General features: G+C 68.7%; 111 protein-coding genes and 1 tRNA gene (2 of these 112 running past the window's edge). 34 read left to right on the top strand and 78 right to left on the bottom strand.

Annotation, left to right across the window (positions count from 1 at the left end):
• Positions 1-246: the beginning of a two-component system response regulator PdtaR gene (locus G6N49_RS07620; RefSeq protein ID WP_041925083.1), read on the bottom strand. 378 nt of this gene lie to the left of the window's left edge; 246 of the gene's 624 nt are visible here — the first part of the coding sequence; it begins with the start codon at positions 244-246; the stop codon falls past the left edge of the window.
• Between the two features lie 70 nt (positions 247-316).
• On the opposite strand from G6N49_RS07620, the gene G6N49_RS07615 reads away from it, so the two are divergent.
• Positions 317-393: transfer RNA gene (locus G6N49_RS07615), tRNA-Leu, on the top strand.
• Positions 394-508: 115 nt separating this feature from the next.
• Here G6N49_RS07615 and G6N49_RS07610 read toward each other — a convergent pair.
• Positions 509-925 carry a cupredoxin domain-containing protein gene (locus tag G6N49_RS07610; protein ID WP_011855936.1) on the bottom strand — a complete coding sequence of 139 codons (417 nt, stop codon included), beginning with the start codon at positions 923-925 and terminating at the stop codon, positions 509-511.
• 125 nt (positions 926-1,050) lie between these two features.
• On the bottom strand, positions 1,051-1,269 hold the full coding sequence (locus G6N49_RS07605) for a hypothetical protein (RefSeq protein WP_011768268.1): 219 nt from the start codon (positions 1,267-1,269) through the stop codon (positions 1,051-1,053).
• Between the two features lie 337 nt (positions 1,270-1,606).
• Between G6N49_RS07605 and G6N49_RS29415 the strand changes: the two genes are divergently transcribed.
• Positions 1,607-1,810 carry a hypothetical protein gene (locus tag G6N49_RS29415; RefSeq protein WP_225891953.1) on the top strand — a complete coding sequence of 68 codons (204 nt, stop codon included), beginning with the start codon at positions 1,607-1,609 and terminating at the stop codon, positions 1,808-1,810.
• Between the two features lie 28 nt (positions 1,811-1,838).
• Here the strand turns inward: G6N49_RS29415 and speB are convergent, their stop codons facing one another.
• The gene (gene speB / locus G6N49_RS07595; RefSeq protein WP_011560417.1) at positions 1,839-2,780 is read right to left on the bottom strand and encodes an agmatinase; all 942 of its coding nucleotides are present in this window, start codon (positions 2,778-2,780) and stop codon (positions 1,839-1,841) included.
• Between the two features lie 58 nt (positions 2,781-2,838).
• Here speB and G6N49_RS07590 point away from each other — a divergent pair, with 58 nt between their 5' ends.
• On the top strand, positions 2,839-4,158 hold the full coding sequence (locus G6N49_RS07590; RefSeq protein WP_011855939.1) for an adenylate/guanylate cyclase domain-containing protein: 1,320 nt from the start codon (positions 2,839-2,841) through the stop codon (positions 4,156-4,158).
• Here G6N49_RS07590 and G6N49_RS07585 read toward each other — a convergent pair.
• From G6N49_RS07585 to G6N49_RS07545, 9 genes are read right to left on the bottom strand one after another with little or no spacing between them, the layout of a single operon-like run.
• Positions 4,124-5,716: a phytoene desaturase family protein gene (locus G6N49_RS07585; protein WP_011855940.1), complete on the bottom strand. Its 1,593-nt coding sequence runs from the start codon at positions 5,714-5,716 to the stop codon at positions 4,124-4,126. The genes G6N49_RS07590 and G6N49_RS07585 overlap by 35 nt on opposite strands.
• Positions 5,703-6,149, bottom strand: a complete 447-nt coding sequence (locus G6N49_RS07580) for an SRPBCC family protein (RefSeq protein ID WP_011855941.1) — start codon at positions 6,147-6,149, stop codon at positions 5,703-5,705. The genes G6N49_RS07585 and G6N49_RS07580 overlap by 14 nt, the downstream gene beginning before the upstream one ends.
• A 28-nt stretch (positions 6,150-6,177) precedes the next feature.
• A complete protein-coding gene (locus G6N49_RS07575) occupies positions 6,178-6,666 on the bottom strand; it encodes a Dps family protein (protein WP_011855942.1) in 489 nt (162 codons plus the stop codon).
• Between the two features lie 55 nt (positions 6,667-6,721).
• The gene (locus tag G6N49_RS07570) at positions 6,722-8,503 is read right to left on the bottom strand and encodes a DUF2339 domain-containing protein (RefSeq protein WP_011855943.1); all 1,782 of its coding nucleotides are present in this window, start codon (positions 8,501-8,503) and stop codon (positions 6,722-6,724) included.
• A gap of 57 nt (positions 8,504-8,560) precedes the next feature.
• The gene (locus G6N49_RS07565) at positions 8,561-9,226 is read right to left on the bottom strand and encodes a response regulator (RefSeq protein ID WP_085976255.1); all 666 of its coding nucleotides are present in this window, start codon (positions 9,224-9,226) and stop codon (positions 8,561-8,563) included.
• Positions 9,210-10,355 (bottom strand): MacS family sensor histidine kinase, encoded by a 1,146-nt coding sequence (gene macS, locus G6N49_RS07560; RefSeq protein WP_011855945.1) that lies wholly within the window; start codon positions 10,353-10,355, stop codon positions 9,210-9,212. Before macS ends, G6N49_RS07565 begins: the two co-directional genes overlap by 17 nt.
• Positions 10,356-11,108 (bottom strand): amino acid ABC transporter ATP-binding protein, encoded by a 753-nt coding sequence (locus G6N49_RS07555; RefSeq protein ID WP_083045297.1) that lies wholly within the window; start codon positions 11,106-11,108, stop codon positions 10,356-10,358.
• A gap of 8 nt (positions 11,109-11,116) precedes the next feature.
• On the bottom strand, positions 11,117-12,040 hold the full coding sequence (locus tag G6N49_RS07550; RefSeq protein ID WP_011855947.1) for an amino acid ABC transporter permease: 924 nt from the start codon (positions 12,038-12,040) through the stop codon (positions 11,117-11,119).
• A gap of 18 nt (positions 12,041-12,058) precedes the next feature.
• Positions 12,059-12,994, bottom strand: a complete 936-nt coding sequence (locus tag G6N49_RS07545) for an ABC transporter substrate-binding protein (protein ID WP_011855948.1) — start codon at positions 12,992-12,994, stop codon at positions 12,059-12,061.
• Between the two features lie 151 nt (positions 12,995-13,145).
• On the opposite strand from G6N49_RS07545, the gene G6N49_RS07540 reads away from it, so the two are divergent.
• The 6 genes from G6N49_RS07540 to G6N49_RS07515 all read left to right on the top strand — a co-directional run bounded on the left by G6N49_RS07540 (position 13,146) and on the right by G6N49_RS07515 (position 20,065).
• Positions 13,146-13,727 carry an HdeD family acid-resistance protein gene (locus G6N49_RS07540; RefSeq protein ID WP_011855949.1) on the top strand — a complete coding sequence of 194 codons (582 nt, stop codon included), beginning with the start codon at positions 13,146-13,148 and terminating at the stop codon, positions 13,725-13,727.
• 96 nt (positions 13,728-13,823) lie between these two features.
• The gene (locus G6N49_RS07535) at positions 13,824-15,287 is read left to right on the top strand and encodes a cytochrome ubiquinol oxidase subunit I (RefSeq protein WP_011855950.1); all 1,464 of its coding nucleotides are present in this window, start codon (positions 13,824-13,826) and stop codon (positions 15,285-15,287) included.
• 15 nt (positions 15,288-15,302) lie between these two features.
• Entirely contained in the window at positions 15,303-16,346 is a 1,044-nt protein-coding gene (gene cydB / locus G6N49_RS07530; RefSeq protein ID WP_011855951.1) for a cytochrome d ubiquinol oxidase subunit II, read from the top strand.
• A gap of 23 nt (positions 16,347-16,369) precedes the next feature.
• Positions 16,370-17,935 (top strand): thiol reductant ABC exporter subunit CydD, encoded by a 1,566-nt coding sequence (gene cydD, locus G6N49_RS07525; protein ID WP_041925319.1) that lies wholly within the window; start codon positions 16,370-16,372, stop codon positions 17,933-17,935.
• Positions 17,922-19,451: an ATP-binding cassette domain-containing protein gene (locus tag G6N49_RS07520; RefSeq protein WP_011855953.1), complete on the top strand. Its 1,530-nt coding sequence runs from the start codon at positions 17,922-17,924 to the stop codon at positions 19,449-19,451. The genes cydD and G6N49_RS07520 overlap by 14 nt, the downstream gene beginning before the upstream one ends.
• Positions 19,452-19,462: 11 nt before the next feature.
• Entirely contained in the window at positions 19,463-20,065 is a 603-nt protein-coding gene (locus tag G6N49_RS07515; protein ID WP_011855954.1) for a DUF4190 domain-containing protein, read from the top strand.
• Here the strand turns inward: G6N49_RS07515 and G6N49_RS07510 are convergent.
• From G6N49_RS07510 to G6N49_RS07450, 13 genes are all read right to left on the bottom strand, one after another.
• Positions 20,062-20,925: an acyl-CoA thioesterase II gene (locus G6N49_RS07510; RefSeq protein ID WP_011560434.1), complete on the bottom strand. Its 864-nt coding sequence runs from the start codon at positions 20,923-20,925 to the stop codon at positions 20,062-20,064. The genes G6N49_RS07515 and G6N49_RS07510 overlap by 4 nt on opposite strands.
• A 16-nt stretch (positions 20,926-20,941) precedes the next feature.
• Positions 20,942-22,360: a pyruvate kinase gene (pyk, locus tag G6N49_RS07505; protein WP_011560435.1), complete on the bottom strand. Its 1,419-nt coding sequence runs from the start codon at positions 22,358-22,360 to the stop codon at positions 20,942-20,944.
• A 27-nt stretch (positions 22,361-22,387) separates the two neighbouring features.
• Complete coding sequence (locus G6N49_RS07500; protein WP_011855955.1) at positions 22,388-23,896, bottom strand: glutamate synthase subunit beta; 1,509 nt, start codon at positions 23,894-23,896, stop codon at positions 22,388-22,390.
• Entirely contained in the window at positions 23,889-28,445 is a 4,557-nt protein-coding gene (gene gltB, locus G6N49_RS07495; protein ID WP_083045296.1) for a glutamate synthase large subunit, read from the bottom strand. The genes G6N49_RS07500 and gltB overlap by 8 nt, the downstream gene beginning before the upstream one ends.
• Positions 28,446-28,527: 82 nt before the next feature.
• Positions 28,528-28,941 (bottom strand): DUF2752 domain-containing protein, encoded by a 414-nt coding sequence (locus G6N49_RS07490; RefSeq protein WP_083045295.1) that lies wholly within the window; start codon positions 28,939-28,941, stop codon positions 28,528-28,530.
• A complete protein-coding gene (locus G6N49_RS07485) occupies positions 28,931-29,314 on the bottom strand; it encodes an NINE protein (RefSeq protein ID WP_011560439.1) in 384 nt (127 codons plus the stop codon). The genes G6N49_RS07490 and G6N49_RS07485 overlap by 11 nt, the downstream gene beginning before the upstream one ends.
• 36 nt (positions 29,315-29,350) lie before the next feature.
• Entirely contained in the window at positions 29,351-30,793 is a 1,443-nt protein-coding gene (locus tag G6N49_RS07480) for an HNH endonuclease signature motif containing protein (RefSeq protein WP_083045294.1), read from the bottom strand.
• Between the two features lie 64 nt (positions 30,794-30,857).
• Positions 30,858-33,611 (bottom strand): prolipoprotein diacylglyceryl transferase, encoded by a 2,754-nt coding sequence (gene lgt / locus G6N49_RS07475; protein WP_083045293.1) that lies wholly within the window; start codon positions 33,609-33,611, stop codon positions 30,858-30,860.
• On the bottom strand, positions 33,608-34,396 hold the full coding sequence (trpA, locus tag G6N49_RS07470; RefSeq protein ID WP_011560442.1) for a tryptophan synthase subunit alpha: 789 nt from the start codon (positions 34,394-34,396) through the stop codon (positions 33,608-33,610). Before trpA ends, lgt begins: the two co-directional genes overlap by 4 nt.
• Complete coding sequence (trpB, locus tag G6N49_RS07465; RefSeq protein WP_083045292.1) at positions 34,393-35,655, bottom strand: tryptophan synthase subunit beta; 1,263 nt, start codon at positions 35,653-35,655, stop codon at positions 34,393-34,395. The genes trpA and trpB overlap by 4 nt, the downstream gene beginning before the upstream one ends.
• 1 nt (position 35,656) lies before the next feature.
• On the bottom strand, positions 35,657-36,475 hold the full coding sequence (gene trpC, locus G6N49_RS07460; protein WP_011560444.1) for an indole-3-glycerol phosphate synthase TrpC: 819 nt from the start codon (positions 36,473-36,475) through the stop codon (positions 35,657-35,659).
• An 84-nt stretch (positions 36,476-36,559) separates the two neighbouring features.
• Positions 36,560-37,156, bottom strand: a complete 597-nt coding sequence (locus tag G6N49_RS07455) for a TIGR02234 family membrane protein (RefSeq protein WP_011855962.1) — start codon at positions 37,154-37,156, stop codon at positions 36,560-36,562.
• On the bottom strand, positions 37,153-38,712 hold the full coding sequence (locus tag G6N49_RS07450; protein WP_011855963.1) for an anthranilate synthase component I: 1,560 nt from the start codon (positions 38,710-38,712) through the stop codon (positions 37,153-37,155). The genes G6N49_RS07455 and G6N49_RS07450 overlap by 4 nt, the downstream gene beginning before the upstream one ends.
• A 62-nt stretch (positions 38,713-38,774) precedes the next feature.
• On the opposite strand from G6N49_RS07450, the gene G6N49_RS07445 reads away from it, so the two are divergent.
• Positions 38,775-39,239, top strand: coding sequence for a peroxiredoxin (locus G6N49_RS07445; protein ID WP_011855964.1), 465 nt, complete (start codon positions 38,775-38,777; stop codon positions 39,237-39,239).
• Here G6N49_RS07445 and G6N49_RS07440 read toward each other — a convergent pair.
• Genes G6N49_RS07440 through hisD form a run of 9 tightly spaced genes read right to left on the bottom strand, consistent with a single transcriptional unit; the run spans position 39,236 to position 46,772 of the window.
• Positions 39,236-40,228: an alpha/beta hydrolase gene (locus G6N49_RS07440; RefSeq protein WP_083045291.1), complete on the bottom strand. Its 993-nt coding sequence runs from the start codon at positions 40,226-40,228 to the stop codon at positions 39,236-39,238. The two genes, G6N49_RS07445 and G6N49_RS07440, sit on opposite strands and share 4 nt — an antisense overlap.
• A 10-nt stretch (positions 40,229-40,238) precedes the next feature.
• Positions 40,239-40,586 (bottom strand): phosphoribosyl-AMP cyclohydrolase, encoded by a 348-nt coding sequence (gene hisI / locus G6N49_RS07435; protein ID WP_011855966.1) that lies wholly within the window; start codon positions 40,584-40,586, stop codon positions 40,239-40,241.
• Positions 40,586-41,371, bottom strand: coding sequence for an imidazole glycerol phosphate synthase subunit HisF (gene hisF, locus G6N49_RS07430; protein ID WP_011560450.1), 786 nt, complete (start codon positions 41,369-41,371; stop codon positions 40,586-40,588). The genes hisI and hisF overlap by 1 nt, the downstream gene beginning before the upstream one ends.
• Positions 41,371-42,186, bottom strand: a complete 816-nt coding sequence (locus tag G6N49_RS07425; protein WP_011855967.1) for an inositol monophosphatase family protein — start codon at positions 42,184-42,186, stop codon at positions 41,371-41,373. Before G6N49_RS07425 ends, hisF begins: the two co-directional genes overlap by 1 nt.
• A 7-nt stretch (positions 42,187-42,193) precedes the next feature.
• Entirely contained in the window at positions 42,194-42,940 is a 747-nt protein-coding gene (priA, locus tag G6N49_RS07420) for a bifunctional 1-(5-phosphoribosyl)-5-((5-phosphoribosylamino)methylideneamino)imidazole-4-carboxamide isomerase/phosphoribosylanthranilate isomerase PriA (RefSeq protein ID WP_011768270.1), read from the bottom strand.
• 31 nt (positions 42,941-42,971) lie between these two features.
• Positions 42,972-43,589, bottom strand: a complete 618-nt coding sequence (gene hisH / locus G6N49_RS07415) for an imidazole glycerol phosphate synthase subunit HisH (RefSeq protein ID WP_011855968.1) — start codon at positions 43,587-43,589, stop codon at positions 42,972-42,974.
• The gene (gene hisB, locus G6N49_RS07410; protein WP_011560454.1) at positions 43,586-44,212 is read right to left on the bottom strand and encodes an imidazoleglycerol-phosphate dehydratase HisB; all 627 of its coding nucleotides are present in this window, start codon (positions 44,210-44,212) and stop codon (positions 43,586-43,588) included. Before hisB ends, hisH begins: the two co-directional genes overlap by 4 nt.
• Complete coding sequence (locus G6N49_RS07405; protein ID WP_011855969.1) at positions 44,209-45,342, bottom strand: histidinol-phosphate transaminase; 1,134 nt, start codon at positions 45,340-45,342, stop codon at positions 44,209-44,211. Before G6N49_RS07405 ends, hisB begins: the two co-directional genes overlap by 4 nt.
• Complete coding sequence (gene hisD / locus G6N49_RS07400) at positions 45,339-46,772, bottom strand: histidinol dehydrogenase (protein ID WP_041925085.1); 1,434 nt, start codon at positions 46,770-46,772, stop codon at positions 45,339-45,341. Before hisD ends, G6N49_RS07405 begins: the two co-directional genes overlap by 4 nt.
• Positions 46,773-46,807: 35 nt before the next feature.
• Here hisD and G6N49_RS07395 point away from each other — a divergent pair, with 35 nt between their 5' ends.
• Positions 46,808-47,191 (top strand): nitroreductase family deazaflavin-dependent oxidoreductase, encoded by a 384-nt coding sequence (locus G6N49_RS07395; protein WP_011560457.1) that lies wholly within the window; start codon positions 46,808-46,810, stop codon positions 47,189-47,191.
• Here G6N49_RS07395 and G6N49_RS07390 read toward each other — a convergent pair.
• Positions 47,149-47,442 (bottom strand): helix-turn-helix domain-containing protein, encoded by a 294-nt coding sequence (locus G6N49_RS07390; RefSeq protein ID WP_011768271.1) that lies wholly within the window; start codon positions 47,440-47,442, stop codon positions 47,149-47,151. The genes G6N49_RS07395 and G6N49_RS07390 overlap by 43 nt on opposite strands.
• A gap of 79 nt (positions 47,443-47,521) precedes the next feature.
• Between G6N49_RS07390 and map the strand changes: the two genes are divergently transcribed.
• The gene (gene map / locus G6N49_RS07385; RefSeq protein ID WP_011855972.1) at positions 47,522-48,292 is read left to right on the top strand and encodes a type I methionyl aminopeptidase; all 771 of its coding nucleotides are present in this window, start codon (positions 47,522-47,524) and stop codon (positions 48,290-48,292) included.
• 12 nt (positions 48,293-48,304) lie between these two features.
• Here the strand turns inward: map and nadC are convergent, their stop codons facing one another.
• From nadC to nadA, 3 genes are read right to left on the bottom strand one after another with little or no spacing between them, the layout of a single operon-like run.
• The gene (gene nadC, locus G6N49_RS07380) at positions 48,305-49,171 is read right to left on the bottom strand and encodes a carboxylating nicotinate-nucleotide diphosphorylase (protein WP_011855973.1); all 867 of its coding nucleotides are present in this window, start codon (positions 49,169-49,171) and stop codon (positions 48,305-48,307) included.
• On the bottom strand, positions 49,162-50,769 hold the full coding sequence (locus G6N49_RS07375) for an L-aspartate oxidase (protein ID WP_011855974.1): 1,608 nt from the start codon (positions 50,767-50,769) through the stop codon (positions 49,162-49,164). Before G6N49_RS07375 ends, nadC begins: the two co-directional genes overlap by 10 nt.
• Entirely contained in the window at positions 50,766-51,779 is a 1,014-nt protein-coding gene (nadA, locus tag G6N49_RS07370; protein ID WP_011560461.1) for a quinolinate synthase NadA, read from the bottom strand. The genes G6N49_RS07375 and nadA overlap by 4 nt, the downstream gene beginning before the upstream one ends.
• Before the next feature lie 73 nt (positions 51,780-51,852).
• Here nadA and G6N49_RS07365 point away from each other — a divergent pair, with 73 nt between their 5' ends.
• Together G6N49_RS07365 and G6N49_RS07360 are read left to right on the top strand one after the other, a co-directional pair.
• Positions 51,853-52,524, top strand: coding sequence for an NUDIX hydrolase (locus tag G6N49_RS07365; protein WP_011560462.1), 672 nt, complete (start codon positions 51,853-51,855; stop codon positions 52,522-52,524).
• Between the two features lie 42 nt (positions 52,525-52,566).
• Complete coding sequence (locus G6N49_RS07360; RefSeq protein WP_011560463.1) at positions 52,567-53,919, top strand: lipase family protein; 1,353 nt, start codon at positions 52,567-52,569, stop codon at positions 53,917-53,919.
• Here the strand turns inward: G6N49_RS07360 and G6N49_RS07355 are convergent.
• The 3 genes from G6N49_RS07355 to bioB are packed head-to-tail and all read right to left on the bottom strand — an operon-like array spanning position 53,855 to position 55,697.
• Positions 53,855-54,505, bottom strand: a complete 651-nt coding sequence (locus tag G6N49_RS07355) for a DUF2567 domain-containing protein (protein WP_011560464.1) — start codon at positions 54,503-54,505, stop codon at positions 53,855-53,857. The genes G6N49_RS07360 and G6N49_RS07355 overlap by 65 nt on opposite strands.
• Entirely contained in the window at positions 54,502-54,702 is a 201-nt protein-coding gene (gene bsaP, locus G6N49_RS07350) for a biotin synthase auxiliary protein BsaP (protein WP_011560465.1), read from the bottom strand. The genes G6N49_RS07355 and bsaP overlap by 4 nt, the downstream gene beginning before the upstream one ends.
• Positions 54,702-55,697 (bottom strand): biotin synthase BioB, encoded by a 996-nt coding sequence (gene bioB, locus G6N49_RS07345; protein WP_011560466.1) that lies wholly within the window; start codon positions 55,695-55,697, stop codon positions 54,702-54,704. The genes bsaP and bioB overlap by 1 nt, the downstream gene beginning before the upstream one ends.
• Positions 55,698-55,820: 123 nt before the next feature.
• On the opposite strand from bioB, the gene G6N49_RS07340 reads away from it, so the two are divergent.
• Entirely contained in the window at positions 55,821-56,399 is a 579-nt protein-coding gene (locus G6N49_RS07340) for a TetR family transcriptional regulator (RefSeq protein WP_011560467.1), read from the top strand.
• Here G6N49_RS07340 and G6N49_RS07335 read toward each other — a convergent pair.
• The 4 genes from G6N49_RS07335 to G6N49_RS07320 are packed head-to-tail and all read right to left on the bottom strand — an operon-like array spanning position 56,392 to position 60,085.
• The gene (locus tag G6N49_RS07335) at positions 56,392-56,913 is read right to left on the bottom strand and encodes a 2'-5' RNA ligase family protein (RefSeq protein WP_011855975.1); all 522 of its coding nucleotides are present in this window, start codon (positions 56,911-56,913) and stop codon (positions 56,392-56,394) included. The genes G6N49_RS07340 and G6N49_RS07335 overlap by 8 nt on opposite strands.
• Positions 56,914-57,603 carry a dethiobiotin synthase gene (gene bioD / locus G6N49_RS07330; RefSeq protein ID WP_011855976.1) on the bottom strand — a complete coding sequence of 230 codons (690 nt, stop codon included), beginning with the start codon at positions 57,601-57,603 and terminating at the stop codon, positions 56,914-56,916.
• Complete coding sequence (locus G6N49_RS07325; RefSeq protein ID WP_011855977.1) at positions 57,600-58,748, bottom strand: 8-amino-7-oxononanoate synthase; 1,149 nt, start codon at positions 58,746-58,748, stop codon at positions 57,600-57,602. Before G6N49_RS07325 ends, bioD begins: the two co-directional genes overlap by 4 nt.
• A 38-nt stretch (positions 58,749-58,786) precedes the next feature.
• Positions 58,787-60,085 carry an adenosylmethionine--8-amino-7-oxononanoate transaminase gene (locus tag G6N49_RS07320; protein WP_085976257.1) on the bottom strand — a complete coding sequence of 433 codons (1,299 nt, stop codon included), beginning with the start codon at positions 60,083-60,085 and terminating at the stop codon, positions 58,787-58,789.
• Positions 60,086-60,176: 91 nt separating this feature from the next.
• Between G6N49_RS07320 and G6N49_RS07315 the strand changes: the two genes are divergently transcribed.
• Genes G6N49_RS07315 through treZ form a run of 4 tightly spaced genes read left to right on the top strand, consistent with a single transcriptional unit; the run spans position 60,177 to position 68,551 of the window.
• A complete protein-coding gene (locus G6N49_RS07315; protein WP_011855979.1) occupies positions 60,177-62,327 on the top strand; it encodes an acetyltransferase SucT in 2,151 nt (716 codons plus the stop codon).
• 2 nt (positions 62,328-62,329) lie between these two features.
• Positions 62,330-64,492, top strand: coding sequence for a glycogen debranching protein GlgX (gene glgX, locus G6N49_RS07310; protein WP_011768273.1), 2,163 nt, complete (start codon positions 62,330-62,332; stop codon positions 64,490-64,492).
• Positions 64,492-66,816 (top strand): malto-oligosyltrehalose synthase, encoded by a 2,325-nt coding sequence (gene treY / locus G6N49_RS07305; protein WP_011560474.1) that lies wholly within the window; start codon positions 64,492-64,494, stop codon positions 66,814-66,816. Before glgX ends, treY begins: the two co-directional genes overlap by 1 nt.
• Entirely contained in the window at positions 66,809-68,551 is a 1,743-nt protein-coding gene (gene treZ, locus G6N49_RS07300) for a malto-oligosyltrehalose trehalohydrolase (protein ID WP_011560475.1), read from the top strand. Before treY ends, treZ begins: the two co-directional genes overlap by 8 nt.
• Here treZ and ilvA read toward each other — a convergent pair.
• Positions 68,539-69,819, bottom strand: coding sequence for a threonine ammonia-lyase IlvA (gene ilvA, locus G6N49_RS07295; protein ID WP_083045290.1), 1,281 nt, complete (start codon positions 69,817-69,819; stop codon positions 68,539-68,541). The genes treZ and ilvA overlap by 13 nt on opposite strands.
• A 42-nt stretch (positions 69,820-69,861) precedes the next feature.
• Positions 69,862-70,299 (bottom strand): nitroreductase family deazaflavin-dependent oxidoreductase, encoded by a 438-nt coding sequence (locus G6N49_RS07290; protein ID WP_011855984.1) that lies wholly within the window; start codon positions 70,297-70,299, stop codon positions 69,862-69,864.
• Positions 70,300-70,388: 89 nt separating this feature from the next.
• On the opposite strand from G6N49_RS07290, the gene G6N49_RS07285 reads away from it, so the two are divergent.
• A complete protein-coding gene (locus G6N49_RS07285; RefSeq protein ID WP_011560478.1) occupies positions 70,389-70,619 on the top strand; it encodes a hypothetical protein in 231 nt (76 codons plus the stop codon).
• Here the strand turns inward: G6N49_RS07285 and G6N49_RS07280 are convergent.
• The 8 genes from G6N49_RS07280 to lspA all read right to left on the bottom strand — a co-directional run bounded on the left by G6N49_RS07280 (position 70,616) and on the right by lspA (position 79,629).
• Positions 70,616-71,026 carry an SRPBCC family protein gene (locus G6N49_RS07280; protein WP_083045298.1) on the bottom strand — a complete coding sequence of 137 codons (411 nt, stop codon included), beginning with the start codon at positions 71,024-71,026 and terminating at the stop codon, positions 70,616-70,618. The two genes, G6N49_RS07285 and G6N49_RS07280, sit on opposite strands and share 4 nt — an antisense overlap.
• Positions 71,027-71,036: 10 nt before the next feature.
• Positions 71,037-74,612, bottom strand: a complete 3,576-nt coding sequence (dnaE, locus tag G6N49_RS07275; RefSeq protein ID WP_083045289.1) for a DNA polymerase III subunit alpha — start codon at positions 74,610-74,612, stop codon at positions 71,037-71,039.
• 12 nt (positions 74,613-74,624) lie between these two features.
• Entirely contained in the window at positions 74,625-75,332 is a 708-nt protein-coding gene (locus tag G6N49_RS07270) for a TetR/AcrR family transcriptional regulator (protein WP_011560481.1), read from the bottom strand.
• A gap of 66 nt (positions 75,333-75,398) precedes the next feature.
• Complete coding sequence (locus G6N49_RS07265) at positions 75,399-76,541, bottom strand: RNA polymerase sigma factor (protein ID WP_083045288.1); 1,143 nt, start codon at positions 76,539-76,541, stop codon at positions 75,399-75,401.
• 49 nt (positions 76,542-76,590) lie between these two features.
• Positions 76,591-76,971, bottom strand: a complete 381-nt coding sequence (locus G6N49_RS07260) for a YciI family protein (RefSeq protein ID WP_083045287.1) — start codon at positions 76,969-76,971, stop codon at positions 76,591-76,593.
• Positions 76,972-77,000: 29 nt separating this feature from the next.
• On the bottom strand, positions 77,001-77,939 hold the full coding sequence (gene rarD / locus G6N49_RS07255; RefSeq protein WP_083045286.1) for an EamA family transporter RarD: 939 nt from the start codon (positions 77,937-77,939) through the stop codon (positions 77,001-77,003).
• Entirely contained in the window at positions 77,936-78,850 is a 915-nt protein-coding gene (locus tag G6N49_RS07250) for an RluA family pseudouridine synthase (RefSeq protein WP_011560485.1), read from the bottom strand. The genes rarD and G6N49_RS07250 overlap by 4 nt, the downstream gene beginning before the upstream one ends.
• A gap of 14 nt (positions 78,851-78,864) precedes the next feature.
• Complete coding sequence (gene lspA, locus G6N49_RS07245; RefSeq protein WP_163647403.1) at positions 78,865-79,629, bottom strand: signal peptidase II; 765 nt, start codon at positions 79,627-79,629, stop codon at positions 78,865-78,867.
• A 39-nt stretch (positions 79,630-79,668) separates the two neighbouring features.
• Between lspA and G6N49_RS07240 the strand changes: the two genes are divergently transcribed.
• Positions 79,669-80,598 (top strand): asparaginase, encoded by a 930-nt coding sequence (locus tag G6N49_RS07240; protein WP_011855989.1) that lies wholly within the window; start codon positions 79,669-79,671, stop codon positions 80,596-80,598.
• A 4-nt stretch (positions 80,599-80,602) separates the two neighbouring features.
• Here the strand turns inward: G6N49_RS07240 and G6N49_RS07235 are convergent, their stop codons facing one another.
• A complete protein-coding gene (locus G6N49_RS07235) occupies positions 80,603-81,964 on the bottom strand; it encodes a DNA polymerase IV (RefSeq protein WP_083045284.1) in 1,362 nt (453 codons plus the stop codon).
• Positions 81,965-82,051: 87 nt separating this feature from the next.
• Between G6N49_RS07235 and G6N49_RS29910 the strand changes: the two genes are divergently transcribed.
• Both G6N49_RS29910 and G6N49_RS07230 read left to right on the top strand, forming a co-directional pair.
• Positions 82,052-82,240: a zinc finger domain-containing protein gene (locus G6N49_RS29910; protein WP_423226879.1), complete on the top strand. Its 189-nt coding sequence runs from the start codon at positions 82,052-82,054 to the stop codon at positions 82,238-82,240.
• On the top strand, positions 82,237-83,076 hold the full coding sequence (locus G6N49_RS07230; protein WP_083045283.1) for a zinc finger domain-containing protein: 840 nt from the start codon (positions 82,237-82,239) through the stop codon (positions 83,074-83,076). The genes G6N49_RS29910 and G6N49_RS07230 overlap by 4 nt, the downstream gene beginning before the upstream one ends.
• Before the next feature lie 108 nt (positions 83,077-83,184).
• On the opposite strand, the gene G6N49_RS07225 is transcribed toward G6N49_RS07230, so the two are convergent.
• From G6N49_RS07225 to G6N49_RS07175, 11 genes are all read right to left on the bottom strand, one after another.
• Positions 83,185-84,030, bottom strand: coding sequence for a phage major capsid protein (locus tag G6N49_RS07225; protein ID WP_083045095.1), 846 nt, complete (start codon positions 84,028-84,030; stop codon positions 83,185-83,187).
• A 155-nt stretch (positions 84,031-84,185) separates the two neighbouring features.
• The gene (locus G6N49_RS07220; protein WP_083045094.1) at positions 84,186-84,680 is read right to left on the bottom strand and encodes a hypothetical protein; all 495 of its coding nucleotides are present in this window, start codon (positions 84,678-84,680) and stop codon (positions 84,186-84,188) included.
• Positions 84,673-84,894, bottom strand: coding sequence for a hypothetical protein (locus tag G6N49_RS07215; RefSeq protein ID WP_083045093.1), 222 nt, complete (start codon positions 84,892-84,894; stop codon positions 84,673-84,675). Before G6N49_RS07215 ends, G6N49_RS07220 begins: the two co-directional genes overlap by 8 nt.
• Positions 84,891-85,199, bottom strand: coding sequence for a hypothetical protein (locus G6N49_RS07210; RefSeq protein WP_083045092.1), 309 nt, complete (start codon positions 85,197-85,199; stop codon positions 84,891-84,893). Before G6N49_RS07210 ends, G6N49_RS07215 begins: the two co-directional genes overlap by 4 nt.
• Positions 85,196-85,468, bottom strand: a complete 273-nt coding sequence (locus G6N49_RS07205; RefSeq protein ID WP_083045091.1) for a hypothetical protein — start codon at positions 85,466-85,468, stop codon at positions 85,196-85,198. The genes G6N49_RS07210 and G6N49_RS07205 overlap by 4 nt, the downstream gene beginning before the upstream one ends.
• Positions 85,465-85,863 (bottom strand): hypothetical protein, encoded by a 399-nt coding sequence (locus G6N49_RS07200; RefSeq protein WP_083045090.1) that lies wholly within the window; start codon positions 85,861-85,863, stop codon positions 85,465-85,467. The genes G6N49_RS07205 and G6N49_RS07200 overlap by 4 nt, the downstream gene beginning before the upstream one ends.
• A gap of 88 nt (positions 85,864-85,951) precedes the next feature.
• Positions 85,952-88,087: a DUF3854 domain-containing protein gene (locus G6N49_RS07195; RefSeq protein WP_083045089.1), complete on the bottom strand. Its 2,136-nt coding sequence runs from the start codon at positions 88,085-88,087 to the stop codon at positions 85,952-85,954.
• Positions 88,084-88,362, bottom strand: a complete 279-nt coding sequence (locus G6N49_RS07190) for a hypothetical protein (protein ID WP_133056653.1) — start codon at positions 88,360-88,362, stop codon at positions 88,084-88,086. Before G6N49_RS07190 ends, G6N49_RS07195 begins: the two co-directional genes overlap by 4 nt.
• The gene (locus G6N49_RS07185; protein ID WP_110807682.1) at positions 88,359-88,643 is read right to left on the bottom strand and encodes a hypothetical protein; all 285 of its coding nucleotides are present in this window, start codon (positions 88,641-88,643) and stop codon (positions 88,359-88,361) included. The genes G6N49_RS07190 and G6N49_RS07185 overlap by 4 nt, the downstream gene beginning before the upstream one ends.
• Positions 88,644-88,714: 71 nt before the next feature.
• Complete coding sequence (locus tag G6N49_RS07180) at positions 88,715-89,194, bottom strand: hypothetical protein (protein WP_083045088.1); 480 nt, start codon at positions 89,192-89,194, stop codon at positions 88,715-88,717.
• A complete protein-coding gene (locus tag G6N49_RS07175; RefSeq protein ID WP_083045087.1) occupies positions 89,191-90,561 on the bottom strand; it encodes a recombinase family protein in 1,371 nt (456 codons plus the stop codon). The genes G6N49_RS07180 and G6N49_RS07175 overlap by 4 nt, the downstream gene beginning before the upstream one ends.
• 94 nt (positions 90,562-90,655) lie before the next feature.
• On the opposite strand from G6N49_RS07175, the gene G6N49_RS07170 reads away from it, so the two are divergent.
• Positions 90,656-90,874 carry an RNA-binding S4 domain-containing protein gene (locus G6N49_RS07170; RefSeq protein WP_083045086.1) on the top strand — a complete coding sequence of 73 codons (219 nt, stop codon included), beginning with the start codon at positions 90,656-90,658 and terminating at the stop codon, positions 90,872-90,874.
• Here G6N49_RS07170 and G6N49_RS07165 read toward each other — a convergent pair.
• A complete protein-coding gene (locus tag G6N49_RS07165) occupies positions 90,861-91,805 on the bottom strand; it encodes a winged helix-turn-helix transcriptional regulator (protein ID WP_083045085.1) in 945 nt (314 codons plus the stop codon). The genes G6N49_RS07170 and G6N49_RS07165 overlap by 14 nt on opposite strands.
• Positions 91,802-93,292 (bottom strand): carotenoid oxygenase family protein, encoded by a 1,491-nt coding sequence (locus G6N49_RS07160; protein WP_011560491.1) that lies wholly within the window; start codon positions 93,290-93,292, stop codon positions 91,802-91,804. Before G6N49_RS07160 ends, G6N49_RS07165 begins: the two co-directional genes overlap by 4 nt.
• A gap of 52 nt (positions 93,293-93,344) precedes the next feature.
• Here G6N49_RS07160 and G6N49_RS07155 point away from each other — a divergent pair, with 52 nt between their 5' ends.
• Entirely contained in the window at positions 93,345-94,577 is a 1,233-nt protein-coding gene (locus tag G6N49_RS07155) for an acetyl-CoA acetyltransferase (RefSeq protein ID WP_064872533.1), read from the top strand.
• Positions 94,578-94,580: 3 nt separating this feature from the next.
• Here G6N49_RS07155 and ileS read toward each other — a convergent pair whose 3' ends face one another.
• The gene (gene ileS / locus G6N49_RS07150) at positions 94,581-97,715 is read right to left on the bottom strand and encodes an isoleucine--tRNA ligase (protein ID WP_083045084.1); all 3,135 of its coding nucleotides are present in this window, start codon (positions 97,713-97,715) and stop codon (positions 94,581-94,583) included.
• A gap of 253 nt (positions 97,716-97,968) precedes the next feature.
• Positions 97,969-98,619 carry a hypothetical protein gene (locus G6N49_RS07145; RefSeq protein ID WP_083045083.1) on the bottom strand — a complete coding sequence of 217 codons (651 nt, stop codon included), beginning with the start codon at positions 98,617-98,619 and terminating at the stop codon, positions 97,969-97,971.
• Positions 98,620-98,755: 136 nt separating this feature from the next.
• On the opposite strand from G6N49_RS07145, the gene G6N49_RS07140 reads away from it, so the two are divergent.
• The 8 genes from G6N49_RS07140 (at position 98,756) to G6N49_RS07105 (ending at position 106,268) form a co-directional block, all read left to right on the top strand.
• Positions 98,756-99,115, top strand: coding sequence for a transcriptional regulator (locus tag G6N49_RS07140; RefSeq protein ID WP_083045082.1), 360 nt, complete (start codon positions 98,756-98,758; stop codon positions 99,113-99,115).
• 45 nt (positions 99,116-99,160) lie between these two features.
• Positions 99,161-99,895 carry a hypothetical protein gene (locus G6N49_RS07135; protein ID WP_011560496.1) on the top strand — a complete coding sequence of 245 codons (735 nt, stop codon included), beginning with the start codon at positions 99,161-99,163 and terminating at the stop codon, positions 99,893-99,895.
• A gap of 176 nt (positions 99,896-100,071) precedes the next feature.
• Positions 100,072-101,805 (top strand): AMP-binding protein, encoded by a 1,734-nt coding sequence (locus tag G6N49_RS07130; RefSeq protein ID WP_064872535.1) that lies wholly within the window; start codon positions 100,072-100,074, stop codon positions 101,803-101,805.
• Positions 101,806-101,941: 136 nt separating this feature from the next.
• Positions 101,942-102,874: an efflux ABC transporter ATPase subunit, DrrA-related gene (locus G6N49_RS07125; RefSeq protein WP_083045081.1), complete on the top strand. Its 933-nt coding sequence runs from the start codon at positions 101,942-101,944 to the stop codon at positions 102,872-102,874.
• Positions 102,871-103,608: an ABC transporter permease gene (locus G6N49_RS07120; protein ID WP_011768275.1), complete on the top strand. Its 738-nt coding sequence runs from the start codon at positions 102,871-102,873 to the stop codon at positions 103,606-103,608. Before G6N49_RS07125 ends, G6N49_RS07120 begins: the two co-directional genes overlap by 4 nt.
• Entirely contained in the window at positions 103,605-104,399 is a 795-nt protein-coding gene (locus tag G6N49_RS07115; RefSeq protein ID WP_011560500.1) for an ABC transporter permease, read from the top strand. Before G6N49_RS07120 ends, G6N49_RS07115 begins: the two co-directional genes overlap by 4 nt.
• Before the next feature lie 190 nt (positions 104,400-104,589).
• Positions 104,590-105,078, top strand: a complete 489-nt coding sequence (locus G6N49_RS07110) for a hypothetical protein (RefSeq protein ID WP_011560501.1) — start codon at positions 104,590-104,592, stop codon at positions 105,076-105,078.
• 2 nt (positions 105,079-105,080) lie between these two features.
• Positions 105,081-106,268 (top strand): HTTM domain-containing protein, encoded by a 1,188-nt coding sequence (locus G6N49_RS07105; RefSeq protein ID WP_225891951.1) that lies wholly within the window; start codon positions 105,081-105,083, stop codon positions 106,266-106,268.
• Between the two features lie 36 nt (positions 106,269-106,304).
• On the opposite strand, the gene G6N49_RS07100 is transcribed toward G6N49_RS07105, so the two are convergent.
• The 5 genes from G6N49_RS07100 to G6N49_RS07080 form a co-directional block, all read right to left on the bottom strand.
• Positions 106,305-107,237, bottom strand: a complete 933-nt coding sequence (locus G6N49_RS07100) for a glycosyltransferase family 2 protein (RefSeq protein WP_011560503.1) — start codon at positions 107,235-107,237, stop codon at positions 106,305-106,307.
• 32 nt (positions 107,238-107,269) lie between these two features.
• Positions 107,270-108,127, bottom strand: coding sequence for a glycosyltransferase family 2 protein (locus tag G6N49_RS07095; RefSeq protein ID WP_235679497.1), 858 nt, complete (start codon positions 108,125-108,127; stop codon positions 107,270-107,272).
• Between the two features lie 47 nt (positions 108,128-108,174).
• Positions 108,175-109,137 carry a polysaccharide pyruvyl transferase family protein gene (locus G6N49_RS07090; RefSeq protein WP_064872539.1) on the bottom strand — a complete coding sequence of 321 codons (963 nt, stop codon included), beginning with the start codon at positions 109,135-109,137 and terminating at the stop codon, positions 108,175-108,177.
• Positions 109,138-109,232: 95 nt separating this feature from the next.
• Positions 109,233-110,555 (bottom strand): UDP-glucose dehydrogenase family protein, encoded by a 1,323-nt coding sequence (locus G6N49_RS07085; RefSeq protein WP_011560506.1) that lies wholly within the window; start codon positions 110,553-110,555, stop codon positions 109,233-109,235.
• 92 nt (positions 110,556-110,647) lie between these two features.
• Positions 110,648-113,836, bottom strand: coding sequence for an MMPL/RND family transporter (locus G6N49_RS07080; protein ID WP_064872551.1), 3,189 nt, complete (start codon positions 113,834-113,836; stop codon positions 110,648-110,650).
• A gap of 170 nt (positions 113,837-114,006) precedes the next feature.
• Between G6N49_RS07080 and G6N49_RS07075 the strand changes: the two genes are divergently transcribed.
• Positions 114,007-115,272 carry a glycosyltransferase gene (locus tag G6N49_RS07075; RefSeq protein ID WP_011560508.1) on the top strand — a complete coding sequence of 422 codons (1,266 nt, stop codon included), beginning with the start codon at positions 114,007-114,009 and terminating at the stop codon, positions 115,270-115,272.
• Here G6N49_RS07075 and G6N49_RS07070 read toward each other — a convergent pair.
• A protein-coding gene (locus tag G6N49_RS07070) for a condensation domain-containing protein (RefSeq protein WP_011856000.1) crosses the window boundary here: on the bottom strand, positions 115,254-115,343 show its end. It continues 1,296 nt past the right edge of the window; only the last 90 of its 1,386 coding nucleotides appear in the window; its start codon lies beyond the right edge, outside the window; its stop codon occupies positions 115,254-115,256. The genes G6N49_RS07075 and G6N49_RS07070 overlap by 19 nt on opposite strands.

Below are 115,343 nucleotides of genomic sequence, written 5' to 3'. Positions count from 1 at the left end.
CCGCTTGCTCGCGATCTCCGAGGCGGCATCGATCCCGTCGCGACGCGGCATCTTGACGTCCATGATGACGAGGTCCGGCCGCAGTTGCTCGGCGAGTTCGACGGCTTCCTGCCCGTCGCCGGCCTCGCCGACGATCTCGTAGCCCTCGTCGCGCAGCATCTCGGCCAGGTCCATCCGGATGAGCGCCTCGTCTTCGGCGATGAGCACGCGGCGGGGCGTCGGCGCGTCGGTCGGTGAGCCGGTCATGGATGTCATTGTGGCGGTAACCCGGGCGATCAGCGACCTCGGGGCCATCCTCTATGGTGGAACACCGCAGGCCCTCGTATCCCAACTGGCAGAGGAAACGGATTCAAAACCCGTACAGTGTGAGTTCGAATCTCACCGAGGGCACCAGCAACCGCAGGTAGAAGACCCGTGAACGGGCTGCGACTCCTCGCGTTAATCCGGTTGCAGCGGCGCAGATTAGCGCGTCGGTGAGCGCTTCTGCTGGCTCGCTTTCCCGCTTGGCCTATTCGACCGTCAGCATTCCATGCATGTTGGCGTGGTACTTACAGTGAAACGGATAGGTGCCGGGCGTCGTCGGCGCGGTGAAGGACTTGATGCCGCCGCCCCCGGATATCCGCGTGTCGAACAGGCTGTTGTCGTCGGCGGTGACGGTGTGGTTGGGATCGTCTCTGTTGACGATGGTCAGCTGCTGACCCGGTCGGACAGACGTGGGCACGGTGTAGGCCATGTTCGAAATGACGATCTGGCTCTCGCTCGGTTGGGCGCCGGGTGACTCCGGCGCCGGCATCCCTGTCATCGAGGACTGCCCGTTCGGGGTACTGAGAGCAGGATCGGGCGGCGAGTCGTTGGTTCCGCCGCAGGCAGTCAGCACTGCAACACAAAAGAGAAACGGTGAGAGCAGCGTCGTGATGCGCGTCATGTAGTTGCTCTCCTCCTCGGTAGGCCGGCGTTGCTGTGGCGACCGTCAACTCCCCTGCCGCCGGAAACAACGAAGGGCCGCGCCCCAGGCGCGGCCCCGATCGGACACACTCGCAAGACTACCTACTACTGCGGCGAAATGGACCCTATGAGTCCCGCCTCGATTTCCGCCGCGGCGGTCGCGCTCTCGTCTGCCAGCCTCGTGCCGACTTCGGTCGAAACGACGAACGAGTACGCCTGGGCCAGGTTCAGCAACTCTTCGCTCTTGGCCTTCCGCGCGTGGCCTCGTATTGCTTTGAGAAGTTCTTCCGCGGTCTGGTCGGCCAGCTCTTTGAGGTCAGCCATGTCTCTCCTTCCGGGCCTGTTGCCGCAGGAGCGCGGCATGGTCGAACCTACTCGCCTCGGCGGGTGGTGACCCTGTCCGATTTCGGCTACCGGCGCGGGTGCGGGCAATTAACATGCGCATACCGGCGGGGGTCGGATCGCCAGGGTCGCGGGGTGCCGGACATATCGCGTCAAAGGGATCAATATGAGGACGTCAGCCCGTGGTGTCGCCGCATCGCTGCCTCTTGCTGTCGCTGCGGCCGCGTGGGGGCTCGCGACTGCAGCTCCGGCCGTCGCGGACCCCGGCGATTCAGCCGACACCAGCCCTGCCATCGCCGATTCCACCGCGCTACCCCTGATGCGCGCGGTCGACCCCGTTATCACCAGGGTGGACGGCATCTGGGCCGAGTTCGTGCCGCCGAATGCCAATGTGCCGAGCCCGGTCGCCGCGTTCGATCAGTTCGTCGAGCCGATCATCCCGACGACCGCCCAGATCGGTGATCTAGGCCGGCTCATCGAGCAATTCCGTCCCACGGCGATGATCACCCTCCCCGCCGGATGACCCAGGCGATGCCCGGCCGTCTGACTGCTCACCGGTTGGCGGCCAACACCGAGATGAGTTCGTAGGCCACGTGTGCGGCGGCGATCCCGGTGATCTCGGCGTGGTCGTAGGCGGGCGCGACCTCGACGATGTCCGCTCCGACCACGTTGGCACCGACCAGACTCCGCAGGGAGAGCAGCAGTTCTCTGCTCGTCATCCCGCCGGCCTCCGGCGTACCGGTACCCGGCGCGTGGGCCGGGTCGAGGACGTCGATGTCCACCGACACGTACACCGGTGCGTCTCCGATCCGCGCCCGCATACGTTCGATCACCGTGGCGAGACCCTCGAGTTGATAGTCGTCGGATCCGACGACCTGGAAGCCGAGCACCCGGTCGTCGGACAGGTCCGTGGGCGCGTACAGGGGTCCGCGGATACCGACGTGCAGGCAGTGCTCGGGATCGAGCAACCCTTCCTCGCCGGCGCGCCTGAATGGTGTGCCGTGGGTGAACGGCGCACCGAAGTAGGTGTCCCAGGTGTCGAGGTGGGCGTCGAAGTGCAGCACCGCGATCGGGCCGTGCTCGCGGTGCAGCGATCGCAGCAGTGGTAGCGCGATCGTGTGGTCGCCGCCGAGCGTCACCAGTTTCGCACCGCCGCTGCGTAATTCGTCGGAGTGCCGTTCGATGGCCGTGATGGCCTCGGCGATGTCGAAGGGGTTCACCGCGATGTCGCCGGCATCGACCACCTGTTGTACCGCAAACGGTTCGACGTCGAGGCGTGGATGGTACGTGCGGAGCAGCTTCGAGGAGGCCCGGATGTGGGCGGGACCGAATCGGGCTCCCGGTCGGTAGGACACCCCGGAGTCGAACGGCACACCCACGACCGCAACGTCGGTGCGGGTCACCTCGTCGATGCGCGGCAGGCGCGCGAAGGTGGCGGGCCCGGCAAAGCGGGGCACTTTGGTTGCGTCGACGGGGCCGATGGGTGTGTCCATGGAACCAGCCTCGTCGAGAACGCCCGATTCCGCGCGTCCCCGGCGATACGCTGCGTCAATGGCCGTCCGCGACGCTTCGCGCGCCATCTGTGTGCCCGAGGTGGCGTTGCAGAGCCGCATGCCCGCACGCACCCGGCACTACGCCGAGGCGGTCATCCGCAGGCTGCGTGTGCTGACCATCGCGACCTGGATCGCTTCGGCCGTATCCGCGCTCTTCGGCCTCTTCCAGCTCGTGCTGGGCGGTTCGGGCTGGTGGATCGGTCTGTTCAACATCGTCTGCGCGACACTGTTCCTCGGCATCCCGCTGCTGTACCGCCTCGGTGAGTTGATCGCCCCGCTGACGTTCTTCGTGCTCGCATATCTTTCGGTGACCTTCATCTGCTACTCCATCGGCACCGACTCGGGCCTGCAGTTCTACTACCTGGTCTCGGCGTCGCTGGTCGTGCTCGTGCTGGGCATCGAACGCATCGTGATGTCCGCACTGATCGTCACGGTGGGGCTGAGCGCGTGTGTCGCCATGGAACTGACGGTGCCTCAGGACCGCGGGCTCGGCCCGCCTTGGGTTCTGACGGTCGGCTTCATCCTGTCCGCCGTGTCAGCGACGCTCATGGTGTTCGCCACCGTCTGGTACGCGCTGCGGGAGACCGACCGCGCCGAACGCGCCATGGAGGACGAGTATCAGCGGTCGGAGACATTGCTGTCCAACATCCTGCCCGCCTCCGTCGCCGAGCGGCTGAAGGATCCGGCGCACGCCATCATCGCCGACCGCTACGACGACGCGTCCATCCTGTTCGCCGACATCGCCGGCTACACCAAGCGGGCCAGCGACACCTCGCCCACTGATCTGGTGCGGTTCCTCGACCGCCTCTTCACCGACCTCGACGCGCTGGTCGACCGCCACGGTCTGGAGAAGGTGAAGACCAGCGGCGACAGCTACATGGTGGTCAGCGGTGTGCCCCGGCCGCGGGCCGACCACGTCGAGGCGCTGGCCTGCCTCGCCCTCGACATGGCCGAGGCGGTCGCCGACCTGAAGGATCCGCTGGGCCGCGCGGTACCTGTTCGGATCGGCCTGGCGTCCGGACCGGTGGTCGCCGGTGTCGTGGGCGCGCGCAAGTTCTTCTACGACGTGTGGGGTGACGCCGTCAACGTGGCCGCCCGCATGGAGACCACCGACGAGGAGGGTCGAATCCAGGTGCCGCACAACGTGTATGAACGGATCAAGCACTCCTTCGTCCTCGAGGAGCGCGGCGACGTCGACGTCAAGGGCAAGGGCCTGATCCACACCTGGTACCTGGTCGGCCGACGCAACGACACCGCGGTCCGCCGGGCGGTCGAGCTTCCGGCTAACGGACGAACAGCGACATCACCAGCTGATTGATCTTTCGCCGCGGCCAGCCGGTCAGCCCGTCGCTCGCGAGCGCCGCCGTGGCGGCGTTGCGTCCGCAGACACCGTGCACCCCGCCGCCGGGGTGGGCTCCCGCGCTGCCGAGGAACAGCCCTTCGATCGGCGTCTCGGCACGGCCGAACCCCGGGGTCGGGCGGAAGATGAGCTGCTGCTGCAACTGGGCGGTACCGCCGTTGACGGCGCCGCCCACGAGGTTCGCGTCGGAAGCCGTCAGCTCCGAGGGACGCTGGATGAACTTCCCGACGACCTGATCGGTGAATCCGGGCGCGTGCTCCTCGAGCACCCGGTCGACCGCCTCGGACAATTGGTCCGCCGAGGCGTCGTCGGTGACGTCGCGCGGCAGATGCGTGTAAGCCCAGGCGCTTTCGGTGCCTTCCGGTGACCGCGTCGGATCGGCGGTGGTCATCTGGCCGAACAGCATGAAGGGATGCTCGGGGACCGTGCGGGTGTTGAGGTCGGCCATCCACCGGACCAGCCCGTCGGCGTCGGCGCCGAGGTGCACCGTGCCGACCTCGTTGAGGTTCTTCGACCGCCACGGGATCGGCGCGTCCAGCGCGTAGTTGACCTTCAGGACCGGCGTGTCCCAGGTGAAGTGCTCGAAATCCTCGAGAACTCGAGGTGGTACGGCCGTCGACGGCAGCAGCTCGCGGTACAGCGCGGGCGCGGACACGTCGGCCACCACCGCGCGCCGCGCGGCGACCGTTCGGCCGTCCGCGGTGCGCACGCCGACGGCCCGGCCGCCGCGCACCTCGATGCCGGTGACCTGCTGTCCGCAGTGGATCTGCGCCCCGGCGGATCGGGCCCGGTCGACCAGGGCGGCGGTGAGTTGTCCGGCGCCGCCGACGGGGACCGGCCATCCCCCGTCCTGCGCCATCATGATCAGCATGAAGCCCATCACGCCGCTGCCGGGCGCGTCGACAGGCACGTCGGCGTGCAGGGCGTTGCCGAGCAACAGCAGCCGGGCGGCGTCGCCGGCGAACATTTGCCGGGCCATCTCACCGACCGGCAGCACTAGCCGGTGCACCAGGCGCAGCGCCTCGGCGGCTCCCAGCGTGCGCAGCAGCCCGGCCGCCCCGCGTACCGGGGGAAACGGTGAGAAGAGGCTGCTCAGCAGCGGATCCCTGACCTGCTGCCAGAGGTCGAACAACCGCATCCAGTTGTCCCCGTCGGCCGGGTGGTGGCGCGCGAGTTCCTCGGCGGTGCGGGCGATGTCGCGGTAGATGACCGGCGCGTCCTCGTCGGCGGCCGAGCGTGGGTGTCCGACGACGGCAGGCGCGTGCGTCCACCGCAGACCGTGGTCTTCCAGGTGCAGGCCCGCCAGCACCGGCGACGCGACCGACAGCGGATAGAACGCGCTGTAGAGATCGCTGGTGTAGCCCGGGATGCGCTCGGCGCTCCGCACGGCCCCTCCGGGTTCTGGCTGCGCCTCGAGCACGACGACATCCCAGCCGGCGTCGGCCATCAGCGCCGCGGCGACCAGACCGTTGTGCCCGGCGCCGATGACGACCGCGTCGGCGCTAGCCGGCGTCACGGTCGTCGCGGCGCTCGGCGAGGAAGGCTAGACGCCGCAGTGTTTCGTTGTTGCGCGGCCAAACCGCGGCGTCGGAGAGCCGCTCGGGCATCAGCTTGCCGATGCCGCTGACCGGGAACTCCTGCATCGAGATCCGGCACCCGTCCGGAATGTCGCTCAGCTCCAGGATGATTCGCGCGCCGCCGAACGGTCGACCCTTGGCGTGCAGCACCAGCCGTTCCGGTTCGGTGGCCTCTTCCACGACGGTCTCGTCGTTGAGCAGCACCGGCCACACACCGATCGAATGGTGGATGGTGGAGCCGGATGCGGGCCAGTCGGGATCCACGGCCCGCATCCGGCTGTTGCCCACCACCCACTGCGAATACGTCCAGCCGTCGGCGATCACATCCCACACCCGTTGGCGCGGCGCAGCGATATCTCGGGTCACAGTCACGCCGGACGGGTACCCGTCACGGACGGGTTTAGACCTTCCGGTTCTCCGACCTGATCAACCAGGCCAGCTTCTCCAGGCCGTCGATGAGTTGATGCAGGACGTCGGCGGTCGTCGGATCCTCGGCGTCGACGGCGTCGTGCACGCCGCGAATGGTGTCGACCGCGGCGCTGATCCGCACGGTGATCAGGTCGACCACGTCGCCGGTGCTGCGCTCATAGGCCGGGAACTCGGGCAGGCTCGTGGTCGCCGCGACGGTGTCGGACCGGCCGTCCGGTACCGCGTCGAGCGCCCGCATCCGCTCGGCGATGGTGTCGCTGCCCTCGCGGGCGAAGTCGACCAACTCGTCGAGCTGCAGGTGCAGGTCGCGGAAGTTGGTGCCGACCACGTTCCAGTGCGCCTGCTTACCCTGCAGGTGCAACTCGACCAGGTCGACCAGGACGCGCTGCAGGTTGGCGGCGAACTCCGGTGATGCGGTGAAACCCTGTACTTCTGCTTCGGTGCGACGATTTGTACTCATGTCTGTATCAACGACCCATAATCTGGAATGACTCCAAATAAATGTGTGAATCTCCTCACACCGGGCGGCGGTCCTGGACGGCCAGCAGGCGGGCGTAGCCGGCGCCGATACCGAGCAGGATGAGTCCGGCCACGAGGAACACCGTCACCCGGAAGATCCCGTCCAGAGTGCCCAGATCGAACAGGAACAACTTCGCCATGGCGGCGCTGACCAGTGCCAGCCCGGCGCCGAGGAACGGAGTCCGCTCCGCTTTCGGCCGCCGGGCGGCGTAGCCGAACAGGGCCGCCGCGGCGCCGATCCAACACACCGTCGCCGCCACGTGCCCGCCGAAGAACCCGCCCCCGGTGCCGCCGATCATCACACCGGCGGTCACGCTGAACACCGTCACCGCGTAGGTGGCGACCGCTGCCGCACCGGCCCACAGCGCGCGGACGGTGTCGTCGCCGAGGCCGGTCCCGCCGCTCCAACTCCGGGCGATCGCCCCCGCCGCCGCGATCGACAGCAGGCTGGAGACGAGGACGGCCACCGCGTCGGGGCCACTGATCGCCACCGCGCGCAGCAGCATGCTCGGCGGTGCGTAGGCGATGTACAGCCCGCCGCCGAACACCGCGAACCCGAGCGCCGACCACCGCGCGACATCGTCGTGGCGACCGGCCACGGCGACCACGGCCGCCATCGCCAGCAACAGCGGGGCGGCGACCTCTCCGTCGAACGCGACGGTGACCGCGATCAGCGCGCTGACCGCCGACAGCGCCGACCAGATCTGGCGGACGACGCCGGACACCGCGGGCAGCCACTGCCCGCTCAACACGATCGCCAGCAGCGCCGCGGCCAGCGCGGCGATCATCAGCGATGCCACCACGCGGTCCGCGGTCGCCGAGACGCACAGCACCGGCGCCACACCCGACGCGGTGAGCAGCGCCATGGCCGCGCGTCGAGTCGTCTGGGGCAGCACCAGCAGGGCGCCGGCCAGCGAGAGCAGCGCCGCGACACCGCAGGCTCCGGCCAGCAGCAGATCGTGGTCGCCGTCGAACGCCGCCCCGGCGAGCGCCGCCAACAGCGGCAGCGTCACCGCCGCCGTGCGCGCGGCGTGCAACCACAGCCAGTCCTTGCCGAGCTGCACCGGAAGCGTCGCGGCCGACAGCGCGAGCATGAACGAGACCAGCAACAGCGTCACGCCCTCGGTGAGCACCGGGGCCAGCGCGATCAGCGGCACCAGCACCAGCAGCCCGAGATGCTCGGAGTCCCACCGGCGGGCCAGCGTGAGACCGCCCCCGCCGACGGCCGCGGCGAGCACCAGGCCGACGGGCGCGGCGATCCACTCGTAGATCGTGGTGACGGCGAGGACGTCGAAATACGCGGCGGCGATCCCGGTGGCCGCCAGGGCGATACCGCCCACCCGACCGCCGTCCCTGCTGTTGATCCGGCAGCCGACGGCCACCAGCGCCGCCGCGAGCAGTGCGCCGGCGCCGACACGGATCTCCGGGCGCAGGATGCCCGCCTGGGCCGCGAGCACCAGGAGCAGCACCACACCGATGAGTGTCACGGCCACGCCGGCAACCGCCAGCACCTTGCCGATCCACCCCTCCGAGCGTTCGCGGGGCACCCTCGGCGCCGGTGGCGGAGGCGGCGGCACGACGGGCCGTGGCGGCGGTGGCGGGGGCGGCAGGTAGAACGGTTGCGGCGCGGGCTGCGGGGCGGGTTGTGGTGCGGGCGACCGGCCGGCGAGTAGCCGGTCCAACTCCGTCAGATCCGACGACACCCGGGCGAGCTGCCGGGAGATCGCCGCGAAGTCGGCCGACAGCCGGGCGATGACGGCATGGGGGGATTCGGTCATGCACTCATCGTGGGCGCGAGGGCACCCGGTGCGGATGAGTAGGACTACCCGACTTCGCTATTCGTCGAGGCCGTGTTCGATCGCGTAACGCGCCAGTTCGACCCGGTTGGCCACCTGCAGCTTGCGGAAGGTGGCCTGTACGTGGTTCTCGACGGTGCGGTGACTCAGCGACAGCCGCGCGGCGATCTGTTTGGCCGTCAGCCCCTTCGCCACATGGCGCAGCACCTCGGTTTCGCGTTCGGTGAGGGTCGGCGCGGAGTCGCCGGTGTCCGGGCGCTGCGCGATCCGGCGGTACTCCCCCAGCACGAGTCCGGCGAGGCCCGGTGTGAAGACGGCGCGGCCGTCGGCGGTGGCCCGCACCGCAGCGCTCAATTCGGCCTTGGAGGCGCTCTTGACCAGATAGCCGGTGGCGCCGGCCTTCACCGCCTCCAGGACGTCGTCGCGCTCATCGGACGCCGACAGCACCAGCACCCGGGACGCCGGTGAGACGGCCAGTACCTCGGCGGTGGCCTGCGCGCCGCCGCCGTCGGTCAACCGCATGTCCATCACCACGACGGCCGGTTTGACCACCGCGGCACGGCGGCGCGCTGCCGCCACCCCGTCGGCGGTCGCGACCACGGCGAAGCCTTCGTCGGCAAGGTCGCGGGCCACCGCGTCGCGCCAGATGGGGTGATCGTCAACCACCATCACGGTGGTCGGCTGGTCGTCAGCCACGGCCACCATCCTGCCGCCTGCGGGGCACCGTCAGTTCCCATTCCGTGCCGCGTCCCGGCTCGGTGTACAACTCGGTCGTGCCACCGAGGGAATCGATCCGTCCCACAATGGATTTCGCCACGCCCATCCTCCCCTCGGCGGCGGCCTCCGCCAGCCGGCCGGGAGGTATGCCCACCCCGTCGTCGCGCACGCTCACCGTCACGGCGTCACCGAGATCCTCCACCAGCACGAAGGCCCGAGCCTTCGGACCGGCGTGGGCGGCCACGTTGTCGAGCGCGTTCACCGCGGCGGCGCAGAGTTCGGCGGCGACATCGGCGTCCAACAGCACGGGTTCGGGCGGCAGGCTGACCGACACCCGGTCGGAGGCGCGACGCCGCAGCATCGCACCGATGTCGGCGTCCGCGCCGAGCGCATCGGCGGTTTCGGCGTCACTGACCAGGCGGCGCAGCGCACGTTCCTGCTCACCGGCCAACTCGGCCAATTGCGCTGTCGGCCCTCCGATCTCCCGACCCCGCCGGGCAACGAGGGCCAGAACCTGGATGGCGCCGTCGTGTACGTGGCGGGAGAGTCGCTCACGTTCTTCGAGTGCGGCCGCCAGTCGGGTGGCGCGTTCGAGTTCGGCGTGCGCGCGGCGGGCGGTCTGGGCGGCCATGCCCACCACCAGCCCCACCGCCAACTCGATGACGATCGTGGCGTTGCGGAACACGTTGATGCTGACGTGACCCTTGAGCACCGCGTAGGCCGCCATCACCACCAGACCGGTCACCATGCCCGCCACCGGTCCCCGCAGGATCGCCGCTGAGATCACGGCGTTGGTGGCCCACAGCGTCGTCGGCCAGGACTGGTTGTCGGCCACCCACTGCGCGTCGGCCACCAGCCCGGTCGACAGCATCAGCGCGGCCACGACACCAACCTCGGCGGCCACCCACACCGGCGTGCGTCCGAACCCCCGCAGATAGGCGACGGCCCAGACGACGTTGAAGACGGTCAGCACCGCGAACAGCGCCCACGCGACCGCGCGGCGGTCGAGGTCGTCGTTGACCGAGAGCTGAAAGCCCAGCGCGTACACCCAGCTCAGCAGCCGGAACACCTGCGCCGCCCGCCACAACGGGGTCGCGGGGTCCGCCCGCTGCGGCACCTACATCACCTTGGACAGGAAGGCTTTCGTGCGTTCATGCTGCGGGTTGGCCATCATCTCGCGCGGATTCCCGGCCTCGACGACGACACCCTCGTCCATGAACACCAGCTTGTCGGCGACCTCGCGGGCGAACCCCATCTCGTGGGTGACCACCAGCATCGTCATCCCCTCGGATGCCAGCTTCTTCATCACGCCCAACACCTCGCCGACGAGTTCGGGGTCGAGTGCCGACGTCGGCTCGTCGAACAGCATCAGTTTCGGGTTCATCGCCAGGGCCCGCGCGATCGCCACCCGCTGCTGCTGACCGCCCGACAGCTGGGCGGGATACGCGGTGGCCTTCTCCGCCAGCCCCACCAGGTCGAGCAGATCCTTCGCCCGGGCCTCGGCGTCCTGTTTCTTCACCCGCTTGACGTGAACGGGGGCCTCGATGATGTTGCCCAGTGCGGTGCGGTGCGGGAACAGGTTGAAGTGCTGGAAGACCATACCGACGTCGCGGCGCTGTTTGGAGGCCTCCCGGGGTTTCAGTTGGTGCAGCTTGCCGCCCTTCTCCCGGTATCCCACCAGATCGCCATCGATGTAGAGCCGTCCGGCGTTGACCGTCTCGAGGTGGTTGATGCAGCGCAGGAACGTCGACTTACCGGAACCGGACGGTCCGACGATGCACAGCACCTCACCCCGTTGGACTTCGAGCGTCACACCCTTCAGTACCTGCAGCGCACCGAAGTTCTTGCAGACGAACTCCGCCTTCACCATCGGGGTCGTCACGGATGTTCACCCACTCTCTGCGCCTTGGCGAGCGCCTCGAGCTGTTTGGTGGTCAGCTTGCGCGAGGCGCCGCGAGAGAAATAGCGCTCGAGGTAGAACTGACCGACCATCAGCACGCTGGTGATCGCGAGGTACCACGTGGCGGCGACCATGAGCAGCGGGATGGGCTGGAAGATGACCCCGGCGATGTCGCGCGCCCGCCCGTAGAGCTCCATGCTGTACGGCACGGCCGTGACCAGCGACGTGGTCTTGAGCATGCTGATGATCTCGTTGCCGGTGGGTGGGATGATGACGCGCATCGCCTGCGGGAGGACGGTGCGCCGCATCGTCATCGTCCACGACATGCCCAGCGCCGTGGACGCCTCGGACTGCCCTTCCGGCACGGAACTGATTCCCGCCCTGATGATCTCGGCCATGTACGCGGCCTCGTTGAGACCCAGGCCGATGATAGCCAGGGTGAAGCTGATCGACAGCCCCTGCAGGTTCATCTCGAAGAACGACGGACCGAACGGTATGCCGATCCTGATGTTCTGGTACAGCGTCGGGAACAGCCCCCAGAAGACCAACTGCACGTACACGGGAGTGCCGCGGAAGATCCACAGGTACACCCAGGCAACCGATTTGAACACCGGGTTGGGCGACAGCCGCATCACGGCCAGGAGCACCCCGAGTACCAGCGCGAGAACCATCGAGAGGATGGTCAGCTGCAGGGTGTTCCAGGCCGCCTCGGAAATGCGTTGGTCGAACAGGTATTTGCGGTAGGTCGACCAACTGTAGGCCTCGTTGGTCGCCGCGCCGTAGAGGAACAGCCCGACCAGGACGACGATGACGACCGCCGCCACCCACCGCCAGGGATGTCGCAGGGGAACGGCATCGATGGGAGCGGCGTCGGTGCGCGGCGACGAATCGGCATCGGTCATCGTGTTGGGTCGACTCCGCTAGCTGATCGCGCCGTTGATCACCGGTTTGTCGATCATCCCGTCCTCGACACCCCAGTTCTTCGCGATCTGTTCATAGGCACCGGTTTCGATGAGGTGCTCGAGCGCCTGCTGCAGCGACTGCCCCAGCGGCGACCCCTTGGCGACGGGCCACCCGTAGGGCGCGGCGTCGAAGATCTCGCCGGCCGTTTCGAGCTTGCCGTTGCTCTGCTTGACGGCGTAGGCGGTGACCGGCGAGTCCGCCGACATCGCATCGGCCTGGCCGAGCACAACGGCGTTGGCCACCGCGTCCTGCTCGTCGAACTTGACGATCTCGATGGCCGGCTTGCCGGCGTCGGTGCAGGCCTTGCTCTTGGCCGGGAGTTCCTCGGTCTCTTCGATGGTCGTCGACTGCACGGCGACCCGCTTGCCACAGGCGTTGGCGGGATCGATACCGGCGCCCGCCTTCTGCGCCCACTGGATGCCCGCCGAGAAGTAGGTCACGAAGTCGACCGACGCCTCACGTTCCTTGGTGTCGGTGAACGACGACATGCCGACGTCGTAGGTGCCGCCCTGGATGGACGGGATGATCTTCTCGAAGTCCGATTCGCGGTATTCGGCCGTCACGCCGAGCGTCGAGGCGATCGCGTTCATCAGGTCGACGTCGAAACCGACGATCTTGCCGCTGGGATCCTTGAACTCGTTCGGGGCGTAGGGCACGTTGACGCCGACGATGAGCGAACCGCGGTCCTTGATCGGCTGCGGCAGGGTGTTGGCGATCTCGTCGACCTTCTCCGCGGTCGCCGCCGTCGTCTCCTCCGCGGGACCACTGCTGTCAGTGTTCTGCGCGCACCCGGACAGCGCCATCGCGCCGCTGACAGCAAAGATCGCTGCGATACGCCACATCTTCCCCGTACGGATCTGGCATCGTGACACTGTTGCCTCTTTCTCTTGCATCGGACCGTCGCCGGTCTCCAAACCGACGACGTTAACCATCGCGGTCGCAGCACGCACTTCCGGTAACGGAACATTAACGACCCAGCACCGAAGCCACAGGCGTACCGCCAAATCGTCAGCCCCGCGCCTGCCGCTGTGCCACACTGCGCGCATGCAAACTACCGCTGCCCCAAGCATGTTGCGGCACCTGTGGATCTACACCGTGGTGTCGGGCCTTCTGGCGGTGCTGCTCGGCGTGCTCATCTTCGTCCGCCCGGGCGCCGCAATCCTCGTCACCGCCATCTTCTTCGGCGCCTACCTGCTCGTGACGGGCGTCGCCCAGCTCGTCCTGGCCTTCAGCGTGCGGTCGTCGCTCGGCGGGCGCGTGCTGCTGTTCATCGGCGGCGCCGCGGCGCTGGTCCTCGCGGTCCTGTGTTTTCTGAACCTGTCCGAGTCGATCGACCTGCTGGCGATCTGGATCGGCGTGGGCTTCATCTTCCGCGGTGTGGCCACCGCGATGTCGGCGTTCAGCGACCACTCGCTGCCGGGCCGCATCTGGGAGATCATCCTCGGTGTCATCAGCGTGCTCGCCGGCATCATCATGTTCGTGGCCCCGCTGGAGGGTCTGGTCGCATTGACCCAGGTGACCGGCATCATCCTCGTCGTCATCGGCATCGTGGAGGTGATCGCCGGCATCCGCATCCGCCGGGAGGCGCCCGCGACCGGCGCGCGGACGGGCGATCCGGTGACTTGAGGCGGTCTCCAGAGTGACCAAAGTCCCTGCCTCCTCCCCCGAAACCGCTACTACACTCTGTCGTAGACCGGTGTAGAGCCTGCGGAAGTTGGTCAGATGGACGCTTTGGACGTGTCACGGTGGCAGTTCGGCATCACCACCGTCTACCACTTCATCTTCGTCCCACTGACCATCGGTCTGGCACCGATCCTGGCGGTCATGCAGACCGCGTGGGTCATCACCGACAACCCGGCCTGGTACCGGCTCACCCGGTTCTTCGGCAAGTTGTTCCTGATCAACTTCGCCATCGGTGTCGCCACCGGCATCGTGCAGGAGTTCCAGTTCGGGATGAACTGGAGCGAGTACTCCCGCTTCGTCGGTGACATCTTCGGCGCGCCGCTGGCGTTCGAGGGTCTGGTCGCCTTCTTCTTCGAGTCGACGTTCATCGGGCTGTGGATCTTCGGCTGGAGCCGGCTGCCCCGGCTGGTCCACCTGGCGTGCATCTGGATCGTCGCGATCGCCGTCAACGCCTCCGCGTACTTCATCATCGCGGCGAACTCGTTCATGCAGCATCCGGTCGGCGCCCGCTACAACCCCGAGTCCGGCCGCGCCGAGCTGACCGACTTCGGCGCACTGCTGACCAACAACACCGCCGTGTGGGCGTTCCAGCACGCGGTCGCCGGGGCGCTGCTGACCGCGGGCGCCTTCGTCGCCGGTGTCTCGGCGTTCCTCATGGTCCGGGCGCAGCGGAACGTCACCGAACCCACCGTCGAGGCGCGCACCATGTACCGGCCTGCCGCGATCGGCGGCAGCCTGCTGGCCCTGGTGGCCGCCGTCGGGCTCTTCGTCACCGGTGACGTGCAGGGCAAGCTCATGTTCGATCAGCAGCCCATGAAGATGGCGTCGGCGGAATCGCTGTGCGACACCGCAACAGATCCCGACTTCTCGATCCTCACGGTGGGCACGCACAACAACTGCGACAGCGTGATTCACGTGCTCGACGTGCCGTACGTGTTGCCCTTCCTCGCCGAGGGACAGTTCAGCGGCGTCACCCTCGAAGGCGTCAACGATCTGCAGGCACAGTACGAGGAGCGGTTCGGCCCCGGCGACTACCGGCCGAATCTGTTCGTCACCTACTGGGCGTTCCGCGCGATGATCGGCCTGCTGCTGGTTCCGGTCGCGTTCGCCCTCGTCACCGTGTGGCTCACCCGTCGCGGCCGGATCCCCAACCAGCGGTGGTACGGCTGGGCAGGCGTACTGACGATCCCGACACCGTTCCTGGCCAACAGCGCGGGATGGGTGTTCACCGAGATGGGTCGACAGCCCTGGGTGGTGGTCCCCAACCCCACCGGCGATCAGCTCGTGCGAATGACCGTCCAGGACGGCGTATCCAACCACTCGGCGGGCATGGTGCTGTTCTCCCTGGTGATGTTCACCCTCGTCTACGGCGCGCTCGCCGTGGTCTGGTTCGGCCTGATGCGCCGCTACGTGCTCAAGGGTCCGCAGGAGCACGACTCCGAACCCGCACCGCCGTCGAAGCCGGACGACGAAGAACTCGCCCCGCTGTCGTTCGCGTACTGAGAGGACGTGGCTGCTGTGGGTCTTCAGGAACTGTGGTTCATCCTCATCGCCGCACTGTTTCTCGGCTTCCTCGTGCTGGAGGGCTTCGACTTCGGCGTCGGCATGCTGATGGCCCCGATGGGCATGGTCGGCGAAGGCACTCCCGAGACGCGCCGCAGGGCGGTGCTCAACACGATCGGCCCGGTCTGGGACGCCAACGAGGTGTGGCTCATCACCGCGGGCGCTTCGATGTTCGCGGCGTTCCCGGTCTGGTACGCCACGGTGTTCTCGGCGCTCTACCTGCCCCTGCTGGCGATCCTGTTCGGCATGATCCTGCGCATCGTCGGCATCGAGTGGCGCGGCAAGATCGACGACCCCACATGGCGCAGACGGGCGGACTGGGGCATCGCGCTGGGGTCGTGGCTGCCGGCGATCCTGTGGGGTGTGGCCTTCGCCGTGCTGGTGCGCGGGCTCCCGGTGGATGCCGAGCAGCAGGTGGTCGGCCTGACGTTCGGTGACGTGGTCAACGCCTACACACTGCTGGGCGGGCTGGCCACGTGTTCGCTGTTCCTCTTCTACGGTTCGACGTTCCTGGCGCTGAAGACCTCCGGTCCGGTGCGCGACGACGCGTTCCGCTTCGCGCGGATCCTGTCGGCGCCGGTAATCGTGCTCGCCGGCGGGTTCGGCCTGTGGACGCAGCTGGCGTACGGCAAACCCTGGACCTGGGCGGCGTTGGCGGCCGCGGTGGTCGCACTGCTGGTCGCGGTCGCACTGATGTGGACCGGTGGCCGCGAGGGGTGGGCGTTCGTCTCCACCGTCGTGGTCGTCGCGGCGGTCGCGACGCTCATCTTCGGCACGCTGTACCCGTACCTGCTGAACTCGACGCTCAATCCGGAGTGGGGAGTCACGATCTTCAACGGATCGTCCACCCCGTACACGCTGAAGATCATGTCCTGGGCGTCGCTGACACTGCTGCCGTTGGTGCTCATCTACCAGGGTTGGACGTATTGGGTGTTCCGGCAACGCATCTCGGCTGACCGCATCCCGGAATCGGTCGGACTGAGCAAGCAGGCACCATGAACCTCTTCGCCGCCTCCGCGGTGATGCGGCGCTTCCTCGTGGCTTCGGTGATCTGCGGTGTGGTGATCAGCGCCGCGACCATCGCCTCCGCTGTGGTGCTGGCCCGCGTGGTGTCCGGGGTGATCACCGACCCCGCCTCCCGCACGCTGGCGGCGTGGGCGCCGATGCTCGTGCTGCTGGCCGGGTTGTGGACGGTGCGGTTCCTGGCCCAGTGGCTACAGGGCCGGTTGTCGCAGCGCGGTGCCACCGCGGTGATCGCCGACCTGTCCGCGCAGGTGCTCCGGACGGTGACGGCGTTGCCGCCACGGCAGCTGGCCGCGGTGCGCGACGACGCGGCGACGGTGGTCAGCCGCGGCCTCGACGGGTTGCGGCCGTTCTTCACCGGATACCTGCCCGCCGTCTTCCTCGCCGGAATCCTCACGCCCGCAGCGGTGGTCGCGATCGCTGTGGTGGACTGGCGGTCGGCGGTCATCGTGCTCATCGCGCTGCCGCTGATCCCGATCTTCATGATCCTGATCGGCCTGGTGACCCGAGACCGGTCGGCCGCCGCGCTGGCGGCCATGACGACGCTGCAGTCGCGGCTGCTCGACCTCGTCGCCGGCATCCCCACCCTGGCCGCGCTCGGCCGGGCCGCGGGATCCGCACAGCGCATCGCCGAACTGTCCGCGGCCCACCGCCGCTCGGCGATGGCGACGCTGCGGGTGGCGTTCCTGTCCGCGCTGGTCCTCGAACTGCTGGCGACGCTCGGCGTGGCGCTGGTCGCGGTCAGTGTCGGGCTGCGGTTGGTCTTCGGCGACATGACGCTGTTCTCCGGTCTGGCCGCCCTGCTGCTCGCTCCCGAGGTGTTCTGGCCGCTGCGCCGCGTCGGTGTCGAGTTCCACGCGGCCCAGGACGGAAAGACCGCCGCCGAGCGGGCTTTTGCACTCATCGAGTCGGGCGCCGCGACCCCGTCGGGAACCAGGACGGTGGGCGCGCGTGGTGCGGTGATCCACGTGGACGACCTGCGATCCGATCTGTCGCCCGGCCGGTTGACGGTGCTGACCGGACCGAACGGCTGCGGCAAGTCCACCACGCTGCAGGCCATCCTCGGTCTGGGCGAACCGCTGTCGGGCCGGGTGACGGTCGCCGGTGTCGAGGTCGCCGAACTGGACCTGCCCGCGTGGTGGAGGCAGATCGCGTGGCTGCCCCACCGGCCGGTGCTCGTCCCCGGCACCGTTCGCGACAACCTCGAACTGTTCGGGCCGCTGACCGACATCGACAACGCCTGCCGGGAAGGCGGATTCGACGAGGTGCTGGCAGGTCTGCCCGAGGGTCTGGACACCGTGCTCGGACGCGACGGGGTCGGCCTGTCACTCGGTCAGCGCCAGCGGCTCGGGCTGGCGAGGGTCTTCGGATCGGACGCCGCGGTGCTGCTGCTCGACGAGCCGACCGCGCACCTCGACGCGCCGCTGGAAGCCCGCGTCCTGCGGGCGATCGCGGCGCGGGCCCGGGCCGGCGCAACGGTTCTCGTGGTCGGCCACCGCGACAGCGTGCTGTCCGTCGGTGACCAGGTCGTCAGGATGGGAGCCGAGGTCCTTGTCGACCACTGATCCCCTGCTACGGCTGACCCTGGACCTGCTGCGGCCCCGGCTGGGGCGGCTGCTGCTCGCGATCGGTCTGGGTGTGCTCTCGCTGGGCAGCGCACTGGCCCTGGCCGCCGTCGCCGCGTGGCTGATCACCCGCGCCTGGCAGATGCCGCCGGTGCTCGATCTGAGCGTGGCCGCCGTCGCGGTCCGGGCGCTGGGCATCTCACGCGGCCTCCTCGGCTACTGCCAGCGACTGGCCGCCCACGACACCGCGTTACGGGCGGCGGGTAACGCCAGGACGGGGCTGTACCGCACGCTCGCCGAGGCGCCCCAGGAAGTCGCGATGCGGCTGCCCGGCGGTCAACTGGTCGCCCGCATCGGGGCGTCGGTCGACGATCTCGCCGACGTCCTCGTGCGGGCAGTGCTGCCGATCGCGGTGGCCGCGGTGCTGTCGGTGGCCGCGGTCGCGGTGCTGGCGGTCATCTCGCCGGCGTCGGCGGTCCTGCTGGCGGCCTGTCTGATCGTCGCCGGCGTCGTCGCCCCCGCGCTGTCCGCGCGGGCGGTCACCGCCGCCGAGAGCGCCGCGGTGACCCACCACGCCGATCGCGACGTCGCGGCGATGCTCGCCCTCGACCATGCCGCAGAACTGCGGGTGAGCGGGCGGTTGGATGGTGTCGTCGCCGAAGCGCAACGCCGCCAACGCGATTGGGGTGACGCATCCGACCGCGCCGCGGCGCCGGCGGCACTGGCCGCGGCCGTTCCCGGTGCCGCGATGGGTGTCAGCGTCCTGGGCGCCGCCGTCGCGGGCATCGCCCTGGCCGGATCGGTGGCACCGACGACCGTGGCGATCCTCATGCTGCTGCCGCTGTCCGCGTTCGAGGCGACCACGGCGCTGCCCGCCGCGGCGGTGCAACTCACCCGCTCGCGCATCGCCGCCCGTCGACTCCTCGACCTCACCGAACCCGCCGCGACCGACCGCCGCCGCCCCGTCGTGGCCCCGGTACCGCTGCGGGCCGGTGACCGGGTGGCCGTCACCGGACCGAGCGGTTCGGGTAAGACGACGCTGCTGATGGCGATGGCCGAGAACGCCGACGCCACCGACGACTTCACGGGTGCGCGCGGCTTTTTCGCCGAGGACGCGCACCTGTTCTCCACCACCGTGCGGGACAACCTGCTCGTCGCCCGCGGTGATGCAACCGACGACGAGCTGCGCTCGGCGCTGACGAAGGTCGGTCTGCGCCGGTGGCTCGACGGCCTACCCGACGGCCTGTCGACCGTGCTGGTCGGCGGGGCGGCCGCGGTGTCGGCCGGTCAGCGCCGACGGTTGCTGCTCGCCCGTGCGCTCATCTCACCGTTCCCGGTCGTCCTGCTCGACGAGCCGACCGAACACCTCGACGCCGACGACGCCGCACGGCTGCTCACCGAACTCCTCACTCCCGGTTCGCTTTTCCCGGCCGACCGCACCGTCGTGGTGGCCATCCACCAGCTGCCCGGCAACGACGTTGCCTGTCTACGCCTCAATCTGGCCGCCAGCAGGTAACGTCAGCACACATGACCGAGCCGGACAAGCCCGAACAGTCCCCGTCGGCACCGCCGTCAACACCCCCACCCGATTCCACGCAGCAGCAGCCGTACCCGCAACAGCAACAGCCGTACCCGCAGCAGCCGCCGTATCCGCCGCCGCCGCAGCAGCCGTACCAGTACGGCGCCTACCCCGGCGGCTACCCCCCACCGCCGCAGGGGGCGTACGGCGGCTACCCCGGTGGCTACCCGATGCAGACCGCGCCCAAGAACGGCCTCGGCATCGCCTCCCTGATCGTGGCGATCGTCGGTCTGCTCTCGGTCTACGGGGGAATCCTGCTCGGCGTCGTCGCGGTGATCCTCGGCGTCCTCGGCCGCGGCCGCGCCAAGCGCGGTGAGGCCACCAACGGCGGTGTGGCGATGGCCGGCATCGTGCTCGGTGTCCTTGGCGTCGTCGTGTCGATCGTCGCGATCGCGCTGACGGTCATGTTCGCCAGGGAGGTCGGCGCGGGCGATCTGTTCGAATGCCTGCAGGAGGCCGGTAACGACGCCGCCGCGCAGCAGGAGTGCCAGGAGCAGTTCGAGCGCAACATCGAAGACCAGTTCAGCGTCACGGTGACGCCCTCGCGTTAGCGGCCCGGGAAGTACTTCACGACCGCGTCCGACGCGACTGTCGCCAGCAGCGCGCCGGACCGGTCGAAGAAGTGCCCGGTGCCGAGGCCGCGTGACTCGGCGGCCACGGGCGAGGAGGTCGAGTACAGCACCCACTCGTCGAACCGCACCGGTCGGTGGAACCACACCGAATGGTTCATCGTCGCAGCGAAGATGCGGTCGAATCCCCACGACAGGCCGTGGGTGGTGATGATCGAGTCCAGCACCGTGGTGTCCGACGAGTAGACCAGCGCCGCGGTGTGCAGCACCGGGTCGTCGGGCATCGCGCCTTCGGTCTTGAGCCACACCCGGTTGTGGTCGAGGCGCTGTCCTTTGTCGCGCATCACCCAGGCCGGATCGTTGGTGTAGCGCCACTCGATCGGCCGCAACGCGTTCACGAAGTGCGGCACTGTCTCCTCGTAACCGCGCAGCAACTCGCCGATCTTCGGCAGCTCCTCGGGCCCCGGGACATCGGGGGCCGCGACTCCGTGTTCGAGGCCGCGCCCGCCGTTCATGTACGACACCATCGCGGTGGCCAACAGGTCCTGGCCCTGGCACACGTCGACCCGGCGGTTGGCGAACCGCCGTTCGTCGCGCAACCGCGTCACCCGGAACTCGAGCTCGCGGGCCGGGTCGCCGCCGGCGACGAAATGCACCGACAGCGCGCTGGGCGAGATCCGGTGGTCGACCGCACGACTGGCCGCCACGAACGCCTGCGCCATCATCTGGCCGCCGAAGGTGCGGACCGGGTTCTTGCTCGGGTGAGATCCGGCGAAGGTGTCGTCGTCGACCCTGCGGAGGTCGAGCAGTGCCAGCAGCTCGTCGAAATCCGCTGCCGACAAGATGCCCCCTCAGGATCTAGACGTCGTCCTCCCCGATCCGGTGCACGTGGATCAGATTCGTGGAGCCTACTGTGCCCGGCGGCGCACCCGCGACGATGACCACCAGATCGCCCCGCTTGTAGCGGCCGAGTTCGAGCAGCGACTTGTCGACCTGGCGGATCATGCCGTCGGTGGTGCCGATCTGCGGCACGATGAACGTTTCGGTGCCCCAGGTCAAGGCCAGTTGGCTGCGCACCTCGGGCAGCGCGGTGAACGCGAGCACGGGCAGCGGCGTGTGCAGCCGCGCGAGACGCCGCACGGTGTCCCCGGACTGGGTGAACGCGACGAGCGCCTTGGCGTCCAACCGCTCCCCGATGTCGCGGGCGGCGTAGGAGATCACGCCGCGCTTGGTGCGCGGGACGTGGGTCAGCGGCGGGACTACGACGGAGTTCTCCTCGACGGCGATGATGATGCGCGCCATCGTCCGCACGGCCTCGAGCGGATACTTGCCCACCGATGTCTCACCCGAGAGCATGACCGCGTCCGCGCCGTCGAGCACCGCGTTGGCGACGTCGGATGCCTCGGCGCGGGTGGGCCGGGAGTTTTCGATCATCGACTCCAGCATCTGCGTGGCGACGATGACGGGTTTGGCGTTCTCGCGGGCCATCTGGATGGCGCGCTTCTGCACCAGCGGGACCTCTTCGAGCGGCAGTTCCACGCCGAGATCGCCACGGGCGACCATGATCGCGTCGAAAGCCAGCACGATCGCCTCGAGGTTGTCGATCGCCTCCGGTTTCTCCAGTTTGGCGATCACCGGGACCCGCCGCCCCACGCGGTCCATCACCTCGTGCACGAGTTCGACGTCGGCCGGGGACCGCACGAACGACAGCGCGACCAGGTCGACACCGAGGCGCACCGCGAACTCGAGGTCCTCGATGTCCTTCTCCGACAGCGCGGGCGCCGAGACGTTCATCCCGGGCAGCGACATGCCCTTGTTGTTGCTGACCCGGCCACCCTCGGTGACCTCGCAGACGACGTCGTTGCCCTCGATGGCGTTGACCACCAGCGCGACGTTGCCGTCGTCGACGAGGACCCGGTCGCCGGGGGTGGCGTCCTCTGCCAACCGTTTGTAGGTGGTCGACACGCGGTCGTGGGTGCCCTCGACGTCGTCGACGGTGATCCGGACGGTCTCGCCCTCGGCCCATACGGTCGGGCCGTCGGCGAAGCGGCCCAGCCGGATCTTCGGACCCTGCAGGTCGGCGAGGATGCCGACGGCGCGTCCGGTGTGGTCGGAGGCCGCGCGGACCCGCTTGTAGTTGGCTTCGTGATCGGGGTAGTCGCCGTGGCTGAAGTTGAGCCGCGCGACATCCATCCCGGCCTCCACCAGCTTCCGGACGGCGTCGTCGGAGCCGGTGGCCGGACCGAGGGTACAGACGATCTTCCCGCGTCTATTCACGTTGACTCATCGTAGTCGTTGATCGATTCAGACGACGGCCAGTGGCAGCGCGCCGGGTCGCACCGGCGCCGGCAGGTCGGACTCCCCCATCAGATACGCGTCGACGGCGTGGGCGGCGCTGCGGCCTTCGGCGATCGCCCACACGATCAGCGATGCGCCGCGGTGGGCGTCGCCACAGACGAACACCCCGGGCGCATCGGTCTGCCAGTCACTGCCGCAGGGCAGCGCGCCGCGATTGTTCAGGCTCAGTCCGAGCCCGTCGAGCAGGGGCATGTGCTCGACGCCCTCGAATCCGATCGCGAGCAAGGCCATATCGCAGGGGATCTCGAGCGTCTCGCCGACGGGCACGATCTGCCTGCGGCCCTCGGCGTCGCGTTCCACCTTGACCTCGGCGATCTCCATGCCCCGTACGCGCCCCTGCTCGTCACCCAGGAAGCGCTGGACCGCAACCTGATAGCGGCGCTGTCCACCCTCGGCGTGCGCCGGCGACAGCCGGGTCCGCAACACCAGCGGCCACATCGGCCACGGCGTGCGGGTGTCGTCACGGGTCTCCGGCGGTTCCGGGTTGTAGTCGAGTTGGGTGACCGACGCCGCCCCCTGGCGGTGCGCGGTGCCCAGGCAGTCCGCGCCGGTGTCCCCGCCGCCGATGATCACGACGTGCTTGTCCCGCGCGGACAGCGCGGACGGGCCGTCACCCTCGCATTCCTTGTTGGCCGGCACCAGGTGCTCCATCGCCAGGTGCACACCGTCGAGGTGGCGGCCCTCGACGTCGTTGTCCCTGGCGCGCAGCGCACCGACAGCCAGGACCACGGCGTCGTGCCGTTCTCGCAGTTGTTCCACGGTCAGGTCGACGCCCACCTCGCACTCGGTGACGAACCGGGTGCCCTCCGCGCGCATCTGCGCCAACCGCTGGTCGAGGGTCCTCTTCTCCAGCTTGTACTCGGGGATGCCGTAACGCATGAGCCCGCCGATGCGGTCGTCGCGTTCGAAGACCGTGACGTCGTGTCCGGCGCGCGTGAGCTGTTGGGCCGCAGCGAGACCCGCAGGACCGGAGCCCACGACGGCGACCCGCCTACCGGTGCGGATCGACGCCGGTTGAGGGTCGACGAGGCCCAGCGCCCACGCCTGATCGGCGATCGTGTTCTCGATGCGTTTGATCGTGACGCTGCCGCCGGTGTGGTCCTCGCTGATCGAGAGCACGCAGGCCGCCTCGCACGGCGCCGGGCACAGCCGTCCGGTGAACTCCGGGAAGTTGTTGGTGGCGTGCAGGCGTTCGCTGGCGGCGTCCCAGCGTCCCCGGCGCACCAGGTCGTTCCACTCGGGGATCAGGTTCCCCAGCGGGCAGCCGGCGGAACCGGAGTGGCAGAACGGGATTCCGCAGTCCATACAGCGCCGTGCCTGCTGCGAGACCTCTTCGGCACGCTCGGGCAGGCTCTGACGTTCGTACACTTCGTGCCAGTCGCCGACGCGCTCGTCGACAGGCCGCTTGGCGGCTTCGACCTTGGGCACCTTCAGGAATCCGGTGGGATCAGCCACGGCTGGCCTCCATGATCGCGGTGTCGACGTCGCGTCCCTCGGCCTTGGCCATCCGGGTGGCCTCCAGGACGCGCTGGTAGTCGCTGGGCATGATTTTGGTGAACTGGGCGCTGCGCCGCGGCCAGTCCGAGAGCACCGAGGTGGCCACCGTGCTTCCGGTGTTTCTCGCGTGCCGGGCCACGACGTCGTGCAGCCACACCAGATCCTCCGGATCGAGTCGCTGCAACTCCACCATGGCGGTGTTGACCCTGGCCGGGTTCAACCCGAGCACGTAGGCGATACCACCCGACATCCCGGCGGCCATGTTGCGACCGGTCCTGCCGAGCACCACGACCCGGCCACCGGTCATGTACTCGCAGGCGTGGTCGCCGACGCCCTCGACGACGGCCAGCGCACCGGAGTTGCGGGCGCAGAACCGCTCGCCGACCTTGCCGCGCAGGAACACCTCCCCCGATGTCGCGCCGTAGAGCAGGGTGTTGCCGGCGATCACGTTGTCCTCCGGCAGGAACAAGACGTCGTCGGCGGGTTTGACGATGATCCGTCCGCCCGAAAGCCCCTTACCGACATAGTCGTTGGCGTCACCGGTCAACTCGATCGTGATACCCGGCGGCAGGAACGCGCCGATCGACTGGCCGGCCGACCCGGTGAGCTTGACGCGGATGGTGTCGTCCGGCAGTCCGGCCGCCCCGTAGCGGCGGGTCACCTCCGCACCGAGCAGGGTGCCCACGGTGCGGTTGACGTTGCGGACCGGCAGTTCGAGCGTCACCGGGTGGGCGTCTTCGAGTGCGCCCTCCGACAACTGGATGAGCGTCTGGTCGAGGGCCTGGTCGAGCGCGTGGTACTGGTCTTTCAGCTTTCGCCGCTGGGTCCTGCCGCTGTGTGCGTCGGTCGGCACGGTGAAGATCGGCGTGAGGTCGAGTCCCTTGCTCTTCCAGTGCTCCACGCCGGTCGCGGTGTCGAGGATCTCGGCGTGCCCGACGGCCTCGTCGACGCTGCGGAAGCCCATTTCGGCGAGGTAGCGGCGGATGTCCTCGGCGATGAAGCGGAAGAAGTTCTCGACGAACTCCGGTTTGCCGTTGAACCGCGCGCGCAGTTCCGGGTTCTGGGTGGCGACCCCGACCGGGCAGGTGTCGAGGTGGCAGACCCGCATCATGATGCAGCCCGCCACCACCAGCGGAGCCGTCGCGAACCCGAACTCCTCGGCGCCCAACAGCATCGCCACCATCACGTCGCGGGCAGTGCGCATCCCGCCGTCGCACTGGACGGTGATGCGGTCGCGAAGCCCGTTGAGCACCAACGTCTGCTGGGCGTCGGCCAGTCCGATCTCCCAGGGCGCGCCGGCGTGTTTGAGGCTGGTCAGCGGCGCGGCGCCGGTGCCGCCGTCGTGACCGGAGATGAGCACCACGTCGGCGTGCGCCTTGGACACCCCGGCCGCGACCGTGCCGACACCGACGCTGCTGACCAGCTTGACGTGGATGCGGGCCCGGTCGTTGGCGTTCTTCAGGTCGTGGATGAGCTGGGCGAGATCCTCGATCGAATAGATGTCGTGGTGCGGCGGCGGCGAGATCAGGCCCACCCCCGGCGTCGAGTGCCGCGTCTTGGCGATGTTGGGGTAGACCTTGTAGCCCGGAAGCTGGCCGCCCTCACCGGGTTTGGCGCCCTGGGCCATCTTGATCTGGATGTCGGTGGCGTTGACGAGGTAGTCGCTGGTCACGCCGAACCGGCCGCTGGCGACCTGTTTGACCGCGCTGCGCCGCCGCGGATCGTAGAGTCGGTCCACATCTTCGCCACCCTCGCCGCTGTTCGAGCGGCCACCGAGGTTGTTCATGGCGATCGCCATGGTCTCGTGGGCCTCGGCGCTGATCGAGCCGTAACTCATCGCACCGGTGTTGAACCGTTTGACGATCTCGGCGGCCGACTCCACCTCGTCGAGCGGCACCGGCGGCCGGGCGCCCTTCTTGAACTCGAACAGCCCGCGGAGGGTGCCGCCGTCGCGAGACAGCCGGTCGACCTCCTCGGAGTACTGCCGGAAGACGTCCTCGCGTCCGGTGCGTGTCGAATGCTGAAGCAGGAAAACCACTTCCGGGGTGAATAGATGGAGTTCGCCCTCGCGGCGGAAGGCGTACTCGCCACCGACCTCGAGCCGGCGGTGCACGCGTTCGGTGGGGTTCTCCGGGTACGCGCGCCGGTGGCGTAGCTTGACCTCCTCGGCGATGACGTCGAGGTCGATGCCGCCGAGTTGGGTCGGCGTTCCGGTGAAGTACTCGTCGACGACGTCGCGGTCGATCCCGACGGCCTCGAACGCCTGCGCGGCCGTGTAGGAGGCGACGGTGGAGATGCCCATCTTGCTCATCACCTTCGTCACGCCCTTGCCCAGCGCCTTGAGGTAGTTGCGGACCGCGGCAGTGGCCTCGATGCCGGTGAGTTCGCCTTCGCGGATGAGGTCCTCGATCGTTTCGAAGGCGAGGTACGGGTTGACCGCGGCGGCGCCGAAGCCGATGAGCATCGCGACGTGGTGCACCTCGCGGGCGTCACCGGACTCGACGACCAACGCCACCTTGGTGCGCTGTTTGGTGCGCACGAGGTGGTGGTGCACCGCGGACACAGCGAGCAGCGACGGGATCGGTGCGCGGGTGTGGTCGGAGTCGCGGTCCGAGATGACCAGGGTGCGGGCGCCGTCGGCGATGGCATCGCTTGCGCGGGTGCGCAAATCGTCGAGGGCGTCGGCCAGGCCCTCGCCGCCACGCTCGACGTCGTAGAGCGCCTTGAGGACCGTGGCACGCAGACCCGGGTGCTCCCCGTCGTCGTTGATGTGGACGATCTTGTTGAGTTCGTCGTTGTCGAGCACCGGCCACTTGAGCAGGATCTGACGGCAGGACGCCGCCGTCGGTTCGAGGAGGTTCTGCTCCGGGCCCATGATGCGGGCCATGCTGGTCACCACCTCTTCGCGGATCGCGTCCAGCGGCGGGTTGGTGACCTGGGCGAAGAGTTCGACGAAGTAGTCGTAGAGCGGCCGGGACCGTTCGGAGAGGACCGCGGACGGGGTGTCGGTGCCCATCGATCCCAGGGGTTCGGCGCCGGAGGCGGCCATCGGGGTGATGAGGATGCGCAGTTCCTCCTCGGTGTAGCCGAAGGAGATCTGGCGGCGGACCACGGATTCGTGGTTGGGCTGCACGCGCGCGCGATCCGGGAGTGTGCCGAGTTCGAGCAGCCCGGCATGCAGCCATTCGCCGTAGGCCTCGGCCTTCGACAGTCCGAGCTTGATCTCGTCATCGCTGACGATGCGGCCGGCCGCCGTGTCGATCAGCAGCATCTTGCCGGGCTGCAGGCGTCCTTTTGCGACGATCTGCTCGGGCGGCACGTCGAGCACTCCGCTCTCGCTGGCGAGGATGATCCGGTCGTCGATGGTGCGCCACCAGCGACCGGGCCGTAATCCGTTGCGGTCCAACACCGCTCCGACCAACGTGCCATCGGTGAAGGTGACGCAGGCCGGGCCGTCCCACGGTTCCATCAGCGAGGCGTGGAACTGCCAGAACGCCCGCTCGTCGGCATCCATCGAGGTGTTGTTCTCCCAGGCCTCCGGGATCATCATGAGCACCGCGTGGGGCAGGCTGCGACCGCCGAGGTGGAGCAGTTCGAGGACCTCGTCGAAACTCGCCGAGTCCGAGGCGTCGGGTGTGCAGATCGGAGAGAGCCTGCTGAGGTCGCCCGGGATGTTGGCGCTGGCCAGCATCGCTTCGCGGGCGTGCATGCGGTTGCGGTTGCCGCGCACGGTGTTGATCTCGCCGTTGTGGGCGACGAAGCGGAACGGGTGCGCGAGCGGCCAGGACGGGAAGGTGTTGGTGGAGAAGCGACTGTGGACGATCGCGATGGCGCTGGTGCACCGCGCGTCGCGCAGATCGCTGAAGTACAGCGGCAACTGCACCGTGGTGAGCATGCCCTTGTAGGCGATCGTGCGGCTGGACAGGGACGGGAAGTAGACGTCGGCGGAGTTCTCGGCGCGTTTGCGCAGCGGGTACACGCGCCGGTCGAGTTCGATGCCGCCGCGCCTCGCCCCGTCGACTTCCGGTGCGGCGACGAACAATTGGGCCATGTACGGCATGCAGCTCCGCGCGGTCGCCCCGACGTCGGCACCGTCGGGGTCCACGGGAACGGTCCGCCACCCGAGCACTTCGAGGTGCTCCTCGGCCGCCAGCGCCTCCACCTGGCGACAGGCCTCGGCCCGCGCCACCGGATCCTGCGGCAGGAAGCAGATGCCGGCCGCGAAGGTGTTGCAACCGTCGGCTGTGGGCTGTGGGAGGTCGAAGTCGACGACCTCGGTGAACAGTTCGACCGGTAGCTGCAGGAGGATGCCGGCGCCGTCGCCGCTGTTGGTCTCCGCGCCTGCCGCGCCGCGGTGGTCGAGGTGTTCCAGGGCAACCAAGCCGTCAGCGACGATGGAGTGCGACCGTCGGCCCCGGATGTCGGCGATCATGGCGACGCCGCACGAGTCCTTTTCGTGCTCGGGATCGTAGAGTCCCTGTGCGCCTGGGGTAGCCGAGTAGAGCATTGGATTGCACCTCCGCAGGTCCGGAAAACGTTGCCGGGACTGCGGCGGCCCGAAGTGCCAGTGTATCAGCGCAGGTGGGCGCCTACCCGTCGAGCAAGGTCGGGACCAGCGGAAATCCGGGCAGATTGCGGACCACCGTCCAGGTGATGGTGGCCACTGCGATGACGACGATCGCGGTCACCGGCAGCACGGCTTGGTGGTGACGCCGCCGGAAGAAGACCCACAGCGCGAGCAGCGGGATACCGACGAGGAGGAAGACGTTGTCGGCCACGGCGGCGGCGAGGTCACCGTGCAGCAGATCGTGCGTCATCCGCAGTCCCCCACAGGCCGGGCAGTCCCAGCCGGTGAGGGCTTTGAACGGGCAGAGCGGGGCGAGGAAGCCCGGCCGGTGGGGGTCGGCGACACCGATGTAGGTCAGCGCGCCCGCGAAGAGTGCGCCGGCGCCGAGGGTGAGGTAGACCGGCGTACGACTCGGTGCGGGAGCGTCAGGTTCCATCGCGCAGCGGGAGACCGTTCGGGTCGCGGACCTTGTCGGTGAAGATGAGAACCGCATCGACGATCCCCCAGATCACCGCGCCGATACCGCAGGTGACGAGACCGACGACCAACTGGGCGACACCCAACCCGACCTGCCCGAGGTACATGCGGCCGATGCCGACGATGCCGAGCAGGCCGACGAGTTGGAGTAGGCCAGCGACGACCTTCGATTTGTCCGAGTACGGCTCCCCGGTCATCGGATGCCTGCCGTAGGGCGCCGACGGGTCGTAGTAGGGCGGCGGGTAGTTGCCGGGAGGCGGCGGGTAGTAACCCTGCGGCGGAGGAGGTGGGATGCCGTCGGGTGCGTTACCGAACTGCGAGGGATCGGTCATGTGATCAGCATGCCAGAAGCCCCGCGGTCCGCGGCGTCAGAACGGCGGCGGCTCGTCGCTCGGATCGGGTTCGTTCCCGAACAGGTACGCGTGGAGCTCTTGCCGGCGCACCTGGCGCATGGCCCGGTTGTGGGCGCGCTCAGCGGCGATGGCCGCCGCGCGGTTCTGGGCGCGGGTGCGGCGGCGCTGCGGCATCTTGGCGTTCCGATCCCCCGTCACGGTGCCGGTGCACGGCGCCGCCGCGGCTGGTGTGGTCGGGGCGCACAGACCGGGGAACAACAATGCGCTCCCCGGGGTGGTGATGTAGGTGTGCCCGGACGGGCTCGTCCAGATCACGGTGCCGTCGGGCAGCTGCTGGTCTTTCCAGCCGCCGAACGTTTTGAGCAAGTGGTGCAGGCGGCACAAGCATTTGAGGTTGGCCGCCTGTGTCGGCCCGCCGCCCGCGTACGGGACGGTGTGGTCGACGTCGGTGCGCATCGCCGGACGGTCACAACCAGGGAAACGGCATGTCAGATCGCGGCACCGGACGTATTCGGCGAGTGCACGCGACGGGGTGTAGTGGGGTTCGGGTGCGGCGTCACCCGGAAGGGTCAGTGGGCGCAGCTTCGCGGTGTGGGCAAGTTCGGCAACGACTTCCGCCGGAATCAAACCGTCGGCGCCGATCAGTGACCCCTCGCGGTCGCCGACCCCGTCGAGGGTCGACCGGTCGGCGACCATGTGGATCACCGTGGGGCTCGCGCTCAGCCCGCCCGCCGCACAGTCGGGGCTGTCGCAGCGGCACGCCATCCGATCGGCGCCGGCGACCATCGCGTCGATGGCGTCGGCCCGGCGTTGCTCGGTGGTGCGCGGATCGTTGGCGCAGACCGTCGCAGCAAGTGCGGACAAGCGTCGATCGAATGCGTGGGCCGTGGTGGTGAACACCGTCGCGCAGATTTCTGACAGGCCGTCGATTCGGTCGGCGACCGACACCTCGCGCCGTGCGGCGGCCTCCTTGCGCCGTCGTACGGCGTCGGGGTCAACCCGTTTGACGATCCGATCGACACGTGCGGCGAGCTGTTTCTGAGTCAGCCCCCGCCACCGCGCGACGCCCGCGGCGACCTGCCCGTCGACGGACCTCAACGCCTCAGGGTCGATGACGAGTTTGGTGCGGCTGACGATGGTCTGGAACATGAAGTAGTCGAGATCGCCTGCGACGAACGCGGCGCCGACCTGGGGCAGCCGCTCTTCCATCGCCAGGGCGTGGCGTAGGTGGCTGGCCGCCAGGCCCGTGCTGATCGTGAGCGCGGCGGCGACTTCTGCGGATACGGAATCGACGGTGTCGCAGGCCGCATACGCGGAATCGCCGACCTCCCGCAACCGCAGGCGATATAGATCGCCCACGGCGACCAGCATCCGCGCGGTTGCCTGGTTGGCCGCACGCGACGAGCCGGCAATGCGGTCGACAAGTGACCGAGCCGCCGTCTGCGAACCTTCGAACATAGGTTCGATGATAGCGGGTGGGTGTGACAACGATGCCGATCAGCGCAGCGGACTCGCTACGACATCACTTGCGGCGGCGGAACCACCGGCGACGTGTCGGAACCGGTTCGGGGGTCGTGATGATCCGGTAGGCGGACGCGTCGGTCTCACCGCCCTCGTCGATGTCAGCGACGTCGTCGCCAGGCGCATCCTGCGCACTTGCCGCCAACTCTTCGTCGTCGACGACCGGTTCGGCGGTCTCGTCGGGCGCGGTCTCCTGCTCGACGGCCGAGTCTTCGAGCGCCTCCGCTTCGGCGGCGCCGACCTCTCCGGCGACGGCTTCGGCGTCCCAGTCCTCCACGGGCTCGTCGTCGGCGAACTGCCCTTCGGCGTCGGCGACGGCGATCTCCTCCGCGACCGCCTCGGCCTCGTCGGCCCGTTCCACTGCCGCCTCGAGGTCCTCGTCGAGCCCCCCTTCGGCGACGGCGTCTTCTCCTTCGAGGGCGGCAGCATCGTCGGCAGCCACCTCGTCGGCGAGCGCTTCAGCCTCCGCGGCACCCTCGACCGCAGCCTCATGCGCCTCCTCGGCCGACTCCTCAGCCGCGACCGCGTCCTCACCCTCAACCGCACCAGCCGTCGTCAACGCCTCACGATCCCCAGCGTCACCAGCCCCGACCTCGGCCACCGGCTCCGCCATGTCACCGGCGACCTCGTCGGCGAGCGCTTCAGCCTCCTCGGCACCCTCGACCGCAGCCTCATGCGCCTCCTCGGCCGACTCCTCAGCCGCGACCGCATCCTCACCCTCAACGACACCAGCGGTCGTCAACGGCTCACGATCAGCCGCCTCACCAGCCTCGACCTCGGCCACCGGCTCCGGCTCGGACTCGGGCTCGCCAGCATCCGCAACAGCGACTTCGTCGGCGAGCGCCTCGGCCTCCTCGGCGCCCTCGACCGCCGCCTCATGCGCCTCCTCGGCCGACTCCTCAGCCGCGACCGCATCCTCACCCTCGACGACACCAGCGGTCGTCAACGGCTCACGATCAGCCGCCTCACCAGCCTCGACCTCGGCCACTGGCTCCGGCTCGCCTTCAGGCTCAGGCTCGCCAGCATCTGCAACAGCGACTTCGTCGGCGAGCGCCTCGGCCTCCGCGGCACCCTCAACCGCAGCCTCATGCGCCTCCTCGGCCGACTCCTCAGCCGCGACCGCATCCTCACCCTCGACGACACCGACAGTGACCGGAGGCTCCTCATCGGCAGCCTCACCGGCTTCCGCGAACGCCACCGCCTCAGCGATGTCCTCCGAGGGCGCCGACTCGACGTCCTCCGCCAGTGCCTCCGCCTCGGCTACCGGCTCCGGCATTTCTTCATCGGGCCCGCCGTCGGCAGCACCGGCCGTCGTCAACGTCTCATGATCAGCAGCCTTGCCCGCTTCCGCGGGCTCCGGCTTCACCGAGTGTGAAGCTCTCGCGAAAAGTCGGCCCAAGAATCGCGAAGGTTTCACACTCGGCGCTTCAGCGGGCGTCTCCTGGGCCCTGTCCTCAGCGGCGACTTCCTCGGCGACCACTTCGGCTTCTCCGGCGCCGTCGACCGCCGCCCCATGCGCCTCTTCAGCCGACTCCTCAGCCGCGACCGCGTCCTCACCCTCAACGACACCGGCCGTCGTCAACGGCTCACGATCCGCGGCCTCACCAGCCTCCGCGAACGCCACCGCCTCGGCAATGTCCTCCGACGGCGCCGACTCGACATCCTCAGCCAACGCCTCAGCCTCGGCGACCGGCTCCGCCGTGTCGGACTGGACGTCCTCGTCCTTCGCGTCTTCCTCCCCCGCGACTTTCGCGGCGACTCCCACACCCGTGGCGGCCGCGGCCTCTTTGAGCAGCGCTGTGGTCGCAGCGTCGTCTTCGTCGCTTCCGCCGGGTTCGACCGCATCGGCCTCGAAATCGTTCGGCGAGACGGCCGCGGCTTCAACCTCCTCATCCACGTCACTCCGAAGCGTCGCGGGGTCCTCCCGGCCGCGCGGAGCCGCCATCAGGTACACCACGGCTCCGATGAACACGAACATCGACGTGAACGAGTTGACCCGGATACCCGCCAGCTCGGTGGCCATGTCACTGCGCAGCAGCTCGATCCAGAACCGGCCGAGGCAGTAGCCCGCGACGTACAGCGCGAACAGCCGGCCGTGCCCCAGGTTGAACCGCCGGTCCGCCCAGATGAGAACCGCGAAAACCAGCAGGTTCCACACCAATTCGTAGAGGAAGGTGGGGTGCACGATCTCGATGACGCGGCCCGTCGACACCCCGATCAGGTCATTGCGCGCACCGCTGGCATCGACCCGCTCGTAGATCTCGAGCCCCCACGGCACCGTCGTCGCGCGGCCGTAGAGCTCCTGATTGAAGTAGTTGCCGAGCCGGCCGATCGCCTGCGCCAGGATGATGCCGGGCGCGATGGCGTCGCCGAACGCGGGCAGCGGGATGCCGCGACGGCGGCAGGCGATCCAGGCCCCGACCCCGCCGAGCGCCACCGCGCCCCAAATGCCAAGGCCGCCCTCCCAGATGCGGAACGCCGCGATCAGCCCGGCGCCGTCGGGCCCGAAGTACGTCTGCCAATCGGTGATGACGTGGTAGAGCCGGCCACCGATCAGCCCGAACGGCACCGCCCACAGGGCGATGTCGTAGATGACGCCGCGCTCGCCGCCGCGCGCCTCCCAGCGGCGGTCGCCCAGGACCAACGCGACGATGATGCCCGCGATGATGCACAGCGCGTACGCGCGCAGCGGGAACGGCCCGAGTTCCCACACGCCTTGCGGCGGACTGGGAATGTAGGCGAGCGTGCTCGTCACGCGGTCACCCTCTGGCGGACTCCCTCAGCTAGTTCCTCGGTCAGCGCGCGCACCGCGGGCACACCGTCCTTGAGCGCCGACACCAGCGCCGATCCGACGATCACGCCGTCGGCGTACGCGCCGATCTCGGCGGCCTGCTCCCGCGACCGCACACCGAGGCCGACGCCGACCGGGATGTCGGAGACCTCCTTGACGCGCGCGACGAGTTCGGGAGCGGCACTCGAGACGGCGTCTCGGGCACCGGTGACGCCCATCGTCGATGCCGCGTAGACGAACCCCCGTGTCGCCTGGACCGTCTTGGCCAGCCGCTCGGGCGTCGACGCCGGGGCCACCAGGAAGATCCGGTCCAGATCGTGGGCGTCGGAAGCCGCCATCCACTCGTCTGCCTCTTCGGGAATGAGATCAGGGGTGATCAGACCCAGTCCACCCGCGGCGGCGAGATCCCTCGCGAAGGCGTCGATCCCCCACCGCAGCACGGGATTCCAGTACGTCATCACCACTGCGCGCCCGCCGGCGTTGCTGATGGCCTCGACCGCCGTCAGGGTGTCGCGCACCCGAACGCCGCCCTGCAGCGCCGCCTCGGTGGCGGCGGCGATGACCGGGCCGTCCATCCCCGGGTCGGAGTACGGGATGCCGACTTCGATGATGTCGCAACCCGATTCGACCAACGCTGTCATCGCCGAGATCGATGCCGGCACGTCGGGGAATCCGGTTGGCAGGTATCCGATGAGCGCCGCGCGTCGCTCCGCTCGGCAAGCGTCGAACAAGCCACCCAACCGACTCATGAACCGCCTTTGTCCAGCAGACCGAACCATTTCGCCGCGGTCTCGACGTCCTTGTCACCGCGCCCGGACAGGTTGACCAGGATCACCGAACCCGGCCCGAGTTCCGGGCCGAGCTTGAGCGCACCGGCGACCGCGTGCGCGGACTCGATGGCCGGGATGATCCCCTCGGTGCGGCACAGCAGCGAGAACGCGTCCATGGCCTCGGTATCGGTGATGGGCCGGTACTCGGCGCGACCGATGTCCTTGAGCAGCGCGTGCTCGGGCCCCACGCCTGGATAGTCCAGACCGGCCGAGATCGAATGCGATTCGATCGTCTGGCCGTCCTCGTCCTGCAGCAGGTAGGAGAAGGAGCCCTGGAACGCACCGGGTGAGCCGCCGGTGAACGTGGCGGCGTGCCGGCCCGTTTCGACCCCGTCTCCGGCCGCCTCGTAACCGATCAACCGCACACGGGGATCGTCGATGAAGGCGTGGAAGACGCCGATCGCATTGGAGCCGCCGCCGACGCACGCCGTCACCGCATCCGGGAGCCGGCCGGCCTGGGCCTGGATCTGGGCCCGCGCTTCGAGGCCGATGATGCGCTGGAAATCGCGCACCATCAAGGGGAACGGGTGCGGGCCCGCCGCGGTGCCGAAGCAGTAGTACGTCTCGTCGGCGTTGGTGACCCAGTCGCGGAAGGCCTCGTTGATCGCGTCCTTGAGCGTCTTCGAACCGGCCTCAACGGAGACCACCTCGGCGCCGAGCAGGCGCATGCGCGCCACATTCAGCGCCTGACGGGCCGTGTCGACCGCGCCCATGTAGATCACGCAGTCCAGGCCGAGCAGTGCGCAGGCGGTGGCCGTCGCGACACCGTGCTGGCCGGCGCCGGTCTCGGCGATGACCCGGGTCTTGCCCATCTGACGTGCGAGCAGCGCCTGCCCGAGCACGTTGTTGATCTTGTGGGAACCCGTGTGGTTGAGGTCTTCTCGTTTGAGGAAGATGCGCGCCCCGCCGGCGTGCTCGCTGAGCCGGGTGGCCTCGTACAGCGGCGAAGGACGGCCGCTGTAGTGGCGCTGCAGCCGATCGAGTTCGTCGAGGAACGTCTGGTCGCCACGGGCCTTCTCGTAGGCCGCGGTGACCTCCTCGATGACCGCCATCAGCGCCTCGGGAACGAGGCGTCCGCCGTACGGGCCGAAGTGGCCGCGGGCGTCCGGGTCGTGGCTGGTGGGTTCGGCGACGGCCGCACTGGAGCGCGGCAGGTCCGAGTCGACGAGTTCGGCCACGCTATCGGGACGGTTTCGGGCAGGACGGATGGGTTCCGGCGGTCACCAGGTCGGCCACCGCACTGCGGGGGTCGCGGCTGGTCACCAGGCCTTCGCCGACGAGCACGGCGTCGGCGCCGGCACCGGCGTACGCCAGCAGGTCGGCAGGGCCGCGCACGCCGGACTCCGCGATGCGGATGACATTCGACGGCAGTCCCGGGGCGATGCGCGCGAAGCAGTCGCGGTCCACCTCGAGGGTCTTGAGATTCCGCGCGTTGACGCCGATCACCCGGGCACCGGCCTGCAGTGCGCGGTCGGCTTCGGCTTCGGTGTGGACCTCCACCAGCGCCGTCATCCCGAGCGACTCGGTGCGCTCCAGCAACGACTCGAGCACGGGCTGTTCGAGTGCGGCGACGATGAGCAGCAACATGTCGGCACCGTGGGCGCGGGCTTCGTGGATCTGATACGGCCGGACGATGAAGTCCTTCCGCAGGACCGGGATCGACACCGCCGCGCGGACTGCGTCGAGGTCGTCGAGCGAACCGTTGAACCGGCGCTGTTCGGTCAGCACGCTGATTACGCGGGCGCCGCCGTCCTGATAGGCGCGGGCCAGGTCGGCGGGATCCCCGATCTGAGCGAGCGCTCCCCGGGACGGACTGGCCCGCTTGACCTCGGCGATGACCCCGATGCCGGGTTCGCGCAGGGCGGCCATCACGTCCAGTGGAGGCTTCGCGCGCTGCGCCCGTTCCTTGATCTCGGTGAGGCTGACCACGGCCTCTCGAGCGGCAACGTCGGCGCGGACTCCCTCGATGATGGAGTCGAGCACGGTCGCCGAACTCATAGCCCGTCGATCCCCCTCTGGTACGTCGCCGACAGTTGCCGGATGGTTCTCATCGAAGGGTAGTCGCAGTGACCCCATCGCCTGTCACCGGCCCTTCGTGTCGCGATCGGTCGGGTCGTGGCCCTCGTCGAGGGCGTCCCACAGCATGCGTTCCGACATCGGCTCCCCCTTGTCCTCCTGCTCGGTCGCGGTGGCGCGGCGTGCCGACGGTGCCGCGTACCTGCTCGTCCCCCCGGTCCCCTTCACCGCCGCACGCATCAGCAACACCGCACCCGCGAGCACCAGGGCGGCCGCCACCAGTGTGAGCACAGCGCCGGTGAAGTGACGTTCGGTGCCGGTCAGGTCGGCGACCGGCACCTCGGCCAGGTTGGCCGCCCGCGGGGCGACGTCGACGATCACCCACAGCGTGATCGCCAGATAGGCCATTCCCGCACTCGCCGCCGCCACCAGGACCGCGAGTATCCGCAACGGCCAGCCCCGCACCGCCAGCACCGCGACGGCCGCGGCCAGCACCAGCAGGGCGAGCGGGATCAGCGCGGTCGCCCACTCCGCACCGGTCAGCGTCGACGTCTTCGGCTGACCCAGTCCGTCGAACGAACGCACCTCGACCCACGTCAGCCGCGACGCCACCCACAGCACCGCGGCGCCGAGGACGAGGACGAGCTGGGCGATGCGGGTCATGGTTCGCGCAGGGTTTCGGCGGCGGCGACGGCGGCCAGCACCGCCTTGGCCTTATTGGTGGCCTCGTTGAACTCGTACGGCCCGTTGGAGTCGGCCACGACTCCCCCGCCGGCCTGGACGTAGGCGACCCCGTCGCGCATCAGCGCGGTCCGGATGGCGATCGCGAAATCGGCGTTGCCCGCGAAGTCGAGGTAGCCCAGCACCCCGCCGTAGAGCCCGCGGCGGGTCTTCTCGACCTCCTCGATGAGCTCCATGGCCCGCACCTTCGGGGCGCCCGACAGCGTGCCCGCCGGGAAACAGGCCGTCACCGCGTCGAGCGCGGTCATGCCCTCGGCGAGACGTCCGGTGACCGTCGACACCAAGTGCATGACGTGGCTGTACCGCTCGATGTGGCTGTAGTCCTCGACCCGCACGGTGCCGGGTTCACACACCCGGCCCAGATCGTTACGGCCCAGGTCCACCAGCATCAGGTGTTCGGCGCGCTCCTTCTCGTCGGCCAGCAGCTCCTTCTCGAGCAGCAGGTCCTCTTCCTCGGTGTCGCCGCGCCAGCGGGTGCCGGCGATCGGGTGCGTCGTGGCCTTCCCGTCGGCGACGGTCACCAGCGCCTCCGGACTCGACCCGACCACCGAGAAGTCCAGTCCCCCAGTCTCATCCGGCACGTTCAGCAGGTACATGTACGGGCTGGGATTGGTGACCCGCAACATCCGGTACACATCGAGCGGATCGGCGACGGTGTCCATCTCGAAACGCTGCGACGGCACCACCTGGAACGCCTCACCGGCCTCGATGTCGCCGACGAGCTTCTCGACGATCGCGGTGTACTCCTCGACGGTGCGCTGCGCCCGGTGCGTCGGGGCCGGCCGGGCGAACGTGGCCACCGACGAGGGCAGCGACTGCCCCAGCGCCTTGGTCATCACGTCGAGCCGGGCGACGGCGTCGTCATACGCGCCGTCCACGTTCTCGTCGGTGCCGTTCCAGTTCACCGCGTTGGCGATCAGCGTGATGGTGCCCTCGTGGTGGTCGACGGCGGCGATGTCGGTGGCCAACAGCAGCAGCATGTCGGGCAGTCCGAGATCGTCGACGGCCAGCGACGGCAGCCGCTCCAGCCGCCGCACCATGTCATAGGCGAAGAACCCGACCAGACCGCTCGACAGCGGCGGCAGGCCCGGCAGCGGCGCGGTCTCCAGCAGCGCCAGCGTGGACCGCAGTGCCTGCAGCGGATCACCACCGCTCGGCGCATCCTTCGGCGTCACGCCCAACCACACCGCCTCGCCGTCGCGGACCGTCAGCGCCGACGGTGCGCCCGCCCCGATGAACGACCACCGCGACCACGACCTGCCGTTCTCGGCCGATTCGAGCAGGAACGTGCCGGGCCGGTTGGCGGCGAGCTTGCGGTACGCCGACAGCGGGGTCTCGCTGTCGGCGAGCACCTTGCGGACCACCGGCACCACGCGGTGCTCGGCTGCCAGTGCCCGGAAGTCCTCGCGAGACGTGGTCGTGGCCAGCGACGAACGCTCGCGCGAGGAGTCGAAGGCGGAAGCGGCGGTCGTCTGCACGAGGCGATTCTCCCAGACCGGTGCGGGCCCGTTCGCCGGCAGGAGGCGTAGCGTGACGGCTCATGGAACGCGGTGATCGAGTCGAGGATTTCGAACTGCCCGACCAGACGGGCACGGTGCGCAGCCTGACAGGTTTGCTGGCCGACGGGCCGGTGGTCTTGTTCTTCTACCCGGCGGCGATGACGCCCGGGTGCACGAAGGAAGCCTGCCACTTCCGCGACCTCGCGGCCGAGTTCGCCGCGCTCGGAGCGTCCCGCGTCGGGATCAGCACCGACACCGTCGACAAGCAGGCCCGGTTCGCCGACACCCAACGATTCGACTATCCGTTGCTGTCCGACGCAGACGGTGCGGTCGCGCGGCAGTTCGGCGTCAAGCGGGGCCTGTTGGGCAAGTTGATGCCGGTCAAGCGCACGACATTCGTCATCGACACCGACCGCACGGTGCTCGAGGTGTTCTCCAGCGAGCTCAACATGGAGGCCCATGCCGACAAGGCGCTGAAGGTGTTGCGCGAGCGCCAGTCCGCCTAGGACAGTCGCGCGCGCATGAAGTTCAGCATGCTGGCGCGAAAGGTCTGCATGGACAGTGCCCGTGCCGCGATCGCGTCGGCGGCGTGATACATGCCAGGGACCGTGATGAGTTCGCATGGCACGCCGCTGGATTCGAGGCGCTCGGCGTAGGAGACGCAGTCGTCGTGAAGCAGGTCGAGCTGGCCGACGCCGATCCACGCGGGCGCCAGACCACTGAGTTCTGACCTGCGAGCCGCCGCGGCATAGGCGGGCGCCTCCGAGGTGTCGGGCGGATGTCCGAGATAGGCGGTCCAGCCGAAGCGGTTGGACGCGGGTGTCCACACGAATCGCCCACGGCCGCCATGGTCGGCGCGAAGCACACTGCGGTCGTCGAGCATGGGATACGCGAGCGCCTGCCCGCGCAGCGGACATCCTTCGTCGAGGCTGCGCTGGGCGACCGTCGCCGCCAGACCACCCCCGGCGCTCGCGCCGCCGACCACGATCCGGTCGGCGTCGATACCGAGCCGGTCGGCGTTGGTGCGCATCCACCTCAACGTCGCCATGCAGTCGTCGAGCGCGGCTGGGACAGCGTGTTCAGGCGCCAGTCGATAGTCCGGCGAGACCACGGTGGCACCGAGTTCGCGTGCGATCTGGCCCGTGATGAACCGCTCCAGTTGCGGCGAGCCGACGACGAACCCGCCGCTGTAAATCCACATCACCGCGGGCCGTGACGTACCGCCTCCGGCCGGAGCGGTGATCACGACGCGCACCGCAGTTTCACCGACTCGTGACTCCGTCACCGTGACACCGTCACCGGCCGGAGTGGGCAGCCGCGTGAACGCGCGCGTCACCAACATCGATCGCCGGCTCGACGGCGCGGCGACGTACGGCAGGACCGGGCTCCGCAGATCGCGTGCAACGGCACTCAGCGCTTCTCGTGCCAAGAGATACCGCCCGGCCGCGACCGCAGCCGTGGCCCCGCCGATGACGGCCGCCGCCGACCTCTTCACACCGGGAAGCTTAAGCCTCCGGGGCCAACAGCACGTCGGCGTCGAAGCAGGTGTGTGTGCCGGTGTGGCAGGCCGGACCGGTCTGCTCCACCTCGAGCAGGACGGTGTCGCCGTCGCAGTCCAGGCGCACCGAGTGCACGTGCTGCGTGTGGCCCGACGTCTCGCCCTTGACCCAGTGCTCACCGCGCGAGCGCGACCAGTAGGTGGCGTTACGGGTCCGCATCGTGCGGTCCAGCGCGATGTCGTCCATCCACGCCACCATCAGCACCTGACCGGTGCCGCGTTCCTGCGCGACGGCGGTGAACAGACCGTCGGCGTTGCGTTTGAGCCGCGAGGCGATCTCCGGATCGAGAGCCACTACCGCACCGTGATCCCTTCTGCCGCCATCGCCGCCTTGACCTGACCGATCGTGAGTTCCTTGAAGTGGAAGACGCTGGCCGCCAACACGGCGTCGGCGCCGGCGTGGACGGCGGGGGCGAAATGCTCGACCGCACCGGCCCCGCCGCTGGCGATCACGGGCACGGTGACCGCACCGCGGACCGCGCGCAGCATCGGCAGGTCGAACCCGGCCTTGGTGCCGTCGAAGTCCATCGAGTTCAGCAGGATCTCCCCGACGCCGAGTTCGGCTCCGCGCGTTGCCCATTCGACCGCGTCGATCCCGGTGCCGCGACGACCACCGTGGGTGGTCACCTCCCACCCGGACGGGGTGGGCTGTTCACCCTGCGGCACGGTTCTGGCGTCCACCGACAACACGATGCACTGGGAGCCGAACTGACGGGCGAGTTCGGCCAGCAGTTCCGGGCGGGCGATGGCCGCGGTGTTCACCGACACCTTGTCCGCACCGGCCCGCAGCAACGCGTCGACGTCGGCGACCGCGCGGACCCCGCCGCCGACGGTCAACGGGATGAAGACCTGTTCTGCGGTGCGGCGCACCACGTCGAGCATCGTGGAGCGACCGGACGACGATGCGGTGACGTCGAGGAACGTCAACTCGTCGGCACCCTCGGCGTCATAGACGGCGGCGAGTTCGACCGGATCACCGGCGTCGCGCAGGTTCTCGAAGTTCACGCCCTTGACCACGCGGCCGGCGTCGACGTCGAGGCACGGGATCACGCGGACCGCGAGTCCTCTGTCGGCGGCCATCAGAACTCCTCCGGGGCGCCGACCGACGCCACGATCTCGAGGATCTCACCGTGCACCTGCGGGGAGCCGGCCAGCACCGACTTCGAATCCGGGGTCCACTCCGCCCCGGCCAGGTCGGTGACCACACCACCGGCGGCCCGCACCAACGCGACACCGGCGGCGTGATCCCAGATGTGGTGGCCGAAGCTGATCGCCCCGCCGAGCGCACCGCCGGCGGCGTAGGCGAGGTCGAGTCCGGTGGCGCCGTGCATCCGGATCCGGTTGCACTTTCTGCTCAGGTTCTCCAGCAGCGCCATCCGCCAGCGCCCTGGGAAGCGCCCACGCGAGTCGATGTTGAACGTCCCGGTCCCCACGACACAGTCCGACAACGCACCGGGCTGCAGTGCAGGCTGTTCAACCCCGTTGACGTACAACGGCTTTCCGACCACGGCGGTGTAACGCTGGGACATGAACGGCAGCCACGTCAGGCCGGCGACGGGCTCCCCGTCGCGCAGCAGACCGAGCAGGATCGCAGCGGTGGGCAGTCCGGCCGCGTAGTTGAACGTCCCGTCGATGGGGTCGAGCACCCAAACCAGCGGTGAGTCGATGTCCGCGCCGCCGTACTCCTCACCGTGCACCTCGATACCGGTGGCCGCGGTGAGCGCATCGACGACCTGCCGTTCGATCTTCAGGTCGACCTCGGTGGCGAAGTCGTTGCCCTTCTTCTGCACCGCCGAATCGGCGCGGTGCCCGCTGATGAAGGGTTCGGACGCGGCGTCGAGTATCGCCGCGGCCTCGTCGACCAGACCCTGCAGGTCGGTCTCGTCCAGTGCCATCGACGCCCTACTGCCCCATCGCTGCCAGCGCCTCGGGCAGCGTGAAGCGCCCGGCGTACAGCGCTTTGCCGACGATCGCACCCTCGACGCCACGGTCGGTCAACGTGGCGATCGCGCGCAGATCGTCGAGGCTGGACACCCCGCCGGAGGCGATCACCGGCGCGTCGGTGCGGTCGGCGACGCGGCCGAGCAGATCGAGGTTCGGTCCCTGAAGGGTGCCGTCCTTGGTCACGTCGGTGACGACGTAGCGCGAGCAGCCTTCGGAGTCGAGGCGGTCGAGCACCTCCCACAGGTCCCCGCCGTCGGTCTCCCAACCCCGTCCGCGCAGGCGGTGCTGATCGTCGACGATCTTGACGTCGAGGCCCACTGCCACCTTGTCGCCGAACTCGGCGACGACTTTCGCGCACCACTGCGGGTTCTCCAGCGCGGCGGTGCCGATGTTGACCCGGGCGCATCCGGTGGCCAGCGCCGCCTCGAGCGACTCGTCGTCACGGATGCCGCCGGACAGTTCGACCGCCACATCGAGGCGGCCCACGACGTCGGCGAGCAGTTCGCGGTTCGACCCCCGCCCGAACGCGGCGTCGAGATCCACCAGATGGATCCACTCGGCCCCGTCGCGCTGCCAGCCGAGCGCGGCGTCGAGCGCCGACCCGTACTCGGTTTCACTGCCGGCCTTGCCCTGTACCAGGCGCACGGCACGGCCTTCGACGACATCGACGGCGGGGAGGAGGATCAACGGTCTTTTCTCGGACACCGACTTCTCTGGCACGACGGACAACCTTAGATCAGAGCTCCTCGACCCAGTTGCGGAGCAGTGCCGCGCCCGCGTCACCGCTCTTCTCCGGGTGGAACTGGGTGGCCGAGAGCGGACCGTCCTCGACGGCGGCGAGGAACGGGACGTGGTGCGTCGCCCAGGTGAGGCGCGCGGACGGGTCGCCCTCCCACTGCTGCGCGGCGTAGGAGTGCACGAAGTAGAAGCGGGTGTCGGGGTCGATTCCGCGGAACAGTGCGCTCCCGGCCGGGGCGTCGACGACGTTCCAGCCCATGTGCGGGATCACCGGCGCGTCGAGCCGCACCACCGATCCGGGCCATTGCCCGCATCCGGCGGTCTCGACACCGAATTCGACGCCGCGCGCGAAGAGGATCTGCATGCCCACGCACACGCCGAGGACCGGTCGCCCCGCGGCGACCCGCTCGGCGATGACCTTCTCCCCGCCGATCTCGCGCAGACCGGCCATACATGCCTCGAACGCCCCGACGCCCGGCACCACCAGACCGTCGGCGTTCAGCGCGGTGTCGGCGTCGGCGGTGACCTCGACCTCGGCACCGGTGCGCTCGACCGCGCGCTGCGCCGAGCGCAGATTGCCCGAGCCGTAGTCGAGGATGACGACTTTCCTGCTCACAGTGAGCCTTTCGTGGACGGCACACCCGTCACCCGCGGATCGAGTTCGACGGCCTGGCGCAACGCGCGCGCGACGGCCTTGTACTGCGCCTCGGTGATGTGGTGGGGATCGCGGCCGTAGATCGTGCGCACATGCAGCGCGATGCGGGCGTTGAACGCCAACGATTCGAAGACGTGACGGTTGATCACCGTGTGGTAGGGCGCACTCGATCCGGCGATGGTGAACTCGACCATGTAGTCGGGTTCACCGGTGTGCACGAAGTACGGGCGACCGGACACGTCGACCGCGGCGTGGGCGAGTGTCTCGTCCATCGGGATGAACGCATCACCGAAACGGCGGATGCCCTTCTTGTCGCCGAGCGCCTGACCGAGCGCCTGCCCGAGCACGATCGCGGTGTCCTCGACCGTGTGGTGCCCTTCGATCTCGATATCGCCCGTGGCGTGCACGGTGAGGTCGAAGCTGGCGTGGCTGCCCAACGAGGTCAGCATGTGATCGAAGAACGGCACGCCGGTGCGGATGTCGACGATGCCGGTGCCGTCGAGGTCGAGATCGACGACGATGTCCGATTCCTTGGTCTTGCGTTCGACGCGGGCGCGGCGGGTGCCGGTCAGCATGTCGGTCATGAGGCTCCTAATGTTGCCGCGAGTTCGGTCTCGACGAGGCGGGCTGAGGCGGTCAGCAGCGCATCGTTCTCTTCGGCCAACCCGATTGTGGTCCGCAGGTAGCCGGGTATGCCCACATCCCGGATGAGCACCCCCTGATCGAGGTAGCGCCGCCAGGTGGCCGGGGCATCGGCGAACTCCCCGAACAGGATGAAGTTCGCGTCGCTGGGCACCACCCGGAACCCGAGCTGGCTCAAGCTGTTTGCGACCCGGTCCCGTTCGGCGATCAGGGTGGCGACGCTGGCCAGCGTGTCGTCGGCGTGCCGAAGCGCCGCCCGGGCGGCGGCCTGGGTCAGCGAGGACAGGTGGTAGGGCAACCGCACCAGCAGCATCGCCTCGATGACGGCGGGTGCGGCCACCAGGTAGCCCAGACGCCCGCCGGCGAACGCGAACGCCTTGCTCATGGTGCGGCTGACGACCAGCTTGGTCGGGTACTGGTCGATGAGCGCCACACCGCTGGGCTGGGAGGAGAATTCACCGTAGGCCTCGTCGAGGATCAGGATTCCGGTCTCCATGGCGTCGAGCAACCGCCGCAGGTCCTCGAGCGGGACGCTCTGCCCCGACGGGTTGTTGGGGCTGGTCACGAACACCAGATCGGGACGGCGGGCGGCGATCTCGCGCACGGCGGTGTCGACATCGAGTCCGAAGTCGTCGGCGCGCAGCGCCTGCAGCCATTCGGTTCGGGTGGCGTCGGCGATGATCGGGTGCATCGAGTACGAGGGCACGAAGCCGATCGCGCTGCGCCCTGGGCCGCCGAAGGCCTGCAGAAGCTGTTGCAGGACCTCGTTGGAACCGTTTGCGGCCCAGAGGTTCTCGACGCTCAGCTCGACACCGGTGCGCAGGTTCAGATAGTCGGCCAGGTCGCTGCGCAGCGCCACCGCGTCACGGTCGGGATAGCGGTGCAGTTCGGCGGCCGCCTCCCCGACCGATCGGGTCACGTCGTCGACGAGTGCCTGACTGGGCGGATGCGGGTTCTCGTTGGTGTTCAGCCGCACCGGCACCTGCAGTTGCGGTGCACCGTAGGGTGACTTGCCGCGCAGGTCATCCCGCAGGGGCAGGTCGGCGAGGGTGATCCGCTCCCCCACGGTCATGACTCGAACCTCCGTCGCACCGCTTCGCCGTGGGCGGGCAGGTTCTCGGCCTGCGCCAGGGTGATCACGTATCCCGACACGTCCTTGAGCGCCGCCTCGGTGTAGTCGACGACGTGGATGCCGCGCAGGAACGTCTGCACCGACAGACCGCTGGAGTGGCGGGCGCACCCCGCCGTCGGCAGCACGTGGTTGGACCCGGCGCAGTAGTCCCCGAGGCTGACCGGCGCGTACGGACCGACGAAGATCGCACCGGCAGAACGGATCCGGCCGGCCACCTCGGCGGCGTCGACAGTCTGGATCTCGAGATGTTCTGCGGCGTAGGCGTTCACGACCCGCACCCCGGCGTCGAGGTCGTCGACGAGCACGATCGCGGACTGCTCACCGGTCAGTGCCGTGCTGACGCGTTCGCGGTGCACCGTCGTCTCGAGCTGGCGCCGCAGTTCGCGATCGATGGCGTCGGCCAGGTCGGGGCTCGTGGTCACCAGCACGCTGGCGGCCATCTCGTCGTGTTCGGCCTGGCTGATCAGGTCGGCCGCGACGTGCACCGGATCGGCGGTGTGGTCGGCCAGCACCGCGATCTCGGTCGGCCCGGCCTCGGCGTCGATGCCGACCTGTGAGCGGCAGATCCGCTTGGCGGCGGTGACGTAGATGTTGCCGGGGCCGGTGATCATGTCCACCGGCGCGAGCTCGGTGACATCTCCCGGCGCTCCGCTTGCCCCAGTGCCATCTCCCGGCGCTCCGCTTGCCCCAGTGCCATCTCCCGGCGCTCCGCTTGCCCCAGTGCCATCGATATCGGTGCCGCCGTAGGCCAGCAGCGCGACGGCCTGGGCGCCGCCGACCGCCCACACCTCGTCGACGCCGAGGAGCGCGGCGGCCGCCAGGATGGTCGGGTGTGGCAGTCCCCCGTGGTCGGCCTGCGGCGGGCTGGCGATGACCAGCGAGTCGACGCCCGCGGTCTGGGCGGGCACCACGTTCATCACCACACTCGAGGGGTAGACCGCGTTGCCGCCCGGTACGTAGAGCCCGACCCGCTCGAGCGGCACCCAGCGTTCGGTGACGGTCGCTCCGGGGGCCAGGGTGGTCGTGGTGTCGGTGCGTCGCTGGTCGGCGTGTACAGCGCGGGCCCGGTCGATCGCGACCTGCAGCGCCGCGCGGACGTCGGGATCGAGTTCGGCCAGCGCCGACGCCAACCGCTCGGCAGGCACGCGCACCGACGCGGGACGGACCCCGTCGAACGCCTCGCCGTATTCGAGTGCGGCCTCGGCGCCGCGCTCGGCGACGGCCTCGACGATCGGGCGGACCTTCGGCACGACGGCGTCGACGTCGACACCGCCACGCGGCAGCGCCGACCGCAACTGCGCAGTGGACAGAGTCCTCCCGCGCAAGTCGATGCGGGCCATCGTCACCGGCGATACATTCACGCTGTCCATTGTCCCAGAGCAGGCCAAATCGTATTGGAGCCGTCGTGTCGGAGCTGCCGAAGATGTTCCCGGAGTGGATGGATCGCCTCCAGATCAAGTACTTCAACCCGGTCATCAGGCCGCTGGCGGGTCGCGTACCCGGCATCGCACTCATCAAACACACTGGTAGGAAGTCCGGACGGCGGTTCGAGACCCCGGTGACGGCCTACCGCAAGGACAACGAGGTCGCGATCGTGCTCGGCCACGGGATGACCGACTGGGCGCGCAATGCGATCGCCGCGGGCGGGGCCGACATCAAGCTCTTCCGTGACGAAGTGCACATCGTCAACCCCCGGATCGTGCCCAACGGGCGTGAGGTCACGGCCCTGCCGTCGGTCGCGCGCCGTCAGGCCCGCAACATCGCGGTGTTCGTCGCCGACGTGAGCTGACCGCCCAGTTCGGGAAGGCAGATGCGGGCGAGGTCCTCCAGCGGGATCTCCAGCACCACCGAGAGCGCGGCGACCGTCGCGAAGGCCGGCGTCGCCAGGCGCCCGGACTCGATCTTGCGCAGGGTCTCGGGGGAGATCGACGCGGCCTCGGCGACCTCGACGAGTTTGCGGTCACCCCGCGCCTGCCGGAGGTGGGCCCCCAGACGCTTACCGGCGGCGCGTTGCTGCGGAGTCAGCGGAGATCGGACCATGTGTCCGAGGATACGTCAGCTCGGTATGAAAATACCGGCCCCACCGCTACTCTGGTATTTCTATACCGAAGGAGAGCGCGTGCTGGAACTGAAGACACCCCGCGAGATCGAGGCGATGCGCACCACCGGCGCCTTCATCGCCGGGCTGCTCGACGACCTGCAGACGCGGGCCCGGGTCGGCGTGAACCTGCTCGATCTCGAACAGCGCGCCCGGCAGTTGATCGACGAGCGTGGTGCGGTGTCGTGCTACTGGGACTACGCACCGTCGTTCGGTCGCGGCCCGTTCCGCAACGTCATCTGCCTCTCGGTCAACGATGCGGTCCTGCACGGCCTCCCGCACGACTACACCCTGCGCGACGGCGACCTGCTGAGCATGGACATCGCGGTGTCGATCGACGGGTGGGTGGCCGACTCGGCGCGCAGCATCATCGTCGGGACGCCGCAGGCCGCGGACCAGCGGCTGATCGAGGCCACCGAACAGGCACTGGTCGCAGGCATCGACGCGGCACGGCCCGGTAACCGCCTCGGCGACATCTCCGCGGCGATCGGGTCCGTCGCCGCCGACTACGGGTATCCGGTGAACACCGATTTCGGCGGGCACGGGCTCGGGCGGACCATGCACGAGGATCCTCACGTGCCGAACCGGGGACGGCCCGGGCGCGGTCTGGTGCTGCGTCCCGGTCTGACGCTCGCCCTCGAACCCTGGTTCGCCCGCGGTACCGACCGGATCGTCTACGACCCCGACGGCTGGACCATCCGGTCGGCCGACGGCTCGCGCACCGCCCACAGCGAACACACCATCGCCGTCACCGACGGCGACCCGCTGGTACTGACGCGCCGCGCGGCCTGATGCGGTGGTGTCTCAGACGTCGAGGCCGATGTCGAGCACACGCACGGAATGGGTGAGCGCCCCGACGGCGAGGTAGTCGACGCCGGTACCCGCGTACTCGGCCGCCGTCTCCAGTGACAGTCCACCCGAGGATTCCAGTTTCGTTGCCGGCGAACGGGAGTCGCGCCGCTGCACGGCGATCTGGGTCTGCCAGACCGGGAAGTTGTCGAGCAGCACCAACTCGATGTCCTCGGCGAGCACCTCGTCGAGTTGTTCGAGTGAATCCACCTCGACCTCGCACGGCAGACCAGGGGCTGCGGCCCGAACCGCGCGCAGCGCCGCCACCACCGATCCGGCGGCCGCCACGTGGTTGTCCTTGATCAGCGCCGCGTCGCCCAACCCCATCCGGTGGTTCACCCCGCCGCCGACCCGCACGGCGTACTTCTGCAGCGCCCGCAGACCGGGCAGCGTCTTGCGGGTGTCGCGGATCTTGGCGTTCGTACCCGCCACCGCGTCCACCCAAATGGCGGTCGAGGTCGCGATGCCCGACAGGTGCGAGACCAGGTTCAGCATCGTGCGCTCGGCGGTGAGCAGGCCGCGGGTCGGGGCGTCCAGGGTGAGCAGCGCCGCGCCCGGTTCGAGCCGGGTGCCGTCCTCGACGCGGTCGACAACGCGATAGCCGTCGGGACCGATGACCTCGTCGAGCACGAGCAGCGCCACGTCGACCCCCGCGGCCACCCCCGGTTCACGGGTGCGCATCGACGCGGTGGTGGCCGCGTCGGCCGGCACGGTCGCCTGCGTGGTGACGTCCGGCCCGTACCGCAGGTCCTCCTCGAGTCCGCGCGCGACGACCGCGCGCGCTTCGGCGATCTCGGTCTCCGAAAGCTGACTCAGCAGCACGCGTCCGCCCTCATCTTCAGTCGTAGGTGTCCGTGTTCGTCCAGGTCGACCGCCCCGCTGACCGCCTGCACCGGGTCGGTGTCCGGATGGTCGGCGCGGTGGTGGCACCCCCGCGATTCCGCGCGCTGCAGCGCGGCGACCGAAACCGCCCGCGCGGTCAGGGTGAGCGCGGCGTCCTCGACATCGGCGCGGGAGCGCAGCGGACGGGCACGCGCCTTGGCGAGCACGTCGCCCAACCGCATCAGACCTTCGGCGTCGCGCACCACCGACGCGTCGCGGCTCATCGCCGCCTGTAGCCCCCGGCGGTCGAGGGTCTCGCCCACGAGTCGCTCGGGCGCCACAGCGCGGCTCGGGCCCGCCGCCGCGGCGTGTTCGGCGGCACCTCGGCCCGCGCGCGCCCCGACGACCAGCCCTTCGAGCAGGCTGTTGGACGCCAGCCGGTTGGCGCCGTGCATCCCGGTGCGGGCCACCTCCCCGGCGGCGTACAGACCGGGTAGCGCCGTGCGGCCGTCGACGTCGGTGACGACACCGCCGCAGCTGTAATGAGCCCCGGGGACGACGGGGATGGGCTGGCGCGCGGGGTCGATCCCGGCCTGCCGGCAGGCGGCGGTGACCGTCGGGAAACGGTGTGCGATCCCGGTCAGGTGGCGGGCGTCCAGGTAGACGCACGGGTCGCCGGTCGCCTTGAGCCGCGCGTCGATCGCGCCGGCGACCACATCGCGCGGTGCGAGGTCACCCAGCGGATGCACACCAGCGGTCACCGGGTCACCGTGCGCGTCGACGAGTCTCGCGCCCTCTCCGCGCAGCGCCTCGGTGATCAGCGGACGCCTGCCGTTGGTGAAGCCGTCGAACAGCATCGTGGGGTGGAACTGGACGAACTCGATGTCGCTGACCGGTACGCCGGCCCACAGCGCCAGCGCGATGCCGTCGCCGGTGGAGGCCTGCGGGTTCGTGGTGGCCGCATAGAGGTGGCCGAGCCCGCCGGTCGCGAGGATCACCGCCGGGGCGTGCACGATGCCGGGTCCGTCCTCGCTGAGGACCAGTACGCCGGTCGCCGCGGCGTCGTCGTGCAGCACCCGCACGGCCACGTGATTGTGTCGGATGTCGAGCACCCGTGCCGCATGGTCGAGCGCGCGCTGCACCTCCGCGCCGGTGGCATCGCCGCCGGCGTGGATGATCCGGCGCCGGGAATGTCCGCCCTCACGCGTCAGCGCCCAGCGGCCGGGGGTGGCCTCGTCGAAGCGGGCGCCGTCGTCGACGAGATCGCGCACCCCGCGATACCCGTCGGCGACGATGGACCGCACCGCCTCCGGGTCGCACAACCCGCCACCGGCGGCGAGGGTGTCGGCGACGTGGGCGTCGACCGAATCCGCGTCATCGCACCTGCCGCCGGGCAACACCACCGCGATCCCGCCCTGGGCGTATCCGGTGGCCGTCGATCCGGCCTGTTCGGGGGCCTTGCTCAGCACGATGACCCGGCGGCCTCGGCGATGTGCCGCCAGCCCCGCCACCAGACCGGCGACGCCGGTGCCGATCACGACGACGTCGGCACGCTGCTGCCAGTGTGTGGTGCCGCCGCAACCGCGACGGCCGGTCATTCCCCGCCGCCGGGCTGCCCGATCTCGATCATCCGCTGCACGCTGCGCCGGGCCAGCCGGGCGGTCTCGTGGTCGACGTCGACCTCGTCGGTGCCGTAGGTCAGGCAGCGCAACAGCGCGGCCGGCGTGATCATCTTCATGTACCGGCACGAGGCCCGGTCGTTGACCGCCTGGAAGTCGATCTCCGGGGCCGCACGACGCAGTTGGTGCAGCATGCCGACCTCGGTGGCCACCAGCACCTGGCTGGCCCGGCTCTCGCGGGCCGCGTCGAGCATGCCGCCCGTCGACAAAATCTTCACCCGGTCGGCGGGGAACGCGCCCTCGCCGGCGAGGTAGAGCGCCGAGGTGGCGCATCCGCACTCAGGATGGACGAACAGTTCGGCATCCGGATGCGCGCGGGCCTGGTCGGCGAGCTCGTCACCGTTGATGCCGGCGTGTACGTGGCACTCGCCGGCCCAGATCTGCATGTTCGTCCGGCCGGTGACGCGGCGGACATGGGCGCCGAGGAACTGGTCGGGGCAGAACAGCACCTCACGGTCGGCGGGGATCGACGCCACGACGTCGACGGCGTTGGACGAGGTGCAGCAGATGTCGGTCTCGGCCTTCACCGCGGCGGTGGTGTTGACGTACGACACGACCACCGCGCCGGGGTATTCGGCCTTCCACTCCCGCAGCTGGTCGGCGGTGATCGAATCGGCCAGCGAGCAGCCCGCCCTGGCGTCGGGGATCAGCACGGTCTTGTCCGGCGAGAGGATCTTGGCGGTCTCGGCCATGAAGTGCACACCGCAGAACACGATGGTGTCCTCCGGCGCCTCGGCCGCGATCCGCGACAGGGCCAGCGAATCGCCCACGTGGTCGGCGACGTCCTGGATCGCCGGCAGCTGGTAGTTGTGCGCGAGCAGAGTGGCCCCGCGCTGCCGGGCCAGGCGGCGGACTTCGGCGGCCCACTCCTCGGTGGGCGCGACGTCGTCACCGAACTGCGCCGAAGCGGTCTCGTCAAGCAGCGTCACGGTGGACTCCTCGTGTCGATCCGGTTTTCGACTTACAATCGAAAACATGGCCCATACTAGCACCGCACACGAAGTGCTCGCCGTCGTGTTCCAGGTTCGCGGCGTCGACCCCGGTGAGGGCCACCCGGCCCTGCATGTGCTGCTGTGGCAGCGTGCGCTGGACCCGGAACGGGGTCGGTGGTCACTACCGGGCGGGCGACTCGGCCACGACGAGGACCTCACCACGTCCGTGCGGCGCCAACTGGCCGAGAAGGTGGATCTGCGTGAGGTGGCCCACCTCGAACAACTCGCTGTGTTCTCCGACCCGGCCCGCGTGCCCGGCGCACGGACGATCGCCTCGACGTTCCTGGGTCTGGTGCCGTCGGCCGCGACCCCGGCGCTGCCGTCGGACACCCGCTGGCACCCGGTCTCCGAGCTACCGGACATGGCGTTTGACCACCGCCCGATGGTCGAACACGCCCACACCCGGCTGGCCGCCAAACTGTCGTACACGAACATCGGGTTCGCCCTCACCCCAACGGAATTCGCGATATCGACGCTGCGCGACATCTACGGTGCCGCGCTCGGCTACCAGGTGGACGCCACCAACCTGCAGCGTGTGCTCGAACGCCGCAACGTCATCACCAGGACCGGTTCGACGGCCCGCTCGGGGCGTGCGGGCGGCCGGCCCCCGGCCCTCTATCGGTTCACCGAGTCCCGCTACCGGGTGACCGACGAATTCGCCGCGCTTCGCCCGCCCGGGTGAGGCGAGTGGAATCTCATAGACCTCTTAAGTAGCCTTGGCCGGATGGACTTGGGCAGCGTGGCGCGGGAAACCGGAGCCGAGTGGATCGGGCAGCCGCACCACGAGCACGTCGCCCGAGGTGCGCGGCCGTCGGTACCGGCGAAAGACCAGTTCTACGATCCGCCCGCCGGCTTCGAACACGCCCGTCCCGGCACGGTGCTGCGCTCCCGCGATGTGGAGCTGGCGTTTCTGGGTCTGGTCCCCCAGCAGTTCACCGCCACGCAGCTGCTGTACCGCACGACCGATTTCAGGGGTGACCCTCAGGCCACGGTCACGACGGTGGTCGCGCCGACCGAGCGGGATCCGAAGAAGCCGTGCCCGATCGTGTCGTATCAGTGCGCGATCGACGCGATCGCCGGGCGGTGCTTCCCCTCCTACGCCCTGCGGCGCGGCGCCAAGGCGCTCGGTGCGCTGGCGCAGTTCGAGTTCCTGCTGATCGCCGCCGCGCTCGCCGAGGGCTGGGCGGTCTCGGTACCCGATCACGAGGGGCCCCGCGGCATCTGGGGGGTGCCCCACGAACCCGGCTACCACGTGCTGGACGGCATCCGGGCCGCGCAGAACTTCGATCGCCTCGGGCTGTCCGCGGAGGCGCCGGTGGGGCTGTGGGGTTACTCAGGCGGCGGGCTCGCCAGCGCGTGGGCCGCGGAGACCTGCGGTGGCTACGCACCCGAACTCAACATCGTCGGCGCGGTCCTCGGCTCGCCGGTGGCAGATCTCGGGAATGCGTTCCGCCGGCTCAACGGCAGCATCTTCTCGGGCCTGCCCGCGATGGTCGTGGCGGCGCTGACGCAGAGCTATCCCGGACTCGACCGCGTCATCCACGAGCACGCGACCGACGACGGCAAGGCGATGCTGCTGCGCATCCAGAAGATGACCACGGCGCACGCGGTGCTGCGGTGGATCGGCATGGACATGGGCAAGCTCGTCGACCGGCCGCTGGAGGACATCCTGCAGACCCCGGAGGTGCAGCATGTCTTCGACAGCATCAAGCTCGGCACCGCGACGCCGACGCCGCCGGTCCTGATCGTGCAGGCGGTGAACGACCGCATCGTCTCGGTCGACGACATCGACGCGCTGATCGACACCTACAGCGACGGCGGCGCGCACGTCACCTACCACCGCGACATGTTCAGCGAGCACATGCTGCTGCATCCGATGTCCGCGCCGATGACACTGCGCTGGTTGCGGGACCGTTTCGCGGGCCGGCCGCTGAGCGAACACCTCGTCCGCACCAAGTGGCCGACGCTGCTGAACCCGTCGACCTACCGAGGCATGCTGCGGCTCGCGGTGATCAGTGCGAAGGTGATTGCGGGCCAACGGGTAGAGCGCCGTCCACTGTCTCAGTTCGACCGCTGACCGGCTGGTACTCCTGCGGGGGCCAGCCGCCGAGGTCGTCCCGGGAGGTCGCGACCGCGCACATCGCGTAGACCAGCGCACCGACCGCCGCCGGGAACACGAGCGAACACGCGATCTGCAGCGGCGTGTGGCCGAAGAACACCGCGGGCGCCTCCACGACGTAGTGCACCCGGCGCTCGGGCGTCACGGGTGCGCCTGCGACGTCGATCGTGCCGTACCGCACGTGCATCAGGGCCGCGCCGACGCCGGCGGCCACCGTGGCGGCCGCCGCGCCACCGGCGGCCAGTGCGGCGACGAGCACGGGACCGCGATGCGCCCGCCACTGCCAGAGCAGGACCGCCGCGACGACACCCACCACCGAGAGCAGACCGACGAACAGAGACGCCGAGGTGAAGAAGTGGTCGGCCTCGCCGCCGAGGTACGCGCGGACTCGGTCACCGGCCCGCGTCAGCGCGACGACGCCGTGCACCGGCGGCGCGAGCACCGACCACAGCGCACCGGTGACCGCACCGGCGCCCACCAACCCCGCGACGACGGTCAGCGCGGCCTTTCGTCGTGAAATCCGCGGTGCCGCAACATCATTCACCGTTGAGTCTCCAGATCATGGGAGTCCACGACGCCGTGCCGGGAACACTTCGCCCACCACCCGTCCGGGCGGACCTGCACCACCATCCGGCGGCCGCACTCGGCGCAGAACCGCGGTGGTTCCAGACCCAGTTGCGCGGCGGTCGGGACGACGCCGCCGGCGGGTTCGCCAGTGTAGACGTTGAATTTCGGCGCCATCACAGGCTGGCGTTGAGCGCCTTGATCGGCATCTGCAGGTCGTCGAGCAGTTCGAGATCGGCCTCCGCCGGTCGCCCGAGCGTGGTCAGGTAGTTGCCGACGATGACGGCGTTGATGCCGCCCAGGATGCCCTTCTTGGCCCCCAGGTCACCGAGGGTGATCTCGCGGCCGCCCGCGAAGCGCAGCATGGTGCGGGGCAGCGCCAACCGGAAGGCGGCCACAGCCTTGAGCGCCTCGGCGGCAGGAAGTACCTCGAGGTCCCCGAACGGGGTGCCCGGCCGCGGGTTGAGGAAGTTCAGCGGCACCTCGTGCGGATCGAGTTCGGCCAGATTGGCCGCGAACTCGGCGCGCTGCTCGAGCGTCTCCCCCATCCCGAGGATGCCGCCACAGCACACCTCCATACCGGCTTCGCGCACCATGCGCAGGGTGTCCCACCGTTCCTCCCAGGTGTGGGTGGTCACCACGTTGGTGAAGAACGACCGCGCCGTCTCGAGGTTGTGGTTGTACCGGTGCACGCCCATCTCCGAGAGGCGTTCGACCTGCTCGGCGGTGAGCATGCCGAGCGAACACGCGATCTGGATGTCGACCTCGTTGCGGATCGCCTCGATACCGGCGGCCACCTGGGCCAGCAGGCGTTCGTCGGGGCCGCGGACGGCGGCGACGATGCAGAATTCCGTCGCGCCGGTCTTGGCGGTCTGTTTGGCGGCTTCCACCAGGCTCGGCACGTCGAGCCACGCGCTGCGCACGGGCGAGGCGAAAAGCCCGGACTGTGAACAGAAGTGGCAGTCCTCGGGGCAGCCGCCGGTCTTGAGGCTGATGATGCCCTCGACCTCGACATCGGGGCCGCACCAGGCCATCCGGACTTCGTGCGCGAGGGCGAGCAGATCGTCGAGACGATCGTCGGGCAGTTGCAGCACCTGCAGCGTCTGGTCCTGGTTCAGACCGACACCGCGCTCGAGCACCTGTTCGCGCGCCACCGCCAGAATGTCGCTCACCCGTTGCCTCCTCGACTCTTGAACACGTCGGCCGAGCCGACGATTGAACACCTCGGCCGAGCCGACAAATTGAACACGTCGGCCGAGCCGACAATTGAACACCGTTCAGGTTAGGGTAGCGGCGTGCAACTGCACAAACGCGATGTGGTCGATGCCGCGACGGTGATCCTGGACTCCCACGGGATCGCCGATCTGACGATGCGCCGGCTCGCCCGCGAGCTCAACGTCTCCCCCGGCGCCCTGTACTGGCACTTCGCCAACAAACAACAACTCCTCGGCGCGATCGCGGACCGCATCCTGACCCCGGCGCGCGGGCTGCCCGCCGAGGCGGACTGGCGCGACCGCATCGTCGCGGTGTGTTCGGCGCTGCGCGATGCGCTGCTGTCGCACACCGACGGGGCCGAACTCGTCTCCGCCAGCTTCGCCGCCGGACAGTCGGAGGCCGCGGGCGAGATCCTCGCGGTGCTCTCCGCTGCGGCCGCGGACGCGGGTGTCGCCGCCGGTGAGGCCGAACTCGCCGCGCGCACCGTCATCTACTACGTCCTCGGATTCACCGTCGACGAGCAGTCGAAGCTGCAATGGGACTCCGCCGGCGTGCTCGACCCCGACGAGTCGGTCGCCACCATCGACCACGACCGCCGCTTCGGCTTCGGTCTGCGGCTGCTGATCGACGGTCTCGGGGTCATCTCACCGGTCAGGTGATCGGGTACTCGACGCGGTTGTTTCCGTCCCAGTGACGTAGGCCCACAATTCGGCACCGCAGGTCGCGGCCGAGCCCCGGCACCGCCACCGCCGCGGGGAGCCGTTCGGGCGGCACGCGGCGCGCCAGCGTGACGTGCGGGGTCCACTGTCCGGCCGCCGTGTGCGGCAGCGGGGCGCCGTCGACGAAGGGCCGGCACACCCGGTCGACCTCGCGGTGCAGATCCAGCAGGTGCGCCGACGGCACCAGCAGACGCACGAGGACCAGCGCACGGGTACCGAACAGCATCGGCGCGCCGATCAGCCCGTCGAACGGCAGCATTCCCAGCAGCGGCCGCAGCGCCTCGTCCACGCCGTCGGCCATGTCCTCGGCCACGGTGAGCGTGACGTGCGGACGGTTGCTCGGCGAGCGGTTGGCGGCCTGACTGCGCACTCCGGCGGCGCTCAGGTCGTCCCAGATCCGGCGCACGGCCGCGTCGGTGTCGGGGTCGAAGAGCAACTCCACCGAGTGGACCATCTACAGCAGGCCCGCGAGCCAGTTCGGGTCGAATGCGGTCGCGCTGATCCGTTCGAAGTCCACCGGGCTGACCGAACCGACGCCCGCAGGCAGCGCGGCGCGCACCGGGGCCAACCGCGCCAGCGCGTCGCGGTTGTCGATCTCGGCCGCGCCCGGCTGCGCGGGCCACGCGCCGATCACCAGCCCGGCGCACGGAACTTGCTGAGCGGCAAGCGATTCCAGGGTCAGCGCGGTGTGGTTGAGGGTGCCGAGTCCCGGTGCGACGACGACCAGCACGGGGGCGGCAAGTTCGGTGGCGACGTCGCGCAGGGTGACCGCGTCCTGACCGAGTTCGACCAGGAGCCCGCCCGCGCCCTCCACCAGCGTCAGCCGTCCCGGCGCGTCCGCAGCGCGGATCATGCCGATCAACTCGTCGCGCGTCGGCAGGGCGGCGCCCGCCCGCTCCGCGGCGGCCACCGGCGCCAACGGGTCCGGATAGCGCCAACCCGGATGCAGGGCGTCGACCCCGGCCAGCCGGCCGATCTCGACGAGGTCGTCGTCCCCGGTCCCACCGGCCGGCCCGGTTCCGGTCTGAACGGGTTTGCACACCGCGACGTCGATCCCGGCCACCCGGGCGGCGCAGGCCAGCGCCGCGGTGGCCACGGTCTTGCCGACGCCGGTGTCGGTGCCGGTGATCACGAGAACGCTCACCGGCGGGCCGCCGTCAACACGTCGGCCAGCACCCGGCGGGCGGTGTCGAGGTCGTCGTCGGTCAGCGACGCCCGCGCGGTCAGGCGGAGCCGGGAGGTGCCCGCGGGCACGGTGGGCGGTCGGAAGCACCCGACGCGCAGACCCTGCTCGAGGCATGCGGTCGCCGCCGCCAGTGCCACCTCGGGTTCCCCGAGGATCACCGAGACGACGGCGGAGTCGGGCCGGGCCGGGACGTCGCACGCCTGCGCCAGCGCCGCGGCGTTGTCCAGCACCGCGCGGGCCCGCGAGGGTTCGTCGACGAGCACCTCCAGCGCCGCCCATGCGGCCCCGACCGCGGCCGGGGCCAGGCCGGTGTCGAAGATGAACGGGCGGGCGGCGTCGATGAGGTGGTCGCGCACGGCCAGCGGGCCGAGGACCACACCGCCCTGGCTGCCCAGCGCCTTGGACAGCGTGGTGGTCATCACCACGTCGGGCGCGCCGGCCAGCCCCACCTCGTCGAGCAGCCCGCGGCCGCCGGTGCCGCGGACGCCGAGGCCGTGCGCCTCGTCGACGATCAGCAGCGCACCGTGGCGGCGGCATACGTCGTGTATGTCCCGCAGCGGCGCGAGCACACCGTCGGCGGAGAACACCGAATCGGTCACCACGACGGCCCGCTGTTCGTCGCGGGTGGCCAGCGCGGTCTCGATCGCGGTGACGTCACGGTGCGGGGTGACCACGACGCGGGCCCGCGACAACCGGCAGGCGTCGACCAGCGACGCGTGGGTCAGGGCGTCGGACACCAGCAGCGAGCCTGGGCCGGACAGCGCCACCACCGCCCCGAGATTGGCGGTGTAGCCGGAGGAGAAGACCAGCGCGGACTCGGCGCCGGTGAAGGCGGCGAGTGCCTGCTCGAAACCTTCGTGCAGTTCGGTGTTGCCGGTGACCAGCCGCGATCCGGTCGACCCGGCGCCCCATTCGCGCACCGCGCGCACCGCACCCTCGACGACGCGCGGATGCGTGGACAGGCCGAGGTAGTCGTTGGAGGCCAGGTCGACGGCGGTCCCGCCGGCCGGCCTGGTCCGCAGGGCGCGGCGCAGCCCGGCGGCCCGGCGTTGATCGGCGACCTCGTCGAGCCAGGCCAGGGGCGAAAGACCAGCGCGTGTCACGGGTGCCCTCTCGACGCGAACCGACTATTGAACACCGTTCAGGCTAAAGCACGGGCCACACCCACCACGGCCGAGGTGATCTGTGCGATCTCCTCGGGGGTGCAGATGTACGGCGGCATGACGTAGACGAGGTTGCGGAACGGGCGCAACCACACCCGGTGACTCAGCGCCGCGGCGGTCGCCGTCGCCATGTCCACCGGGCGGTCCAGTTCGACCACGCCGATCGCGCCGAGCACCCGCACATCGGCGACCCCGGACACCTCACGCGCCGGCGCCAGACCCTCGGTCAGCCCGCGTTCGATCGTCGCGATGGTGGTCCGCCAGTCACCGGCCAGCAGCAGTTCGACGGCGGCGACGCCGACCGCGCAGGCCAGCGCGTTGGCCATGAACGTCGGGCCGTGCATCAGCGCACCGGCCTCGCCGGTACTGATGACCCGCGCGATCTCGGTGCTGCACAACGTCGCGGCGAGCGTGAGATAGCCGCCGGTGAGTCCCTTGCCGACACACATGATGTCGGGGCTGACGCCGACGTGGTCGGCGGCGAACAACTCACCGGTGCGCCCGAAACCGGTGGCGATCTCGTCGAACACCAGCAGCACGCCGTGCCGGTCACACAGCGTCCGCAGGTCGCTGAGGTAGCGGGGATCGTGGAACCGCATCCCCCCGGCGCCCTGCACCACCGGTTCGACGATCACCGCGGCGAGTTCGTCGGCGTGCTCGGCGAGCCGGCGCTCGAACGCCGCCACATACTCGGGGTCGTAGTCGCGCGGCACCGGCGGGGCGAACACCTGCCGGGTCAGCACGTCGGTCCACAGGGAGTGCATGCCACCGTCGGGATCGCACACGCTCATCGGCGTGAAGGTGTCGCCGTGGTAGCCGCCCCGCCAGGTCATCAGGCGGGTCTTGCCCGGCCGCCCGGCGGCGCGCCAGTACTGCAGCGCCATCTTCACGGCCACTTCCACCGACACCGACCCGGAGTCGGAGAAGAAGACCGTGTCCAAGCCGGGCGGGGTGATCTGCACCAGCAGCTGCGCCAGCCGGACGGCCGGTTCGTGGGTCAGACCGCCGAACATGACGTGGTTCATCGTGGCGAGCTGCCGGGTGATCGCCGCGTCGAGCACCGGGTGGCCGTGGCCGTGGATCGCCGTCCACCACGAGCTCATCGCATCGATCACGTCGACCGGTCCCCCGCCCGCCGGGTGATCGATCGTGATCCACACCCCCTTGGCGGCCAGCGCCACCACCGGCGGTAACGCGCCTGCGCCGATCGTGCTGTAGGGATGCCAGACGTGCGCGGCATCCAGGGCCCTGATCTGTTCGGGGGTCAACGCGGGCACGGGAATCGACACTAACGCCTCCGCGCACTGCGGCCGCCCACGATGCGCGGCATGAGGTGTGCGGCGTTATTCGGTAAATTAGCCGCCGACCATGATGACCCTCGCCCCCCACCGGCCGGCGGCTGGCACCGACCCGGGACCCGTCCGGCCCACCGCGACGGGGACCCGGTCTTCGGGCTTCTACCGACACGATCTGGACGGCCTGCGAGGTGTCGCGATCGCACTCGTCGCGGTCTTCCACGTGTGGTTCGGCAGGGTCTCCGGTGGGGTCGACGTCTTCCTGGCCCTCTCGGGGTTCTTCTTCGGCGGCCGGCTGCTGCGCATGCTGTTGACCCAGGGCGCCCCGCTGCGCCCCTACCCCGAGGTCACCCGCCTGGTGAGGCGGCTGCTGCCCGCGCTGGTGGTGGTGCTGGCCGCGTCCGCGGTACTCACCATCCTCATCCAGCCGGAGACCCGATGGGAGACCTTCGCCGACCAGAGCCTGGCCAGCCTCGGCTACTACCAGAACTGGGAACTGGCGATCACCGCCTCGGACTACCTGCGGGCCGGGGAGACGGTCAGCCCCCTGCAGCACATCTGGTCGATGTCGGTGCAGGGACAGTTCTATCTCGCCTTCCTGGCGCTGATCTTCGTCGTCGGGCTGCCGCTGCGCCGCGTCGTGCGGCGCCACCTGCGCGCGATCCTGGTGGTGCTGCTCAGCGCGTTGACCATCGCCTCGTTCGTCTACGCCGTCATCGCCCACAACGACGACCAGGCCACCGCCTACTACAACAGCTTCGCCCGGGCGTGGGAACTGCTGCTCGGTGCGCTGGCCGGTGCGCTCGTCCCCTACATCCGGTGGCCGATGTGGCTGCGCAGCATCGTCGCCACCGTCGCGCTGGCCGCGATCCTGTCGTGCGGGTGGTTCATCGACGGCGTCAAGGAGTTCCCCGGTCCGTGGGCGCTGGTCCCGGTCGGCGCCACCATCGCCTTCATCCTGTCGGCGTCCAACCGCGCGCCGGGCGGGCGCCTACCCGCCCCCAACCGGCTGCTGGCCACCCGACCGTTCGTGACGCTCGGGTCGATGGCGTACTCGCTGTACCTGTGGCACTGGCCGCTGCTGATCTTCTGGCTGTCCCACAGCGGGCGGTCGCGGGTCGATTTCTGGCAGGGCGCCGCGGTGCTCGCCGTGTCGGCGGTGCTGGCGTGGCTGACGATGCGCTACATCGAGGAACCGCTGCGCTACCGGCCACCGGCGCCCGCCGTCGCCGCCGCACCGCTGCGCACCCGGCTGCGCAGGCCCACGATCGCGCTGGGCTCGGTGGTGGCGCTGCTGGGCGTGGCCCTGACCGCCACGTCGTTCACCTGGCGCGAGCACGTCACCGTCCAGCGCGCCAACGGTGCGGAACTCGCCGGCCTGTCCCAACGCGACTACCCGGGCGCGACGGCGTTGCTCGACAGGGTCCGGGTGCCCAAACTGCCGATGCGCCCGTCGGTGCTCGAGGCCAAGAAGGACCTGCCCGCCAGCACCATCGACGGCTGCATCAGCGACTTCGACAACGTCGGGGTCATCAACTGCACCTACGGCGACAAGACGGCACCGCGCACCATCGCGCTGGCCGGCGGGTCGCACGCCGAACACTGGATCACCGCACTCGACCTGCTGGGCAGGATGCACCACTTCAAGGTCGTCACCTATCTCAAGATGGGCTGTCCGCTGACCACCGAGGAGATGCCGCTGGTGATGGGCGACAACCGGCCGTATCCCAAGTGCCACGAGTGGAACTCCCGGGTGATGCCCAAACTGCTCGCCGACAAACCGGATTACGTGTTCACCACCTCGACGCGGCCGTGGAACATCAAGGACGGCGACGTCATGCCGTCGACGTATCTGGGCATCTGGGAGACCTTGTCGCGCAACAAGATCCCGATCCTCGCGATGCGTGACACCCCGTGGCTGGTGCGCGACGGCGAACCGTACATCCCGGCGGACTGCCTGGCCGACGGCGGCGACGCGGTGTCCTGCGGCATCGATCGCTCCAAGGTACTCTCCGACGACAATCCGACACTGGCCTACGTCAGTCGGTTCCCGATGCTCAAACCGCTCGACATGACCGACGCGGTGTGTCGGGAGGACTACTGCCGCGTGGTGGAGGGGAATGTGTTGGTCTATCACGACGCCCACCACATCTCGACCACCTACATGCGCACCATGACCGCCGAACTGGGACGTCAGATCGCCGCCGCCACCGGCTGGTGGTGACCGTGGTCACCCCCGGATCCGGGCCCACTTCACCGACGCTGCACACCGTCTGGCCCGGTGAGGCCTATCCGCTGGGCGCGACGTACGACGGGGCGGGCACCAACTTCTCGCTGTTCTCCGAGGTCGCCGAACGCGTCGAGCTGTGCCTGATCGCCAAGGACGGCAGCGAGGAACGGATCAACCTCGACGAGGTCGACGGCTACGTCTGGCACGCCTACCTGCCCACGGTCACCCCCGGCCAACGCTACGGGTTCCGCGTGCACGGTCCGTGGGATCCGTCGGCGGGACACCGGTGCGATCCGAGCAAGCTGCTGCTCGATCCGTACGGCAAATCGTTCTACGGCGACTTCCGGTTCGGGCAGGCGCTGTACTCCTACGACCTCGACGCCGAGGACCTCGCCTCGGGCGGTGACCCCCCACGGATCGACTCGCGGGGGCACACGATGACCAGCGTCGTCATCAACCCGTTCTTCCAGTGGGGCTCCGACCGCGCACCGCGCACGCCGTACCACGACACCGTGATCTACGAGGCCCACGTCAAGGGGATGACCCGGCGGCACCCGGCCGTGCCCGCGGAGTTACGCGGCACCTACGCCGGGCTCTGCCATCCGGCGATCATCGACCACCTCAAGTCGCTCAACGTCACCGCCATCGAACTGATGCCGGTGCACCAGTTCATGCACGACCACCGCCTGCTCGACCTCGGATTGCGAAACTACTGGGGCTACAACACGTTCGGCTTCTTCGCACCGCACAACGAGTACGCCGCCAACCAGCACGCCGGCGGCGCGGTCGCCGAGTTCAAGGCGATGGTGCGGTCCTTCCACGCGGCGGGTATCGAGGTCATCCTCGACGTCGTCTACAACCACACCGCCGAGGGCAACCACCTCGGGCCGACCGTCAACTTCCGCGGTATCGACAACGCCGCCTACTACCGGCTGCTCGACGGTGACCTGCGCCTCTACAAGGACTTCACCGGGACCGGCAACAGCCTCAACGCCCGCCACCCCCACACCCTGCAGCTCATCATGGACTCCCTGCGGTACTGGGTGCTGGAGATGCACGTCGACGGGTTCCGCTTCGACCTGGCCTCGACGCTGGCCCGCGAGTTCTACGACGTCGACCGACTCTCGGCCTTCTTCGACCTGGTGCAGCAGGATCCGGTGGTCAGTCAGGTCAAGTTGATCGCCGAACCGTGGGACATCGGCGAAGGCGGTTATCAGGTCGGCAACTTCCCAGGTTTGTGGACCGAGTGGAACGGGCAATATCGCGACACTGTGCGTGACTACTGGCGGGGAGAACCCGCAACCCTCGGCGAATTCGCCTCCCGACTGACGGGATCATCAGACCTCTACGAGGCCACCGGACGGCGTCCCAGCGCCTCCATCAACTTCGTGACCTGTCACGACGGGTTCACGATGCACGATCTGGTGTCCTACAACGAGAAACACAACGAAGCCAACGGCGAGGACAACCGCGACGGCGAGAGCCACAACCGGTCCTGGAACTGCGGGGTGGAAGGTCCCACCGACGATCCGGACGTCATCGCGTTGCGCGGTAAGCAGATGCGCAACATGCTGGCCACGCTGATGTGCAGCCAGGGCACCCCGATGATCGCCCACGGTGACGAGATCGGCCGCACCCAGCAGGGCAACAACAACGTCTACTGCCAGGATTCGGAACTGTCCTGGATGGACTGGTCGTTGTGCGAGACCAACGCCGATCTGCTGGAGTTCACCCGCAAGGTGGTCGCCTTCCGCAAGAACCACCCGGTGTTCCGGCGGCGACGGTTCTTCGAGGGCAAACCGATCCGCAGCGCGGATCAGGTCCGTGACATCGCCTGGCTGACCCCCGCGGGCACCGAGATGACCCCCGAGGACTGGGGCACCGGCCTGGGCAAGTGCGTGGCGGTCTTCCTCAACGGTGAGGCGATCCCGGCCCCCAACGCGCGCGGCGAGCGGGTGGTCGACGATTCGTTCCTGTTGTGCTTCAACGCCCACGACCACGTGCAGGACTTCGTCACCCCCGACGGCGACTACGCCGAGATGTGGACCGCCGATCTGGACACCGCCGATCCGACCGGGCACACCGACGTCGTCGTCCCGGCAGGCGAGAAGATCTCGCTGCAACCCAGATCGCTGCTCGTGCTGCGGAAGACGGCGTGATGGCCGCCGACCGGCCCGTGCTGTCGACCTACCGGTTGCAGATGCGCGGAGACGCGTTCACCCTCGCCGACGCCGAGGCGCTGGTGGACTACCTCGACGAACTCGGCGTCTCACACCTGTACCTGTCGCCGATCCTGACCGCGGTCGAGGGTTCGACCCACGGTTACGACGTCACCGATCCCACGACGGTCTCGGCGGCCCTCGGCGGCGCCGACGCGCTCGCATCGCTGTCGTCGGCGGCCGGGGCCCGCGGTATGGGGTTGGTCGTTGACATCGTGCCCAACCACGTCGGCGTCGACGATCCCAGGCAGAACCGGTGGTGGTGGGATCTGCTCACCCACGGCCGCGACTCCGCCTATGCCGACTACTTCGACGTCGACTGGACCGCCGACCCGGACGGCCGGATCCTGTTGCCCGTGCTCGGATCCAACGGCGACGTCGCGGATCTCACCGTGGACGGGGACACGCTCCGACTGGGCGACCTGGTGTTCCCGATCGCGCCGGGTACCGCCGACGGTGCCGGTCCGGACGTGCACGACCGCCAGCACTACCGGTTGATCGGGTGGAAGCCCCGGGCGAGCGAAGCGCCGGGGAATCCGTCCGGCATCTGCGGATACCGCCGCTTCTTCTCGATCACCTCGCTGGCCGGGCTGCGGCAGGAAGACCCCGCGGTGTTCGAGGCGACCCATACCGAGGTCAAGCGGTGGTTCACCGACGGCCTCGTCGACGGTATCCGCATCGACCACCCCGACGGATTGTCCGATCCGCCCGGGTATCTGGTCCGGCTGCGCGAACTCGTCGGCCCGCAGGCGTGGATCGTGATCGAGAAGATCCTCGCCGTCGACGAGCCACTGGACCCCACGCTGCCGGTCGCGGGCACCACCGGATACGACGCGCTGCGCGAGGCCGGTGGGGTGTTCGTCGATCCCGCAGGCGCCGAGGCGCTCGGCACGCTCTACGAATCCACCGGTGTCGACTACAGCGCGATGCCGCGGGCCGCGCGGGCGCTCAAGGTGAAGGCGGTGACCACCACCCTGGGCAGTGAGCTGGCCCGGCTGTGCCGCACGATCGTCGCCGCCACCGGTCAGGACCACGACGACCTGCCGGACGCGGTCGCCGCGGTGATCAGCCACCTCGGCGTCTACCGCTCCGACTATTCGGTTCTGGCGACGGTGTTGCCGGTCGCGATCGCCGAAACACTCTCGCAGCAGCCGCGTTTCGCGCCGGCCCTGCAGATCGTGTCGACCGCGCTGTCCAGCAGCCGGGAGACCGCGGTGCGGTTCCAGCAGCTGTGCGGCGCGGCCACCGCGAAGGCCATGGAGGACTGCCTGTTCTACCGCGACGCCCGCCTGGTGTCGCTCAACGAGGTCGGCGGTGAGCCCGAGTGGTTCGGGGTCAGCATCGCCGAATTCCACCAGCGCGCCACGGCCCGCGCCGCCATGTGGCCGCACGCGATGACGACGCTCACGACCCACGACACCAAACGCGGTGAGGACGTGCGGGCCCGCATCGGCGTGCTGTCCCAGGTGCCGTCGCTGTGGGCGCAGTACGTCGAGGCGTGGGCGGAACGAACCCCGCCACCCGATTCCGGCACCGGACTCTTCTTGCTGCAGAACATGTTCGGCGTCTGGCCGGTCGACGGGGTGGTCACCGACGAACTGCGCGATCGCCTGCACGCCTACGCCGAGAAGGCGATCCGCGAAGCCGCCACCCACACCACGTGGAACGATCCGGACAGCGAGTTCGAGAGCGGCGTACACGCGTGGCTGGACAGCGTGATCGACGGCCCGGTCGGCACCGAACTCGGCCGCCTGGTCGAACAACTCGACCCGCACGCCCGCAACGACAGCCTCGGCCAGAAACTGTTGGCGCTCACCGGCCCCGGTGTCCCGGACGTCTACCAGGGCACCGAACTCTGGGAGGACAGCCTGGTCGATCCCGACAACCGCCGTCCGGTCGACTACACGCAGCGTCGCGCGGAACTGGAGGCACTGCGGCATCCGAAGATGCGCGTGGTGCACGCCGCGCTGCGGGCGCGCCGCGACCGGCCGGCCAGCTTCCTCGACGGTGGGTACACCCCGGTGCTCGCACGCGGTGCGGCCGCCGACCACGTGGTCGCGTTCCTGCGCGGCGACGATGTGCTCACCGCGGTCAGCCGCCACACCGTCCGGCTACGCGACACCGGTTGGGGTGACACCGAATTGACCCTTCCCGAGGGCAACTGGACCGACCGCATCACCGGCGGCCGGTTCACCGGCACCGTGACCGCGGCCGATCTGTTCGCCGAACTGCCCGCCGTGCTGCTGGAGCGTGACCATGCCTGAATTCGCGGTGTGGGCTCCGCTGCCGGAGCGTGTCCGACTCGACGTCGAGGGGTCGCTGCACCCGATGACGTGCGGTGACGACGGGTGGTGGCGCATCGAGGTCGACGCCGCACCGGATGCCCGGTACGGCTTCGTCCTCGACGACGATCCGAAGGTGCTGCCCGATCCCCGCTCGCCGCGCCAACCCGACGGCGTGCACGAGCGTTCCCAGTTGTGGCAGCCGGCGCCCGACGCGTGGACCGACGGTGCGTGGGCGGGCCGCAAGATCGAGGGGTCCGAAAAAGGTCAGGTGATCTACGAACTGCACACCGGCACCTTCACCCCGGAGGGCACGTTCGACGCCGCCATCGGCAAACTCGACCACCTGGTCGACCTCGGTGTCGACTTCGTCGAATTGATGCCGGTCAACGCATTCGGCGGCACCCACGGCTGGGGATACGACGGGGTGCTGTGGTACGCCGTGCACGAACCGTACGGCGGCCCCGACGCGCTGATCCGGCTGATCGACGCGTGCCATTCCCGCGGGCTCGGCGTGCTCATCGACGCGGTGTTCAACCACCTCGGCCCGTCGGGCAACTACCTGCCGAAGTTCGGCCCGTACCTGTCGTCGGGCAGCAATCCGTGGGGCGAGTCGATCAACATCGCCGACGCCGGGGCGGACGAGGTGCGCCGCTACATCCTGGACTGCGCGCTGCGGTGGATGCGCGACTTCCACGCCGACGGGCTGCGACTCGACGCGGTGCACGCCCTGGTCGACACCACCGCGATCCACATCCTCGAGGAGCTGTCCGCCGAAACCGACGCGCTGGCAGACGAACTCGGCCGGCCGCTCTCGCTGATCGCCGAGAGCGACATGAACGATCCCCGGTTGATCACCCCGCGCGATCAGGGCGGTCTGGGCATGACCGCGCAGTGGGACGACGACATCCACCACGCGATCCACGCCGCGGTGTCGGGTGAGACGCAGGGCTACTACGGCGACTGGGGCACCGTCGAGGCGTTGGCGCAGACGCTGCGCAACGGTTACTTCCACGCCGGGACGTTCTCGTCGTTCCGGAACCGCCGCCACGGCCGCCCGCTGGACACCGCCACCATCCCGGCCACCCGCCTGCTGGCCTACACCCTGACCCACGACCAGGTCGGCAACCGGGCCGTCGGCGACCGGCCGTCACAGAACCTCGACACCGGCCAGCTCGCGGTCAAGGCCGCGCTTGCGCTCGGATCTCCTTACACCGCAATGCTCTTCATGGGCGAGGAGTGGGGTTCGTCGTCGCCGTTCCAGTTCTTCAGCAGCCATCCGGAGCCGGAGCTGGCCCGGGCGACCGCCGAGGGACGCAAGAGGGAATTCGCCGAACACGGGTGGGACGCCGACGAGATCCCCGATCCGCAGGATCCGCAGACCTTCCTGCGGTCGAAGCTCAAGTGGGATGAGATCGACGACGGCGACCACGGCCGCCTGCGCGCGCTCTACCGGGAGCTGATCGCGTTGCGGCACAACGAACCTGACCTCGCCGACCCGTGGCTCGACCACCTACGGATCGACTACGACGAGGCGCAGCGGTGGATCGTGATGCACCGCGGCAGCCTGTCCATCGCGTGCAACCTCGGCGCCGACGCGGTGACCGTGCCGGTCACCGGTGACGTCGTGCTCGCCTGGGGGGAACCGGCGCCCGAGGGTGACGGGATGAGCCTGGCGGGTCATTCGTTCGCCGTCGTGCGGACTCAGAGCAGGTAGCGGTAGGCCGGCGAATCCGGTTCCAGCGCCTCGACGTGCATGTCGGAGGAGCGCATCCGGGTGAGCAGACCGTCGAAGTCGGCGGCCGAGCCGAGTTCGATCCCGACGAGCGCCTCCCCCGTCTCCCGGTTGTTGCGCTTGACGTACTCGAACAACGTGATGTCGTCGTTCGGGCCGAGCACCTCGTCGAGGAACCGGCGCAGCGCACCGGGCTCCTGCGGGAAGTCGACCAGGAAGTAGTGCTTGAGCCCGAGGTGCACCAACGAGCGCTCGAGGATCTCGCCGTAGCGCGATACGTCGTTGTTCCCGCCGGAGATCAGGCAGACGACCGTCGAGCCCGGTTCGACGTTGTTCTCGAGCAGCCCGGCGACCGACAGCGCGCCCGCGGGTTCGGCGATGATGCCCTCGTTCTGGTACAGGTCGAGCATCGCGGAGCAGACCGCACCCTCGTCGACGGTGGTCAGCGACACCATGTCGCCCGCGGCCTGCAGCGCGGCGAACGGCAGGCGTCCGGCGCGGTTGACCGCCGCGCCGTCGACGAACTGGTCGACGTGGTCGAGGGTGACCGGTTCACCGGCGCTCAGCGCCGCGATCATCGACGCCGCCCCGGCCGGTTCCACACCCAGCACCGCGGTGCCGGACGTGCGTTCGGCAAGGTAGGTGGTGATGCCTGCGATACAGCCGCCGCCGCCCACCGGGACGATCACCAGATCCGGTTCGGCGTCGAGGTCGTCGAGGATCTCGGCGGCGATGGTGCCCTGCCCGGCCATGGTGCGCACGTCGTCATAGGGTGGGACGAGGGTGGCGCCGGTGCGCGCGACGTCGTCGATCGCCGCCGCGGCCGCCAGATCGTAGGTGGTCCCGACGGCGATCAGCTCGATGAACTCGCGGCCGTGGTAGCGGATGCGGTCGCGCTTCTGCTTCGGAGTCTTGGCCGGGATGTAGACGCGGCCCTTGATGCCCATCGTCCGGCACGCCATGGCGAACCCCTGGGCGTGGTTGCCTGCGGACGAGCAGACCACGCCCGCGGCGATCTCCTCTTCCGTGAGCTGCGAGATCAGGTTGAACGCCCCGCGCAGCTTGTAGGACCGCACCACCTGCAGGTCTTCGCGCTTGAGGTAGACCTGCGCGCCGGTCACCTCCGACAGTCGCTCCGAAAACTGCAGCGGTGTGCGCACGACGACGTCGACGATCCGCTGGGCCGCCTCGTCGATGTCAGCCGCGGTGATCGGCGACGTACGAGGGGTCTGGCTCAGTTCGGCGGACACCGGTCAATGGTGCCACTGCGGCCTTCAGGGAGAAAATCCGCTTTATTCGACCGGGGTCAGCACGAAGACCGGGATCTCGCGGTCGGTCTTCTTCTGGTAATCGGCGTAATCGGGCCAGACCTCGACGGCCCGGTCCCACCATTCGGCCTTCTCCTCGCCGAACACCTCGCGGGCGTCGTACTCCTTGGTGACCGTCTGATCCTGCAGTTCGACCCGCGGGTTCTTCTTGATGTTGTGGTACCAGACCGGGTGTTTGGGGGCGCCGCCGAGGGAGGCGACCACCGCGTATTCGCCCTGGTACTCGACCCGCATCAGCGGCGTCTTGCGCAGTTTGCCGCTCTTCGCGCCGACCGTGGTCAGCAGGATGATCGGTTTGCCGTTGAGTTCGGTCGCCTCGGTTCCGCCCGACTCCATGAACTTCTCGGCCTGTTCGCGGGCCCAATCCGAGGTGCTCGGTTCATATTCTCCGGTGAGTGGCATGAAAACCAGCTTAGATCGGGGTCGAGAAGAGTCGTCCTGAACCGGAGTTTCGGCTAGCCGAAATCTTTGTTGAGAGGTATCGTCGACTCATGACCACCGCCGGGAACTTCCGTTCGACCGTCGCTCGCGCGGCGTGCGACGTGAGTGTGGCCGGCGTTCCGTGGCCGGCCTACAAGGTGATCGCGCTGCTCGTCGGGCTCGTCGCGTTCCTGGTCGTCGGCGTGGTGACGATGAGCGCGGCACCGGCGGTGCTGTCGGGCGCCGCGGCCGCCACGGTCAGCTGGGTGGGGTTCGGCCTCGTCTGCAACGGCCGCCGCTAAGCCTCGACCAGATCGCGCAGCGCCTCGAGATCGGCCGTCACCGCCGCCGCATCCTGCTCGAACTGCTCGTCGGTCATATCGTCACGCCGCCGCAGGCTGAACACCACCTCGCAACGCGGCTCCCCCGCTCCGGCCGGCACCACCCGCAGCGGGTTGTAGACCGCCTCACCGGACGGCATCCGCACCACATGGTCGAGCACACCGAATTCGTTGGGCGGAGAGAACTCGACGACCACCTCGCCCATCGGGGAGTCGGCCACCCACCCCTGCGGGCCCTGTCGCAGCCCACCCTGGGCCAGGCCGGCCGCCCACCGGGGCCAGGTCGCCGGGTCGGCGGCCAGGTCGTACACCACGTTCGGCGGGGCGGCGACCCAGACGGCGATGTGCCGGGATTCGGGATGGCTCACCGCGGTCACCTCAACCCCCGAGACAGCCAGGGCCGAGCAGCGCCTTGAGATCCCCCATCAGCGCCGACGAGGGCGTCACCCGCAGTGACTGGTCGAGTTCGAGCGTCGTGATCCGCTCACCGCTGATCAACCGCAGGTGCACCTGGGAGGTGCCGGGATGGTTGGCCAGCACCTGCTTCAGCGCGGTGACCTTGTCGACCGTGCACTGCCGGGTGGGCAGGCTGACCGCAAGGGGCCGGTCGGCCTGCGCGCTGGAGAAGTCGGGCACGACGAGTTCGTGGGCGATCAGCGCGATGCGGTCGTCGCGGGCGGCCACCTTGGCCTTCACCAGCACCACCACGTCGTCGGCGATCTCCGCGCCGAACACCGAGTAGGTCTGCGGGAAGAACAGCACCTCGATCCCGCCGGTGAGATCCTCCAATTGTGCTGAGGCCCAGGGCAACCCGTTCTTGTTCACCCGGCGGTTGACCGAGGCGAGGATGCCCCCGACCAGCACCTGCGCATCGTTGGCGACGTCACCGTCGAGGATCGCGGGGATCTGGGTGTCGACCTGGTTCGCGAGCAGGTGCGCCACCCCGTTGAGCGGGTGTCCGGACACGTACAGACCGAGCATCTCCCGTTCGAGGGCGAGCTTGTGTTTGTCCTCCCACTCCTCGTCGGGCACCTTGATGCTGAACGCTGAGTCTCCGGCGTCCGCCCCGGAACCGTCCCCGCTGCCGAACAGGTCGAACTGACCCATCGCCTCGGCCTTCTTGGTGCCCAGCACCGAGTCGACGGCATCGGTGTGGATGAGGAACAGACCCTTACGGGGATGGCCGAGCGAATCGAATGCGCCGGCCTTGATCAGCGACTCCGTCACCTTCTTGTTGCACGCGGCGATGTCGATCTTGTTCAGGTAGTCCGAGAAGTCGGAGTACTTACCCTTCTCGGCGCGGGTGTTCACCAGGGACGCAACCACATTCGCGCCGACGTTGCGCACCGCACCGAGACCGAACCGGATGTCGTCACCGACGGAGGCGAAGTTCTGCACCGACTCGTTGACGTCGGGCGGCAGCACGGTGATACCCAACCGCCGGCAGTCCGCCAGGTACACCGCGGCCTTGTCCTTGTCGTCCCCGACCGAGGTGAGCAGACCCGCCATGTACTCGGCCGGATAGTTGGCCTTCAGGTACGCCGTCCAGTACGACACCAGCCCGTAGCCCGCCGCATGCGATTTGTTGAACGCGTAGCCGGCGAACGGAAGGATGGTGTCCCACAGGGCTTTCACCGCCGCCTCGGAGAACCCGTTGGCGGTCATGCCCTCGCGGAACCCCTGGTACTCGGCCTCGAGCACCTCGAGCTTCTTCTTGCCCATGGCCTTGCGCAGCGCGTCGGCCTTACCCATCGTGTAGGAGGCGACCTTCTGGGCGATGAACATGATCTGCTCTTGGTAGACGATCAGGCCGTAGGTCTCGGCGAGGATCTCCTTGAGCGGCTCTTCGAGTTCGGGGTGGATCGGCTTGATCGGCTGGCGGCCGTTCTTGCGGTCGGCGTAGTCGTTGTGGGCGTTCATGCCCATCGGGCCGGGCCGGTAGAGCGCCAGCACGGCGACGATGTCGTTGAACTCGGTGGGCTGCATGCGGCGCAGCAGATCGCGCATCGGCCCGCCGTCGAGCTGGAACACCCCGAGCGTGTCGCCGCGGCCGAGCAGTTCGTAGGCCTTGGGATCGTCGAGCGCCAGCGATTCGAGGTCCAGGTCGACACCGCGGTTGGCCTTGATGTTCTCGATGCAGTCGCCGATGATCGTCAGGTTCCGCAGCCCGAGGAAGTCCATCTTCAGCAGGCCGATGGCCTCACATGACGGATAGTCCCAGCCGGTGATCACCGCACCGTCCTGCGGGCGGCGCCACAACGGGATCGCGTCGATCAGCGGTTCGGAGCTCATGATGACCGCGCACGCGTGCACGCCGGCGTTGCGGACCAGACCCTCGAGGCCGCGAGCGGTCTCGTAGATGGTGCGGACGTCCGGGTCGGTGTCGATCAGGGCGCGGACCTCGGCGGCCTCCTTGTACCGCTCGTGGGTGGGGTCGGTGATGCCCGACACCGGGATGTCCTTGGCCATGATCGGCGGCGGCAGTGCCTTGGTGATCCGGTCGGCGATCGCGAAACCCGGCTGGCCGTAGTGCACCCGGGCCGAATCCTTCAGCGCGGCCTTGGTTTTGATGGTGCCGAACGTGATGACCTGGGCGACGCGGTCACTGCCCCACTTGTTGGCCGCATAGCGCAGCATCTCGCCGCGGCGACGGTCGTCGAAGTCGATGTCGATATCGGGCGCCGACGGCCGCTCCGGGTTGAGGAAGCGCTCGAACAGCAGACCGTGCGGGATCGGGTCGATGTTGGTGATGCCCAGCGCGTAGGCCACCAGCGAGCCGGCGGCCGACCCGCGGCCCGGCCCGACGCGGATGTCGACCGACTTCGCGTAGTTGATCAGGTCGGCGACGATGAGGAAGTAGGACGGGAAGCCCTTGTCGCAGATGACCTTGATCTCGTACTCGGCGCGGTCGATGTAGTCATCCGGCACGACCCCGCCGGAGACCGCACTGAAGCGGCGCTTGAGCCCGGCCATCACCTCGTGGTGCAGCCAGGAGGCCTGATCGTGCCCCTCGGGGACCGGGAAGATCGGCATCCGGTCGCGCGGCGCCCACACGTCGGCGTAGGACTGCACGCGTTCGGCGATCAGCAGCGTCGAGTCACACGCGCCGGGCACCTGGGAGTCCCACAGCGCGCGCATCTCGGCTGCCGACTTCAGGTAGTAGCCGTCGCCGTCGAATTTGAAGCGGGTCGGATCCGAGAGTGTCTTACCGGTCTGGATACACAGCAGCGCCTCGTGGTTCTGCGAGGCGTCACGGGTGACGTAGTGGCAGTCGTTGGTGGCCAGCGGCGGGATACCGAGCTTCTGACCGATCTCGAGCAGGCCTTCGCGGACGCGGCGTTCGATGTCGAGTCCGTGGTCCATCAACTCGAGGAAGAAGTTCTGCGGCCCGAAGATCTCGCGCCACTTGGCCGCCGCCTCCAGCGCCTCACGCTGGTGCCCCAGCCGCAGCCGGGTCTGCACTTCGCCGGACGGGCAGCCCGTGGTGGCGATGATGCCCTCGGCGTGTTCGGCGATGATCTCGGCGTCCATTCGTGACCACTTGCCGAGCTGACCCTCGAACGAGGCGAGTGAGGAGAGCTTGAACAGGTTGCGCAGACCGGTCGCGTTCTCGGCGACCATCGTCATGTGGGTGTAGGACCCGCTGCCGGAGACGTCGTCGGACTTCTGGCTCGGATCACCCCACAGGACACGCTTGGTCTCGAACCGCGAGGCCGGTGCGATGTAGGCCTCGATCCCGATGATCGGTTTGATGCCGGCGTCGGTGGCCGCGTTGTAGAACTCGCTGGCGCCGAACATGTTTCCGTGGTCGGTCATCCCGATCGCGGGCATCTCCAGCCGTTGGGCCTCCGCGAGCATCGGCTTGACCTTGGCGGCGCCGTCCAGCATCGAATACTCGGTGTGGTTGTGCAGGTGAACAAAAGACCCCGAGGACCGACCGTCTGAACCACTCATAGGGTCGTCAGTCTAGGACCGCGGTCCGACACCCTTCGGCGTGTCGCGGAGCGTGTCTTCACCCCCGCCGGCGGGATCCGGCCCGCGCGGGCCTGCCACCAGGCCGTGGGCGAACAATTCGATCAGTTGCTTGGCAATCGTGCCCAACTCCGCGGGGCCGTTGGTGAAACCGGAGTAGAACGCCATCCCGTACAGGATGACGTGGAGCATGTCGGAGACGCCCTCGACGTCGGTGTCGTCGTCGAGTTCACCGCGGCGGATCGCATCGGAGACCAACCGCATCAGGAAGGCCCGGACCGGCGACTCGCTGATCGCCTGCAATTCGGGATTGCGCTGCGGTTCGAGGCGCGCGCTGATCAGGAACGGCACCACCGACGGATCCCGATGGTCGACGCGCCGCACGGCGGCCACGAACGCCGCCAACCGGTCGAGCAACCGGTCGTGCCGTAGCGAGTGCTCGACGCAGTCGACCACGATCTCGCGCATCTCCGTGACGATGCCTTCGTAGACCTCTTCGCGGGTGGCGAAGTAGTAGTGCAGGGTCGGCCGGCTCAGCCCGGTGCGTTCGGCGATGGCCTGGAACGTCATACCGGAGTAGCCCCGCTCGATGAGGACCACGCGCCCGGCGCGGACGATCTGCCTACGGGTTTCCGCGGAATCGGCCCCAACCGGCCGCCCCCGGGCGCGCGCCGCTGCCCTGGCCCGCCCCTTCCGCTGCACCTAGCAAACGCTAGGACATTGCTGAACACCAGGCAAACACCTGTCCGGCAAACGAACTCGCGTTTCTCACCGCAGGCGTTGCCGTAGATGCGCTCTCAGTGCGGGGTTGCTGGTGATCGCGAGTGCCCGCTGGTAGGCGATATTTGCCTCGGCCGTTCGGCCCGCGCGCTCGAGAAGGTGTGCGCGGGTGGTCCACGCCGGTTGAAACCGGTCGAGCGCAGGGTCATCGATCGCCGCGAGTGCCCGCAGACCGGCGTCCGGCCCGTCGATCTCGCCGTCGAGGGCCGCCAGCGCCACCGCCGCACCGAGTGACGGCGCCACCCGCAGCAGGGCCAGATAGAGCTTGCGCAGCGCCCGCCGATCCACCGGGCGGTGACAGTGTGCCGAGTGGATGGCCGCCTCGTACTGGAACCGGCCCGGCCGCCGGTGGGTGTGCGCGCGCCGCAGCAGATCCTCGGCCCGGGCGATCAACTCGTGGTCCCACCGCGCACTGTCCTGATCGTCGAGGCCGACGAACGCGCCCTCGACCCCACGCCGCGCGGGGCGGCGCGCCTCGCCGAAACACACCAGCGCGGCCAGGCCGAGCACCTCCGGATCGGCGGGCAGCAACTCGGTCAGCAGGGCGGTCAGGTGCAACGCCTCGGCGGCCAACGAAGCCCCCGGGTCGTCGGGTGGGCCGCGCTGCCAGTCGATGGCATAGACGCCGTAGACCGCTTCGAGCACGGCGGGCAGCCGCTCGGCCAGATCGTCACGTTCCGGCAGGGTGAATGGCACACCCGTGTCGCGGATACGCCGCTTGGCCCGTACGAGCCGCTGCGCCATGGTCGCCGGTTCGACGGCGAACGCCTCGGCGATCGCCGCCGCGTCGACACCCATGACCACCTGCAGCATCAGCGGCGTACGGACGTTGACCGCCACCGAGGGATGCGCACAGACCAGCATGAGCTCCAGGCGTTTGTCCGGGATGGCCGGCCAGTCGACGGATTCCGCTGTCACGTCGAGGTTCTCGTCGAGACGAGCGGCTCGGCGGTGACCGGCCGAGCGCCAGCGGTCGCGCAATCTGTTGCGGGCGACGGTGATCACCCAGGCGGCGGGTTCGGCCGGGATACCGTCGACCGGCCATCTCCGGAGCGCGCGTTCGAAGGCATCGGCGAGCGCGTCCTCGGCCGCGGCGATGTCGCCGGTGGGCGCCGCGAGGGCGGCCAGCAACCGGCCGTGTGATCTGCGGCTCAGGTCGGCGACCGTGGCCGCGGCACCGTCATTCAGGGCTGAACCAGCCCTGGCCGGTCGAGTAGGTCACCGCCACGGGTCGTACCTCGACAGCGCCGAACGCCGCGGCGGGATTGCGTTTCGCCCAGTCCAGCGCCGCGTCGAGGTGCGGGACGTCGATGACGAAGATCCCGCCCAGCCGCTCTTTGGTGTCGGCGAAGGGGCCGTCCTGGATGTCGACGGTCCCGTCGCGGGCGGTGACCGTCGTGGTGAGCGCCGCGGACTGCAACACCTGCGTGCCCACCAGCACGCCGGCCGCGTCCAGGTCCTCGGCGTATCGGGCGAACGCCGCCCGCGTGGGGGCCATGTCCTCCTCGGTCAACCCGATCTCCGGGCCTTCGGGGTAATGCATGATCAGGCAGTACTGCACGGTGTCCTCCCGGTGTCGTGGACGGGTCGTCAGCGTGATGACGATTTCGATTCGTCCCGATCGACATGTTCCGCCGGTGTCGTGGAGGTTCGCTCCCTCGGCGTGCGACGGCGCACGGCATCGGCGGCCAGCAGGGCCAGCGCCAGCCAGATCAGTGCGAAGCCGATCCACCGTCCGACCGGCATCGGTTCGTGCCCGATGACCACACCCCAGGCCATCTGCAGACCAGGATTGATGTAGAACAGCAGACCCAGCGTCACCAGCGGGAGCCGCTGCGCGGCCGCGCCGAACAACAGCAGCGGGATGGCCGTGACCGGGCCCGCCAGCAGCAGCAGACCGGTGTGTGCGAGCCCTTCGCTGAGGAAATGCCCCCGGTCGGTGAGTTCCAGCGCCAGCACGTAGCCGCCCGCGAACGGCAGCGCGATCAGCGTCTCCACCGCGACGCTGACCCGCGGGTCGGCGGTGACCACCTTCTTCACCAGCCCGTAGAGCGCGAAAGACACCGCAAGGGCGAGTGCGATGTAGGGCGGTGCGCCGATTTCGACGGTGAGCAGGACGACCGCGGCGACGGCGAGCACCAGCGCCACCTGCTGCGAGCGGTTGATCCGTTCCCGGAACACCAGCACCCCGAGCGCGACGCTGAGCAGCGGGTTGATGAAATACCCGAGGGCGGCGTCCACCACGTGTGAGTGGGTGGCCGCGTAGATGTAGACCCCCCAGTTCGCCGACACCAGCGCCGACGCCGCGAGCAGTTGCAGCCAGGTGCGCCAGGACAATCGGAGCAGATCGCCGAGGCGACGGGCCACCGCGAGCACCAGCAGCAGGAACACCACACTCCACACGATGCGGTGCGCGAGGATCTCGAGAGACCCGGCGGGCAGCAACAGCAGGAAGAACCCCGGGCACAGCCCCCACCAGACGTAGGCGCCGATGCCGAAGAGCAGGCCGTTGCGGCGCGTCTCGGTCACCGCGCGTGACGGCGCAGGACGTCGAGGGCGTGCTGCAGATCGGCCGGATAGGGGCTGGTGATCTCGATCCGGCGACCGTCGGCCGGATGGGCGAACGCCAGCGAACGGGCGTGCAGCCATTGACGTTCGAGCCCGAGACGGCGGGCCAGCGTGGGATCGGCGCCGTAGGTCAGATCGCCGCAGCACGGGTGGTGCAGCGCGGCGAAGTGCACCCGGATCTGGTGGGTGCGGCCGGTTTCCAGTTCGATGTCGAGCAGGCTGGCCGCCTGAAACGCCTCCAGCGTGTCGTAGTGGGTGACGCTGTGCCTGCCGCCCTCGGTGACGGCGAACTTCCAGTCGTGGCCCCGGTGCCGCCCGATCGGCGCGTCGATCGTGCCGCTGCTCGGGTCCGGATGGCCCTGTACCAGCGCGTGATACCGCTTCTCGACGGTGCGCTGCTTGAACGCCCGCTTGAGCACCGTGTAGGCGCGTTCGGACAGGGCGACGACCATGACCCCCGAGGTGCCGACGTCGAGGCGGTGCACGATGCCCTGCCGCTCGTGGATGCCCGACGTGCTGATCCGGAAGCCGGCGGCCGCCAGACCACCGAGCACGGTGGGGCCGTGCCATCCGACCGTCGCGTGGGCGGCCACCCCTGGGGGTTTGTCGACGGCCACGATGTCGTCGTCGGAGTACAGCACCGCCATACCCTCGATCTCGACCGGGGTGTTCTCCACCGGCGGCGGCGCCTCCGGCAACCGCACCTCGAGCCAGGCGCCCGCCGTGAGGCGGTCCGACTTACCCGCGGGCGCGCCGTCGATGTCGACCCCACCGTCTTCGGCGATCGCCGCCGCCGCGGTGCGTGACAGCCCCAGCAGCCGCGACAGCCCGGCGTCCACCCGCATTCCGCCCAGCCCCTCCGGCACGGGCATCGACCGTGTGGACACTATGACGGGTCAGCCTCGGGCCGGGCCACCGGTTCGGCGCCGCGCCGTCCGACGGGGTCGGATTCGTCGCCCGGCTGGCGCCGTCCGACCGGGTCGGATTCGTCGCCCGGCTGGCGCCGTCCGACCGGGTCGGATTCGTCGCCCGGCTGGCGCCGTCCGACCGGGTCGGATTCGTCGCCCGGCTGGCGCCGTCCGACGGTGTCAAAGTCGAACCCGAACAGCGACAACACCACCAGCAGGATCGCCCCACCGACCACCGACGGATCGGCCACGTTGAACACCGGCCACCATCCGATGGACAGGAAGTCGACGACGTGGCCGCGCAGCGGTCCGGGCGACCGGAAGAAGCGGTCGATCAGGTTGCCCATCGCGCCGCCGAGGATCAGCCCGAGTCCGAGCGCCCACCACGGCGACACCAGCCGCCGGCCCATCCAGATGATGCCGATGACCACGCCCGTCGCGACCAGGGTGAGCACCCAGGTGTAACCCGTGGCCATGGAGAAGGCCGCCCCGGAGTTGCGGACCAGGGTCCAGGTGACCGTGTCGCCGATGATCGACACCGGCTGGCCGGGCGTCAGCAGCCGCACCGCGAGCACCTTCGTCACGACGTCGAGCACCAGGATCACCGCCGCGACCGACAACAGCAGGCCCAGGCGCCGCCGCGGCCGGGGTGCCGGGTCGACCGGGACGTCCGGGGGTTCCGCGGCGCCGGTCGTGGGCTCCACCTTGCCCGATGCCTTGCCCGGTGTTTCGTCAGTCACCACACCATCATCCCAAACGGTCGATACGGGACAATTCCGCACGTGAGCCTTGTCGTGATCACCACCGGCGGCACGATCGCCACCAGCACCGACGCCGACGGCGTACGCCGGCCCACCCGCCGCGGCGCCGACCTGACCGCCGGTCTGGACGTGACGGTGGTCGACGTGCTCAACAAGGACAGCTCGCAGCTCACCCCCGCCGACTGGGACCGCATCCGCGACGCGGTGCTGGCCGGCACGGCGGACGGCGCCGCCGACGGCGTCGTCGTCACCCACGGCACCGACACCATGGAGGAGACGGCGCTGTGGCTCGAACTCACCTACGACGGCACCACCCCGGTGGTGCTGACCGGTGCGCAGCGCGGGGCCGACGCACCCGATGCCGACGGCCCGGCCAACCTGCGGGACGCGGTGACGGTCGCCGGCGATCCCGAGGCCCGCGGACTCGGGGTGCTCGTCAGCTTCGCCGGTACGGTCCGCCGGCCACTGGGCCTGCGCAAGGTGGCGACCGAGGACCTCGACGGTTTCGACGGACCGGTGGTGGGCCGAGTCGCCGACGGCCGGTTCACCGTGACCGGGCCCAAGGTGCGTCCGTACCTGGGCGACGTGTCGGCGGAACGCGCACCGCGCGTCGACATCGTCACCACCTACCCGGGCGGCGACGCCGCCGCCCTGTCCGCCTGCGCGGCCGCCGGGGCGCGGGCGGTCGTCCTCGAGGCGCTGGGTGCCGGCAACGCCCCGCAACCGGTGATCGACGGGGTACGCCGGCTGTGCGCCGACGGGGTGCTCGTGGCGGTGTCGACGCGGGTGCCGGGTGGGCGGGTCCGTCCCGCCTACGGTCCCGGGCGCGACCTCGCCGACGCGGGTGCGCTCATGGTGCCGACCCTGCGGCCCGCGCAGGCGCGGGTGCTGCTGATGGCCGCACTCGCCGCGGACGTCCCGGCCGCCGAGGTGCTCGCCGAATGGGGCTGACGTGTCAGGGCAGGTCGGCCTGCGGGAGCGCGTCCACGTAGTCCGCCCAGTCGAGGCTGTCGACCGGATTGGCCCGGACGACGTCGGGCACCGTGTCGGGGAAGGTCTTCGCCGGCCCCGGCCCGGTGCTGCGCGTCTCGAACCGGATGGTCATGACCCCGTGACCGGCCCCCTGGATCCAGCCGTGCCCCAGTTCCGGATGCGCGACGTCGTCACCGACCCGCCACGCCGGCGGTACGGCAGCCGCCTCGCTCACCGACATCGGCACCGCCGGACGGGTGGCCAGTTCGTCCTCCACCAGTTCCAGGTCGGGGAACAGTGACTCCTGGCGCACCTCCGACAGGCCTGAAAAGCCCACTCCCACAAGGCGGATGGGGCCGATCTCGGCGGGGTCGACAAGCAGCCGGCGGGCGGTGGCGCTGAGCGTCGCCGCGTCGGTGGTGGCCGACGGCAGCGTGGCCGACCGGGTCAGCGTGCTCATATCCGACTTCTTCAGCTTCACGGTGACCGTGCGGGCTCCGCGCCCGTCCTTCGCCAGTCGCCGGTGGGCGTGGTCGGCGATCGGCCCGATCGCCTCGCGAACCTGATCGAGGGTGATGAGGTCGGCCGGGAACGTGGACTCGGCGCTGATCTGTTTGGCCTCGGCCCGTTCGGCGACGGGCCGGTCGTCGATGCCGCGGGCGAGCCGGTGCAGCGCCGGACCCACCGTGGCGCCGAGGATGTCGGCTACCTCGGCCTCCGAGAGCGCCGCGAGCTGACCGATGGTCTCGATGCCGAGGCGGTGCAGTCTGTCCTCGGCGACCGGTCCGATCCCCCACAGCTTGCGCACCGCCAGGCTGTCGAGCAGACGGCGTTCGTCGGCGCGGCGCACCACCCGGATCCCGTCCGGCTTGGCCAGGCCCGAGGCGATCTTGGCGATCTGCTTGCCCGACCCCGCCCCCACGGAGGCCACCAGCCCGGTCTCCTCCAGCACCCGCGCGCGCAACAGTTCGCAGAACTCTTCGACGTCGGCCGCCGACGCACCGGCCAGCTCCTGCGGTTCGCCGAACGCCTCGTCGAACGACAACTGTTCGAGTACCGGGACCAGGGTCCGCACGGTGTCGAACACGCGTCGGCTCGCCAGGCCGTAGACCACACCTCGCGGTGGCAGCACCACCGCCGGTGCGCCGACCAGTCGGCGGGCCTGGTGCATCGGCATCGCCGAACGTGCGCCGTGCACCCTGGCCTCGTAACTGGCGCCGGCCACCACACCGCGACCGCCCAGACCGCCGACCAGCACCGGCCGTCCCCGCAGGGTGGGCCGGGTCAACTGCTCGACCGACGCGAAGAACGCGTCCATGTCCAGGTGCAGGACCCAGCGAGTCATGCGTCCATCGCAACGTCCAGGTTGAAAACGAGCCCGGCGACGGCTGGCACCGTCCCGGGCGTTGGCCGAACTAGACAGGAGCTCGACATGCCGAACGGTAACCCTTCCCCAGACACTCAGCCAACCCTCACCCACCCGTGCCCGTTCTGCGAAGCGCGCCCGGGCCAGCCCTGCCGCGACATGATCGGCGACCAGGCGCGGGTCGTCGGCCCGCACCTGACCCGCATCGCCGCGGCCGTCGACCCGCAGACGGTGCGCCGGGGTGGCGCACGATGAGCACACCCACCGACCCGCACACCGCCCTCACCCACGCCTGCCCGTTCTGTGGTGCCGCGCCGGGGCAGCCCTGCCGCACCCGCACGAGCAACGCCGACACGCGGCCACACCTCCGGCGCTGGGCCCTCGCCGACACCTCGCGGCAACAGCCGGCCGAAACGCAGCGGGCGCTGTGCTGCGAATGCGGCCATCTCCGCAGCTACCGGCAGGCGCGCAACACCCTCGGCGACGGCTTCAGCGACACCACCCGCTGGCACCGCATGACCGGCGAACTCGGCTGCCAGTCGTGCGGGCGGGTGACACGGCACGCGCTGCTCCGCACCGGCCCGCGGCGCGACACCGCCGAGGAATGGCAGCGCATCGCGCTCGGCGACGAACCCACCGACGACACCGACGCCGAGTCACTCCGACGCCGCTACCGCCAGGGCGAACTCCCCCGCAACCCGTACCTCAACCACGGGTACTGGTCGGGTGCCGCTCGCAAAGCCTGGGCGGCGGGTGAAGCCACGGTCCCCACGCTGTGCGGCGGCACAATGCGCCTCGACCGAGACCCCGCCACCGACTACCCGCCACCGGACGACTTCCTCCCGCCACCGCAGTTCCGAACACAGGAATATGAAGACCCCGAGACCGGCCTGTGGTGGGTCGATATGGACTGCGTCGACTGCACCCGCGTAGCGAACACCTATCGGCTCGAGCAGGAACGCAAACAGCTGCTCGTCGACCTGCTCGAGGTGTCGAACGCAGTGACCCGCCTCGACGCGTCCGAGGTCGCCGGCCTACGCGACCACCTGGCTGAGATCATGCGGAAGGTCGCCGGAACCGACCCGGCCTAGCCTGGGCCGCTGGCAGTCCAGGGGGGAGGGGGGCTGGTCGGGGGGAGTCTCGCCTATGCCATGAGGGGCGGCTCTGATGGGGCGCTTACCCTAACGTCCCCTGGGGGTCTATGCGGGCGCGGTGACCGTGAACTTGCCGATCCTGTTGGGCCGTACCACGTTGGCGCCGAACCTCCAGGTGCAGCGCACGCCCACGCTGTCGGCGTTGAAGTACACCTGATCGGACGTGGCGACCTGGACTTGCCCGACCGCGCTGACGACCGCGGCCCGGTCGATCACCAGGCCGGTGTCGGCCGGGACGGCGGGGTCGACGAGGACAGGCAGGTCGAGCAGGAACCGTTGGGCGTCGGTGGCTCCGGTGCCGAGCAGCGAACCGGCGTAGCCGGTACCGATTTTGAACTTACGCAGCGATGCCCACGCTGATGGCGACATGACGATGTGCGACGGGGTCGAGTAGTTTTCGGCGAGCTCGGCGAGCAGGTCGACCAGGCCGTCGAGGGTGGTTGCGACGGTACCGCCGTCAACGATGCCGGTGACGTTGAGCAGGCCGGCGGGTGGGGTGACGGCCGGTGGGGTTGGTGCGGCCTGCGCGATGTAGGCGGTGTTGGCGGCGCGGGTGACAGCGCGGGCCACGCTGGTCGACAGCAGTTGCGACGCATTGGGCTGGCTCCACTGTTCACGCGAGAGCCGGATCAGCTGGGCGACTTTGCCGGTGTAGACCAGCACCTCACTGAGTGCGGGGTTGGCCTCGGCGATGGCGGCGCCTTCGGCGACGAACCCGGCGCTGGCGTCGTCGACGTACTGGACGCGGACGGCGGGGGCGTCGCCTTCGACGGTCCCGGCGACGGTGGAGGTCGCGAGGATGAGGGCGTCGGGGACGGCGATGTCGGGGGCGACAGCGGTGACATCGGGCGACCAGGCTGTCGCCGACGTGACTGTGGTTTCGGTTGCCATGTGTTTGTCCTAACGGGGTCGGGATACGCGTAAAGCCGCGCACCGGGAATGGTTTAGGTTCTCGGTGCGCGGCTCGCGTCGACCGTTGCCCGCATGGGCGGAAACGTTGCCGGACCTCTGGTGTCTCACCGCAAGATCAGGCGTCGATGCCGATTCTACCCTTTGAACGCCTGCTCCCAAGCGTCTCCGACTGGTGCCGTCCGGTCGCGGCCCTGGCTGCGGTCGGGTCTGGGTGCACGCCGGACCGGCGCGAGGCCGAGCGCCTGCGAGGCCACGTCGGCGGCCTCGGTGACCTTGGCTGGGTCGACGCGCCCGTCCTCGTCGAGCAGACCGGCCAACTTGACATCGGCGGCCCAGATGGCCTGCGGCTTTTGGAGTTGTTGCCCGGCGATCCGTTCGACCTCGGCGCGCTGCAACGCTTCGACGGTGCCGCGGAGTTGGTCGCGTTCGGCCTGGACTTCGCGTAGCTGCAGCCGGTAGCGGGCCTCGCGGCGGTTCGGGTTGTCGTCCTGGTCGTCGTCGGGTTCCGGCTCCGCGGTCTGCTCGGGTGATGCGTTCGCCGAATCACCCGATGAGGCCGCCGCGGCGGGGTCGCCTACTTCGGTGTCGTCTACTTCTGGTGGGTCGAACTGGTCTGCGGTGTCAGTCATCATTTCGTGCTCCTTCGGGTGTGGTCGGGTCGGATTCCCATGCAGGACAACAGATACCGTCCTCATCGAACGCGAAACGCATTGTGGTTTCGGGGGCGACGCCTCGCGGGTCGCCGTCGGCACTCTCGACGGGCGCCGCCTCAAGATTGAACGTGACGGTCTTTCCGGCGACGCGCTGTTTGAACGCGGCGACGGGATCATCGGGGTCGGTCATGCGGCTTTCTCCGTTCGGTCGTCTCCCGCTGCTCTCGGTCGTCCGCGGCGCGGCTGATTGATCCGGCCGGCCACCACACCCTGTGGTCGCTGCCGTGCGGGCAGGGTGTCGAACCACACCGCGCACCCGGCCAGGGCTGGGCAGTCGCGGCACAGCCGCAGTGCGATCTGTTGGGCGTGATCGGCGTCTTCGGGGTCAGCATCCGGGGCGGGTGGGTCAAACAGCCGGTGACGGCCTCTGCACCGGGCGCCCGGTAGGTGCGGCACACCGGCCAGCGACGCGAGCAGCTCCTCGAGCGGGTTCACCGGTAGATCACCTCGAGTTCGGCGTTGTGATCACGGCGTGCCCAGTAGCGCAGGCCGTCGATGATGAAGTCGCTTCCGGTGTGCGCCATAGCCTCGCGGGTGCGTTGGCGGCCACGTTTGACCCATTCGCGGGGGATGGTCGAGACGCCGTTGACGGTAGGCAGTGCGCGCACGTCTTCGGTTCGCACCCCGAACAGCAGGGCCATAGCTTCACTGTCGAGCATCGGCTCGCCGTCGACGTCGGTCAGAGTCACAGTCAGGGTGCTCATATGGCCCTCACAGTCCGCACAAAGATCTCTTGCGTCGCCGGGTCGGTCGACACCTCGAACACGCCTGGGCACGACTCCTCGGGGTCGTGGCGCAGAGTGCCACGCCAGGACCGCGGTTCCTCGGTGCTCGGGTCGGGGTGCCAGATGTGTTCGGTGACCAAGCCGAACTCGATCTCACGGGCCGTCTTGACGCGGCGGCCGTCGCTGTAGTGGTGCGGGTCGCCGCACTGGGCAGCCAGGGCGGCGACGTCCTCGATCAGATCGTGGAGCGCGTCGAGGGGGGTGTCGTGGTCGCCTTCGCACATCGCGCCGCCGATCTCGTCGGTGGTCCACTCGATGCGCTGTTTGACCAGGGTGGCGGCGTACTTCAGGTAATCACTCGCGGGGATGGTCATCGGTTCTCCTCGTCATGTGCGGGTTGGGGTTCGGGTACGTCGTGGTCGTCGATGAGGTCACGGTCGGCCTGCTCGACGTGTGGTCTGGTCATGCTGCAGCCGCCGGGCATTCGGGCTTATGACCTTGGGTTGCGATATGGCAGCCGCAGGTGTCGCAGCGGCCCGGGCCGGTGATGAGGCGCCGCAGCAGGCTTGGATCAGTGCCAGAAATATCGGAAACCCGGACAGGCGTATCGGCCTGCCTGTCTGTTCTTCTATAGGGGTTGGGGGTTGGTGGTGGTATTTCTGGCACTGAATTAGGGCCCAGCGAGTCCAGCGCGGTCGAGTCCAGCGCGGTCGGCTCGATGCCGTCGGCGAGTCGGTAGTACCAGATGGTTACTGGCTTACCCCTGTGCATGCCCTCGGCTTCGTCGCAGTCGAGAACCTCGAGCATGTGCAGCGCCTGCAACTGTCGGTCGACCGTGGCCCTCGGTTTCCCGATGCGTTTGCGAATCTCGGCCGTCGAACTGTCTGGCTCGTCGGCAAGGTCGTCGATGATCGCCAGACGCAGCGGCGGCATGGAGTCCCGAGCGCAGCGGATCGCCAGCCGCAGCGCCGCTACGCGTTCCATGCCGAGCGCGACACCGCCGCGCACGATCTGCGCCAACTGCTTGGCGAACCGGGTCGGCATTTCCGGGGCGTGGGCGTCGATCACATCGCCGCGGTAGTCGTATTCCACGCCGGTCCGCGCCAACGTGACGAGGTCGGCGGCCCGCAGCAGAACGTCGGTCTCCTCGTCGGTGACGGTCACCGGCTCGGTGTTGATGCCCGCCAGGACGCCGGCCACCGCTGCGGCCAATTCGGCGCGCATGCGTACTTCGCTGCCAGTGTTGCCGATTGCCTTGCGGCCGGCGACTTGTCGACCCTTGGTGGAGTCCATGCGGACCAGGACGAACCGATCACCCATGCTGGCGATGACGGCATGCGCTTTGTCCCACGCGGTGGTCACCGCGCCGATGACGGCGATACGTCCTGCCCATTCGAGGGTGAGGCCGCCGTCTGCGCCGACGTTGCGTGACCAGCGGCCGTCGTAGACCTCGCGTAGCGCGCCGAGCACCTGGGCGCGGGTCTCGGTGTTCATCGACAGAATGCTGGTCACGTCTTTGATGACCAGCACCCCGCGTGGCTCTAGCTTGCGGAGCAGCCCGCCGGTGGCGTCTTTGGCGCGGTCTTTGCGTGGTGTCGCCGACAGCAATCCTGCCTCGGTGATGGTGGACGTGATGACCGCTCCAACGCCGTCGAGCGCCTGCACGGTCTCGGTTTTCGCGTTGCCGCTACCGGATATCAGCAGCAGCCACAGCGGGTCGCCGTCGAGGCGTTCGACTGCCGCCGTGGCCAGGACGGCGTCGAGTGCGTCGGTGTCGTAGTCGTCGCCGAGCCAGCGCCGGAACACGGTGTGCGCCTGGTCGAGGGTGATCGGCTCGGCGGCAACAGGTTCCGGAGCCGCAGGTGCGTAATTTTGCGCACCTGTTCCATTTGGAACAGTTGACTCTCGCAGCGGGGCCGGTGACGGCTTGACAAGCCGCCACAGTTCCTCGACGGTGTGCCCGATCAGGTAGTCGTCGAGGCCGGTCTTGTTGTCGGTGTCGGGTAGGTGCAGGTACTCGACCTTGGCGCCCTTGCTCCGCAGATAGTCCGCGAGCGCCGAGAGTGCTTGCCGCACGGACTGTTTGCGTGCCACGTCACCGTCGAACGCGAGGATGACTCGGCGGTCATTGAGCGCGACGTCGTGCCAGTCGGCCACCGCGGTCTTACCGCCGGCGTCGTTCTTCCCCCGCCATGACCACACGCCGGGCAGGGCAACGCAACACAGGCCGTGCTCCGCGGCGCAGTCAGCTTTCTTGACACCCTCAGTGACGAACAGCGGCACCGAGGGATCGCCGACCTTGTCGCCGACGCCGGGCGGGATGTCGATGCCGTTGCGCTGCTCGACGGGTGTCTCGTATTTGACCTCGCGGCCCTTGCCGTCGGTGCGCGGATAGTCGGGCCGGTACTGATAACCCCACGTCGACCCGTCGGCGCGCAGCGACGGCACCAGCAGGCCGGGTACTCGACGCCCGGCCTGGGCCACACCCACGTCGATGAGGCGGCCCTTGTCGTTGACGGTTTCGTACCCGCGCAGCTCGACGCGCTTGCCGGTTATTCCGGACGCAGCGAGCGCGTCGAGGTGGTGTTTGGCGATCATCGGCCCACCGCTTTCGCCGCGCACCGGGGTCCGCGCATCCGCGCCAGACTTGCCGCCGAGGTGATCGGCCGGCGGCAGTCAAGACACCGCATGGCGATGCCGTAGCCGTAGCCGCGCAGTACCGCTATCGCCGCCTCGACGGCGCGGTCCTCGGCGGTTGGCGCGGTGTAGCCGTCCTCGGCGCGGTGACCATTAGAATGTGGGCTAGCGACTGTGGCGGTTGTCGAGGTGTCCCGGCCCGAGGTGGCCGGGATTCTTCGTATCTGGGTCGTCATGCCGCACCGCCGTCGAGGTCGGCGAGACGGTCAGCGACCACAGCGGCGCGGTCAGCGGCCGGCTGCCCGCCACCGCAGCGCAGCAGGGCGGCGATCCGCGCGCACTGCTCGTCGCTGAGCGGCGGCGCTGCGGCCACCACGTCGGCGACGATCTCGGCGAGCCGCTCCGCTGCGTACTGGCGGGCTATGTCGTCTTTGTTCGGATGATTCCAGCGGTGAGCGGCGGCGTTCTTCGCCTGTAGCTCACGGGACTTTCTCGATGTTGCCCTGGTTGCGGACACACTGAACCCCTTCGGGTTCGGCGCCCTGCACGATTCCGAATGCCTTCACAGGCGGGCAAGTAGAACCGATGCTACTGCATGTGCTGTCGGGATTGGAGCAGCGTCGGTTTCCCGGGGTGTCCCGGCGTGACGCCGCTGGTGATCGCGAGGACGTCGCGGGCGAACACCGTCGCCGTGACATGCCGGCAGTTGACGTCGAAACCGGCGTCCGGCCCCCACTCGGCCAGTTCGTCGACATCGTAGGTATGCCCGGGCCAGTGCCGGTCACCGTCGAGCGTGTTGCGTGCCCGCGCCGACGGCACCGATCGGTCGGCGTTCATGCCCGGCGAGAACTTGTAGTCATGGGTTCGCGCGAGCGTCCGGTCACCTAGCCGGATCACGGTGGCGCGCGGCTTTCCGCACTTGCGGCACAGGTAGCGGTGAACGGTCACCTTGGAGACCACCTCGGCGTTCTCCAGGTGCTGGTAGGCGTCGTGGACTGCTTGCGCGCGGTCCTCCGCCGCCTGTAGCAGGTCGGTGAACCACCGTCCGAGATCAGCGTCTTGCGTCACTGCGCGCCCCTCCAGTCGATGTCGATGTACTCCGGGTGGAAACCCTTTGTGCCGCGAGGTGACGGCAACACTGTCACGACCATCAGTTCGTCGACTATCTTGCCCTTGAGGTCCGCGGAAAGTGCGTTCCAGTGCTCTGTGACGGCCTCCCCGGCCGCCAATAGGTTCGCCACGGGCGACGTCCGGGCAAGGTCCGTCAAGACAGCATCAACCTCTGCAAGTTGCTCGCGCAATTCGGTTGTCCCACGCCGCAATTGGCTGGCATCGATCTCACCGTCTGCGAACATTGCGGCGAGGTCGTCTAGGCGGGCCTGCAACACGGTGCGCTTGGTATGCAGCGCCGCGAGGTCGACGCCGTTGTCTCTCGTCAGCTTCGAATGAATGTCCGTGCCTTTGAGGTATTCGAGGACCACCATTTCGACGTATTCGTCGAGCGTTTCCCGTTGGCGCAGGACGTGTCCGAAGTCGCGGCACACGTAGGCGCGTTGCCGACTTGCTGCGGGCTGGCACGCCTTCATCAGACCGCCACACTTGCCACATCGGTAGACCCCGGTGCCGATGTACTTACGTTCAAAGCCCATCGACCTCCGCCGCGAGGGGTCGGTCAGGAATGCTGCAAGCCCGTAATGGGTGTCAGTGTCGATCAGCGGCTCCCAATCGCCGGGCCCGACGACCTTGCCGCGATGCACCCTCAGAGCGGCATAGCGCGGGTTCAGTAACACACCGCGGACTTGTCTGCTGTTCCAAGCGTTGCCGAGGGACGTTGTCACGCCGCGACCATTCCACTCGGCGCAGACCTTGCGGAGGGACTTCCCTGCCAGCACGTCGGCGACTGCGGTTCGGAAGAGTGTGGCCTCGGGTTCTAGAGGCGTCCCGGTCATGGTGTAGCCGAATGGCCGGTTCGCGGTCTGCCACTTCCCCGCGGCCGCCTTCTGCTCGTTCGCCCTCTTCTGCCGCTCACCCTTGTGTTCAGACTCCTGCCGGGCCACGCTGCCCAGGATGCGGGCGAGCATCCGGCCGGCGCTGGTGGACAGGTCCAGGTCTCCACCGTTGACCGTCCGAATTTGCACGCGACGTTCGTCAGCGATGTCGATGAGCCGTTCGAGGTCCTTCATCGACCGGTACAGCCGATCTGTGTGCCAGCAGAGCAGCGCGCCGAACTCTCCCGCCTTCATGGCGTCGAGCATGGCCTCGAACGCCGGACGCGACTTGCCGTTGAACGCCGACAGGTCGTTGTCGTCGAACCGCGTCACAACCTCCCAGCCGAGGCGGTCGGCCAGCGCGAGGCAGTCCTCCAGTTGGCGCGTCACGCCCAGGCGTTGCCCCGTTTGGTCCTCGGAAATTCGTGTGTAGACAGCGGCTCGCACAGCGATTACTTTATCAGTGCATGACCCGTCTGTTCAGGTGCAGGACCCAGCGCACGTCCACACCTGCAGATGCTAGGGCGTTAGCCTGAGCGTCATGGCGGCGCACGAGGTTCCGATCGGTGACGACACGATCCGTCTCGGTCAGTTCCTCAAACTCGCCTCGCTGATCGACAGCGGGGCGGATGCCAAATCGGTGATCGCCGACGGGTCGGTCACCGTCAACGGCGAGGTGGAGCTGCGCCGGGGCCGCCAACTCCACCCCGGCGACACCGTGACCCTGGGCGGGGACTCCGCGCGCGTCACCCGCGGATGACCGCCTGCTCTCCGGCGCGGGGCAGGATCCGGACCGCGTCGGCGGTCAACGTCTCCTCGCACTGATCGCAGGCCAGTTCCGGGACGAAACGCTGTCCGCACACGGTGTGGGTGAGGATCAGCGCCGGCCCCTCGGGTGCCCCGAACCACTCCTCGGCCCAGTGGATCGACGATGCGACGACCGGGAAGAACGCCCGGCCCTTGGGCGTGAGGTGGTATTCGGACCAGTCGGCGCGCTGCGGATGGGCGGCGCCCTGCAGCACCCCGATGTCGCAGAACACCCGCAGGTGCTCGGCCACCATCGCCGCCGGCGCGCGCAGGCGGCCCTGGAAGTCGCTGAACCGCCGCGTCCCGAGGAACGCCGCACCGATGATCGCCGAGGCCCAGCGGTTGCCGAAGATCGCCATGGTCTCGGGGAACAGCCCGGCCTGGGCGGTCCCGTCGCCGCGGGCGCGCCTGCGGGTCGCGCCGCGGGGTACGGACCGCTGCCAGCCCCCGCTGGGACCCCACCGGCCGTCGACGTCGGTCGATTCGACGGCGCGACGGCAGCTGGCACAGCGCAGCACCGGCGAGAATTCGCGACCGCAGCCGCGATGCGCCATCGCGGGCAGCGACGAGGTGTGGCCGGGGACCCAGGTGCGCTCCCAGTGCCAGATCGACACCAGCACCGGCCACAGCGCCCAGCAGCGGTCCGTGGGAACGTAACCGGCGCGCAGCGGTTGCTGCTGGTAGACCTGGCGGTCGAGCAGCCCGTCGTCCACCATCGAGCGCAGCCGGTTGGTCAGCACGGCGGTGGAGATGGGCAGGGTGCGGAAGTCGGTGAACCGCCGTGCGCCCAGGAGGGTTTCGCGGACGAGGAGCAGCGTCCACTCGTCGCCGAGCAGGCCGAGCATCCGGCCGACGGCGTTGACCGGCCCGCTGCCCCCGGTCACCGCGGGCTGTGCCAGCGCCGCAGCTCAGCCCCGGACACCCACGTCGAATGTGTTCCGCTGCAGATTCTTTCAGGAAGCCGCAGCTTGCACACCGGACCGTCGGCGATCCGCGCGGCATCGAACACCAAGCAGTAGGAGGCGTCGTCGTTCATGTCCGTGGTCAGGGTGACGAGGTAGCCGTCGTCCTCGGCGGTGCCGTCCTGACGCGGCGCCATCGCGGTCTCGCTGCCGAACACGCCGTCGCCGAACGTGATCCGCTCCTCGGTACCGTCGCGCAGATCGTGTTTGACCAGCCCGTCGAACAGGAACCAGCCCGGTTTGCCGGTGGCGGCGTACACGTAGCGGTGCCGCCGGGTCTGGTAGTCACCGTTCATCATGCCGAATTCGGTGAGGCTGTCCGACAGCCGTTCCTCGGTGGCCGCCCCCGTGGCGAGGTTGAACCGCCAGCGGTGCAGGTGCGATTCGAACCCGTCGAGTGCCAGGTAGCGGAAGGCCGCGTCCTCCAACGACTTCGCGCCCTTCGTCGACGGTGACGGGTTGTCCTGGAAGAACCCGTCGAGCACGATCTCGTCACCGTCCTCGTAGGCGTTGACGAAGTGCAGGGCATACGTCGGGTCGGTCTCGAACCACCGCACCTGCGACTGGTCACCGCGGCGGGGCAGCACGGCGAAACGCGACGGCATGTCGCGGTGGAAGACCGGTGCGTGGATGTCCTGCTTCAGCAGCGACGGCTCCCAGAACAACGGGAAGTCGTTGAGGATCACGTAGTTCTCGGTGAACGCCATATCGTGCGGCATCCGCGGCCCGGGCAGCGCGACGTCGGTGTGGTGCACCAGGTTCGCGTCCTTGTCGACCACGCCGTAGCGCAGATGAGGCGCTTCCTTGCTGTAGCTGAAGAACAGCAGCTCCCCGGTGACCGGGTCGATCTTGGGATGCGCCGACACCCCCCAGTCCGGGAAGTCGCCGTGCCAGGTCTCCTTGCCGAGGGTGTCGGCGGTGTACGGGTCGACCTGGTAGAGGTCGCCGCACATGTAGAAACTGGTCAGCGCCGTCCCGCGGTGGACGACGACGTCGGTGCTCGACGCGTCCTTCATCCGCGTGCGCGCGCCCCAGCCGTCGGCGCGTTTGGCGGCCGAGGGCATCTCGATGAACCCGGCCCACAGCGGTCCCCCGGCCTCGTTCTCGGCGAGGAAGCCGTCGGTGCGGACGAAGCGGTTGCGGTAGGCCGCTTTTCCCCCGCCGAACTCGACGATGTGGATCATCCCGTCACCGTCGAACGGGTGGTAGGCCGTCGCGGCCGGATGCAGCGGGTTCTCCGTGTTGCGCAGGTACATGCCGTCGAGATCGGCAGGCACCTCGCCGGCGACCACCTCGAGGTCGTCGGCCCGCCACTCGGTGACCTGGGGGCGCCACGGCCCGGTGCGGTACGGATGGTCGTCATCGGCGGGCAGCGTCGAGGCGAAGGTCTGCAGGCGTTCCACTCGCATGGCCGAAAACTACAGTTGACAGAGTGACTCTGTCAATTGAACTATAGGCGTCATGCAGGACATCTGGATCCTCGGCGCGTACCAGAGCGATTTCGCCCGCAACCTGAGCCGGGAGGGCAGCGATTTCGGCGATCTGACCGCCGAGGTGGTCGGGCACACGCTGGCCTCGGCGCGGATGGACGCGGACGCCGTCGAGGTCGTCCACGTCGGCAACGCGTTCGGCGAGTTGTTCGCGGGCCAAGGGCATCTCGGCGCCATGCCCGCGACCGTCGACGACGCGCTGTGGGGAGTACCCGCCTCCCGGCACGAGGCCGCGTGCGCGTCGGGCAGCGTCGCCACCCTCGCCGCGATCGCCGACCTGCGCTCGCGCGCCTACGACGTGGCACTGGTCGCCGGCCTCGAACTGGAGAAGACGGTGCCCGGACCTGTCGGCGCGGCCCACCTGGCCGCGGCCGCCTGGGTCGGGCACGAGGGAGAGGATACGAAAAACATCTGGGCACAGGTGTTTTCGCGCGTCGCCGATGAATACGACCGCCGCTACGGACTCGACGAGATCCATCTGCGCGCGATCGCCGACCTCAACTACGACAACGCGCGCCGCAACGGCAACGCCCAGACCCGCGGCTGGGCGGTGCCCCACCTCGCGACCGACGGCGCCGACGACGACGACCGCAACCCCGTCGTGGAGGGCCGTCTGCGGCGCTATGACTGCAGCCAGCTCACCGACGGCGGTGCGGGCATCGTGCTGGTGACCGACGACTATCTGCGGGACCACCCCGACGCCCGGCCGCTGGCCCGCATCGAGGGCTGGGGCCACCGCACGGTCGGCCTCGGATTGACCCAGAAGCTCCGGCGCGACGCGGACTCGCCGTACGTGCTCCCCCACGTGCGCGGTGCGGTGCACGACGCGTTCGGCCGCGCCGGGATCGGTTCCGACGCCCTGGACGCGGTGGACGGCTTCGAGGTGCACGACTGTTTCACCCCGAGCGAGTACCTGGCCATCGACCACATCGGGCTGACCGGACCGGGAGAGTCCTGGCAGGCCGTCGAGAACGGTGACATCGCGATCGGCGGCCGGCTTCCGATCAATCCCGGCGGCGGCCTGATCGGCGGTGGGCATCCGGTGGGCGCCACCGGCGTCCGGATGCTCGTCGACGCGGCCAAACAGGTCAGCGGCACCGCCGGTGACTATCAGGTCGACGGCGCCGTCCGATTCGGCACCCTCAACATCGGCGGGAGCACCGCCACCACGGTGAGCTTCCTCGTCGGGGCGCCGCCGCGCTGATCCTCACGCCTTGGCGATCGCCACCCGCACCCCGTCGCCGATCTCGGACCCGTCGGCCGGCTCACCGAATTCGAAAGCGGTGGCGAGGATCTCCCCGGCGATGAGGTCCCGGTGCGTGCGCGCCCACTCCTCGTGGGTCTGCGGCACCGACATCACCACGCTGATGCGATCCGACACGTCGAGGCCACTGGACTTGCGCAGCTCCTGCAGTTCGCGGATGCGGTCCTTGGCCCAGCCCTCGGCCTCCAGTTCAGGTGTCACCGTGCCGTCGAGCACCACCAGCCCGGCACCGTCGGGCAGCGCCGCGGTGAACTCCGCATCGGCCGCCACCAGCCGTGCGGTGTACTCACCGGGCTGCAGCACCGCGGGTCCGGCCGTCAGCGTGCCGTCCGCGTTGACGACCCCCTCCCCCGCCTTGACCGCCTTGATCGCCGCCTGCACGTCCTTGCCCAGGCGCGGGCCGGCGACGCGGGCGTTGACCGTGAGCTCGAAGCGGCCGTAGGTGTCGATGTCGTCGGTGAGCTCGACGGCCTTGACGTTGAGCTCGTCGGCGATGAGGTCGGCGAACGGTTCGAGCTGAGCCGGATCAGTAACGGCGACAGTCAATTTCGGCAGCGGCAGGCGGACGCGCAGCTTCTTGGCCTTGCGCAGCGACGAGGCGGTCGAACACACCGCGCGGACCTGATCCATCGCGGCGACCAGCGCCGGATCCTTCGGCAGTTCGTCGGCCGACGGCCAGTCGGTCAGGTGCACGGACCGCCCACCGGTCACCCCGCGCCAGATCACCTCGGTGACCAACGGCAGCAGCGGCGCCGCCAGCCGTCCGGTCACCTCGAGCACGGTGTGCAGGGTGTCGATCGCGTCGGGATCCTCATCCCAGAATCGCGAACGGGACCGCCGCACATACCAGTTCGTCAGCGCCTCGGTGAACTGCCGCAGCTCGTCGCACGCACCCGAGATGTCGCAGACGTCCAGAGACTCGGTCAGGTCGTCCCGCAGTTGCGCCAGCTTCGCGAGGATGTACCGGTCCAGGACATGGCTGGAGTCGGTCCGCCAGGTGCCCTTCTTCGGGGCGTAGAGCGCCAGGAACGTGTAGGCGTTCCACAACGGCAGCAGCACCTGCCGCACACCCTCGCGGATGCCCTGTTCGGTGACGATCAGGTTGCCGCCGCGCAGGATCGGCGAGGCCATCAGGAACCAGCGCATCGCATCGGAGCCGTCGCGGTCGAAGACCTCGGTGACGTCGGGGTAGTTGCGCAGCGACTTGCTCATCTTCTGGCCGTCGTTGCCGAGCACGATGCCGTGGGACACACAGGTTTTGAACGCCGGGCGGTCGAACAGCGCAGTGGCCAGCACGTGCAGGGTGTAGAACCAGCCGCGGGTCTGGCCGATGTACTCGACGATGAAATCGCCCGGGAAGTGCGCATCCTCGTCGGGTCCTCCGTCGAACCAGTCCCGGTTCTCGAACGGGTAGTGCACCTGGGCGTACGGCATCGACCCGGAGTCGAACCACACGTCGAGCACGTCCTCGATGCGCCGCATCGTCGACTTACCGGTCGGATCGTCCGGGTTGGGGCGGGTCAACTCGTCGATGAACGGCCGGTGCAGGTTGGTCGGCCGCACCCCGAAATCCCGCTCGAGTTCGTCGAGGCTGCCGTAGACGTCGATTCTCGGGTGCGCGGGATCGTCGGACATCCACACCGGAATCGGCGTGCCCCAGTAGCGGTTTCGCGAGATCGACCAGTCACGGGCGCCCTGCAGCCACTTACCGAACTGACCGTCCTTGACGTGTTCGGGATACCAGGTGATCTCCTGGTTCAGCTCGACCATCCGGTCCCGGAATTCGGTGACCTTGATGAACCACGACGACACCGCGCGGTAGATCAGCGGATTGCGGCAGCGCCAGCAGTGCGGATAGGAGTGTTCGTAGGTCTCGTGCCGGACCAGCACGGCGCCGTTGGCGCCCGCCGAACCGGTGCCGTTCTTGAGGTCGCGGATGATCTGCGGGTTGGCGTCGAAGACGTGCTGGCCCTGATAGTCCGGCACGCTGGCGTCGAACCGGCCCTTGGAGTCGACCGGTGTGACCGGCGTGATGCCGACGGTATCGGTGGTCGCCTTGTCGTCCTCGCCGTACGCCGGCGCCATGTGGACGATGCCGGTGCCGTCCTCGGTGGTGACGAAGTCGCCGCGCAGCACCTGCCAGGCGTTCTGCGCCTCGGGTTTGTCGGTGAAGTACGGGAACGGCGGCAGGTAGCGCGTGCCGAGCAGTTCGCTGCCGGTCATCGTGGCCAACACCTCGGGTTCCTCCCCGATTTCGCGGGCGTAGGCGGCCAGCCGGGCCTCGGCCAGCACGTAGCGCCTGTCACCGACCGCGACCTGCACGTAGGTCACGTCGGGGTTCACCGCCACCGCCTGGTTCGACGGCAGCGTCCACGGTGTGGTCGTCCACACCAGCAGATGCGATCCGGCCAGCGGGCCGTCGACGGCCTGAACGCCGACGGTGATCGCGGGGTCCTGCCTGCTCTGGTAGACGTCGTCGTCCATCCGCAGTTCGTGGCTGGACAACGGGGTCTCGTCGTTCCAGCAGTACGGCAGCACCCGCACCCCCTGATAGGCCAGCCCCTTGTCCCACAGCTGCTTGAACGCCCAGATCACCGACTCCATGAAGCTGAGATCGAGCGTCTTGTAGTCGTTGTCGAAGTCGACCCACCGCGCCTGGCGGGTGACATAACTGCGCCACTCGTCGGTGTACTTCAGCACCGAGGCGCGGCACGCGTCGTTGAACTTCTCGATGCCCATCGCGTCGATGTCGGCCTTGTCGGTGATGCCGAGCTGTCGTTGCACCTCGAGTTCGGCGGGCAGCCCGTGGGTGTCCCAGCCGAAGCGGCGTTCCACCTTGTAGCCGCGCATGGTGCGGTAGCGGGGAACGATGTCCTTGACGTAGCCGGTCAGCAGGTGCCCGTAGTGCGGAAGCCCGTTGGCGAACGGCGGCCCGTCGTAGAAGACGTATTCGGGGGCCCCGTCACGTCCGGCGATGCTGGCACGGAAGGTGTCGTCACTGGCCCAGTAATCCAGGACGTCGGCTTCCAGTTCGGGGAAGTTCGGCGCTCCACCGGCCGGTTTGGGATAGGCGGTCACTCGCGTTGTCTCCTGTGCCAAATTGCGGCCTCCGGTCTCGGAAGCCTGCAACGATCCGGCACGGGGACGACGTCACGCCGATGCGCGAGCGCCGCGGTACCACCCCGCTTGCGCACAACGATGTGCGCCGCTTGATTTGAGGCTGTGACGGGCCCACCCGCCCGGTTCTACTGAGCCACCACGCGAGTGGCCGTTCTTCCGGAGGCTCCCCGGTGATGGCCGGATCAGTGCCGCTGAACAGCGATTCTAGCGGCTACGCCGAGGGCATCGCTTCCGAGGTCAGCTCGATGAGGGCGAACGGGAACTGTTCGGCGAGCTCCTGCACGGTGGCATGGTCGAACCGGTCGCCGTCGAACCACCAGTCCACGTGCATCACCCCTGCGTCCCGGTAGGCGCGGACCTCCAGCGCATGCCCGAGCAGCGGGGGTTCGTCGCCGCGGGCCGGGGTGGTGCCGATGTAGTTGAAGAACACCTCGGCGGCCGAACCGCTGTCGCCGAAGAAGCCGCCGAGGCGGCCTGCCGGCAGGTCGGTCAGCGCGAGACGCGCCATGAGCACCATCTCGGTGGCGTCGAGCCGGCCCTCGCCGACGCACTGCAGGTCGATGAGCGCGGGTACCGCGCGACCGTCCCGGACGACGTCCACGGCGACCACACCCTCACCCATGGTCCGCGCGACCGTGCGCCCCAGCGCCGCGAGCAGCAGTTCGTCGGCGGCGACGCCGAGCGCGAAGGCCGCACCGTCGAGTTCGAGGGTCAGCACGGTGTCGAGCGGCGCCGACAACCGGACGTGATTGCCGAGACGCACGCCGCGCGGTGCGTCGCGGTCGGTGACACGCATGCGCAGAGGGGGTGCCGCGACGTCCGTCGCGAAGTCGTGCGGTTTAGCCAGGTGGGGAGCAACCATGACCGTTACGCTACGCGGTGTGTCCCAGAATTGGGAGACCACTGCCAAAACTGTGACGGCCGTGTCAATAAGGGTAGAGACGTCCGAATAACGGTTGCCACTGCCCAATGCCGGGAACAGCGTCTATCGTGGACGAATGCCACGTACCGACGAGAACGGCAGACAGCTCAAAGCGTTGCTCGACTACCTGCTCGACGGCGACGTCGAGGCCAAGGCGATCTACGACGCGCTGGGAATCTCGAGCAGTACGTACTACCGCCGCATCAAAGAGCAGGACTATCCCGACGCTGAAGAGCTACGACGCGTCGCCGACCGGTTCGCGTTGAGCTATCCGGACCTCCAGATCCGGTTCGGCCTCATGAGCCGTCAGGAAGTGTGGCACTACGTGGAGTCGGCGCCTTTCACCGTGGCCACCGTTGCCGACGCCGCACCCACGACCCGCCGCAGGCCGAAACTCTCGGAATTGGCACCGCGTCCCGACGCTCCACCGCTGTAGGTCGTACAATTTGCTGAAAGTCTTTCAGCACGAGAGCGACTCCCGATGACACTCGCGGTACTCATTGCCATCACGGTTGGCTGCATGGCGTGGAGTCTGTGGATCCGCCGGGTGACCTGGAGTTGTCGCTGGGAAGTGGCCGCCACCCTCAACATCGCCCTGCAGCTGGGCGCCGTGGTGCTGATGTCGCCGGTGGCGTCCGAAACCCTCGGACACCTCCTCCACGAACTCACCGGGAAGTGGAATCTCGAGGACTACATCGCCCACGACCTCTATATCGTCGCCGCCTCGGCGGTGGTCTACAACACGCTGGGCCGCCTGCAGGACGACCACGCGATGCAGACGTCGTTCAAGCGCTATGTCGAACTGCCCGCGACGCTGTGCATCCCGCTGCTGCTGGCCGCCTTCTCCGCGGGCAACGGCGCCAACATCTACCGCGCGGACTTCTTCAAGACCCCCACCGACTTCTGGCTCAGCGCGTACTGGCTGATGCTCTGCGGCATGTTGATCTATCTGCTGGGCTACGGCGGCCGCGCGTTGTTGGTGCTGCGCAGGGATCCGCGGTCGAGGCGCGTCGCGAACATCTACCTGATCGCGTCGGCGTTCGGGATCATCGCGTGCGCGATCCGCATCGCGACCGCCTACGTGCCCTGGCTGCAGGCCGTCGAGGGCGGCACGCTGGTCTGGATCTTCGCCTGTTTCTGCGGGGCCGGCTTTGCTCTGGCCTCCGCACACTCGTGGCGGATCAAGACGAAGTGGTTCACCGGCGCACGTCACTGAAGGCGGCGACGACAGCAATCAGATCCGGGCATTTCGGTAGGTAGACAGGCCAAGCCGGACGGTTCATCCGCAACACTCCCAGCGCATTTCACCGTCATCGGCGAATGCGCGTTTTGGGCATCGGTTGCCTTATGCTCGGGAGGATTGTTCGCTACCGCAAGGACGAAGGGCCCGCCATGACTGCGTCAACACTTCCCACCGTGCTGCGGGAACGCGCAAGTCTGCAGCCCAACGACACGGCATTCACGTTCATCGACTACGAGAAGGCCGTCGAAGGCGTCCACGAGTCGCTCACGTGGGCGCAACTGTACCGCCGCACGGTGAACCTCGCGCACGAGCTGAGCGAACACGCGCAGCCCGGCGACCGGGCCGTGATCGTCGCACCGCAGGGGCTCGACTACCTGGTCGCGTTCCTGGGCTCCCTGCAGGCCGGACTCATCGCGGTGCCGCTGTCGACACCCATGCCGGGGGTGCACGACGAGCGAATCAGCGCGGTGCTGCGCGACGCCGCCCCCACCGTGGTGCTGACCACCTCGTCCATCGGCGCCATGGTCACCGAATACGTGGCGCCCGACGACGCCGAGACCGCGGCGACGCTGATCGAGGTCGACCTGCTGGACCTCGAGAGCAGACGGAAATCGGCGGCCCGCCGGGTGGAGCGGCCCGAGACGGCCTATCTGCAGTACACGTCGGGCTCGACGCGCACGCCGGCGGGCGTGATGGTGTCCTACCGCAATCTGTCGGCGAACTTCGAACAGATCATGGCGTCGTTCCTGGCGCATTACGGCGGCATCGCACCGCCCGGGACCACCGCGGTCACGTGGCTGCCCTTCTACCACGACATGGGGCTGCTGCTCGGGGTGTTCGCGCCGATCCTCGCGGGCTGGCCGACCGTGTTCACCACACCGCTGTCCTTCCTGGCCCGGCCGGCCAGGTGGATGCAGATGGTGGCCGGCAGCCCGCTTGCCATCACCGCGGGACCGAACTTCGCCTTCGAACTCGCCGTCGGCAAGACCTCCGACGACGACATGGCCGGGTACGACCTCGGCAACACCTGCATCATCATCAGCGGGAGCGAGCGGGTGCACGACGCGACCCTGAAGCGATTCGCGCAGCGCTTCCGCAAGTTCAACCTGCCCGAAGAGGTCCTGCGCCCGGCGTACGGGCTGGCCGAGGCGACGCTCTACGTCGCGACGAATTCGCCCGGCAAACCCCCGACCATCGTGCATTTCGAACCGGAGAAACTGTCGGCCGGTCACGCCAAACGTACCGAAACCGGGACCCCGCTGGTCAGCTACGGCAGCCCCGACTCCCCCGCGGTCCGGATCGTCGATCCGCAGACTCGCCGCGAGTTGTCCGCCGGGGCGATCGGCGAGATCTGGGTGCGTGGCGAGAACGTGTGCCTCGGCTACTGGGGCAAACCCGAACAGACCGAGGAAGTGTTCAACGCGTTCCTCGACTCCCCGTCGCCGGGTACCGACGCGGGTCCGTGGCTGCGCACCGGCGATCTGGGGTTCATCTCCGACGACGAGCTGTTCATCATGGGCCGGCTCAAGGATCTGCTGATCGTGCGCGGCCGCAACCACTATCCGGACGACATCGAGGGCACGATCCAGGAGATCTCCGGCGGCAGGGTCGCGGCGATCTCGGTCGAACAGGACCGGACCGAACAGCTGGTCGCCATCGTGGAGGTCAAGAAGCGCGGCGACACCGACGAGGACGTGGCCGCCTACTTCGCGGACCTGAAGAACCGGGTGACCAGCGCGATCTCCACCGCGCACGGGATCAGCGCAGCCGACCTGGTGCTGGTGCCGCGCGGCTCGATCCCGATCACCACGAGCGGCAAGGTGCGTCGCGCCTCGTGCGCGGAGCTCTACCGCGACGGCGCGTTCACCCGGCTGGACGCCTGACAGCACGCGGGCCAGCTCACCATGAGCGGCTTTCGCCGAACACGCGGCCGGCCCCTGAGCGCCGCCGACTGTATGAACGGACTCCTTCGATGACACCACATGCCAAATCGGTCCACCCGCGGTCTGGGGAGCGCCCGTGATCGAGCTCATCAACGTCGCGAAGACGTTCGGCGGGGGTGTTCCGGCTCTGCGTGACGTGAGCTTTTCCGTTCCGACGGGGTCTGTGTGCGCGCTGCTGGGGCACAACGGCGCCGGTAAGACGACGACGGTCAGGATCCTGTCGACTTTGCTGCGGCCCAGTTCGGGTCAGGCAATCGTCGCCGGCTACGACGTGGCGCGGGCGCCGGCGGAGGTGCGTCGTCGTATCGGCGTCACTGGGCAGGACGCCGCCTTGGACGCCCGGCTCACCGGCCGGGAGAACCTCGTCCTGTTCGGGCGGCTGCGCGGGCTGCGCCGCGCCGCCGCCCGAGCCCGCGCCGACGAGCTCATCGACCAATTCGACATGGCGGATGCGGCTGACCGCCGGGTCAACACCTACTCCGGAGGTATGCGTCGGCGCATCGACATCGCGGTCTCACTCGTGGTCCCGCCGCAGGTGCTCTTCCTCGATGAGCCGACCACCGGTCTCGATCCCCGCAGCCGACGCGAAGTCTGGAATCTGGTGTCGTCGATGGCCGCTCAGGACATCACCGTACTGCTGACGACGCAGTACCTGGAAGAAGCCGACATCCTCAGCGATTCGGTTGTGATCCTCAACGCCGGGGAGATCGTCGCCAGCGGCACGGCAGATGAACTCAAGCAGCAGACCGGTGTCAGCTACTGCCAGATGACCGCGAGGAGTTCGGAGGAGGTGCCGCGGATCGCCGCAGCGCTCGCCGACTTCGACGAGGTCGAGATCGACACCGACACCAGCAGCGTCTCCGTCCCCGCGGCGCAGGGCGTCGCGACGCTGTCGGAAGTGTTCAGACGGCTCAGCGACCTGGACATCGAACTGCTCGACATCTCGCTGCGCCGGCCCTCGCTCGACGAGGTGTTCCTTCATCTGACCACTCCGGCGACCTCGAAGTGACCGCTATCGCGCTCCTGACGCGCCGCACGCTGGTGCGCGGTCGAGTGGACCTGGTGTTCGCCGTGCTCATGCCGACGTTCGTGTTGGCCGGTCTCGTGCTACTGCTGCAGGATGTCATCGCCACCGGCCAGATGAGTTATACGCAATACGTGTTGCCTGCGGTGGTCGTCCAGGCGATGCTGTTCGGTGCGCTGACCACCACGGATCGGGCGGCCTGGGACACGATCAGCGGGCTGAGCACACGGATGCGCACACTGCCGATCTCTCCGTACGCGATGTTGACGGCACGAATGATCTACTGCCTGATCCGGGGCGTGCTGGCGGTGATCGCGTCGGTACTGGCCGCCCACTGGTTCGGGTTCCGGTTCACCACCGGGTTCGGGTACGGCGCGGCCTTCGTCCTGATGGCACTGACGCTGACCTTGGCGTTGTCACTAGGTGCGGATGTGACCGGGACCAAGGCCGGCCGGACCGAGGTGGCCAGCCAACTGCTGCTCGTCCCCCAACTGCTCCTCGTGCTGTTGTCGACGGGCCTGGCGCCCCTCGAGGCGTTCCCGTCGTGGCTGCAAGGCTTCGTGCAGTACCAGCCGGTGTCACAGATCACCGAGGCGATGCGCGGTTTCACCAGCGGTCACGTCGACGCGGGCAATCTCGGCGTGAGCCTGGCATGGTGCGTCGGTCTGCTGCTGGTTTTCGGCACGATGGCCGTCCGATTGCAGGGGCGAACGCCGTGAACTCAACGTCGGAACACCGGCATTCGTTGCTCACCGAGAGTTGGATCTTCGCCAGCCGGCTTTTCATCCAGTGGCGTCGTTACCCGATGGTGCCACTGCAGGCACTGCTGTTTCCCACCTTGCTGCTGATCATCTACGGCGCGCTGGTGGGCAAGTCGATGGTCCGCCTCACGGGCAGCAGCGGGTTGAACGAGCTGATCCCTGTCTGCATGCTCGCCGGTGCCATGGCGGGCGCCGTCGGCGCCGGACTCATGGTGCCCTGGGACCGCGACAGTGGCCTGCTCACCCGAATGTGGGTCATGCCGGTGCACCGGACGGCACCGTTGACCGGTGCGCTGCTTGCCGAAGCGCTGCGCACATTGGTGGCATCGGCAGTCGTCCTCGCAGCCGGGTATCTGATGGGATTCCGGTTCGCGGGCGGCTGGACCGGCATGCTCGTCTACCTACTGATCCCGGTCATCGTGGTGGTCGTGTTCGCGACGGTGGTGATCACCCTCGCACTACGGCCACAGGGCCGGATCATCCTGACGTGGGCCCAGACGGTGTGTGTCGGTTTGGCGTTCGGAACGCTCGCGCCCCCTGAAAGAGTTCCGGCGCTCGTACGGCCGCTCGCGGAGTTCCAGCCGCTCGCGGCGCCCGCGGCGACCATGCGCGCGCTGGCGTCCGGAGGCGACGTGATGCGGCCCATGCTGCTCACGGCATTGTGGGTGATTGTCATCGCGGCCGTGTTCGTACCGCTCACCGTCCGGGGATATCGGGCGGCGGTCGAGGGCGGGAAGATCGACAGCTGAGCAGTACCCGCCGCCCGCGCCGACGCAGGGTAGCCGAGACCGAACCGTAGGCGCCACGCAGGGCGGATGGTGACGTACACCACGCCCGCGGGTTGTACGGTCGCTTTGGCGCGCGGTTGCGACGGTTGCTTTCCGCGACACCGGCACGGGACGCCGGTGTCGGAAGTCGCGCGTCTGCGGGAGGAGAGCGATGACTCGAACCAGTAAGCGCACCGTGCGGATCGTGTTCGCCGCCACGTTCGTGTGGATCGCCCTGCTGCAATACGGCCTGTTCGCCATTGATCGCATGGAGCCGTACCCCGCTCTTGTCCTGCCTGGCTTTCCGGCCCACTGCCCGGGCTGTCTCCTCGAGACCGGCGAACCGGCGACACAGGAACCAGAACTCCTGGTTCGGTTCGCCGACGGGACGACGCAACGCGTTCCGACGGAAACCGTGTTGCCCCCCGGGCCGTCGGTACGCCTCATCGCGTTCACGACCGCCTACAAGAATGACGGTTTCACGTCCGACCCGGAGGCGGTGGCATGGCTCAAATCGCGGATCGCCGAACGCTTTCCCGGTGAAGCCGTTTCCGGGCTCGATATCGTATGGCGGAAGGCGACTTACAAAGCGGCCGATGAATCGGCGATCGAATACGAACCGTCGCACACCATTCACGTCAATTTCGGGACCACGCGATGAGGATGGCCGACAGGTTCGACTCCTGGGTCGCACGCGGGCCTTTCACGCCAGCAGACCTGGGCATATATCGCATCATCTATGCCGTCAGCGTGCTGATGATCGCACCCGACATCGCGTGGCTGGGCCAGTACCCCGACTTCATGTTCCGGCCGCCGACGGGCCCGATCCAATTGTTCTCGAGCTTCCCGTCGCCCGGAATACTCATCGGGTTGGAGAGCCTCCGTTCGATCGCCTTGGTCATGTTGGCCTTCGGCCTGTGGACACGGTTCGCGTCCTTCGCCACAGCGGCGATGCTGATCACCACGTACGGCATCACCTACAGCTTGGGCAAGGTCGACCACACCATCCTGCTGGTGCTGGTCCCCCTGGTACTTGCCTTCGCCGACTGGGGCAACCGCTTCTCGATCGATGCGTTGCGGGCCGGACGCCAAACGTCGCACCAAGAGCAATGGCCGTTACGTCTGCTCGGCCTCCTGATCGGATGGGGATTCTTCACCGCGGCGCTCACGAAGGTCATGACCGGGTGGCTATCGTTCGACAGTCAAGCCGCGCGTGGATATTTCGTGCTCGGCTTCGTGACCCAGGACAGAACGAACTGGTTGGCGGGTTGGGTCGCTGCGCACGACTACCGGCCCGTCTGGGAACTCGCCGACTGGTCGACCGTCGTATTCGAACTTGCCATCCTGCTGGCACTGCCGTGGTGGCGCGCTTTCCGTTCCACGCTGGCGATAGCGACGCTTTTCCACCTGGGCGTCTATCTAGTGATGAACATAACGTTCAGTCACGCCGTCATCGCCTACGGTGCGTTCGTGCCGTGGGGCGCCCTCGCGCGGCGGATCGGTGAGCTTCGGTCCTTGGCACCGGTCGTGACGTACTTCGATCGGGCACGACGGTCGGCCACGAGGAAAGTCGTGTACCCGCTGATGTTTTCGCTCGCGGTGGTGCTCGGCGTCGGAACGTGGTCACTGATGCTGAGCGGGGGCAGTCGCTTTTACCTCTCGCTGGTCATCTTCGTCGGGGCAGCTTTCGGAATGACGTATTTGGCACGCGAAGCAAGAACTGTGTTTCGTCGATTGCTAAGTGATTCCGGAGCCGGCGGTGGGTTCGGTGATGACCGACGTGACCGGGAAGCAGCGACGGCAGGCCCCAAGGGTGGCGGCGCGGACCACGGCGCGCCTCCTGAACCGTGAGCGACACACGCCTGCCTAGACGAATGCTCAGAGCCGTCAGGCGGAGTCGAGATTCGGCGCCACATCGAAGTACGCCGGCATCTCGAACTGCGAACTCTTGAACTTCGCCGAGAAGTAGCCGTACTGGAAGGCCAAACCGACGAGTGCCGTGGCTGCCAGTTCGGCCGGCGGTCGTCGCAGTTCGGCTCGCAGCGTCGCCCAGGCCTCCATCGGCGAATGTCGTCGTGGCGAGTCGTCGCCCTTGCTGACGTCGTCGTTGCGGTGCACCCAGCGCATGTAGGCGTTGCTGTGCCCGTATCGCTTCCATTGACTTGCGAGGTCTCGCATCGAGGTCCGCGGCTCCCACTCCATCAGGACGCGGGTGTCGGTGGCGATCGTGCCGAGTGACTGCTCCTGGATGCGCCAGCAGATGTCGGTGTCGCCGCCGCCGCGCATCGATCGGAACCCGCCCACCTTGGCGAAGGCGATCCTGTCGATACCCAGATTGGCGGTCGGATAGTAGTCGGGCCGCGGCGGCACCATGCCGATGGTCGCCTTCATCGCCCCGCCGCCGCGCGGAAGCATGAACGGCTGCATGCTGGCCGCCAGTCGCGCCGCGAGTCTGGGCCCAGACAACGTGCGAACGTTGGTGCACGACAACGCAACTCCGGGCCTCTCCTGGAGGTCGCGATGCGCCTCGAGTAGACCAGGAAGAGGCCGGCACCGTGCGTCGGTGAACAGCAGGACGTCAGCGGTTGATCTGCTCGCCGCGACCTGGCGCGCATAGTAGGGGCCGCGGCTGTCTTTCAACGCCACGACACCGGCCCCCAGCGAGCGCGCCACCGCTTCGGTGTCGTCGCGAGAAGCGTCGTCGACCACGGTGACCCGATCGCCATCTGACATCTGGTCGTACAGCGGTCGGAGTAACTTCGGCAGGTGCTCGGCCATATCGCGGACCGGGATGATGACCTCGATCGTCGGCTCGGGCATCGATCAACCTCCTTGAGAAGCCATTGCAGGGCTCAACGCGACAGGATCTTCGCCTCTTCGACGAGCATGCCCAGCGCGAAGGCCATCCGCATCGCCGTCGGACGTCGCCATCGCCGCAGGCGGCCCACCGTGGCCCACGCGGAGAACCACAGTAGGGCATGCATGGCGGCAACAGCTGCCATGGGGAGAGACACCATCGACGGCTTGAATCTGGTGGCCAGCAGAATTTCGCCGCGGCCGAAGTTGAAATGCTGGTGGAAGGCGTCCGACAGGTCGGTGTGCTGAAGCTTGTCGACGACCGCATCCGGCACCAGCGTCATCCGATACCCGTTGCGGGAAGTGCGGGCGAAGAAGTCGATCTCGTCGGCGCCGCCCATGAGGGTTTCGTCGAAGCCGCCGACCGCATCGAAGGCCGCCCGGGTGAACCCGCAGTTCGTGCCGTTCGCGAAGGCACTTCCGGTCATCAGCGATGAGTACAGCTTGGATTCCCTGGCCAGCACCGTGCCGTCCTGCAGGATGCGATGCAGGGAGCCACCGGCCGTGTGAGCGCCGCTCTGGAACGCCCGCCAGTAGGCGTCGACCCATCCCGGATGCACGACGTCGTCAGCGTCTGTCAACAGGATGACCCGGCCCCTCGCGGCTTGGGCGCCCACGTTACGGGCCACGTTGACGCCTATGCCGCGGGATGCGTCCACAACACGCACCCTCGGATCCCGCTCAGCCAGGCTTCGGGCGATTTGCGCCGTCTCGTCTGTCGATCCGTTGTCCGCGACGACGACCTCGAACGTCGCGTTCGATTCCTGCGCGAGCAACGCCTCGATCTGGTGGCTCACGAACGGGCCGCCGTTACGCACCGGGATCACCACGCTGATGTCGACCGAATCCCCCATGGGCTGTGAGGATAATCGATGATTCCGAAGGCTCACGGTGCTCGGACTCACGATGCGTATCGGCGGCTGATGCGTTCCGCCAAGGCGGTTTCCGCGGCGCTCCACGTAGGGGCGAAGGTCGCCATGGGCGCGTCCTGAGTCCACGTTTCCCAGAGCGCACGGACCTTGCCGTATCGATCGCTCACCACGATGTGCTCGATTCCACACAGCGTGGCGATGACGTGGCCGTGTAGTCGGTCGGTGACCAGGACATGCCCCCTCGACAAGGTGCGGATCGCCCACCGAAGATTCTGTCGCGCGAAGCTGTCCGCCAGCGTCGACGTGAGTGCAGGGACCGGCAGCTTGCCGGCCGCGGTGACAGCGCTTCTCCCGAGGTTGCGAAGACTGAGAATGCTTGCCGTGTTCCAGTCGACGGTCGGGTGCCCTGAGATCTGTTCGCCGGAGGCTTCTTTGTCTCGGCGTGCCTGCACCACGGCCTCTTCGACAGCCGGTCGACGTTCGAGGTTCCCCAGCGCGAAGGCTGCGTCGGGCACTAGTTCGATGCGGCAATCGAATTCTCGGCGAGCGATGTCAAGTGACCGACGGTCGCGCACAAGGAGCGTGAAATCACGGTGCGACCCGATCGCCCGCTTCAACCTTTCGAGACCGGCCGCGTTCGTCACTTCGATCGACTGAGGAAGCTGCACGATCGGCCTCGTGGAAAAGTCGGTCAGAATACGGATTCTCAGGTCGTCGTGTTGCGGATAAAGGCCGCCGAGATTGCCTCCACCATGGATGACGACGGGCCCGTTCGCCCTCAGCTTGTCGCGTCGGTACATCTGTGATGACGTTGCCGAGGCCACCCTGATACCGAGCTCCTCGGCGATCTTGACCTCACCGAGCCAGATCGCGGAGTCGCCGCAGTTGAAATGATGCGGGAAGTCAACCAGATCCCACTCGGGCACCCCGGCGAAGACGCGCCTCAGGTCGTTCATCAGCCGGTCGCGAATCCGCTCGACGAAATCGGTCAAGATCCCCCCCGTCAACTCGTGCGCAAGCGCCCCACCGGCCGGCAGGGCGTCAAACCAGCCGGACCGTGACGACTTCGTGCCTGCCGAGTGCCCCGTCAGACATTCAGCTGACCTCGGCCCAGGCCGTATACCCGCCAACCGGCGCCCGACCAGAGTTCGGCATCGAGCGCGTTGCGGGTGTCCAGCAGGCTCTGTGTCCGAACGGTCGAGCGGAGCGCGACCGGGTCCAAATTGCGGTATTCATCCCATTCGGTGGCCAGCACGATCAGATCGACGTTCTGGCACGCCTCCTGAACGCTTTCACAGTAGGTGAGCGTGGGGAACCTGGCTCTGGCGTTGGCGATCGCCTTCGGGTCGTGCACGCGGACGTAGGAGCCCTTGAGGTGCATGGCGGCCGCGACGTTGAGGGCCGGCGAGTCCCGCACGTCGTCGCTGTCGGGTTTGAACGCCGCCCCCAGCACGGCGATGTTCTTGCCGAGGAAGTCCCCGCCGAGCAGCGCTCCCGCCACCGACACCGCCTTCTCCCGTCGGCGGATGTTGATCTTGTCGACCTCGTGCAGGAATGTCAGCGCCGCGGAGGCGCCGACCTCACCGGCTCTGGCACTGAACGCGCGGATGTCCTTCGGAAGACAACCACCGCCGAAGCCGAGCCCGGCGTTGAGGAATCTGCGCCCGATCCGGCTGTCGTATCCCAGCGCCTCGCTGAGTGTCACCACATCGGCATCGACGGCTTCGCACACCTCGGCCATGGCATTGATAAACGAGATCTTGGTTGCGAGAAAGGAATTCGCGGCCACCTTGACCATCTCGGCGGTCGCGAGGTCCGTGGTGAGGTAGGGCGTACCTGCGTCGAGGAGTTCGGCGTACACCTCGCGCAGCGTCTTCTCGGCGGACTCGGAGGTCACTCCGAACACCAATCGGTCGGGCTGCAGGGTGTCCTCGATCGCCTTACCCTCACGCAGGAATTCGGGGTTCCACGCCACCTCCATGCGGTGTGGCAGCGACCTGGCGGCCAGTTCGGAGTCGAGCCGCTGGGCCGTCCCTACCGGCACGGTCGACTTCCCGACGATGAGACCTTCGCCGTCGGCGTGTGTCGCGATCATGTCGACCGCGCTGTTGACGAAACTGACGTCGGCGGCATCCGAATCCGACAGTTGCGGAGTGCCGACACACACGAAGTGCACGGACGCCCCGGACACCGCCTCGTCAGGCGATTGCGTGAATCGCAGGCGCCCCGAGGCCATTTCAGCGGTGAGTAGTTCGTCGAGTCCGGGTTCGAACAGTGGGGACGCCCCAGCGGAGAGCTTGGCGATCTTCGACGCGTCGGTATCGAATGCGACGACGTCGTGCCCGAGGCGGGCCATACATGCCGCATGGACCGCGCCGAGGTATCCGGTCCCGATAACGCTCAGCCTCATGAGATGGCCCTCCCCCACTCGAATAGATTCTCAGAAGTCCTGCGCGCGGCGGCGATGCGTCCTGTCAACGCGTTCCCCCTGGAAACAAGATGTTAGACATCGGTGCGAGCTGTCGCCTCTGGCACCTGCTCCGGCGGGCGATCCTCCCGCAGCGCGCGGTACTCCTGGGTGATTTCGGCGAGACGCTGCCTCACCCGTGCCCGCGGACTGCGCGGCAGCAGCGGGGCGGTGACCGCGTCGGCCACATCGGCACGTGGCACCCGCTTCTCGTACTTCGGTTTCGTCGGCCACCAGTTCGCGTTGCCGATCAGCACCGCGGCGGCGGGCACCGTGATGGTGCGCACGATGAACGTGTCGAGCAGCAGACCGACGCCGATGACGAACCCGAGCTGGATGACGGTACCGATGCTGCTGACCGTCAGCGACAGCATGGACGCCGCGAAAATCAGCCCGGCGGAGGTGATCACGCCGCCCGTGGCACCGACGGTGCGGATGATGCCGGTGCGAATCCCGTCACGGGACTCCTCGCGTATTCGGGCGATCAGCAACAGGTTGTAGTCGGCGCCGACGGCCACCAGCACCAAGAACGCCATACCCGGGACGGTCCAGGCAAGTTCCTGTCCGAGGATGAACTGGAAGAACAGCACCCCGATGCCGATCGCGGACACATAGGACAGTACGACGGACGCCACCAGATAGATCGGCGCGACCACTGCGCGCAGAAGCAGGCAGAGGACCAGGAACACCACCAGCAGCGTGAAGCCGATGATGAACCGGATGTCGCCGTTGTAGTACTCCCGCAGGTTGCTCTGCACCGGCGAGAAACCCACCATCGAGATGTCCGCGTTCGCCAGCGTGGTGTCGGGCCTCGCCCCCTCGGCGGCGCCGACGATGTCATCGACCTGGTCCATCGCCTCGGTTCCGAATGGATCCAGCGCGGTCTGCACGAGATAGCGCGCGGTGTGTCCGTCCTTCGAGACGAACAGGTTGGCCGCCTTCTTGAACTCCGGCTGAGTCAGGATCTGTGGCGGGATGTAGAAACCGGCCTGACTTGGCTCGGAGGCATCGCGTTTCATCGCCAGCAGGAAATCCGACGCCTGGTCCAGACCGCCACCGATGTTCTTGGTCTGATCCACCAGCAGCTGAACACCCTCGGCGAGTTGGCGGCTCGAATCGGCCAGCGTATTCGCCCCCTGGGTGACCTCCCGGATCTTGTTCTGCACACCGTTCGGCTCGTCGAGGCCGAGTTCCCGGGCCGCCGCCGTCGCGGTCTTCAGACTCTTGCTCAGCCCTTGGATGGTCTCGTCGAGGGTCTGGTAGCCCTCGGTGTTCTGCAACTGGCTGCCCAGATCGGAGATGCTGTTCAGGTATGGACTCTCACGGGTGCTGACGATGCGGCGCATGTCCTCGCGCGACTGGACGCATTCGGGATCGGCATCGCACGTCGGGCTGGTGTCCAGGGACCGCAGCACCGGATCGGCCCACGCGTAGATGTCGGTCATCCGGTTGACGTCGACACCGATCGCATTGCCGAGGTCACGCATGTTGGTGACCAGCCGCGCCGTGCGGTCGATCTCGTCGAGGGTCTTGGCGCCGCCGTACTTACGCGACATGTCGTCCAGCGCCCCCGCCAGCCCGCGCACACTGCCGACCGCACCGACGACCCCGTCGCGGATCTCGTCGAGCACGTCGGCGAGCTGGTGGGCGCCACCGCTGAGCCGGTTGAGGTTGGCGTCGTTGTCCTCGATCAGGGTCGACGCCTCGTCGAGTTTGCCGCCCACCTCACCGGCCTGGTAGGTGGCCTTGGCCTGTTCGAGCATCTCCCCCGTCGGCCGGGTGATCCCGCGCACCATGTCGATGTCGGGCAGCGCGGCGATGCGCTGCGCCATCTGCTCCATGACGGCAAGTGACCGCGGAGAGCGCAGATCCTGATCGGGGGCGTGAATCACCACGAACTGCTGCATCGTGGTGCTGATCGGAAAGTGATCGTCCATCGCCTGATAGGCGCGGTTGCTCTCGGAATCGGCCGGCAGCGCCTTGCGGTCGTCGTAGTTGAACTTGATGAACCCGGCACACGCCGCGAGCGCGATGAGCACGGTGAGGCTGCCGACCAGATGGACGACCGGCCTGCGCACGATGTGGATCCCGGAGCGGCGCCAGAACCGCCCGGTGAGGTCTTTGCGCGGGTTGACCCAGCCCCGCCGCCCCGCGAGCACGATCAGTGACGGCAGCAGCGTGATCGACGCCAGGAAGCCGATCGCGATGGTCACCGACAGGGCGGGGCCGACGGTGGCGAACACCCCGAGGGTGGTGAATGCCAGGCCGAGGAACGCGATCGCGGTCGTGGCCGCGGACCCGGCCACGACCTTGCCGATGGTGACCAGCGCGCCGATCATCGCGTCGTCGGACTCCATTCCCTCCCGGACGAGTTCGTGATAGCGACTGAAGAAGAAGATCGAGAAGTCGGTGCCCGCACCCATCAACATGCCGGTCATCAGCACGATGGTCTGCGGGCCCAGCCCGAGTCCGAGTTCGCCGAGTCCGGCCACCGCCTGGTTGGCCACGCCCAGCGCCAGACCGATGGTCAGCAACGGGATCAGCATCCCGATGATGCTGCGGTAGACCACCAGCAGGATGGTCAAGATGGTTCCCACCGTGGCGATCTCGATGACCCGCTGGTCGCGCGCACCGATGGCGTTGATGTCCTCGAGGGTCGCCGCGGCGCCCACCATGTTGGCCTGCAGAGTGGTGTCGGCAGTCGTCTCCTTGACGATCTTGCCGGCGGCGCGGTACGCGGCCTGCCCCTTCGGAGTGCCCATGCTGCCGACGAGACTCACCGGAAGATTCCAGGCCTTGCCGTCCTTGCTGGTCATCACCTCCCGGAGTTGGGGAGTCGTCACGAAGTCCTGTGTGGAGATGACGTGCTCTTCGTCGGCCTTCAGACGTTCGACGAGCTCCTCGTACGTCTGCTCGTCGTCGGGAGACAACCCGTTCGGGTTGCTGAGGATGACGACGTTGAGGTTGCTGGTGTTGGTCTCCTCGGCCCCCTTGAAGGCATCGCTCATCTTCTTGCTGTCGACCATGACCGGCGCGTCTTTGGGCAGGAACTCCGGCGGGTTCTTCTGCGACACCACGGCCAGCGGCGGGATCAGCAGGAACAGCACCGCGGCCGCCGCGACCCACGCGACGATGATGAGGACGGGATGACGGACGATGAACCGCCCGAGCTGCGGGAGTCCCCCGTCTGCAAACGCACCACGGAGTTTGGTGCGATCGAACATGATTTTCACGCTACACGGCTCACAAGATCAAAACCCCTGACGCAGTTGCGCTCAGGGCACATCGCCGGTCTCTGCGCCGAGCACCCACGGAAACAGTCCACAACACGATCCGTGTTGTAATCGGGTGTGCTCTTCTGGTCGTTACACGCCGGCCCCCGAAGCGGGCGCCCGTGAAATTCGTGGTGGCCGTCCACGGCACCCGTGGCGATGTCGAACCCTGTGCGGCCGTCGGGCTCGAACTCGCCCGGCGCGGGCACGAGGTGCGGACTGCCGTGCCGCCCAACCTCATATCCTTCGTCGAGGAATGCGGACTCGGTGTCCCGGTGTCCTACGGCGTCGATTCGCAGCAACAACTCGACGCGGACATCTTCCGCGAGTGGTACCGGCTGCGGAACCCGATGACGGTGCTGCGCGAAGCGCGCGAGTACGTCGTCGAGGGATGGGCGGAGATGAGCCGTTCGCTCGACGCGCTTGCCGACGGCGCCGACCTGATCCTCACCGGTACGACGTACCAGGAACTCGCCGCCAATGTGGCTGCGGCGCACGCTATCCCGCTGGCCGCGCTGCACTACTTCCCGGTGCGCCCGAGCACCAAGTCGCTGCCGGTACCCGTGCCGTCCGCGGTGGTCGGCCCGGTCTGGGCCGTCGGTGAGTGGGCGCACTGGCGGGTGCTCAAACAGGCCGAGGACGAGCAACGGCGCGAGCTGGGCCTGCCTCCGGCGAGCACCCGCGCGGTGCGTCGCATGCTCGACGACGGCGCGTTGGAAATCCAGGCCTACGACCGGGTTTTCTTTCCCGGACTGGCCGAGGAGTGGGGTCCGCAGCGGCCCCTGGTCGGCGGTATCACCCTCGAGAAGAACACCGACGCCGACGACGATGTGGTCTCCTGGACAGCCGCCGGGACACCGCCCGTCTACTTCGGATTCGGCAGCATGCCGGTGAAGTCGCCCGCCGACGCGGTGGCGATGATAGAAGCGGCGTGCGCCGATCTCGGCGAGCGGGCGCTGATCTGCTCGGGAGTGTGGGACGTCGACGAACTGCCGCACGCTGCGCACGTGAAGATCGTGCGGAGCGTCAACCACGCGGCGGTCTTCCCGTTGTGCCGCGCCGTGGTTCACCACGGTGGCGCGGGTACGACGGCGGCCGGTGTCCGCGCCGGTGTTCCCACGCTGGTGCTGTGGGTGGGTGCCGAACAACCGATCTGGGGTTCGCGGGTCAAACACCTCGGTGTGGGTGATTACCAACGGTTCTCGTCCACCACACGCAAATCGCTGCGTCGCGCCCTGAGCAGGGTGCTGGGACCGCGATACGTCGAGCGCGCACGCGAGGTCGCCGCAGCGATGACGAAACCGGCCTCGAGTGTGGGTACCGCGGCCGACCTTCTCGAAGATGCGGCGCGTCAGGAGCGCCGACATGGTCAGACGATCTCGCCGTAGAGGTCGAACTCGGCCAGCGTCAGCGTCGTGAGGTCGCGCAGACGGCGCTTGGTGTTGGTGCGGCCCGGTTC

The organism is Mycolicibacterium monacense, assembly GCF_010731575.1.
GTDB classification, from domain to species: Bacteria; Actinomycetota; Actinomycetes; order Mycobacteriales; family Mycobacteriaceae; genus Mycobacterium; species Mycobacterium monacense.
This window is presented reverse-complemented; position numbering and strand designations above follow the sequence as displayed.

Coding starts and splice junctions, on each gene's coding strand:
- G6N49_RS07215 (WP_083045093.1), bottom strand. CDS start 84,894: ATGACCGACCCCGATGATCCCGTCGCCGCGTTCAAACAGCGCGTCGCC.
- G6N49_RS07445 (WP_011855964.1), top strand. CDS start 38,775: ATGGAACGCGGTGATCGAGTCGAGGATTTCGAACTGCCCGACCAGACG.
- G6N49_RS07195 (WP_083045089.1), bottom strand. CDS start 88,087: ATGATCGCCAAACACCACCTCGACGCGCTCGCTGCGTCCGGAATAACC.
- G6N49_RS07565 (WP_085976255.1), bottom strand. CDS start 9,226: ATGGTGGCCGTGGCTGACGACCAGCCGACCACCGTGATGGTGGTTGAC.
- speB (WP_011560417.1), bottom strand. CDS start 2,780: ATGGACACACCCATCGGCCCCGTCGACGCAACCAAAGTGCCCCGCTTT.
- G6N49_RS07425 (WP_011855967.1), bottom strand. CDS start 42,186: ATGGCACTGGACGAGACCGACCTGCAGGGTCTGGTCGACGAGGCCGCG.
- cydD (WP_041925319.1), top strand. CDS start 16,370: ATGCGGCGCTTCCTCGTGGCTTCGGTGATCTGCGGTGTGGTGATCAGC.
- G6N49_RS07535 (WP_011855950.1), top strand. CDS start 13,824: ATGGACGCTTTGGACGTGTCACGGTGGCAGTTCGGCATCACCACCGTC.
- hisD (WP_041925085.1), bottom strand. CDS start 46,772: ATGGACAGCGTGAATGTATCGCCGGTGACGATGGCCCGCATCGACTTG.
- G6N49_RS07545 (WP_011855948.1), bottom strand. CDS start 12,994: ATGCAAGAGAAAGAGGCAACAGTGTCACGATGCCAGATCCGTACGGGG.
- G6N49_RS07610 (WP_011855936.1), bottom strand. CDS start 925: ATGACGCGCATCACGACGCTGCTCTCACCGTTTCTCTTTTGTGTTGCA.
- G6N49_RS07290 (WP_011855984.1), bottom strand. CDS start 70,299: ATGCCACTCACCGGAGAATATGAACCGAGCACCTCGGATTGGGCCCGC.
- G6N49_RS07405 (WP_011855969.1), bottom strand. CDS start 45,342: ATGACCGTGGGGGAGCGGATCACCCTCGCCGACCTGCCCCTGCGGGAT.
- hisF (WP_011560450.1), bottom strand. CDS start 41,371: ATGGCCGCCGACAGAGGACTCGCGGTCCGCGTGATCCCGTGCCTCGAC.
- G6N49_RS07105 (WP_225891951.1), top strand. CDS start 105,081: ATGGCCGACAGGTTCGACTCCTGGGTCGCACGCGGGCCTTTCACGCCA.
- trpA (WP_011560442.1), bottom strand. CDS start 34,396: ATGAGTCGGTTGGGTGGCTTGTTCGACGCTTGCCGAGCGGAGCGACGC.
- G6N49_RS07455 (WP_011855962.1), bottom strand. CDS start 37,156: ATGACCCGCATCGCCCAGCTCGTCCTCGTCCTCGGCGCCGCGGTGCTG.
- G6N49_RS07190 (WP_133056653.1), bottom strand. CDS start 88,362: ATGACGACCCAGATACGAAGAATCCCGGCCACCTCGGGCCGGGACACC.
- gltB (WP_083045296.1), bottom strand. CDS start 28,445: ATGCTCTACTCGGCTACCCCAGGCGCACAGGGACTCTACGATCCCGAG.
- G6N49_RS07235 (WP_083045284.1), bottom strand. CDS start 81,964: ATGACTCGCTGGGTCCTGCACCTGGACATGGACGCGTTCTTCGCGTCG.
- G6N49_RS07155 (WP_064872533.1), top strand. CDS start 93,345: ATGCAGGACATCTGGATCCTCGGCGCGTACCAGAGCGATTTCGCCCGC.
- trpC (WP_011560444.1), bottom strand. CDS start 36,475: ATGAGTTCGGCGACCGTGCTCGACTCCATCATCGAGGGAGTCCGCGCC.
- G6N49_RS07095 (WP_235679497.1), bottom strand. CDS start 108,127: ATGGGGGATTCGGTCGACATCAGCGTGGTGATCCCGGTGCGTAACGGC.
- G6N49_RS07605 (WP_011768268.1), bottom strand. CDS start 1,269: ATGGCTGACCTCAAAGAGCTGGCCGACCAGACCGCGGAAGAACTTCTC.
- bsaP (WP_011560465.1), bottom strand. CDS start 54,702: ATGGCGCCGAAATTCAACGTCTACACTGGCGAACCCGCCGGCGGCGTC.
- G6N49_RS07285 (WP_011560478.1), top strand. CDS start 70,389: ATGACCACCGCCGGGAACTTCCGTTCGACCGTCGCTCGCGCGGCGTGC.
- G6N49_RS07480 (WP_083045294.1), bottom strand. CDS start 30,793: ATGTTCGAAGGTTCGCAGACGGCGGCTCGGTCACTTGTCGACCGCATT.
- G6N49_RS07085 (WP_011560506.1), bottom strand. CDS start 110,555: ATGAGGCTGAGCGTTATCGGGACCGGATACCTCGGCGCGGTCCATGCG.
- G6N49_RS07110 (WP_011560501.1), top strand. CDS start 104,590: ATGACTCGAACCAGTAAGCGCACCGTGCGGATCGTGTTCGCCGCCACG.
- G6N49_RS07550 (WP_011855947.1), bottom strand. CDS start 12,040: ATGACCGATGCCGATTCGTCGCCGCGCACCGACGCCGCTCCCATCGAT.
- G6N49_RS07170 (WP_083045086.1), top strand. CDS start 90,656: ATGGCGGCGCACGAGGTTCCGATCGGTGACGACACGATCCGTCTCGGT.
- G6N49_RS07160 (WP_011560491.1), bottom strand. CDS start 93,292: ATGCGAGTGGAACGCCTGCAGACCTTCGCCTCGACGCTGCCCGCCGAT.
- G6N49_RS07225 (WP_083045095.1), bottom strand. CDS start 84,030: ATGGCAACCGAAACCACAGTCACGTCGGCGACAGCCTGGTCGCCCGAT.
- G6N49_RS07335 (WP_011855975.1), bottom strand. CDS start 56,913: ATGGTCCACTCGGTGGAGTTGCTCTTCGACCCCGACACCGACGCGGCC.
- G6N49_RS07390 (WP_011768271.1), bottom strand. CDS start 47,442: ATGGTCCGATCTCCGCTGACTCCGCAGCAACGCGCCGCCGGTAAGCGT.
- G6N49_RS07135 (WP_011560496.1), top strand. CDS start 99,161: ATGACACTCGCGGTACTCATTGCCATCACGGTTGGCTGCATGGCGTGG.
- G6N49_RS29910 (WP_423226879.1), top strand. CDS start 82,052: ATGCCGAACGGTAACCCTTCCCCAGACACTCAGCCAACCCTCACCCAC.
- G6N49_RS07360 (WP_011560463.1), top strand. CDS start 52,567: ATGGACTTGGGCAGCGTGGCGCGGGAAACCGGAGCCGAGTGGATCGGG.
- treY (WP_011560474.1), top strand. CDS start 64,492: ATGGCCGCCGACCGGCCCGTGCTGTCGACCTACCGGTTGCAGATGCGC.
- G6N49_RS07205 (WP_083045091.1), bottom strand. CDS start 85,468: ATGAGCACCCTGACTGTGACTCTGACCGACGTCGACGGCGAGCCGATG.
- G6N49_RS07145 (WP_083045083.1), bottom strand. CDS start 98,619: ATGGTTGCTCCCCACCTGGCTAAACCGCACGACTTCGCGACGGACGTC.
- G6N49_RS07515 (WP_011855954.1), top strand. CDS start 19,463: ATGACCGAGCCGGACAAGCCCGAACAGTCCCCGTCGGCACCGCCGTCA.
- G6N49_RS07575 (WP_011855942.1), bottom strand. CDS start 6,666: ATGAGTACAAATCGTCGCACCGAAGCAGAAGTACAGGGTTTCACCGCA.
- G6N49_RS07080 (WP_064872551.1), bottom strand. CDS start 113,836: ATGTTCGATCGCACCAAACTCCGTGGTGCGTTTGCAGACGGGGGACTC.
- G6N49_RS07130 (WP_064872535.1), top strand. CDS start 100,072: ATGACTGCGTCAACACTTCCCACCGTGCTGCGGGAACGCGCAAGTCTG.
- G6N49_RS07540 (WP_011855949.1), top strand. CDS start 13,146: ATGCAAACTACCGCTGCCCCAAGCATGTTGCGGCACCTGTGGATCTAC.
- G6N49_RS07555 (WP_083045297.1), bottom strand. CDS start 11,108: ATGGTGAAGGCGGAGTTCGTCTGCAAGAACTTCGGTGCGCTGCAGGTA.
- G6N49_RS07220 (WP_083045094.1), bottom strand. CDS start 84,680: ATGACTGACACCGCAGACCAGTTCGACCCACCAGAAGTAGACGACACC.
- G6N49_RS07490 (WP_083045295.1), bottom strand. CDS start 28,941: ATGGAACCTGACGCTCCCGCACCGAGTCGTACGCCGGTCTACCTCACC.
- G6N49_RS07230 (WP_083045283.1), top strand. CDS start 82,237: ATGAGCACACCCACCGACCCGCACACCGCCCTCACCCACGCCTGCCCG.
- G6N49_RS29415 (WP_225891953.1), top strand. CDS start 1,607: ATGCGCGCGGTCGACCCCGTTATCACCAGGGTGGACGGCATCTGGGCC.
- treZ (WP_011560475.1), top strand. CDS start 66,809: ATGCCTGAATTCGCGGTGTGGGCTCCGCTGCCGGAGCGTGTCCGACTC.
- G6N49_RS07250 (WP_011560485.1), bottom strand. CDS start 78,850: ATGCCCGTGCCGGAGGGGCTGGGCGGAATGCGGGTGGACGCCGGGCTG.
- hisB (WP_011560454.1), bottom strand. CDS start 44,212: ATGACCGACATGCTGACCGGCACCCGCCGCGCCCGCGTCGAACGCAAG.
- dnaE (WP_083045289.1), bottom strand. CDS start 74,612: ATGAGTGGTTCAGACGGTCGGTCCTCGGGGTCTTTTGTTCACCTGCAC.
- G6N49_RS07485 (WP_011560439.1), bottom strand. CDS start 29,314: ATGACCGATCCCTCGCAGTTCGGTAACGCACCCGACGGCATCCCACCT.
- G6N49_RS07315 (WP_011855979.1), top strand. CDS start 60,177: ATGATGACCCTCGCCCCCCACCGGCCGGCGGCTGGCACCGACCCGGGA.
- G6N49_RS07100 (WP_011560503.1), bottom strand. CDS start 107,237: ATGCCCGAGCCGACGATCGAGGTCATCATCCCGGTCCGCGATATGGCC.
- G6N49_RS07375 (WP_011855974.1), bottom strand. CDS start 50,769: ATGACCGGCCGTCGCGGTTGCGGCGGCACCACACACTGGCAGCAGCGT.
- G6N49_RS07140 (WP_083045082.1), top strand. CDS start 98,756: ATGCCACGTACCGACGAGAACGGCAGACAGCTCAAAGCGTTGCTCGAC.
- G6N49_RS07590 (WP_011855939.1), top strand. CDS start 2,839: ATGGCCGTCCGCGACGCTTCGCGCGCCATCTGTGTGCCCGAGGTGGCG.
- G6N49_RS07200 (WP_083045090.1), bottom strand. CDS start 85,863: ATGACCATCCCCGCGAGTGATTACCTGAAGTACGCCGCCACCCTGGTC.
- G6N49_RS07570 (WP_011855943.1), bottom strand. CDS start 8,503: ATGACCGAATCCCCCCATGCCGTCATCGCCCGGCTGTCGGCCGACTTC.